This window comes from Modestobacter sp. SYSU DS0657, assembly GCF_054050925.1.
This window is the reverse complement of the sequence record NZ_JBJHAG010000012.1, coordinates 1-109,133: the sequence shown is the minus strand read 5'-3', so window position 1 is coordinate 109,133 and position 109,133 is coordinate 1. Positions and strand designations below refer to the sequence as shown.

The 109,133-nt window shown below is 74.6% G+C and carries 91 protein-coding genes and 2 pseudogenes; 31 read left to right on the top strand and 62 right to left on the bottom strand.

Annotation, left to right across the window (positions count from 1 at the left end):
* On the top strand, positions 1-365 hold a 365-nt coding region (locus ACI79A_RS09980), incomplete at its 5' end, for a sugar phosphate nucleotidyltransferase (protein WP_457082557.1).
* On the opposite strand, the gene ACI79A_RS09975 is transcribed toward ACI79A_RS09980, so the two are convergent.
* From ACI79A_RS09975 to ACI79A_RS09960, 4 genes are read right to left on the bottom strand one after another with little or no spacing between them, the layout of a single operon-like run.
* Positions 350-1,276, bottom strand: coding sequence for a DNA-3-methyladenine glycosylase family protein (locus ACI79A_RS09975; RefSeq protein ID WP_457082555.1), 927 nt, complete (start codon positions 1,274-1,276; stop codon positions 350-352). The genes ACI79A_RS09980 and ACI79A_RS09975 overlap by 16 nt on opposite strands.
* On the bottom strand, positions 1,273-2,043 hold the full coding sequence (locus ACI79A_RS09970) for an SDR family NAD(P)-dependent oxidoreductase (RefSeq protein WP_457082553.1): 771 nt from the start codon (positions 2,041-2,043) through the stop codon (positions 1,273-1,275). The genes ACI79A_RS09975 and ACI79A_RS09970 overlap by 4 nt, the downstream gene beginning before the upstream one ends.
* A 36-nt stretch (positions 2,044-2,079) precedes the next feature.
* Positions 2,080-3,180, bottom strand: a complete 1,101-nt coding sequence (locus tag ACI79A_RS09965; RefSeq protein ID WP_457082551.1) for a mannose-1-phosphate guanylyltransferase — start codon at positions 3,178-3,180, stop codon at positions 2,080-2,082.
* A gap of 1 nt (position 3,181) precedes the next feature.
* Entirely contained in the window at positions 3,182-4,099 is a 918-nt protein-coding gene (locus ACI79A_RS09960; RefSeq protein WP_457082549.1) for a glycosyltransferase family 2 protein, read from the bottom strand.
* Positions 4,100-4,291: 192 nt separating this feature from the next.
* Here ACI79A_RS09960 and glf point away from each other — a divergent pair, with 192 nt between their 5' ends.
* Positions 4,292-5,479 (top strand): UDP-galactopyranose mutase, encoded by a 1,188-nt coding sequence (gene glf / locus ACI79A_RS09955; RefSeq protein ID WP_457082547.1) that lies wholly within the window; start codon positions 4,292-4,294, stop codon positions 5,477-5,479.
* A 19-nt stretch (positions 5,480-5,498) separates the two neighbouring features.
* On the top strand, positions 5,499-7,451 hold the full coding sequence (locus tag ACI79A_RS09950; protein WP_457082545.1) for a glycosyltransferase: 1,953 nt from the start codon (positions 5,499-5,501) through the stop codon (positions 7,449-7,451).
* Positions 7,452-7,505: 54 nt separating this feature from the next.
* Here ACI79A_RS09950 and glfT1 read toward each other — a convergent pair whose 3' ends face one another.
* From glfT1 to ACI79A_RS09920, 6 genes are all read right to left on the bottom strand, one after another.
* Positions 7,506-8,405 (bottom strand): galactofuranosyltransferase GlfT1, encoded by a 900-nt coding sequence (glfT1, locus tag ACI79A_RS09945; protein WP_457082543.1) that lies wholly within the window; start codon positions 8,403-8,405, stop codon positions 7,506-7,508.
* Entirely contained in the window at positions 8,402-9,163 is a 762-nt protein-coding gene (wzt, locus tag ACI79A_RS09940; protein ID WP_457082541.1) for a galactan export ABC transporter ATP-binding subunit Wzt/RfbE, read from the bottom strand. Before wzt ends, glfT1 begins: the two co-directional genes overlap by 4 nt.
* Positions 9,164-9,165: 2 nt before the next feature.
* Positions 9,166-10,002: a galactan export ABC transporter permease subunit Wzm/RfbD gene (gene wzm, locus ACI79A_RS09935; protein WP_457082539.1), complete on the bottom strand. Its 837-nt coding sequence runs from the start codon at positions 10,000-10,002 to the stop codon at positions 9,166-9,168.
* Positions 10,003-10,088: 86 nt separating this feature from the next.
* Entirely contained in the window at positions 10,089-12,530 is a 2,442-nt protein-coding gene (locus ACI79A_RS09930; RefSeq protein WP_457082537.1) for a hypothetical protein, read from the bottom strand.
* 53 nt (positions 12,531-12,583) lie between these two features.
* Entirely contained in the window at positions 12,584-12,853 is a 270-nt protein-coding gene (locus ACI79A_RS09925; protein ID WP_457082535.1) for a hypothetical protein, read from the bottom strand.
* A 457-nt stretch (positions 12,854-13,310) separates the two neighbouring features.
* Positions 13,311-16,097: an N-acetylmuramoyl-L-alanine amidase gene (locus tag ACI79A_RS09920; RefSeq protein ID WP_457082533.1), complete on the bottom strand. Its 2,787-nt coding sequence runs from the start codon at positions 16,095-16,097 to the stop codon at positions 13,311-13,313.
* A 293-nt stretch (positions 16,098-16,390) separates the two neighbouring features.
* On the opposite strand from ACI79A_RS09920, the gene ACI79A_RS09915 reads away from it, so the two are divergent.
* The gene (locus ACI79A_RS09915) at positions 16,391-17,908 is read left to right on the top strand and encodes an LCP family protein (protein ID WP_457082531.1); all 1,518 of its coding nucleotides are present in this window, start codon (positions 16,391-16,393) and stop codon (positions 17,906-17,908) included.
* Positions 17,909-18,443: 535 nt separating this feature from the next.
* On the opposite strand, the gene ACI79A_RS09910 is transcribed toward ACI79A_RS09915, so the two are convergent.
* Both ACI79A_RS09910 and ACI79A_RS09905 read right to left on the bottom strand, forming a co-directional pair.
* Positions 18,444-19,439 carry a decaprenyl-phosphate phosphoribosyltransferase gene (locus tag ACI79A_RS09910; RefSeq protein WP_457082529.1) on the bottom strand — a complete coding sequence of 332 codons (996 nt, stop codon included), beginning with the start codon at positions 19,437-19,439 and terminating at the stop codon, positions 18,444-18,446.
* The gene (locus ACI79A_RS09905) at positions 19,436-19,978 is read right to left on the bottom strand and encodes a phosphatase PAP2 family protein (RefSeq protein ID WP_457082527.1); all 543 of its coding nucleotides are present in this window, start codon (positions 19,976-19,978) and stop codon (positions 19,436-19,438) included. Before ACI79A_RS09905 ends, ACI79A_RS09910 begins: the two co-directional genes overlap by 4 nt.
* 81 nt (positions 19,979-20,059) lie before the next feature.
* On the opposite strand from ACI79A_RS09905, the gene ACI79A_RS09900 reads away from it, so the two are divergent.
* The 4 genes from ACI79A_RS09900 to ACI79A_RS09885 are packed head-to-tail and all read left to right on the top strand — an operon-like array spanning position 20,060 to position 23,185.
* A complete protein-coding gene (locus tag ACI79A_RS09900) occupies positions 20,060-20,857 on the top strand; it encodes a TIGR03089 family protein (protein ID WP_457082525.1) in 798 nt (265 codons plus the stop codon).
* A 41-nt stretch (positions 20,858-20,898) separates the two neighbouring features.
* Positions 20,899-21,696, top strand: coding sequence for a CoA transferase subunit A (locus ACI79A_RS09895; protein ID WP_457082523.1), 798 nt, complete (start codon positions 20,899-20,901; stop codon positions 21,694-21,696).
* Between the two features lie 2 nt (positions 21,697-21,698).
* Positions 21,699-22,367: a CoA transferase subunit B gene (locus ACI79A_RS09890; protein WP_457082521.1), complete on the top strand. Its 669-nt coding sequence runs from the start codon at positions 21,699-21,701 to the stop codon at positions 22,365-22,367.
* Positions 22,364-23,185, top strand: a complete 822-nt coding sequence (locus tag ACI79A_RS09885; protein ID WP_457082519.1) for a DUF1028 domain-containing protein — start codon at positions 22,364-22,366, stop codon at positions 23,183-23,185. The genes ACI79A_RS09890 and ACI79A_RS09885 overlap by 4 nt, the downstream gene beginning before the upstream one ends.
* 55 nt (positions 23,186-23,240) lie before the next feature.
* Here ACI79A_RS09885 and ACI79A_RS09880 read toward each other — a convergent pair whose 3' ends face one another.
* The gene (locus ACI79A_RS09880) at positions 23,241-26,396 is read right to left on the bottom strand and encodes an arabinosyltransferase domain-containing protein (protein WP_457082517.1); all 3,156 of its coding nucleotides are present in this window, start codon (positions 26,394-26,396) and stop codon (positions 23,241-23,243) included.
* Between the two features lie 125 nt (positions 26,397-26,521).
* Here ACI79A_RS09880 and ACI79A_RS09875 point away from each other — a divergent pair, with 125 nt between their 5' ends.
* Both ACI79A_RS09875 and ACI79A_RS09870 read left to right on the top strand, forming a co-directional pair.
* On the top strand, positions 26,522-27,853 hold the full coding sequence (locus tag ACI79A_RS09875) for a lipopolysaccharide biosynthesis protein (protein WP_457082515.1): 1,332 nt from the start codon (positions 26,522-26,524) through the stop codon (positions 27,851-27,853).
* Positions 27,850-28,968, top strand: a complete 1,119-nt coding sequence (locus tag ACI79A_RS09870) for a glycosyltransferase family 4 protein (RefSeq protein ID WP_457082513.1) — start codon at positions 27,850-27,852, stop codon at positions 28,966-28,968. Before ACI79A_RS09875 ends, ACI79A_RS09870 begins: the two co-directional genes overlap by 4 nt.
* Before the next feature lie 25 nt (positions 28,969-28,993).
* Here ACI79A_RS09870 and ACI79A_RS09865 read toward each other — a convergent pair whose 3' ends face one another.
* The 4 genes from ACI79A_RS09865 to ACI79A_RS09850 all read right to left on the bottom strand — a co-directional run bounded on the left by ACI79A_RS09865 (position 28,994) and on the right by ACI79A_RS09850 (position 33,182).
* Positions 28,994-30,148: an acyl-CoA dehydrogenase family protein gene (locus tag ACI79A_RS09865; protein WP_457082511.1), complete on the bottom strand. Its 1,155-nt coding sequence runs from the start codon at positions 30,146-30,148 to the stop codon at positions 28,994-28,996.
* Positions 30,149-30,173: 25 nt separating this feature from the next.
* Positions 30,174-31,304, bottom strand: coding sequence for a polysaccharide pyruvyl transferase family protein (locus ACI79A_RS09860; RefSeq protein WP_457082509.1), 1,131 nt, complete (start codon positions 31,302-31,304; stop codon positions 30,174-30,176).
* A gap of 144 nt (positions 31,305-31,448) precedes the next feature.
* Positions 31,449-31,961 carry a 5-(carboxyamino)imidazole ribonucleotide mutase gene (gene purE, locus ACI79A_RS09855; RefSeq protein WP_457082507.1) on the bottom strand — a complete coding sequence of 171 codons (513 nt, stop codon included), beginning with the start codon at positions 31,959-31,961 and terminating at the stop codon, positions 31,449-31,451.
* 3 nt (positions 31,962-31,964) lie between these two features.
* Positions 31,965-33,182, bottom strand: a complete 1,218-nt coding sequence (locus ACI79A_RS09850; protein ID WP_457082505.1) for a 5-(carboxyamino)imidazole ribonucleotide synthase — start codon at positions 33,180-33,182, stop codon at positions 31,965-31,967.
* A gap of 98 nt (positions 33,183-33,280) precedes the next feature.
* On the opposite strand from ACI79A_RS09850, the gene ACI79A_RS09845 reads away from it, so the two are divergent.
* The gene (locus ACI79A_RS09845; protein WP_457082503.1) at positions 33,281-33,823 is read left to right on the top strand and encodes a GtrA family protein; all 543 of its coding nucleotides are present in this window, start codon (positions 33,281-33,283) and stop codon (positions 33,821-33,823) included.
* Positions 33,824-33,838: 15 nt separating this feature from the next.
* On the opposite strand, the gene ACI79A_RS09840 is transcribed toward ACI79A_RS09845, so the two are convergent.
* From ACI79A_RS09840 to ACI79A_RS09820, 5 genes are all read right to left on the bottom strand, one after another.
* Positions 33,839-36,799 carry an AAA family ATPase gene (locus tag ACI79A_RS09840; RefSeq protein ID WP_457082501.1) on the bottom strand — a complete coding sequence of 987 codons (2,961 nt, stop codon included), beginning with the start codon at positions 36,797-36,799 and terminating at the stop codon, positions 33,839-33,841.
* Positions 36,796-37,944: an exonuclease SbcCD subunit D gene (locus ACI79A_RS09835; RefSeq protein WP_457082499.1), complete on the bottom strand. Its 1,149-nt coding sequence runs from the start codon at positions 37,942-37,944 to the stop codon at positions 36,796-36,798. The genes ACI79A_RS09840 and ACI79A_RS09835 overlap by 4 nt, the downstream gene beginning before the upstream one ends.
* A gap of 107 nt (positions 37,945-38,051) precedes the next feature.
* Entirely contained in the window at positions 38,052-38,645 is a 594-nt protein-coding gene (locus ACI79A_RS09830; RefSeq protein WP_457082497.1) for a PH domain-containing protein, read from the bottom strand.
* Positions 38,646-38,674: 29 nt separating this feature from the next.
* Positions 38,675-39,853, bottom strand: coding sequence for an acyltransferase family protein (locus tag ACI79A_RS09825; RefSeq protein ID WP_457082495.1), 1,179 nt, complete (start codon positions 39,851-39,853; stop codon positions 38,675-38,677).
* Between the two features lie 149 nt (positions 39,854-40,002).
* Complete coding sequence (locus tag ACI79A_RS09820; protein ID WP_457082493.1) at positions 40,003-40,827, bottom strand: biotin--[acetyl-CoA-carboxylase] ligase; 825 nt, start codon at positions 40,825-40,827, stop codon at positions 40,003-40,005.
* Between the two features lie 18 nt (positions 40,828-40,845).
* Here ACI79A_RS09820 and ACI79A_RS09815 point away from each other — a divergent pair, with 18 nt between their 5' ends.
* The 6 genes and pseudogenes from ACI79A_RS09815 to ACI79A_RS09790 all read left to right on the top strand — a co-directional run bounded on the left by ACI79A_RS09815 (position 40,846) and on the right by ACI79A_RS09790 (position 45,948).
* Positions 40,846-42,474, top strand: coding sequence for an acyl-CoA carboxylase subunit beta (locus ACI79A_RS09815; RefSeq protein ID WP_457082491.1), 1,629 nt, complete (start codon positions 40,846-40,848; stop codon positions 42,472-42,474).
* On the top strand, positions 42,474-42,686 hold the full coding sequence (locus tag ACI79A_RS09810) for an acyl-CoA carboxylase subunit epsilon (RefSeq protein WP_457082489.1): 213 nt from the start codon (positions 42,474-42,476) through the stop codon (positions 42,684-42,686). The genes ACI79A_RS09815 and ACI79A_RS09810 overlap by 1 nt, the downstream gene beginning before the upstream one ends.
* A complete protein-coding gene (locus tag ACI79A_RS09805; protein ID WP_457082487.1) occupies positions 42,683-43,288 on the top strand; it encodes a Maf family protein in 606 nt (201 codons plus the stop codon). Before ACI79A_RS09810 ends, ACI79A_RS09805 begins: the two co-directional genes overlap by 4 nt.
* 55 nt (positions 43,289-43,343) lie before the next feature.
* Positions 43,344-43,667, top strand: a pseudogene (locus tag ACI79A_RS09800) (FkbM family methyltransferase); the annotation flags it as partial.
* The gene (locus ACI79A_RS09795; RefSeq protein ID WP_457082563.1) at positions 43,667-44,116 is read left to right on the top strand and encodes an FkbM family methyltransferase; all 450 of its coding nucleotides are present in this window, start codon (positions 43,667-43,669) and stop codon (positions 44,114-44,116) included. The pseudogene ACI79A_RS09800 and the gene ACI79A_RS09795, both read left to right, overlap by 1 nt.
* A gap of 77 nt (positions 44,117-44,193) precedes the next feature.
* Positions 44,194-45,948 carry an acetyl/propionyl/methylcrotonyl-CoA carboxylase subunit alpha gene (locus ACI79A_RS09790; RefSeq protein WP_457082485.1) on the top strand — a complete coding sequence of 585 codons (1,755 nt, stop codon included), beginning with the start codon at positions 44,194-44,196 and terminating at the stop codon, positions 45,946-45,948.
* Between the two features lie 35 nt (positions 45,949-45,983).
* Here ACI79A_RS09790 and ACI79A_RS09785 read toward each other — a convergent pair whose 3' ends face one another.
* Both ACI79A_RS09785 and ACI79A_RS09780 read right to left on the bottom strand, forming a co-directional pair.
* Positions 45,984-48,260, bottom strand: coding sequence for a S8 family serine peptidase (locus ACI79A_RS09785; RefSeq protein ID WP_457082483.1), 2,277 nt, complete (start codon positions 48,258-48,260; stop codon positions 45,984-45,986).
* Between the two features lie 106 nt (positions 48,261-48,366).
* The gene (locus tag ACI79A_RS09780) at positions 48,367-49,776 is read right to left on the bottom strand and encodes an NAD(P)H-quinone dehydrogenase (protein WP_457082481.1); all 1,410 of its coding nucleotides are present in this window, start codon (positions 49,774-49,776) and stop codon (positions 48,367-48,369) included.
* Between the two features lie 251 nt (positions 49,777-50,027).
* On the opposite strand from ACI79A_RS09780, the gene ACI79A_RS09775 reads away from it, so the two are divergent.
* Positions 50,028-51,281, top strand: a complete 1,254-nt coding sequence (locus ACI79A_RS09775; RefSeq protein ID WP_457082479.1) for an acyltransferase family protein — start codon at positions 50,028-50,030, stop codon at positions 51,279-51,281.
* A 41-nt stretch (positions 51,282-51,322) separates the two neighbouring features.
* On the opposite strand, the gene ACI79A_RS09770 is transcribed toward ACI79A_RS09775, so the two are convergent.
* From ACI79A_RS09770 to ACI79A_RS09745, 6 genes are all read right to left on the bottom strand, one after another.
* Positions 51,323-52,051 (bottom strand): SGNH/GDSL hydrolase family protein, encoded by a 729-nt coding sequence (locus tag ACI79A_RS09770; RefSeq protein ID WP_457082477.1) that lies wholly within the window; start codon positions 52,049-52,051, stop codon positions 51,323-51,325.
* Positions 52,052-52,166: 115 nt separating this feature from the next.
* Positions 52,167-53,138 carry a methylmalonyl Co-A mutase-associated GTPase MeaB gene (meaB, locus tag ACI79A_RS09765; protein ID WP_457082475.1) on the bottom strand — a complete coding sequence of 324 codons (972 nt, stop codon included), beginning with the start codon at positions 53,136-53,138 and terminating at the stop codon, positions 52,167-52,169.
* Positions 53,139-53,174: 36 nt separating this feature from the next.
* Positions 53,175-55,382, bottom strand: coding sequence for a methylmalonyl-CoA mutase (scpA, locus tag ACI79A_RS09760; protein ID WP_457082473.1), 2,208 nt, complete (start codon positions 55,380-55,382; stop codon positions 53,175-53,177).
* The gene (locus tag ACI79A_RS09755) at positions 55,379-57,304 is read right to left on the bottom strand and encodes a methylmalonyl-CoA mutase subunit beta (RefSeq protein ID WP_457082471.1); all 1,926 of its coding nucleotides are present in this window, start codon (positions 57,302-57,304) and stop codon (positions 55,379-55,381) included. Before ACI79A_RS09755 ends, scpA begins: the two co-directional genes overlap by 4 nt.
* Positions 57,305-57,384: 80 nt before the next feature.
* Positions 57,385-58,611 carry an amidohydrolase gene (locus ACI79A_RS09750; protein WP_457082469.1) on the bottom strand — a complete coding sequence of 409 codons (1,227 nt, stop codon included), beginning with the start codon at positions 58,609-58,611 and terminating at the stop codon, positions 57,385-57,387.
* Positions 58,608-59,759 carry a glutamate--cysteine ligase gene (locus tag ACI79A_RS09745; RefSeq protein WP_457082467.1) on the bottom strand — a complete coding sequence of 384 codons (1,152 nt, stop codon included), beginning with the start codon at positions 59,757-59,759 and terminating at the stop codon, positions 58,608-58,610. Before ACI79A_RS09745 ends, ACI79A_RS09750 begins: the two co-directional genes overlap by 4 nt.
* A gap of 152 nt (positions 59,760-59,911) precedes the next feature.
* Between ACI79A_RS09745 and ACI79A_RS09740 the strand changes: the two genes are divergently transcribed.
* The 4 genes from ACI79A_RS09740 to ACI79A_RS09725 all read left to right on the top strand — a co-directional run bounded on the left by ACI79A_RS09740 (position 59,912) and on the right by ACI79A_RS09725 (position 65,456).
* Complete coding sequence (locus ACI79A_RS09740; RefSeq protein ID WP_457082465.1) at positions 59,912-60,757, top strand: purine-nucleoside phosphorylase; 846 nt, start codon at positions 59,912-59,914, stop codon at positions 60,755-60,757.
* Between the two features lie 11 nt (positions 60,758-60,768).
* Positions 60,769-61,614, top strand: coding sequence for an NAD-dependent epimerase/dehydratase family protein (locus ACI79A_RS09735; RefSeq protein ID WP_457082463.1), 846 nt, complete (start codon positions 60,769-60,771; stop codon positions 61,612-61,614).
* The gene (locus tag ACI79A_RS09730; protein ID WP_457082461.1) at positions 61,611-63,248 is read left to right on the top strand and encodes a phospho-sugar mutase; all 1,638 of its coding nucleotides are present in this window, start codon (positions 61,611-61,613) and stop codon (positions 63,246-63,248) included. The genes ACI79A_RS09735 and ACI79A_RS09730 overlap by 4 nt, the downstream gene beginning before the upstream one ends.
* 138 nt (positions 63,249-63,386) lie before the next feature.
* Positions 63,387-65,456 (top strand): acyltransferase family protein, encoded by a 2,070-nt coding sequence (locus tag ACI79A_RS09725; RefSeq protein ID WP_457082459.1) that lies wholly within the window; start codon positions 63,387-63,389, stop codon positions 65,454-65,456.
* Positions 65,457-65,601: 145 nt separating this feature from the next.
* On the opposite strand, the gene ACI79A_RS09720 is transcribed toward ACI79A_RS09725, so the two are convergent.
* From ACI79A_RS09720 to ACI79A_RS09700, 5 genes are all read right to left on the bottom strand, one after another.
* Positions 65,602-65,895, bottom strand: coding sequence for a DUF805 domain-containing protein (locus ACI79A_RS09720; RefSeq protein WP_457082457.1), 294 nt, complete (start codon positions 65,893-65,895; stop codon positions 65,602-65,604).
* A gap of 249 nt (positions 65,896-66,144) precedes the next feature.
* Positions 66,145-66,306: a hypothetical protein gene (locus ACI79A_RS09715; protein WP_457082455.1), complete on the bottom strand. Its 162-nt coding sequence runs from the start codon at positions 66,304-66,306 to the stop codon at positions 66,145-66,147.
* Between the two features lie 61 nt (positions 66,307-66,367).
* On the bottom strand, positions 66,368-67,252 hold the full coding sequence (locus tag ACI79A_RS09710) for a Gfo/Idh/MocA family protein (protein WP_457082453.1): 885 nt from the start codon (positions 67,250-67,252) through the stop codon (positions 66,368-66,370).
* A gap of 82 nt (positions 67,253-67,334) precedes the next feature.
* A complete protein-coding gene (gene upp, locus ACI79A_RS09705; protein WP_457082451.1) occupies positions 67,335-67,958 on the bottom strand; it encodes a uracil phosphoribosyltransferase in 624 nt (207 codons plus the stop codon).
* Between the two features lie 31 nt (positions 67,959-67,989).
* Positions 67,990-68,634 carry a maleylpyruvate isomerase family mycothiol-dependent enzyme gene (locus tag ACI79A_RS09700; RefSeq protein ID WP_457082449.1) on the bottom strand — a complete coding sequence of 215 codons (645 nt, stop codon included), beginning with the start codon at positions 68,632-68,634 and terminating at the stop codon, positions 67,990-67,992.
* A gap of 194 nt (positions 68,635-68,828) precedes the next feature.
* Here ACI79A_RS09700 and ACI79A_RS09695 point away from each other — a divergent pair, with 194 nt between their 5' ends.
* Positions 68,829-69,674, top strand: coding sequence for an SDR family oxidoreductase (locus tag ACI79A_RS09695; RefSeq protein ID WP_457082447.1), 846 nt, complete (start codon positions 68,829-68,831; stop codon positions 69,672-69,674).
* A gap of 71 nt (positions 69,675-69,745) precedes the next feature.
* Here ACI79A_RS09695 and ACI79A_RS09690 read toward each other — a convergent pair whose 3' ends face one another.
* On the bottom strand, positions 69,746-70,603 hold the full coding sequence (locus ACI79A_RS09690) for an alpha/beta fold hydrolase (protein WP_457082445.1): 858 nt from the start codon (positions 70,601-70,603) through the stop codon (positions 69,746-69,748).
* Positions 70,604-70,677: 74 nt separating this feature from the next.
* Here ACI79A_RS09690 and ACI79A_RS09685 point away from each other — a divergent pair, with 74 nt between their 5' ends.
* Positions 70,678-71,133 carry a GNAT family N-acetyltransferase gene (locus ACI79A_RS09685; protein WP_457082443.1) on the top strand — a complete coding sequence of 152 codons (456 nt, stop codon included), beginning with the start codon at positions 70,678-70,680 and terminating at the stop codon, positions 71,131-71,133.
* A gap of 70 nt (positions 71,134-71,203) precedes the next feature.
* On the opposite strand, the gene ACI79A_RS09680 is transcribed toward ACI79A_RS09685, so the two are convergent.
* On the bottom strand, positions 71,204-72,412 hold the full coding sequence (locus ACI79A_RS09680; protein WP_457082561.1) for a DUF222 domain-containing protein: 1,209 nt from the start codon (positions 72,410-72,412) through the stop codon (positions 71,204-71,206).
* A gap of 313 nt (positions 72,413-72,725) precedes the next feature.
* On the opposite strand from ACI79A_RS09680, the gene deoC reads away from it, so the two are divergent.
* From deoC to ACI79A_RS09660, 4 genes are all read left to right on the top strand, one after another.
* Positions 72,726-73,721, top strand: a complete 996-nt coding sequence (gene deoC, locus ACI79A_RS09675) for a deoxyribose-phosphate aldolase (RefSeq protein WP_457082441.1) — start codon at positions 72,726-72,728, stop codon at positions 73,719-73,721.
* Complete coding sequence (locus ACI79A_RS09670) at positions 73,721-75,190, top strand: aldehyde dehydrogenase family protein (protein ID WP_457082439.1); 1,470 nt, start codon at positions 73,721-73,723, stop codon at positions 75,188-75,190. Before deoC ends, ACI79A_RS09670 begins: the two co-directional genes overlap by 1 nt.
* A complete protein-coding gene (locus ACI79A_RS09665) occupies positions 75,187-76,053 on the top strand; it encodes an aldehyde dehydrogenase family protein (protein WP_457082437.1) in 867 nt (288 codons plus the stop codon). The genes ACI79A_RS09670 and ACI79A_RS09665 overlap by 4 nt, the downstream gene beginning before the upstream one ends.
* Positions 76,054-76,164: 111 nt before the next feature.
* Positions 76,165-77,634: a hypothetical protein gene (locus ACI79A_RS09660; RefSeq protein ID WP_457082435.1), complete on the top strand. Its 1,470-nt coding sequence runs from the start codon at positions 76,165-76,167 to the stop codon at positions 77,632-77,634.
* A gap of 91 nt (positions 77,635-77,725) precedes the next feature.
* Here the strand turns inward: ACI79A_RS09660 and ACI79A_RS09655 are convergent, their stop codons facing one another.
* The 10 genes from ACI79A_RS09655 to ACI79A_RS09610 form a co-directional block, all read right to left on the bottom strand.
* The gene (locus ACI79A_RS09655; protein ID WP_457082433.1) at positions 77,726-79,387 is read right to left on the bottom strand and encodes a DEAD/DEAH box helicase; all 1,662 of its coding nucleotides are present in this window, start codon (positions 79,385-79,387) and stop codon (positions 77,726-77,728) included.
* Between the two features lie 292 nt (positions 79,388-79,679).
* On the bottom strand, positions 79,680-80,762 hold the full coding sequence (locus tag ACI79A_RS09650; RefSeq protein ID WP_457082431.1) for an adenosine deaminase: 1,083 nt from the start codon (positions 80,760-80,762) through the stop codon (positions 79,680-79,682).
* Between the two features lie 100 nt (positions 80,763-80,862).
* Positions 80,863-81,678, bottom strand: a complete 816-nt coding sequence (locus ACI79A_RS09645; RefSeq protein WP_457082429.1) for an ABC transporter permease — start codon at positions 81,676-81,678, stop codon at positions 80,863-80,865.
* A gap of 73 nt (positions 81,679-81,751) precedes the next feature.
* Positions 81,752-82,663, bottom strand: coding sequence for an ABC transporter ATP-binding protein (locus ACI79A_RS09640; RefSeq protein ID WP_457082427.1), 912 nt, complete (start codon positions 82,661-82,663; stop codon positions 81,752-81,754).
* A gap of 86 nt (positions 82,664-82,749) precedes the next feature.
* Positions 82,750-84,027 carry a thymidine phosphorylase gene (locus ACI79A_RS09635; protein WP_457082425.1) on the bottom strand — a complete coding sequence of 426 codons (1,278 nt, stop codon included), beginning with the start codon at positions 84,025-84,027 and terminating at the stop codon, positions 82,750-82,752.
* Positions 84,024-84,467, bottom strand: a complete 444-nt coding sequence (locus tag ACI79A_RS09630; protein WP_457082423.1) for a cytidine deaminase — start codon at positions 84,465-84,467, stop codon at positions 84,024-84,026. Before ACI79A_RS09630 ends, ACI79A_RS09635 begins: the two co-directional genes overlap by 4 nt.
* A 76-nt stretch (positions 84,468-84,543) precedes the next feature.
* A complete protein-coding gene (locus ACI79A_RS09625; protein ID WP_457082421.1) occupies positions 84,544-85,824 on the bottom strand; it encodes an ABC transporter permease in 1,281 nt (426 codons plus the stop codon).
* Complete coding sequence (locus ACI79A_RS09620) at positions 85,821-87,077, bottom strand: ABC transporter permease (protein ID WP_457082419.1); 1,257 nt, start codon at positions 87,075-87,077, stop codon at positions 85,821-85,823. Before ACI79A_RS09620 ends, ACI79A_RS09625 begins: the two co-directional genes overlap by 4 nt.
* Complete coding sequence (locus ACI79A_RS09615) at positions 87,074-88,621, bottom strand: ABC transporter ATP-binding protein (protein WP_457082417.1); 1,548 nt, start codon at positions 88,619-88,621, stop codon at positions 87,074-87,076. The genes ACI79A_RS09620 and ACI79A_RS09615 overlap by 4 nt, the downstream gene beginning before the upstream one ends.
* Before the next feature lie 173 nt (positions 88,622-88,794).
* On the bottom strand, positions 88,795-89,838 hold the full coding sequence (locus ACI79A_RS09610; RefSeq protein ID WP_457082559.1) for a BMP family lipoprotein: 1,044 nt from the start codon (positions 89,836-89,838) through the stop codon (positions 88,795-88,797).
* Between the two features lie 279 nt (positions 89,839-90,117).
* Between ACI79A_RS09610 and ACI79A_RS09605 the strand changes: the two genes are divergently transcribed.
* On the top strand, positions 90,118-91,614 hold the full coding sequence (locus tag ACI79A_RS09605) for a D-alanyl-D-alanine carboxypeptidase family protein (protein WP_457082415.1): 1,497 nt from the start codon (positions 90,118-90,120) through the stop codon (positions 91,612-91,614).
* A gap of 58 nt (positions 91,615-91,672) precedes the next feature.
* Here the strand turns inward: ACI79A_RS09605 and ACI79A_RS09600 are convergent.
* The 4 genes and pseudogenes from ACI79A_RS09600 to hisC all read right to left on the bottom strand — a co-directional run.
* Positions 91,673-92,425: pseudogene (locus tag ACI79A_RS09600) on the bottom strand (YihY/virulence factor BrkB family protein); the annotation flags it as partial.
* Between the two features lie 232 nt (positions 92,426-92,657).
* A complete protein-coding gene (locus ACI79A_RS09595; RefSeq protein WP_457082413.1) occupies positions 92,658-93,254 on the bottom strand; it encodes a 2'-5' RNA ligase family protein in 597 nt (198 codons plus the stop codon).
* A complete protein-coding gene (gene trpS / locus ACI79A_RS09590) occupies positions 93,251-94,279 on the bottom strand; it encodes a tryptophan--tRNA ligase (protein ID WP_457082411.1) in 1,029 nt (342 codons plus the stop codon). Before trpS ends, ACI79A_RS09595 begins: the two co-directional genes overlap by 4 nt.
* Before the next feature lie 27 nt (positions 94,280-94,306).
* Positions 94,307-95,431: a histidinol-phosphate transaminase gene (hisC, locus tag ACI79A_RS09585; protein WP_457082409.1), complete on the bottom strand. Its 1,125-nt coding sequence runs from the start codon at positions 95,429-95,431 to the stop codon at positions 94,307-94,309.
* A 73-nt stretch (positions 95,432-95,504) separates the two neighbouring features.
* Here hisC and galE point away from each other — a divergent pair, with 73 nt between their 5' ends.
* Positions 95,505-96,461, top strand: coding sequence for a UDP-glucose 4-epimerase GalE (gene galE / locus ACI79A_RS09580; RefSeq protein WP_457082407.1), 957 nt, complete (start codon positions 95,505-95,507; stop codon positions 96,459-96,461).
* Here galE and ACI79A_RS09575 read toward each other — a convergent pair.
* On the bottom strand, positions 96,458-97,783 hold the full coding sequence (locus tag ACI79A_RS09575; RefSeq protein ID WP_457082405.1) for a hemolysin family protein: 1,326 nt from the start codon (positions 97,781-97,783) through the stop codon (positions 96,458-96,460). The two genes, galE and ACI79A_RS09575, sit on opposite strands and share 4 nt — an antisense overlap.
* Before the next feature lie 243 nt (positions 97,784-98,026).
* Here ACI79A_RS09575 and ACI79A_RS09570 point away from each other — a divergent pair, with 243 nt between their 5' ends.
* The gene (locus ACI79A_RS09570) at positions 98,027-98,839 is read left to right on the top strand and encodes a CAP domain-containing protein (protein ID WP_457082403.1); all 813 of its coding nucleotides are present in this window, start codon (positions 98,027-98,029) and stop codon (positions 98,837-98,839) included.
* A 66-nt stretch (positions 98,840-98,905) separates the two neighbouring features.
* Here the strand turns inward: ACI79A_RS09570 and ACI79A_RS09565 are convergent, their stop codons facing one another.
* From ACI79A_RS09565 to ACI79A_RS09520, 10 genes are all read right to left on the bottom strand, one after another.
* Positions 98,906-99,790, bottom strand: a complete 885-nt coding sequence (locus ACI79A_RS09565) for a hypothetical protein (RefSeq protein ID WP_457082401.1) — start codon at positions 99,788-99,790, stop codon at positions 98,906-98,908.
* A gap of 184 nt (positions 99,791-99,974) precedes the next feature.
* Positions 99,975-101,189 (bottom strand): NADP-dependent isocitrate dehydrogenase, encoded by a 1,215-nt coding sequence (locus ACI79A_RS09560; RefSeq protein ID WP_457082399.1) that lies wholly within the window; start codon positions 101,187-101,189, stop codon positions 99,975-99,977.
* Positions 101,190-101,227: 38 nt separating this feature from the next.
* The gene (mdh, locus tag ACI79A_RS09555; RefSeq protein WP_457082397.1) at positions 101,228-102,181 is read right to left on the bottom strand and encodes a malate dehydrogenase; all 954 of its coding nucleotides are present in this window, start codon (positions 102,179-102,181) and stop codon (positions 101,228-101,230) included.
* Between the two features lie 57 nt (positions 102,182-102,238).
* Positions 102,239-102,547: a DUF3017 domain-containing protein gene (locus ACI79A_RS09550; protein ID WP_457082395.1), complete on the bottom strand. Its 309-nt coding sequence runs from the start codon at positions 102,545-102,547 to the stop codon at positions 102,239-102,241.
* Positions 102,544-103,413 carry a bifunctional methylenetetrahydrofolate dehydrogenase/methenyltetrahydrofolate cyclohydrolase gene (locus ACI79A_RS09545; RefSeq protein ID WP_457082393.1) on the bottom strand — a complete coding sequence of 290 codons (870 nt, stop codon included), beginning with the start codon at positions 103,411-103,413 and terminating at the stop codon, positions 102,544-102,546. Before ACI79A_RS09545 ends, ACI79A_RS09550 begins: the two co-directional genes overlap by 4 nt.
* A 291-nt stretch (positions 103,414-103,704) precedes the next feature.
* Positions 103,705-104,322, bottom strand: coding sequence for a pentapeptide repeat-containing protein (locus ACI79A_RS09540; RefSeq protein ID WP_457082391.1), 618 nt, complete (start codon positions 104,320-104,322; stop codon positions 103,705-103,707).
* A gap of 21 nt (positions 104,323-104,343) precedes the next feature.
* Positions 104,344-105,894, bottom strand: coding sequence for a bifunctional phosphoribosylaminoimidazolecarboxamide formyltransferase/IMP cyclohydrolase (gene purH / locus ACI79A_RS09535; protein WP_457082389.1), 1,551 nt, complete (start codon positions 105,892-105,894; stop codon positions 104,344-104,346).
* A complete protein-coding gene (purN, locus tag ACI79A_RS09530) occupies positions 105,891-106,553 on the bottom strand; it encodes a phosphoribosylglycinamide formyltransferase (RefSeq protein ID WP_457082387.1) in 663 nt (220 codons plus the stop codon). Before purN ends, purH begins: the two co-directional genes overlap by 4 nt.
* A 60-nt stretch (positions 106,554-106,613) precedes the next feature.
* The gene (locus ACI79A_RS09525) at positions 106,614-107,807 is read right to left on the bottom strand and encodes a cell division protein PerM (RefSeq protein ID WP_457082385.1); all 1,194 of its coding nucleotides are present in this window, start codon (positions 107,805-107,807) and stop codon (positions 106,614-106,616) included.
* Positions 107,808-107,892: 85 nt separating this feature from the next.
* Entirely contained in the window at positions 107,893-108,816 is a 924-nt protein-coding gene (locus ACI79A_RS09520; protein WP_457082383.1) for a hypothetical protein, read from the bottom strand.
* Positions 108,817-109,133: the final 317 nt, after the last annotated feature.

Genomic DNA, 109,133 nt, shown 5'->3' with positions numbered 1-109,133 from the left:
CGGGGCTGTACTTCTACGGCCCCGACATCGTCGACGTCGCCCGGGGCATCACCCCCAGCGGCCGGGGCGAGCTGGAGATCACCGCGGTCAACGAGCACTACCTGCGGCAGGGGCGGCTGACCGTCACCGCGCTGGACCGGGGCACCGCCTGGCTGGACACCGGCACCTTCACCTCGCTGCGCCAGGCCACCGAGTTCGTCTCGGTGGTCGAGGAGCGGCAGGGGCTGAAGATCGGGTGCATCGAGGAGGTCGCCTGGCGGAACGGCTGGCTGGACGACGACGGCCTGCGCCGGGCCGCCGAGCCGCTGGCCAAGAGCGGGTACGGCGCCTACCTGCTGGGCCTGCTGGGTCAGAACCGCCGGTAGTCCGTGGGGGCCATCCGCGGCCCCCGCTTCGGCGGCATGCTCCCGCCCACCTCCAGCAGCCGGACCACCCGCTGCCGGTGCCCGCGCCAGGGCTCGAGCAGCTCCAGCATGCCGGCGTCGTCGGTCTTCCGGCCGGCCAGCGACCAGCCGACCAGGTTCTTCAGGTGGTAGTCGCCGACGCTCACCGAGTCCGGGCAGCCCACCGCCCGCTGGGCCACCTCGGCGGCGGTCCAGACGCCGATCCCGGGCACCGACTGCAGCCGGCGGCGGAGGTCGGCGCACCCGGTGTGGTCGCCGGCCTCGAGCCGGGAGGCGACCGAGGCGACCGCGCGCAGGGCGCGGCGGCGGGCGCCGTCCAGGCCGCAGGCGTGCCACTGCCAGTCGGTGACCGCCAGCACCCGCTCGGGCGAGGGGACCACCCGCATCCCGGCCGGCACCGGCCCGGGCGCCGGCTCGCCGGCCAGGCGGAGCAGCTCCCGCCAGGTGCGGTGCGCCTCGATGCCGGTCACCTTCTGCTCGAGCACCGCGGGCGCCAGCGCGTCCCAGACCCGGCCGGTGGCGCCCAGCCGCAGCCACGGGGTCGCCCGGTGCAGCCGCACCAGCAGCGGGTGCGGTGCCGGGTCGAACCCGCCGTCGGCGTCCTCGGCCCCCAGCCAGCGCGGGCCGGTCGCCACCGCCCAGTCCGCCCCCGGCCCCCACCCGTCGAGGCGCAGCCCACCGGGCCCCCCGCTGACCCGCAGGGTGGCCGGGCCGTCCGGGGTGGTCGTGGTGCGCCAGACGCCGTCCTCGGCGTAGCGCAGCGTCGGGTCGCCGGTGCCCCGGCGGTCGCGGGAGAGCACCCGGCGCACGTCCAGCGGCCAGTCGGGCACCCAGGTCCGCGTGACCGCGCGGGCGGGGACCGCCGTGGTCACCGGGGTGCCATGCGGAGCGCGCCGTCCATCCGGACGACCTCGCCGTTGAGGTAGCCCTGCCGAACCAGGGCCAGCGCCAGCTCGGCGAAGTCCTCGGGCCGCCCCAGCCGACGCGGGAACGGGACGTTCTCGGCCAGCGCGGTGCGCGCGGCCTCCGGCAGGGCGGCCAGCAGCGGGGTGTCGACGATCCCGGGGGCGATGGTGACCACGCGGACGCCGACCGGGGCGAGGTCCCGGGCGGCCGGCAGCGTCATGCCGACGATGCCGCCCTTGGACGCGGCGTAAGCGACCTGCCCGACCTGCCCGTCGTAGGCGGCGATCGAGGCGGTGTTGACCACGACCCCGCGCTCTCCGTCCGGGCCCGGCTCGGTGGCGGCCATCGCCGCGGCCGCCAGCCGGAGCACGTTGAACGTGCCGACCAGGTTGACCGTCACCGTGCGGGTGAAGGCGCCCAGCTCGTGCGGGGCGCCGTCGCGGCTCAGCAACCGGCCGGCGTAGCCGATGCCGGCGCAGTTCACCGCGATCCGCAGCGGGCGGTCCTTGCCGGCGGCGTCGGCGACCGCGGCCTGCACCGACGCCTCGTCGGTCACGTCGGTGCGGACGAACGACGCCGCGCCGCCCAGCTCGGCGGCGAGCGCCGCGCCACGGTCGGCGTCGAGGTCGACCACGGTCACCGCGGCGCCGGCCGCGGCCAGCGCCCGCGCGGTGGCGGCGCCGAGCCCGGAGGCCCCGCCGGTGACGAGTGCGGCGACGTCGAGGTCGGTCATGGCAGCGAGGTTAACCACCGCCGGCGTTCACCCGGCCTAGCTGAACCGGCGGCCGAACCGCTCCTCGACGACGGCCAGCAGCTGCTTGACCCGCTCGGCGTCGGCGACCGGGCAGACCATGGTGACGTCGGCGGTGTGCACCACCACGCTGTCGCGCACCCCGACGAGGGCGACCAGGTGGTCGGGGTCGTCGCTGAGCACCACGTTGCCGGCGCTGTCGGCGAGCACCGTCAGCCCCCGGACGGCGTTGCCGGCGGCGTCGGTGGGCAGCGTGTGCGCCAGCGCCGGCCAGGAACCGACGTCCAGCCAGTCGACGTCCAGGTCGACCACGGCCACCCGGCCCGGCTCGGTGGCCGCAGGCTCCAGCACCGCGTAGTCGACGCTGATCTTCGGCAGCGTCGGGAAGACCTCGGCGAGCACCGCGTCCCGCTCCGCGCCGGCCGGGGCGGCGACGACCCGGGCCAGGCCGGCGGCGGTCTCCGGCAGGTGCTCGGCCAGCGCGTCCAGCACGGTGCGCGCCCGCCAGACGAACATGCCCGAGTTCCAGACGTAGTCCCCCGAGGCGAGGTACGCCTCGGCGGTGGCCCGGTCCGGCTTCTCCTTGAACGCCGCCGCCTCGGAAGCGCCCGGCACCCCGGTCGGCGCCCCCTTCTGCACGTAGCCGAAGCCGGTGGCCGGCGACGTCGGGGTGACGCCGAGGGTCACCAGGGCGCGCGGGCGGTCGGCGAGGACGGCGTAGGCGGTGCGCAAGGCCGCGGCGAAACGCTCCACGGGGCGGATGACGTGGTCGGCGCTGACCACGGCCAGCTCGGCGTCGGGGTCGACGTCGGCGACCAGGGCAGCGGCCAGCCCCACGGCGTTGGCGGTGTCCCGGGCCACCGGCTCGAGGACCAGCCGGCCGGCGGCGAGCTCCGGCAGGGCCGCCCGCACCGCGTCGGCGTAACCGGCCGCCGTGCACACCCAGATCCGGTCGGCGGGGAGGACCGCGCGCAGGCGGCCGAACGCCTCGGCCAGCAGGCTGTGCGCGCCTCCTCCCTCCTCGGCGACCACGTCGAGGAGCTGCTTGGGCCGGGCCGCCCGGGACAGCGGCCACAGCCGCGTGCCCGAACCGCCCGCCATGATCACCGCGTGCTGCACGTCACCGCTCCGATCGGTCGAGGTCGTCGGCGCCGCGCTGGAAGCGGGCCCCGGCGGCCACCTGGCCGCTGACGAAGGACAACAGCATCCGGGCGCCGAGCCCCGCGCGGAGCGCGGCCCGCAGCGGCGCGTTCCCCGGGCCGGGGTGGCGGGCGGAGAGGTAGCGGAGCGCGCTGGTGTGGTGCACCCGCGCCATCCGGTGCGGCTGACGCCGGGTGGCGTGGCCGCCCTCGTGCACCACCACGGCGGAGGGGACGTAGACGTTCAGCCAGCCGCGACGGCCCAGCCGCTCGGCGAGGTCGACGTCCTCGAAGTACATGAAGTAGCCCGGGTCGAAGCCGCCGATCGCGTGGAAGGCGGCCAGGTCGACCAGCAGGCAGGAGCCGGACAGCCAGCCGGCCGGACGCTCCCGCGGCGCCTCCCGCTCGCGCCGGTACCGCGCCGTCCAGGGGTTGGCCGGCCAGAACCACCCGAACGCCGCGTGGCCGATGCCGGTCGAGAGCCGGGGCAGGTCCCGGGCCGACGGGTAGAGCTCGCCCTCCGGCGTGCGGATGGCCGGTCCCAGCGTGGCCGCCCGCGGCCAGCGGGCGGCGGCGGCGAGCAGCTCGTCCACCGAGCCGGGCTCGAAGCGGACGTCGGGATTGGCCACCAGCGCCCAGCCCTCTGGAACGTCGGCCAGGCCGGCGTTGACCGCCGCCCCGTACCCGACGTTGCCGCCGGTGGGCAGCAGCCGGACGTTGCCGTGCGCCGCCGCCACCCGCTCGGGCGCGCCGTCGGTGGAGCCGTTGTCGGCGAGCACGACGTCGGTGGCCCGGGTGGTCGCCGCGGCCAGCGACTCGACGAAGCCGTCGAGCGCCTCACCGGGTGAGTACGTCACCGCGACGACGCGGAGCGGGGGGACCGGGGCGGGAGGACGCACGGGCCGACCCTAGAGGCGCGCGGTCCCCGCTTTGCGCCTGGACCGGCCGTCCCCGGCCACGGCGGCGCGGGAGCGGAGCGACCCGGGTGCGGGAGCGACGCCTGGGGTGGGTGTGCCACGACGGGTGCCGAGGGGCACCGGGACCGGCGTGCGGTCGTGACCACCCGGGCCACCCGGGTACCGTCGGTCCCCGTGACTGGTGCGCCCCCTGACCTCGTCGTCGTCGGCTCCGGCTTCTTCGGCCTCACCGTGGCCGAGCGTGTGGCCAGCCAGCTGGGGAAGAAGGTGCTGGTCCTCGACCGCCGTGACCACATCGGCGGCAACGCCTACTCCGAGCCCGAGCCCGAGACCGGCATCGAGGTCCACCGCTACGGCGCCCACCTGTTCCACACCAGCAACGAGCGGGTCTGGCAGTACGTCAACCAGTTCACCGAGTTCACGAAGTACCAGCACAAGGTCTACTCGATCTTCGACGGCCAGACCTACTCCCTGCCGATGAACCTGGCCACGCTCTGCCAGTTCTTCGGCCGCAGCTTCTCCCCCGACGAGGCCCGCGCGCTCGTCGCCGAGCAGGCCGGCGAGTTCGACACCGCGTCGGCCGCCAACCTGGAGGAGAAGGCCATCTCGCTGATCGGCCGCCCGCTCTACGAGGCGTTCATCCGCGGGTACACGAAGAAGCAGTGGCAGACCGACCCCACCGAGCTGCCGGCCGCGGTCATCGCCCGGCTCCCGGTGCGCTACACGTTCGACAACCGCTACTTCAACGACACGTACGAGGGCCTGCCGGTCGACGGCTACACCGCCTGGCTGACCCGGATGGCCGAGCACCCCAACATCGAGGTGCGGCTGTCCACCGACTGGTTCGACGTGCGGGACGACCTGCCGGGTGACGTGCCGACGGTCTTCACCGGCCCGATCGACAAGTACTTCGGCTACGCCGCCGGTGAGCTCGGGTGGCGCACGCTGGACTTCGAGACCGAGGTCCTGCCGATCGGCGACTTCCAGGGCACCTCGGTGATGAACTACGCCGACGAGGACGTGCCGTTCACCCGGATCCACGAGTTCCGGCACTTCCACCCCGAGCGCGCCTACCCGGCGGACAAGACCGTCGTCGTCCGTGAGTACTCGCGGTCGGCCGAGAGCGGCGACGAGCCGTACTACCCGATCAACACCCCCGAGGACCGCGCCAAGCTGGAGACCTACCGGGAGCTGGCCCGGAAGGAGGCGGCCGAGAAGCGCGTGCTCTTCGGCGGCCGGCTGGGCACGTACAAGTACCTGGACATGCACATGGCCATCGGTTCCGCCCTGAGCATGTTCGACAACCGGATCCGGCCCTTCTTCGACGAGGGTGGCTCGCTCGACGGCCGCCTCGACGACTGACACCGAGGACTGAACCCGCATGATCAGCACGCCCCACACGGTCTCCCCCGAGCGCGTCAGCGAGCCGACCGCGGCCGACCTCGCCTCCGGCAAGGCGGTGACCCTGCTGCAGCGGGTGATCCTCCCCCGCCCCGGCGACCCGCTGAAGGTCCGGTCGCTCTACGTCGACGAGACCGCCACCCGGCGGGTGAAGTCCGCCAGCCGGGCCGACGCCACCGTCGCGGCGGGCAACGAGGTCTCCCTCGCCACCTACTTCAATGCCTTCCCGGCCAGCTACTGGCGGCGCTGGACGGTGCTGGAGAAGGTCGTGCTGAGCATGCGGGTCTCCGGGCCCGGACGCGTCGACGTGTACCGCTCCAAGGCCGACGGCAGCATCATCCACGTCACCGGCACCACCACCACCGGTGGCGACCGCGACCTGGAGTTCGAGCTGGACCTCACGCCGTTCGAGGACGGCGGCTGGTACTGGTTTGACCTCAGCGCGGACGACGGCGACCTCACCCTGCACGAGGCCTCCTGGTCCGCCGCTCGGCGCCCGGCGCACGACACGCGGTTGTCGATCGGCATCTGCACGTTCAACCGTCCCGACGACTGCGTCGCGGCCCTGCGCGCACTGGCCGGCGACCCGGTCGTCGACGCCCTCATCTCCCGGGTGATCGTCGCCGACCAGGGCAACAAGAAGGTCCGGGACGCCGCCGGCTTCACCGCCGCGTCCGAGGCCCTCGGCGACCGCCTGCTACTGGTCGAGCAGCCCAACCTCGGAGGCAGCGGCGGGTTCTCCCGGACGATGTACGAGGCGCTGCACTCCACCGACGCCACCCACCACATCCTGCTCGACGACGACGTCCAGCTGGAGCCCGACAGCGTGGCCCGGCTCTTCGCCTTCGCCCAGTTCGCCAAGCACCCGATGCTGGTCGGCGGTCAGATGCTGGCCCTGCAGGACCGCTCAGTGCTGCACACCATGGGCGAGGTCGTCCAGCCGGACAAGTTCTTCTGGCGGGCCGCGCCGAACACCGAGTACGCGCACGACTTCGCCAAGAACAGCCTGCGCCGTTCACCGCAGCTACACCGGCGCATCGACGTGGACTACACCGGCTGGTGGATGTGCCTCATCCCGCGGGAGACCATGGAGCAGCAGGGTCTGGCGCTGCCGGTCTTCATCAAGTGGGACGACGCCGAGTACGGGATCCGGGCACGGGAGAACGGCTTCCCGGTGGCCACGCTGCCCGGGGCCGCCGTCTGGCACCTGTCCTGGAGCGACAAGGACGACACCGCCGGGTGGCAGGCGTACTTCCACACCCGCAACCGGCTGGTCGCTGCCGCCCTGCACACCCAGTACAAGCACGGCGGGACGCTGCTGCGGGACACCTTCAAGTTCGACCTCAAGTTCCTGATCATGCTGCAGTACGCGACGGCCGCCCTGCACCACCGCGCCTACGACGACTTCCTCGCCGGCCCCGAGCGGCTCTTCCCCCTGCTGCCGACCGCGCTGCCCACGGCGCTCAAGCACCAGGGCGACTACCCCGACGGGCAGGTCATCGGGTCCTCGTCGGACCTGCCGCTGCCGTCGATGGGCGCGGTCAAGGCCGAGCGGTTCATGAAGCCGCCCACGACCCCGGTGACCATCGGCCGCACGCTGCTGGGCGCCCTGCTGCACAACGTGCGGCCGCCGAAGGAGCAGGCCGCGGAGCGCCCGCAGCTGAACATCAGTGCCCAGGACGCCCGCTGGTTCCTGCTCTCCCGGCTCGACAGCGCGACGGTCGGCACCGCGGACGGTCGGGGGGTGACCTTCCGGCGGCGCGAGCCGCAGACCTTCTGGCGGATGCTCCGCCACTCGGTGAAGGTGCACGTCCGGCTCTACCGGGAGTTCCCGGCGCTGGCCGAGCGCTACCGGGCCCAGCTCGGTGAGCTGACCTCCCCGGATAGCTGGGAGCGCGCCTTCCAGGCCGACGGCCAGCACGGGCGCGGCTGAGCCGTCCCCCACACGCGAAGGGCCCCGCACCGGATCGGTGCGGGGCCCTTCGCGTCAGGTGCGGGTGAACCGCTCCTGCCGGCCGGCCCTGGTCAGCCGGCGCCACTCCCGCCAGGCCACGGGGTCGCGGCGGTGGACCAGGAAGAAGTAGGAGAACCGGACCCACTCCAGCGGGAGCAGCCAGCGCATGCCCGGCTGCGCCATCAGGTAGCCGCGGTTGCGGTAGGTGTAGTAGCGCTTGACCTCGTTGGCCGGGTACTGGGCCGACAGCCGCCCGCCCAGGATCGGCTCGAACTCCGAGGTGCCCTCCGGGTGCAGGTAGGCCGCGGCGGTGCAGGTCCCGAAGCGCAGCCCGGACCGCACCAGCCGGCGGTGCACCTCGGTCTCGTCCCCGCGGAAGAACAACCGGTAGTCGGGGACGCCCACCACGTCGAGCGCGTCGGCGCGGAACAGTGCCCCGTTGAAGAGGCTGGCGTACCCCGGCAGCACGTCCAGGCCGGCGAAGTCACTGCGCCGACGCCGCCAGCGCAGGCCCCGCCGCAGCGGGAACGCGAGCCGGTCGGGATCGGCCAGGTCGGTGACGAATGGGGAGACCTCGGCCAGGTCGTGCCGCTCGGCGCAGGCCAGCAGGGTCGCCAGCACCGTGTCGTCGGCGGGGCGTCCGTCGTCGTCGGCACACCAGACCCAGTCGGCACCGCGCGCGAGGGCGGCGAGCATGCCGAGTGCGAACCCACCGGCGCCGCCCAGGTTGCGCTGGCTGGGCAGGTAGGTGGCGTCCAGCCCGGAGGCGCGCACCACCGGCTCCGCCGACTGGTCGGGCCCGTTGTCCACGACCACCACGTGGTCGACCGGACGGGACTGCGCGGCGAGCGCGGCCAGGCTCTCGGCCAGCAGCTCGCGACGGTGCCGGGTGACGACGACGGCGACCACCCGGGCGCCCGGGCCGCCGGTCACGCGGCCTGGCCCTTGTACGCCCGGAGGACCTCCTCCAGGTCGCCCTGCTGCCTGATCCGGCCGTGCTCCATCCAGATGCCGGTGTCGCACAGCTCGCGCAGGAACTCGTCGGAGTGCGAGGCGAACACCAGCAGCCCCGACCGCTCGACCAGCTCACCGAGGCGCTGCTTCGACTTCTCCAGAAAGGCGGCGTCGACCGCGCCGATGCCCTCGTCCAGCAGGAGGATCTCCGGGTCGATGCTGGTGACCACCCCGAGGGCCAGCCGCACCCGCATGCCCGTGGAGTAGGTGCGCAGCGGCATGCTCAGGAAGTCGCCCAGCTCGGTGAAGTCGGCGATGTCGTCGACCCGGGCCTCCATCTGCTTGCGCGTCATGCCCAGGAACAGCCCGCGGATCATGATGTTTTCGAAGCCGGAGATCTCCGGGTCCATCCCGACGCCGAGGTCGAACACCGGCGCGACGCGGCCCCGGATCGCCGCGCTCCCCCGGGTCGGCTCGTAGATGCCGGACAGCAGCCGCAGCAGCGTCGACTTGCCGGCGCCGTTGTGCCCGACCAGCCCGACCCGGGACCCGTGGTCCAGCTGCAGGGTGATGTCCCGGAGGGCCTCGATGATCGGCACCTTCGAGCTGCCGGCGATGTTGCCGCCGACCACGCCCATCACCGTCTTCTTCAGCGACCGCGACTTGGCGTCGAAGATCGGGAAGTCGACGCAGGCGTTCTCGGTGGTGATGCTGACCAGGTCGTTCTTCTCTGTCACGTTCACACCCAGTAGGAGACTCGTGCGCGGTAGCGGCGCAGGACGACCAGCGTCAGCGCCCAGCCCACCACCGTGATCGCCAGGACCACGAGCCAGTGCCGCAGCTCCTGGTCCTGGCCCAGCATGGGGCGGCGGAGGATCTCGACGAAGTGCAGGAACGGGTTGAGCTCGGCGAGCCTGGCCCGCTCCGCGATCGTCGGGTTGGGGCTGTTGAGGAAGTCCTGGTAGATCCAGACGATCGGGGTCATGAAGAAGGCGAGCTGCACGATCGACTGGGTGATCGGCGTCAGGTCCCGGAAGCGGGTGGTCACGATGCCGAACAGCAGCGCCACCCACACCCCGTTGAGCACCAGCAGACCGAGCGCGACCAGCGCCGCCAGACCGGTCCAGTGCAGGTCCTGCGGGAACACGATGAGCATGACCGCGTAGACGACGAGGTTGTGCAGGAAGAACAGCAGCTGCCGCCAGACCAGGCGGTAGACGTGCACGCTCAGCGGCGCCGGCAGGTGGGTGATCAGGCCGACGTTGGAGGTGAAGACCTCGGCGCCCTCGATGATGCACCCGCTGATGAACCCCCAGATGATGAAGCCCACCAGGATGTTCGGCAGCTGCACCGCCAGGTCGTTGCCGAAGAGCCCGGCGTAGAGCAGCCCCAGCGCGATCGCGGTGACCGCCATGGTGATGGAGATCCAGATCGGGCCGAGCACCGAACGGCGGTACCGCTGCCGGATGTCCTGCCAGGCCAGGTGCCCCCACAGCTCCCGCTGCCGCCAACCCCCGGCCAGGTCGGCGAGGGCCGCCTTCCACGGGCTGCTGGTCGCGGGAGCTGCAGAGGTCATGCGGTAGACGCTACCCACGCCCTCCGGGCCGGTCGGGTCCGGACCCGACCGGCCCGTCGCGCCGCCCACGTCCACCGGGGAGCCGGTCATCGGGTGGTCACCGTGATCGCGCCGGTTGTGGTGTTGCAGGTGATGGAGCCGCGTTCGAAGTCGCTGCGCCGCCCACCGGGCACCGCGTACTCGTTGCTGGTGGGCAGCCCCAGCGCCGAGGCAGGCCCACCCAGCTGCAGGTACCGGGCCAGGATCGCCCCGTGCACCTCCCGGGCACCGGTCGCGCCCGAGGCATAGACGTTGCCCCCCTGGAAACGGCTGACCACCGCACCAGGAACCCCGGCAGGACCCTCATCAGCGATCGGGTACCCCAAGAACCCCCGCTCGGCGTTCAACGCCGAGTACGCCGACCGGACCCAGCCCCGCACCTCCCACGCCCCGCTGGCCGGGGAGTAGTAGATGGACCCATCACCGGAGAAATGACTCACCCGCCCCTTGCCATCGGGCAGCGTCAGCTCATCGGTCACCGGCGGCCCCAGCCGACCGGTCAACCCCCCCAGCGCCGTCCACTTGTCCTCGATCAGCCCGTGCACCTCCCGGGCACCACCGGACGGCGAGGAGTACACCAACCCGTTGGCGAAGGTCTGGAACACCCCCACCCGGTCCGGCGCCGACTGCTCATCCGAGGTCGGCCACCCCAACGTCGCCCCCGTCGCCCCACCCTTGGCCTGCCACAACCGCCCGATCCACCCGTGCACCTCGTAGGCCACACCCGCACCCGGCGCCCGGTACACCGACCCACCCTGGAACGTCGCCACCTGGCCACCACCCAGCGCCCGGGTGTCCGCAGTCGGATAACCCAGGAACGAGGACACACCCCCCAACCGCGACCACGCCGTCGCCAACGGACCGGTCACGTCGTGCGCCCCCGTGGCCGCACTGGAGTAGATGACCCCGTTGGAGAACTCGCTGTAGGCACCCACCCCGTCAGCAGCCCGCTGCTCATCCGACAACGGATGACCCACCGCCGCCGCACCAGCACCCAACGCCAACCACCGCGCACCGATCCACCCCCGCACCGCACGCGGCCCCCCCGCCGGCGTGGAGTAGATCGCCCCACCGGTGAAGGTGTTGTACGCACCCACCGACGTCGCGATCTCATCCGAGGTCGGATACCCCAGCACACCCCGCTCCCGGCCCAGCGCCGTCCACTTGTCCAACACCCACCCGTGCACCTCGTGCGCACCGGTCGACGCCGACGAGTACACGACCCCCCGCTGGAACTCCTGGAACACCCCACCGACCGCCGGCTTCTCCTCCGACGTCGGAAAACCCAACACCCCAGCCTCACGACCCAACGCAGCCCACCGATCCCCCACCCAGCCCCTGACCGGGTAGGCCCCGGCCGCGGAGGAGTAGATGGCCCCGCGCTGGAAGGTCTGGTAGGCGCCGCCGGCCACGGCGACCTCGTCACCCGTCGGGTACCCCAGCGTGCCGCGCTCGCGGCCGCCGGCGGCCCAGGAGTCGGCGATCCAGCCCCGCGTCATGAAAGCACCGGTCGCCGGCGACCAGTGGATCGCCCCCCGGGCGTAGTACTGGTAGCAGCCGCCACCGGCCAGGCCGCAGCCGATCGCGGAGGTGGCCGCCCCGAGCACGCCGGCGGAGCCACCCAGCTGGGCGTACCGGGTCGCGATCTCCCCGGCCCCGCCCGACTGGGTGGAGCCGAACCAGTCGGTGAAGTAGATCCAGAAGTTCCGGTTGCCGTAGGCCGAGCAGGTGTCCCCGACGCCGCTCCCGGCCCGCAGCGCCGCGGCGTTCGGCACGTAGGGGGTGTAGTTGTACAGCCCGGCGGTCGCCTGGTTCTGGAAGTACACCGACTGGGTGCCGCACCGGACGTTGTTCCGGTTGTCGCCGTACTTGTCCGAGATCGCGGGGTAGTAGCTCACGTCCCGGGTGATGCCGGCCCGGAAGTTGAAGGACGTCGGCCTGGCCCGGTACACCTGGAACCGGCTGGCGGCGTTGTAGACCTGGTTGAAGAAGCCGTAGTACTGGGTGTCGCAGGCGGCGGTGTCCGGGCAGCCGTAGCCCATCGCCTTCTGGTACCGGCTGGCGTAAAGAGTCCCCTTGCTGGCGCTAGCGGTGACCAGCGACTGCTCCTTCTGCATCAGCACCAGCAGCACCCGCTGGCTGATCCCGCAGGCGGCGCCGACCTTGGCCACGATGTCGGCAGCGCTCTCCTGCCGCCGCCCGGGGTAGGCCTGGCAGTACGCGTCCGCCGGCTTGCTCGGGGTGTCCTGCCGGTACCTGCGCAGGCACACCGCGTCCGCGGCGTCGACGCACGAGGGGTTCTTGACGTCGAGGAACGCCTGCACCTCGGGGGCGGTCATCGCCTGCCCGTCGAAGAAGACCGGGTCGGCGATGATGTTGCCCGGCACGAATCGGGACGTGTCGGCGGCCGGCACCACCTCGACCGTCGGCACGGCAGGTCCGCCACCGGGCAGGACGGCAGCGAGGACCGCCACCACCGCGAGGAGCACCGCCGGAGCTCCCCGTCGGCGCGTGCGCGTTCCGGCACACCGGGCCACCCCGGTCACTGGACCACCACCGCGATCGCGGCCGCCGCGCCGCGGGAGGTGGGCGACGAGTAGTCGAGCACCGCCTCCCACTCCCCCGGCGCCAGCTCCGACCGGGGCACCTCGAGCCCGCCGCAGACCGTCGTGCTGGCGTCGGCCAGGCCCGGCGCGGTCGCGGTCCGGGACACCGCTCCCCTGGTCAGGGTGAGCGTGCAGGTCCCGTCGACCTCGACGACGCCGACGACATAGCCGTTCGCCTGGACCCCCGCGGTCCCCTCCTGGCCCACGTACGTGGTGGTGACCGCAACCTGTGCGCGCCCCTCGCCGGGACCCGCTGCGGGCGCCGCGGACCCGGTGGGCGGCGCCGCGTCGGTCGCCACCTCCCCCAGGGACGTCGGGGCCGGCGACCCGGACGGGGCCGACGCGGACTGGGCCGGGGACGAGGACTGGGCCGACGACGCCGTGGGCGCCACCCCGCTGCCGCTCGCCTCCGGACCGCCATCGCCAACCTCACCGGCCGCCCCCGACGAGCACGCGGCGAGGACGACCAGTCCGAGCAGGCTGCCTGCCGCCGCCCGAGGGCGGGACAGGCCGGGACGACGGACCACAGGGACCTCCACGAGCGGATGTGCGACACCGGGCCACCGCGACGCCGGCACACCGGCGAACGGCCACGGCTGGGCAGTGCGGCGCCGGTCGATCAGCGCCGCACCCGAGTGTGCCTCGGCCAGCCGTGACCATCGGTCACCTCATGGTGACGGTGATGCTCCCGGTCGTGGTGTTGCAGGTGATGGAGCCGCGTTCGAAGTCGCTGCGCCGCCCACCGGGCACCGCGTACTCGTTGCTGGTGGGCAGCCCCAGCGCCGAGGCAGGCCCACCCAGCTGCAGGTACCGGGCCAGGATCGCCCCGTGCACCTCCCGGGCACCGGTCGCGCCCGAGGCATAGACGTTGCCCCCCTGGAAACGGCTGACCACCGCACCAGGAACCCCGGCAGGACCCTCATCAGCGATCGGGTACCCCAAGAACCCCCGCTCGGCGTTCAACGCCGAGTACGCCGACCGGACCCAGCCCCGCACCTCCCACGCCCCGCTGGCCGGGGAGTAGTAGATGGACCCATCACCGGAGAAATGACTCACCCGCCCCTTGCCATCGGGCAGCGTCAGCTCATCGGTCACCGGCGGCCCCAGCCGACCGGTCAACCCCCCCAGCGCCGTCCACTTGTCCTCGATCAGCCCGTGCACCTCCCGGGCACCACCGGACGGCGAGGAGTACACCAACCCGTTGGCGAAGGTCTGGAACACCCCCACCCGGTCCGGCGCCGACTGCTCATCCGAGGTCGGCCACCCCAACGTCGCCCCCGTCGCCCCACCCTTGGCCTGCCACAACCGCCCGATCCACCCGTGCACCTCGTAGGCCACACCCGCACCCGGCGCCCGGTACACCGACCCACCCTGGAACGTCGCCACCTGGCCACCACCCAGCGCCCGGGTGTCCGCAGTCGGATAACCCAGGAACGAGGACACACCCCCCAACCGCGACCACGCCGTCGCCAACGGACCGGTCACGTCGTGCGCCCCCGTGGCCGCACTGGAGTAGATGACCCCGTTGGAGAACTCGCTGTAGGCACCCACCCCGTCAGCAGCCCGCTGCTCATCCGACAACGGATGACCCACCGCCGCCGCACCAGCACCCAACGCCAACCACCGCGCACCGATCCACCCCCGCACCGCACGCGGCCCCCCCGCCGGCGTGGAGTAGATCGCCCCACCGGTGAAGGTGTTGTACGCACCCACCGACGTCGCGATCTCATCCGAGGTCGGATACCCCAGCACACCCCGCTCCCGGCCCAGCGCCGTCCACTTGTCCAACACCCACCCGTGCACCTCGTGCGCACCGGTCGACGCCGACGAGTACACGACCCCCCGCTGGAACTCCTGGAACACCCCACCGACCGCCGGCTTCTCCTCCGACGTCGGAAAACCCAACACCCCAGCCTCACGACCCAACGCAGCCCACCGATCCCCCACCCAGCCCCTGACCCACTTCGACCCGGTGGATGGCGTCCAGTAGATGGCCCCGGACTGGAACCACGCGTAGTACCCGTCCCGTGCCGGGGTCGGCAGGTGGTCGGTGACCGGGGCGCCCAGCACCGCCGGGCCCCCCAGCGCGAGATACCGGTTGAGGATGTCGCCCCACAGCGCGCGCGCACCGGTGCGCGGGGACCAGTACACCCGGCCGTTCTGGTAGGCCTGCCAGGAGACCCCGGCGGTCGACTGCTCGACACCGACCGGGCTGCCGAGCACCGACCGCAGCGTGGCGTCCGAGGAGTACCGGACGGCGATCTCCGAGGTGGCCCCCATCCTCTGGGTGACCGACGCCCGGATCTCACCCAGCCGCGCGTAGCCGTACCGCCCAGGGCACGCGGTGCTGCCCACATCGCGGTGGCCGAAGATCGTCGGCAGCGTCACCCGGGTGCCCGACGAGTAGCGCGACGTGCCACCACCGGAGGAGGTCAGCACCGTGGTGGCGTTCGGGTCGATGCGGTGGAGCCCGAACTTCCAGGCGATCACCGCCGCGACGGCGTCGACGGTGGCCTGCGGGACCGGGACGACGTCGTAGTTGCCGAGCATCGAGACACCCCAGGTCGAGGTGTTGAACCCGCCGGCGTGCGCGGCGACCACAGTGCTCGCCAGGCCGCCGTACCGGCCCTCCCACAGCCGGCCGAACTTGTCGACGATGACGTTGTAGCCGATGTCGCCCCAGCCGAGGCTCACCGTGTGGTAGCGGTAGATCGACCGCATGATCGCCGGGACGTCGGCCGCGGAGTAGCTGTTGGAGTCCGCCGTGTGGTGCAGCGTCGCCGCCTTGATCGTCGACGCGTACTGCGGGTTCCAGGTGCGGATCCGCTCGTCGGCGCCCCACTGCGCGCGCGAGTAGATCGCGGGCATGGTGGCGGCGGCGTGCGCGGTGTCGGTGATCTCCGGGTCGTCGAGCGCACCGTCCGCGGGGCTGCTCCCCGGGTCGATCAGGTCCAGCGCGACGTCGGTGGGCTGCGCACCGGAGCGGGTGACGAGCTCGACCTGGACGCCGGTGCCGGGGCCGGTCCACAACGGGCTCGTGCCACCGCGCAGCCGTGCCCCGGTGTCCACCGCCTGCTGGTCGGCCGTCTCCGGGGTGACCTCGGTCCAGCTGCCCCAGACGCCCTCGGCGTCCCGCACGCGGACCTGCACCACGGTGTCGGCCACCTGCGGGTCGAACGCCCACGTGACGCCGACCAGCGAGAACGGCGCGGTGTCGGTGCGGGTGAGCGAGAGCGTCGGCGCGGCGGCCGGCACGCCCTCGACCGGGTCGGTGGTGCCCTCCTGGACCTCGACCTCCGGCGCCGGCTCCTCGACCGACCCCAACGGCACCTCGTCGCTGGAGGTGACCACCGGCTGTGCCTGCGGCCCCTCCTCGGCGTAGACCGGGAGCACCAGGAAGGTGCCGGTGAGGAGGAGGAAGGCGATGAGTCCGGTCAGGATGCGGCGCACGGGCGGGTCCTCCGGTGAACGGTTGCTCGGTCGGCCTGGTGCTGCCGACCGCTTGCTCCAGAGACCATCGGCCCCTGCGCCGGGGACTTGAGCCGGACACGCCCACGGCGGTGCCGGCACGGAGCCCGCTGGGACCGGTGGGGCGTCTGGGGTGGACACGTCGTGGGGTGCTCGTCCAGAGCGGCCGGCGCACCCAGCCGCGCGACGTACAGTCCGACGTGATCGCGCCGCTGGACGACTGGCCCCACCGGGGGCAGTGCGCCGACGTCGGCACCTCGACGTGAGGACACCGCATGAGCACAGACGACGAGCGCCGCCGGGCCACCGCGCCCCGCCCACTGCCGCCGCGCCTGGACCCCCGCGCGGGCCGGGCACCGGGCGGCAGCGCCACCGCCGGCGGTCCCGGTGACCGCCGGCTGGCCTGGACCGGCCGGGTCGTGGCACTGGTCGTCTCCGTCGTCGTGCTGGCCACCAGCGGGTGGGGCTGGTACCTCGGCCGGGTCGCCGACGCGACCGTGAACCGCACCGACGCCATCCCCAGCGACGGCAACGACGAGACGGTGCGCACCGGCGAGGCGATGAACCTGCTACTCGTCGGCAGCGACAGCCGGGCCAACCTCACCGAGCAGCAGATGGTCGAGCTGCAGGCCGGCGAGGACTCCGGCCTCAACACCGACACGATGATCCTGGTGCACGTCCCGGCCGACGGGTCGAAGGCGTCGTTCGTCTCCTTCCCCCGCGACTCGTACGTGCAGATCCCCGGGTACGGCAAGGAACGGCTCAACGCCGCCTACGCCTACGGCCGGCTGAACGCCCCGGACGGCGCCTCCGAGGAGGCCAAGAACGCCCAGGGCGCGCAGCTGCTGGTGCAGACCATCAGCGGGCTCACCGGGCTGCAGATCGACCACTACGCCGAGGTCGACCTGCTCGGCTTCTTCGAGCTGACCTCCGTGGTCGGCGGCGTCGAGGTGAACCTGTGCGAGCCGGTGGACGACTCACGGTGGTCCGGCGCGGTGTTCCCGGCGGGCGTGCAGACCATCAGCGGCGCCGATGCCCTCAAGTTCGTCCGGCAGCGGCACAACCTGCCGCGCGGCGACTTCGACCGGATCGTCCGCCAGCAGGTGTTCATCGGCGGGGTGCTGCGCAAGATGCTGTCCGAGGACGTCCTCCTCGACCTGGGCAAGCAGCGGGAACTGGTGCGGGCCGCCGCGGACTCGCTGACGGTCGACCAGAACCTGAACCTGCTGCAGCTGGCCCAGCAGATGCAATCGGTCACCGCCGGCGGCATCGAGTTCCAGACCGTGCCCAACGTCGGCACCGCCACCGAGGACGGGAAGTCGATCGTCCAGCTCGAGGACACCGACACCCTGCACGCCTTCTTCGCCGAGCTGAACGCCGAACCCGAGCCGCCTGCCGACGCCACCGCCGAGGCACCGGCCCCGGTCGCCCCGGCCCAGGTTCCCGTCGAGGTCTACAACGGCTCCGGCATCGGCGGTCTGGCCGCCAGCGCGGCCGCCGAGCTCGAGGGTGCCGGCTTCCCGGTGGCCGGGACCGCCAACGCCGACTCCTCCGACTACTCGGTGACCGAGATCCGGCACGCCGCCGGCGACGAGGCGCTCGCGGCCGCGCTGGCCGCCACCATCCCCGGTGCGGTCACCAAGCAGGTCGGCGACGCCACCAGCGGCACCGTGCAGTTGGTCCTCGGCTCGGACTTCAACGGGGTCGGCCAGCCGGTCACCGAGCAGCCGGCCGCCCCGAGCGCCACCGCCGAGGCACCGCGCACCGCCGCGGACACCTCCTGCATCAACTGATCCACCGCGGGCCCGGCCGGGGGAGGTCGCTCCCCCGGCCGCTGCCGTGCCCCGGTGCGCCCGGGCCCGGGCCGGGCACCCGTGCCCCCACCGGCGCCACGCCGTCGGGCACGGCCGTGTCACCGGCCATGCCACCTGCCATGCCACCTGCCGTGTCCGGGTCACCGCACCGCGGGGCACCGGCCACGCACCTGGTCGGCCGCACCCCGTGCCCCGCGAGCTCCCGGCCGCGGCCGGGTCGTCCGAGCCCCGTCTCGGAGGGGCTCCTCCACCACCGGCAGCACCCGGCTCGCCGCCCGGGGCGCGGCACGGCCCGCCGGGACGGGTGCGTGCCCCCTCGCCTCGGCCAGGTGGGGCGGGCGCAGTGGGGGCACCGGTGGACCGGGGGCGCAGCTCAGGACGCAGGACGCAGGACGCCGGACGCCGGGCGCCGGACGCCGGGCGCCGGACGCCGGACGCCGGACGCCGGGCGCCGGACGCCGGACGCCGGACGCCGGGACGACGTGGGTGGGACCGCAGCAACCCCAGGGGGGCGTCAGCGGGTGAGGACGCCCACGCCGACGAGCGCGGCCCACAGGACACCGAGCAGCAGCAGGACCCGGTCGCCCAGCACGATCTCCTCAGGGGCGCCCGCGGTCCCCTTGTCCACGTCCACCGCGTAGCGCAGCACGCCGAGGACGAACGGCGCGATCGAGATGGTCGCCCACGGCGGGCCGTCCTGGGCCTCGGCCATCTCGAAGGCCCAGAGGCTGTAGGCGGTGCAGGCGACGGCGGCGGACAGGCTCCACACGAAGCGCAGGTAGCTGGCCGAGTACTCGCGCAGGGTCTTGCGCGTGGCAGCGGCGTCGCCGACCACGACCAGCTCGGAGTACCGCTTGCCCGCCACCATGAACAGCGAGCCGAACGCCGCGACGAGCAGGAACCACTGGGACAGGGCCAACCCGGCGGCCAGGCCCCCGGCCATGCCGCGCAGCAGGAAGCCCGAGGCCACCACCGCGAGGTCGATCACCGGTTCGTTCTTGAGGAACGTGCAGTAGCCGAGCTGGATGACCAGGTAGCTGCCCAGCACCCAGGCGAGCGCCGGACGGGTGAGCAGGGCCGCGGCGACGAGCGTGCCCGAGGCGAGGACGACGGCCATCGAGACGGCCAGCGACCGCGGCACCAGGCCGGCCGCGATGGGCCGGAACCGCTTGCGCGGGTGCCGCCGGTCCTCCTCCACGTCGATGCTGTCGTTGACCAGGTAGACGGCGGACGACGCCAGGCAGAAGAGCACGAAGGCGACCGCCGTCGGGCGGAGCACGTCCGGGTCGAAGACCGCGCCGGCCGCGAGCGGCGCGGCCAGCACCAGCACGTTCTTGACCCACTGCCGGGGCCGCAGCGCGCGGACGACACCCCATCCCCGAGACCCCCGCCACCCCGGCGTCCGGGGCGGCGGGGGGACGCGCTCGGCCCGGTGCCCGCCGTCGACGGCGGTGGGCTGCGACCCGGCGGACGGGGAGCTCTCGCGGATCGGCTGGGGGTGCGCCGTCACGGCCGTGCCTCTCTGCTGGTGGAGCGGACCAGGCGGCGCCGGGCCACGGAGGCGACGCCGGCCCCCAGCACCGCTCCGGACACCACGTCGGTCGGGTAGTGGACGCCGAGCAGGACCCGGGAGACGAGCATGCCTCCGGTCACGGTCAGCATCACCGGACGGCCGACCATCGGCCCGAACCCCACCGCCGCGGCTGCGGTCGAGCAGCTGTGGGCGCTGGGGAAGGACAGCCGGCTCGGGGTCGCGACGAGCGCCGGGACGTCCTCCAGCGCGGGCCGCACCCGGCGGACGACGCGCTTCACGACCACCCCCGCCGCGTGGGCGGCGAGGACACCGACGGTCCCGGCGGCCCACTCGTCGCGACGGCGCCCGGAGAGCCACCCGGCCGCGCCGAGGGCGAGCCAGCCGAGTGCGTGCTCGCCGAAGTGCGACATGCCCCGGGCGACGCGGACCGCCGGGGTGTCGCCCAGGGCCCGCCTGGTGGCGCGGAGCAGCGAGTGGTCGAGCCGGGCGAGCGCGGCACCAGAGGTCACGGTCATCGGTGCCCGACTGTAGCCGCGCTGCGCCCGGTCGGCGGGCCGTCGGCCGGGCGCCGGCCACCCACCTGCCACTGTGGTCCCATGCCTCACACCGGACCGGTCACCCAGCTGCTCGACGCCCGCCTGCGCCGCGACCCCGCGGCGCCGCTGATCACCTGGTACGACGACGCCACCGGCGACCGGGTCGAGCTGTCGGCGACCACGCTGGCCAACTGGGTGGCGAAGACGGCGAACCTGCTGCAGGAGGAGTTCGACACCGGCCCGGGCAGCACCGTCGCGGTGGCGCTGCCGGTGCACTGGCAGACGGCCGCGGTCCTGCTGGGCGTCTGGAGCTGCGGTGCCGCGGTGCTCGACACCGCCGTCGAGGACGACGACCGGCTCGCCGCGGCCGACGTCGTGCTCGCCGCCCAGGACCGGCTGCCGCCGCTGGAGGAGCAGTACCTGCCCGAGCTGCTGGGCCTGTCGCTGCACCCGCTGGGCCTGGGGATGACCGGGTACGCCGGACCGGCCCGCGACTTCGCGCTGGAGGTCCGGGGCCAGGGCGACGTCTTCACCCCCTGGCAGCCGGTGGACGCGGCGCGCCCGGGCCTGATCGCCGGCGGGGTGCAGCTCAGCCTCGAGCAGCTCGCCAGAACCGCCGAGGAGCTGGCCGCGCGGCTGGGCATGGCCGAGGGCGACCGGGTCCTGGTCGACGAGCGGACGGCGACCGAGGCCGGCCCGGTGGCCTGGCTGCTGGCGCCGCTGGCCGCGGGCGCCTCCCTGGTGCTGGTCCGCGAGGCGGCTTCCGCCCAGTTGCAGCACCGGGCCGAGACCGAGCGGGTCACCGCTACGCTCGGCACGAAGCTCGACGGGATCCGCGAGCTGGGCCACCCCGTCTGACACCTCACCGGCCCAGCCGACGAGAGACGGTGGTCAGCCGCATGGACAAGGTCGTCCCCAGCGCACGTGAGGCCGTTGCCGACATCCCCTCCGGCGCCACCCTGGCGGTGGGCGGGTTCGGCCTGTGCGGCGTGCCGATCGCGCTGATCGATGCCCTGCTGGAGCAGGGCGCGGACCGGCTGACCACGATCAGCAACAACTGTGGCGTCGACGACCAGGCGCTCGGCGTGCTGCTGTACGCCGGGCGGATCGCCAAGACGATCAGCTCCTTCGTCGGCGGCAACAAGGAACTGGCCCGGCTGTACCTGTCCGGGCAGCTGGAGGTCGAGCTGACCCCGCAGGGGTCGCTGGCCGAGCGGCTGCGCGCCGGGGGCACCGGCATCCCGGCCTTCTACACCCCCACCGGGGTGGGCACGCTGGTCGCCGACGGCGGCATCCCGGTGCGCTACGACGCCGACGGGAACGTCGTCGAGACCAGCCCCCCGAAGGAGACCCGCCGGTTCGGCGACACCGACTACGTGCTCGAGACCGCGCTGACCGCCGACTTCGCCCTGGTCCGCGCCGCGGTGGGTGACCGGCACGGCAACCTGGTGTTCCGGGAGTCTGCGCGCAACTTCAACCCGCTGGCCGCGATGGCCGGCGAGGTCACCGTCGCCGAGGTCGAGCGGCTGGTCGAGCCGGGGCAGATCCCACCCGAGGCGGTGCACCTGCCCGGGGTGTTCGTGCAGCGCGTCGTGGCCGTCGGCGCGGCCGGCAAGAAGATCGAGAAGCGCACCACCCGCCCCCGCCCGAGCGCGGCCACCCCCGCGGCCGCCGGCACCGAGACGACGGAGGCCTGACCATGGCGCTCTCCCGTGACCAGCTGGCCGCCCGCGTCGCCGCCGACCTGCGCGACGGGCAGTACGTCAACCTCGGCATCGGCATGCCCACCCTGGTGCCCAACCACGTCCCCGCCGGCGTGCACGTCGTGCTGCAGAGCGAGAACGGCATCCTCGGCGTCGGCCCCTACCCCTTCGAGGGCGAGGAGGACGCCGACCTGATCAACGCCGGCAAGGAGACGGTCACCGTGCTGCCCGGCGCCAGCTACTTCGACTCCGCGCTGTCCTTCGGCATGATCCGCGGCCACCACATCGACCTCGCCGTCCTGGGCGCGATGCAGGTCAGCGCCGCCGGTGACCTGGCCAACTGGCTCATCCCCGGGAGGATGGTCAACGGCATGGGCGGCGCGATGGACCTGGTCCACGGCGCCCGCGAGGTCATCGTGATGATGGAGCACACCGCTCGCGACGGGTCGGCCAAGATCGTCGCGGAGTGCTCGCTGCCGCTCACCGGCAAGGCGTGCGTCGACCGGATCGTCACCGACCTCGCCGTCATCGACGTCACCCCCACCGGGCTGGTGCTGCGCGAGACCGCCCCGGGGGTCACCGCCGCCGAGGTCGTCGCCGCTACCGGCGCGCCGCTGGAGGTCCCCGCCGACGTGCGCACCATGGCGTTGCCGGCGGGCGTGTGACCTTCTCCGTCATCGCCCGGGACCCGGACACCGGGGACCTGGGCATCGCGGTCTCCTCCTGCATCCTCGCCGTCGGCCGCGCCGTCCCGACCGTGCGGCCCGGGGTCGGCGTGGTGGCGGTCCAGGCCCGCAGCCGGCGCGGGCTGGGCACCTCCCTGATGGCTGGCCTGGCGGCGGGCACTTCGCCGCAGGACCTGGTGCGGCGCGCCTCGCACGCGGCGGAGGACGTCGACCGGCAGATCGCGGTACTCGACGCCACCGGTCAGGTCGCCGCCGACACCGGGCGCGGATCGCTGCCGGCCAGCGGGCACCTGCTCGGGGACGGCGTCAGCGTGCAGGGCAACATGCTCACCTCCCCCGACGTGCTGCCGGCGATGTCGGCCGCCTTCGCCTCCGCCGGCGGCCCGCTGGCCGACCGGCTGCTGGCCGCGCTGACCGCCGGTCAGGACGCCGGGGGCGACCTGCGCGGCCGGCAGTCCGCCGCCCTGCTGGTGGTCGGCGGCGAACCGGCCACCGAGGACGACGACGGGGCCCGGATCGACCTGCGGGTGGACGACTCCGGCGACCCGGTGGCCCAGCTGCGGATGCTGCGCAACCTCCAGCGGGCCTACGACGAGCGGGACTACGAGACCCTCGCCGTCTTCGCGCCGGAGGGGGCGCGTGACCTGTACGCGGCGCTGGCCGCCTCCCGCCGGGGCGACCGGGCCGCCGCACGCAGCGCCCTGGAGGCGGTGCGCACCCGCCCCGGCTGGGCGACCTGGCTGGCGTCCATGGCCGGCGACGCCCGGCTGTCGGCGGTCTCCCGGCTGCTGGACTGAGCACGGCAGCCGGGGAGGCGCCGCACCCTGGCGGGAGCGGCGCCTCCCCGGTCGGTCAGGGCGCCGCGTACCGCCAGCGCGCCTCCTCCGGCCCCTCCCAGCCCCAGCGGTCGACCGTGGTCTCCCGCACGTCGTAGGCGTCCTCCGGGTACGGCGCGACGACCCGGAACACCTGCACGTCGGTGATCCCCGGCCAGTCGCGGAAGGTGCCGCCGACCATGGTCAGCGACGAGTGGCGGGGCGTCGGGGCGAAGAGCCCACCGCGGTCCAGCCGCCAGGTGTTGTCCCACAGGCTGTTGACCCCACCGTCGCCCCACATCACCGCGTACTCCATCGGCTCGGTGATGCCGTTGCTGATGTCGAGCTGGCGCTGGCAGGGGAACAGGAAGGCGAACTGCCAGGCTGTGGCGACGGCGGCGTCCTCGGGCAGGTACTCGCTCAGCGAGACGACCGGCACCACCGACGGCCCGCTGAAGGCCAGCCAGCCCGAGGGCTCCGTGGTGCCGTCGACGGCGACCAGCCGGATCGCGTCCGCGCCGGCCGCACGAGCCGCCGGCACGTCGACCGCGTGCGTCCGCCAGACCGCGGCCTGGGCCCCGTCCCGGATCTCCGCCGAGCCCACGACGTCGACGCCCGCGCTCCCGGACCGCCCGTACTCGACGACCAGGCGGTTGCCCCCCTCGTCCAGCTTGCCGCTGACCAGCACGGCGACCTGCTCGTCGGCGGCCAGCTCCGCGGGCAGCTCGTACCAGGGCGAGGTGGCCTCGCCGACGTCGCCGCCGTCGGTCTCACCCTCCAGGCTGCCCCAGACGTCGGCGACCGGGCCGCTGCCCGGCTCGGCCGGCGGCGGGCTCGGCGGGTACCAGCCCGCACCGGCGTCGAACACCTCGGTGGCGGCGGTGCTGCCGGGCACGGCGGGCAGCGGGCGGGCCGCCTCCACGTCGAGGACGTCGATCGCCTGCGCCGGCCCGCACCGGGTCCCCAGCGGGTCGGCCACCGCGTCCGCCCACGGCGAGTAGCTGTCCATCGTGGTCGCGGCCGCGTAGGCGAACCCACCGAAGAGGTGGACGACCACCACGGCGAGGAAGGTCGAGGCGGCCACCGGGAGGGCGGCCAGCCAGGGCCGGCGCCTCGGCAGGCCCAGCCGCCGGCCGGCGAGCCGCACCAGCACCACGAGCGCGACGATCCCCGCCAGCCAGAGGACGAGGCTGTCGAGCCCGATCCCGGCTAGGTGCGGCGGGACGAACGGGTGCGGAACGCCCTGCAGCCAGGAGTACGCCCACTGGTTGGGGCCGTGGAGGGACAGCGCGAACACGACCGCGGCCGTCCCGATCGCGGCCGCCGGCACCAGCCAGCGTGAACGCAGGCCACCGGGGAGCGCGCGCACCAGGACCGGCAGCGAGGTCAGGAACAGGGCGAGGAACGCCGGGCCCAGGCCGTCGAGCGCACCGAAGTGGTGGGTCCACTTGCTCGGGGTGATCCACAGCAGCAGGAAGCCCAGCCCCAGGCTCTTCCCGGCCAGCAGCAGCTGCGGCGGGACCGCGCCGCGGCGCCGGGAGGCGACGGCCAGGACGGCGAACCACAGCAGCGACGCGACCGCCAGGAGCACCGCGGCCCGCTTGGCGTAGGAGCCCATCGCGATCGGGGAGAAGAGGAACTGCCAGCGCTGGTACTCGTCCAACCAGCTGTTCTGCGCCTGGATGGACAGGAAGATCTCCTGCCCGCGGCGGAAGTCGTTGTACGTGCCGTCGCCGAAGGCCGCGATCGCGGCCACCGCGCCGGGGGCGATGACCGCCAGCCCGCGCAGCCAGGCGCGGCCCCGCGACACGCCCTCGCCGACGAGCCTGCCCAGGGCCGGCAGGCCGGCCAGCAGGGGGGCGAGGGCGACGAAACCGGTGGGGTGGCTCACCACGCTCATCGCGGCGGCGACCACCGCGAGCGCCGCCAGCGGCAGGCTGCGGCGGCGCACCGCCGAGGAGACCGCCAGCAGCGTGGCCGCCGCGAGGAACCCGACGACCGCCTCGGGGCGCACCCCCATCCCGTAGGGCAGCCACCAGGCCAGCGTGGCCAACGCCAGCAGGACGTCCAGGGACAGGCGCCCGCGCCGGGAGCGCTGCAGCACGGCCGGCAGCGCCCCGGGCTGGGTGGTGAACCGGCGCAGCACCACCCAGGTGAGCAACCCGGTCACGAGGGCCGGGATGCGCAGCACGACGGGGCTGTCACCGACGTGCTGCCAGATCCCGAGGAACCGGTAGAACCAGGTGAACGGGGTGAAGTTCTGGTTGAGCAGCTGGTAGTAGTTGCCGACCGCGCCCTCGTCGGCCGCGTTGCGGGCCATCGCCGCGTAGTAGCCGTCGTCGTCGGACATGGGGGCCAGGAACACCCAGGCGACCATCACCAGCGGGACGACCACGTCGACCGGCCGGAAGCGGCGCGACCGGCGCGGGGCCGGGGTCACCGGCGGGGCACCGGCCCGGTCCGCCCGCCGCTCGGCGAGCAGGAACAGGGAGCAGACCACCGCGCCGAGCGCCACCAGGGCGATGAGCACCCACTTCAGCGGGCTGGGCGAGGTGGCGAACTGGTCGTCGACGGTCAGCTCGACCGCCAGCTGCTCGCCGTCGGCCGGCGACAGCGAGGTCACCGACGTGGCCAACACGTCGACGGCGGGCAGGCTGCCCGGCACGCCGCGACCGACGACCTCCCCGTCCCGGGTGACGGTGAGGCCCTGCGCCGCGTCGCCGGTGACGGCGATCTCGCAGTCGCCGGCCACCGGCAGGCCGGCGACCAGCGACTCCCCCCCGGCCCGCACGTCCAGGCCGCCGTCGGCGACGGTCATGAGCAGGCCCTCGCCACCGGTGCTCGGCTGCCCCGGCACGACTGTGGCGAACAGCACGCCGTCGTCCGTCCCACCCGCCACACGCGCCGCAGCGCAGCTGGTCCGGAGGTCGAGGGAGAGCGGGGTCTGCGCGGTCAGCTGCAGCATCGTGGAGGTCGGCGCCGCGGCCGCCTGCGGCCAGGAGACCACCGGCTGCGACATCGACACCGGGGCCAGCGGCAGCAGGACCGCGCTGACCACCGCCACCGCGCCCGCGACGAGGGCGATCGCGCCCGGCCACCGGCGACCCCGGCCCGCTGGACCGCTCCGGGTCGCCCCGCCGGGAGCGGCGCCCGCCCCGGGCGTCGAGCTCTCCGGCACAACGGCTCGCGACACGTCCACTCCTCGTTCCGACTGCAGTTCCGACGTAGGAGTCAACACCTGTTCCAGCGCACGCGTGGCCGGGTCCCCCACCCACGGGGCTGACGTGCTGGCTGTGACGAGCGGGTTACCGTCTCCGGGTGCACAAGGACGCGCCGGCCGCCGCGGTCCCGGCACCGGAGCCCGCGCCGCGCGTGCGCGGCCGCGCGCTGGGCTGGGTCGCGGTCTGCATCGTGGCCTCCGGGTTCCTCACCTACGGCTACCTCGCGCTGGTCGCCCGCGCGCTGCCGGTGGCCGACTACGGCTGGTTCGGCTCCTACTGGTCACTGGCCCTGGTCGTGGGGTTCGGGGCCTTCCTCCCGGTGGAGCTCGAGCTGGCGCGGCTGGTCCAGCAGCGTCCGCCGGGGGCCGCCCTCCCGCGCGGGACGGTGCCCACGCTGCTCGCGCTGACCGCGGCCACCGCCGTGGCGCTGCTGCTGGCCGGGCCCCGCCTGGCCGCGGCCCTCGGGGAGCGGACCGGCTTCCTGTTCGCCCTGCTGTGCATCTGCGGCATCTCCGTCGGCCAGTTCCTCCTGCGAGGGCTGCTGCTGGGCACCGGACGGCTGGGCCTGCACGGTGGCGTGCTGCTGGTCGACTCCGGACTGCGGGTCGCGCTGGCCGCGGCTCTGGCCTGGTCGGCGCCGGGCGCCCGCGGCGACGACTACGCCTGGACGCTGGTCGCGGCGATGGGCCTGGCCCACCTGCCGCTGCTCGCCTGGCTGCTGGTCCGCCGGGGTGGCCGCCGTCCCGCTCCTCCTGACGATCCGCCGGCGGGCGTCTTCGTGCGCGCCGTGGGTCACCTGCTCGTGGGCTCGCTGTGCGCCCAGGTCCTGCTCAACGCCGCGCCGGTGGTGATCACCGCCCTGGCCGGACCGGGCGAGGAGGTGCGCGCCGCGCAGTTCGTCGCCTCCTACACGCTGGTGCGCCTGCCGCTGTTCGTCGCCGTCCCGCTGCAGAGCGCCATGATCCCGCTGCTGGTCCAGCTGCGGGCGGACCCCGACGCCGGCCGGCTCGCGGGCCTGGTCCGCCGGGGGCTGGTCGCCATCGTGCTGCTCGGCGCCGCCGCCGCCGCGGTGGGCTGGTGGCTGGGCCCGGCGGTGGTCCGGCTGGTGTTCGGTGCGGCCTACGCCCTGCCCGGCGACGACATCGCCGTGCTCGCCGTCGGCAGCGTGCTCCACCTCGGTCTGCTGGTCGCGGGGCAGGCCCTGGTGGCCGCCGGCCGGCACCGGGCCGTCGCCGTCGTCTGGCTGACCGGCCTGGCAGCGGCCTGCATCTGCTTCGCCGTCGTGCCGGACCTGGTGCTCCGGTCGGCGCTGGCCTTCACGCTGGGCTCGGCGGTCGCCCTGACCGCCGCGGCCGTCGCCCTGCTGCGCGACCGCACGACCCCCGCCACCGGGGCGCCCGTCCCCGCACCGGAAGGACCCTCCGCATGAGCACCGACCACGACCTGCTGATAGCGCTGAACTACTACGCGCCCTACGTCAGCGGGCTGACCAACGTGGCCCGGGACGTCGCCGTCGGCCTGGCGGCACGCGGCCACCGGGTGAAGGTGGTGACGACCCGGCACGACCCGTCGCTACCGGAGTTCGAGACGGTCGACGGCGTCGAGGTGGAGCGGGCGCCGGTGGTCGCCCGGCTCGGCAAGGGCGTCATCGCCCCGACGCTGGTCACCCGTGCGATCCGGGCGAGCCGGCGGGCCCGCCTGACCAACCTGCACCTGCCCATGCTCGAGGCCGGCCCCATCGCCGCCCGCGCGGCCTCCCCAGTCGCGCTCACCTACCACTGCGACGTCAGCCTCCCGCCCGGGGCGGTCAACGCCGTCCAGCGGGCCGCGGTCGACGGCTCCAGCCGGCTGGCCATGCGGCACGCGCAGACCGTCGTCGTCACCACCGACGACTACGCCCGGCACAGCCGGCTGTGGCCGGCGATGGCCGGCCGGACGGTGGCGATCCCGCCGCCGTGCCACGAGCGCCCCGCCGGCACGCCGCGCTTCCGCGACGGCGCCGGCCTGCACGTCGGCTTCCTCGGCCGGATCGTGGAGGAGAAGGGGCTGCAGTACCTGGTGCGCGGCTTCCAGCAGATGGGGGACCCGGACGCCCGGCTGCTCATCGGCGGGGACTTCGCCCAGGTGGCCGGGGGGTCGGTGGTCGAGGAGATCCGCGGCCTGGTCGACGGGGACCCGCGGATCCGGCTGCTGGGCTTCCTGCCCGACGAGGCACTGGCCGACTTCTACGCCTCGCTCGACGTCTTCGCGCTGCCCTCGGTCAACGCCTTCGAGGCGTTCGGCATCGTGCAGGTGGAGGCGATGATGGCCGGGGTGCCGGCGCTGGCCAGCGACCTGCCGGGCGTCCGGACGCCGGTGCGGGACACCGGGTTCGGCCGGATCGTCACCCCGCGCGACGTGACCGGCATCGCCACCGGCCTCCAGGAGCTCGCCGCCGCGGACCTCGACCGCCGGGCAGGCGCCGACGAGGCGCGCCGGCGCTTCGCGGCCAGCACCGTGATCGACGCCTACGAGCAGCTCGTCCGGTCCGCGCCCGGCCGGTGACCGCACGGCCGCCGCCCGCGGCGCCCTACCGCAGCAGGCTGCGGGCGATCACCATCCGCTGTACCTGGTTGGTGCCCTCGTAGATCTGGGTGATCTTGGCGTCCCGCATCATCCGCTCGACCGGGAAGTCGGCGGTGTAGCCGGCGCCGCCGAACAGCTGGACGGCGTCGGTGGTCACCTGCATCGCGACGTCGGAGGCGAAGGCCTTGGCCGCGGCGGACACCCGCGTCACGTCGGGGCGGCCGGCGTCCCCGGCGGCCGCGGCGACGTACACCAGGTGCCGGGCGGCCTGCACCTTCATGTCCATGTCGGCGAGCATGAACTGCACGCCCTGGAAGTCCGCCACCGCCGACCCGAACTGGCGGCGCTCCTTGGTGTAGGCGACCGCGGCGTCCAGCGCCCCCTGCGCGACGCCGACGGCCTGGGCCCCGATGGTCGGCCGGGTGACGTCCAGCGTGCGCAGCGCGGTCTTGAAGCCGGTGCCGGGCTCACCGACGATCCGGTCGGCCGGGATGGTGCAGCCGGTGAAGTGCAGCTCGCAGGTGGGCGAGCCCTTGATGCCCATCTTCTTCTCCGGGCGCCCCACCTCGAACCCCGGGTCGTCGCGGTGCACGACGAAGGCGGAGATGCCGTGCGCGCCCTTGCCGGGGTCGGTCACGGCCATGACGGTGAACCACTCGGAGACGCTGGCGTTGGTGATCCACGCCTTGGTGCCGTCGAGCACCCAGGTGTCTCCCTCCCGCCGCGCCCGGGTGCGCATGGCGGCGGCGTCGGAGCCGGCCTCCCGCTCGGAGAGCCCGTAGCTGATCATCGCGTCGCCGGCGGCGATCGACGGGAGGACCCGCTGCTTGAGCTCCTCGGACGCGGACAGGATCACCGGCACCGAGCCCAGCTTGTTGACCGCGGGGATTAGCGAGGCGCTGACGTCGACCCGGGCCACCTCCTCGATGACGATGCAGGTGGCGACGGCGTCCGCGCCCTCGCCCCCGTAGGCCTCCGGCAGGTGCGTGGCGTGGAAGCCGGCCGCGGTCAGCGCCCGCTGCGCCTCGACCGGGAACCGCGAGTCGGCGTCCACCTCGGCGGCGAACGGTGCGATCTCCCGCTCCGCGATCTCCCGGACGGCTTCCCGGATGGCCTCGTGCTCGTCGGTGAGCGCGTACAGCCCGGCTTTGTCACCCACGGCTGGATGCTAGCCGGGGCGCTGCTCAGGAGGCTGCGACCACCGGGCCGTACAGCTGCGTGGCGATCCGATGCTTGACCGCGGCCACCCGTTCCGCGGTCCGGGTGAACCCGTCGGGCCGGGCGCCGGCGACCGGGGCCGGTCCGCGGCCGTCCTCGGCCAGCAGCTGCCAGCTCGACCCGGCGTCGAACAGCGAACCATGCTTGACGTCGTAGTAGCCCGGCCGGACCGGGACCGCCACGCCGGAGGCACCCGCCCACCCGGCGATCAGATGCGGGTGGAAGCGGGTGCTAAACCAGCGCTGGTGCGCCCCGGCGGGCAGCCCGCGGTCCAGGACCTCGATCCAGGGGACGAACTGCAGGCCGGGGAGGAACTGCTCGAGCCGGTCGAAGACGACCCGGTCCACACGGGGGATGCACTCGAGGACTGCGGTCCGCGCCGGGTCGACCCCCCAGGAGCGCAGCTGGGTGAGGCAGGCGGTCATCAGCCAGTCCTCGTCGACCGAGAGCAGGTCCCCCTGCACGCACACGACGGCGTCCAGGTCCCGGGCCCGCTCGCGGTCCACCAGTTGGTCCAGGCCCGCCAGCCAGAGGTCGTCACCGCTCAGCGCCCCAGGGCGGGCCACCAGGGCGCTGCTCGCCTCGTCCCGGACGTCGACGACCTGCACCCGGTCCAGGAGGAGTCGCAGCACCTCCCCGGTCACCTGCCCCATCGGTGCGAAGCCCTGACCGGTGACCGCGGTGGTCGCGCCGCGGGACGCTGCGGCCGCCACCGCGGCGAGCAGACCCAGGTGCCGCGGCCACATGTCGTTGACGTAGCCCCCGCCCAGCAGGTGCACCGTCGACGCGGCGCCGAACACCCGGAGCCCGGGGATCCACCGCGGCGCGTGCCCGTGCTGCGCGAGGGCGGCGGACACGAACGAGATGAGCTCCCAGGGCGACTCCCCAGGGGCCTCCCAGCACAGCCGGAACACCGTGTCGACGCACCGCAGCCGCGGGTGGTCGGCGGCGAAGAGCGCCTGCGCCCCCGAGGGGTTGGGGCAGTCCAGCCAAACGTCCTCGTCCGGGGACCTGCGCGCGATCTCGCGGAGCCAGGTCCGGGTGATCAGCTCGTCCCCGACGTTCGGGTGCCCGGCGGTACTGATCAGGTAGTGCAACGGGACCTCCCGGTCGTCGGCCGTGGTGCCCGCACGCGGGCGGCAGGACGCTGCGATCGGATCATCCGGCGGTCGGCGCGGTCGGCAGGACACGCGGGCGGCGGCACCGGCACCCCTGCGGCCACCTGCTGCTCACCCGGCTGCTCACCCGGCGTCGAGACGGTCCCGCAGCTGCGCGTCCCGAGCGAGGACCGACTCGGCCAGCTCGGCCTGGAACCGTTCCACCCGACCACGCAGCCCGGCGTCGCCGGCGGCGAGGATACGGACGGCGAGCAGGCCGGCGTTGCGCCCACCGCCGATGGAGACCGTCGCCACCGGCACCCCGGCCGGCATCTGGACGATGGACAGCAGGCTGTCCAGCCCGTCGAGCCGGTCCAGCGGACGGGGGACGCCGATCACCGGCAGCGGGGTGGCCGCGGCGACCATGCCCGGCAGGTGCGCCGCTCCCCCGGCCCCGGCGATGACCACCCGCAGCCCCCGGCCGGCGGCGGCCTCGGCGTAGTCCAGCATCCGGCGCGGGGTGCGGTGGGCGGAGACGACGTGCGCTTCCCACGGGACGCCGAACTCGGTGAGCGCCTGGGCCGCCGACTCCATCATGGGCCAGTCGGAGTCGCTGCCCATGACGATGCCCACGACCGGGTCCCGGCTCTCCACCACGGCTCAGTGCTCCTCGTCGTCGGCGGGGTCGAACGCGAAGGCCGGGTCGACGACGCCGTCGGCCAGGTACCGGGCGGCGGCGACCGCGCGGGCGCGAACCTCGGTCAGGTCCTCCCCCAGCGCGGTCACGTGGCCGAGCTTGCGCCCACGGCGCTGGCCCTTGCCGTACCAGTGCAGCTTCACGTCCGGCCAGTGCGCCATCAGGTGGTGCACCCGCTCGTCCAGGCGCGGGCCGGACCAGTCGTCGGCCGAGGCGTCCCCGCCGAGCACGTTGGCCATGACGACCACCGGGGCGGTCATCGCCGTCGAGCCCAGCGGGTAGTCCAGCACCGCGCGCAGGTGCTGCTCGAACTGGCTGGTGCGGGCACCCTCGATGGTCCAGTGCCCGGAGTTGTGCGGCCGCATCGCCAGCTCGTTGACCAGCACGCCGTCCGCCGTCTCGAACAGCTCGACCGCGAGCATGCCCACGACGCCGAGGGAGTCGGCGATCCGGACGGCGAGCTCCTGGGCCGCGGTGGCCTTCTCCTCGCTCAGCCCGGGCGCCGGGGCGTAGACCTCGTTGCACACGCCGTCGCGCTGCACCGTCTCGACCACCGGCCAGACCGCCACCTGACCGAACGGTGAGCGGGCGACCTGGGCGGAGAGCTCCCGGGTCATCGCGACCCGCTCCTCGGCCAGCAGCGTGCCGTGCCGCTCGACCAGCCCGGCCACCTGGTCCGGCCCGGAGACGACGAACACGCCCTTGCCGTCGTAGCCCCCGCGCGGGGTCTTCAGCACGAGCGGCCAGCCGACCCGGTCGGCGAATGCGGTCGCCTCGGGCACGGTGCGCACCTCGGCCCACGCCGGCTGCGGCTCACCGGCCACGGCCAGCGCCCGCCGCAGCACCAGCTTGTCCTGGGCGTGCACCAGCGCCGCCGGGCCGGGGGCGACCCGGTGGCCGGCCTCCTCGAGCGCGCGCAGGTGCTCGGTGGGCACGTGCTCGTGGTCGAAGGTGACCACGGTCGCGCCGTCGGCCAGGCGTCGCAGGTCGGCCAGCTCCCGGTGGTCGCCGAGCTGAACGTCGGCGGCCACCAGGGCGGCGGACTCGGCCGGGTCGGCGGCCAGCACGCGCAACGACTGGCCGAGCGCGACCGCGGCCTGGTGCGTCATCCGCGACAGCTGCCCTCCACCCACCATCCCCACCACGGGCAGGCTGGTGCGGGGGTCCAGGGAGGAGGCCATGATGAACCGATCGTAGTCACCGGTGTCGCCTTGCTGGCAGAGCGTGGGCCAACCCCGGCCAGGCGGTGGGGACGGCGCCCGGTCCGTACAGTCGGACCGTGAATCCCTCGAGGGGCGCCTGGCCACGGCCGAGCGCTGCGCTCCGCCGCCTGGTCAAGGAGCTCAGCGCCTTCGGGGTAGTCGGTCTCGTCTGCTTCGTGATCGACATCGGCGGCTTCCAGCTGCTGTACGCGCACGCGGGCTTGGGGGCCGTGACGGCGAAGCTGCTGTCGACGGTGCTCTCCATGTCGGTGGCCTACGTCGCTCACCGCTACTGGTCCTTCGCCCACCGCGCCCGGACCGGCGTTCGGCGGGAGTACCTGATCTTCGCGCTGGTGAACGGCGTCACCCTGCTCCTGTCGCTCGGGGTCGTGGCTTTCGTGCGTTATCCGCTGGGCCAGGACGGTCCGCTGGAGCTGCAGGTGGCCAATGTGGGGGCGATCGCCGTGGGAACGGTGATCCGCTTCCTCTCCTACCGGCGCTGGGTGTTCGTCGCCCCGGACCACCCCGCGGCGCACGACCCCCGCTTCGCCCCCCTCGACGAGGCCGGGGCCATGGGGCGGAAGCCCGCCGGCTCGTCCGCCCCCGACCAGGTCGCCTGAGGAGCCCCGGCACCGTCAACCGGCCAGCCGGGAGCCCTCGCGGCCGGCGATGACCTCCAGCCGGCTGGGGATCCGGGTGCGCAGCTCCTCGACGTGGCTGATCACCCCGACGGTCCGCCCGCCGCGACGCAGCTCGTCGAGGACGGTCATCACCGCGTCGAGCGCACGGGGGTCGAGGGTGCCGAAGCCCTCGTCGACGAAGAGGGTGTCGATCTGCACCCCGCCGCTCTCCGCGGTGACCACGTCGGCCAGGCCCAGCGCGAGGGCCAGCGAGGCCATGAAGCTCTCCCCGCCGGAGAGGGTCTTGGTGGGCCGGCGCGCCCCGGTGTACTCGTCGAGCACGTCGAGCCCCAGCCCGCCCCGGGCACCGTGCCGGCCCAGGGCGTCACTGTGCAGGAAGCGGTAGCGGCCGGCGGACATGTCGGCCAGGCGCCGGCTGGCGACCTCCGCCACCTGCTCCAGCCGCGCGGCGAGCACGAAGGACTGCAGCCGCATCCGCAGCGTGTTGGCCCCCCGCCCGTTCACCAGGTCGGCCAGCCCGGCGACCTGGTCGGCCAGTGCGCGGCGTTCCTCGAGCTCCACCTCGACCGCGGTCAGCTCCGCAGCCAGCTCGGTGAGGGAGGACAGGCAGCCGCGGGCCGCGGCGAGGGCGGCGACGGCAGTCTCCCGGGCGGCGGTGGCGCCCTGGCAGGCCCCGGTCAGCCCGTCGAGGTCGGCCCGCGGGGGCAGATCGGCCAGCTCCGGCTCGGCCAGCACGGCGGTCGCGACGGACCACCGCTGGTCGTGCTCGGTGATGCGCCGTTCGAGAGCCGCGGCTCGGCCCCGGTCGAGGAGGGCGCCGGCTGCCGCCAGCAGGTCGGGGAACCCGGCCTCGGCCACCCGCTCGGCGGCCAGCCGCTGCGTGCCCGCCGCGGCGGTGCGGGCCCGCAGCTCGGCCGCCTCGGCGTCGACCACCGCCTCGCAGCGTTCGGCCTCGGCGGTGAGCCGGCGGATGCGGTCGGCCAGGGTCCGGTCGTCGCCGCGAGCGGCGACCAGCCGGTCGCGCACCTCCGCCAGCGCGTGCTCGGCGGAGGCGCGCTGCGCCTGCCGGGTGACCAGCTGCTCCCGCTGGCCGGCCAGGGCGGCCGCTGCGGCATCGCGTTCCGCCGACCGCTCGGCCAGCTCCCGCCGGGCGGCGGCGAGCCCCTGCGCCCGCTGGCGCAGCTCCTCCTCGGCCGCGGTGGCGGCGGCGACCGTCTGCTCGTGCACGGCCAGCGGCTGCTCACCGGCCCGGGCCAGCAGGACGGCGAGCCGTCGCTCCCCCTCCTGCAGCGACCGCTGCAGCTCGAGGTGCTGCGCCTCGCGCTCGTCGGTGCGGGCCCGCGCCGCCTCCTCGTCGGCTCGCGTGACCGGCGGCCCGTCGGCGACCGCGGGCGCCGGGTGCTCGGTTCCGCCGCACACCGGGCAGGGCGCACCGTCGGCGAGCTGCGCGGCGAGCTCGGCGGCCATGCCGTCCAGCCGCCGCGTCCGCAGGTCGTTCCACCGCTCCCGGGCGTCGAGCCACTCCTCGCGGGCGCGCTGGGCGTCCGATCGCTGGACGGCCAGGTGCCCGGTCAGCACCGCGGCCTCCCGGGCGGCGACGAGGCCGGCGCGCGCCTGCTCGGCCGCCGCGGTCGCCCCGGGGAGTGCGGCGGCGGCCTCGGCCGCCGCCGTCACCGCTGCCTCCAGGTCGGCCAGCCGCGCCGGCCACTCGGCGGCCTCGCGCGCACCGCGTTCGCACCGCACGGTGAGCGCGTCGACGTCGCGGGCGGCGGCCGAGACCTCACGCTCGAGCCCGGCGGCGCGGTCGACCTCGGGGAGGAGCGTGCGCAGCTCGGCGGCCTCGTCCCGGAGCTCCCGGGAGAGCAGCCCGTCGGCCGGACGACCGGCGGCCACCTCCGCCCAGGACCGCCGCGCGGCGATCAGGGCGGCCTCGGCCGCCTCCGCCTCCTGCGCGGCCCGCCCCGCCGCCTCGAGCACGTCACGGACCGGCTCGGCCCGGGTACCTGCGTCCAGGGCGGCCCGCAACGGCAGCAGCTCGGTCGCCTCGGCCTGCAGCCGGGCCAGGTCGGCCCGCGCGCGGTCGCGCCGGGCGTGCCGCTCCTCCGCCGCCCGCGCCCGGGCCAGTTCGGCGTCGGCCCGCGCCACCGCGTCGGCCGCCTCGGCGGCGGACGCCTCGTGCCCGGCCAGCCGCTCGGCGGCCAGGGCGTGCACCTGGCGGACCCAGGAAGCGGCGTGCGCCGGCGGCGCGGCCCCGATCAGCTCCGGCGCCAGCTCCTCGGGCACCTCGACGTCGGCGACCTGCGCGACCCGGGCGAGCACCGTGCTGGCCCGGACCCGCATCTCGTCGAGCTCGGCCCGCACCGCGCGGCGCTGCTCGTCGAGCCAGGTCTCCACCCGGGCGAAGCGACCGACGTCGAACAGCGTGCGCAGCAGCCGCCCCCGGTCCTCCGGCTCGGCCCGCAGGAACCGGGCGAAGTCGCCCTGGGGCAGCAGCACGACCTGGCAGAACTGCTCGGCCGAGAGCCCCAGCCGGGTGCGCAGGTGCTCCGAGCCCTCGTCGATGCGGGTGCTCACCGGCTCCCAGCCGCCGTCGGTCAGCCGCTGGACGGTCAGCCGGGCCTGCTCGGTGGTCCAGCCGGTGCCGCGGCGCTTGGGGCGCTGCTGCTCCGGCCGGCGGGTGACCAGCAGCCGCTCACCGCCCAGGGTGACCTCGCACTCGACCTCGGTGCGCACGGCGTCGCCCGCGTGGTCGCTGCGCAGCCGCTTCTCCTCGCCGCGCGCGCCCGGCACGGTGCCGTACAGGGCGAAGACCACGGCGTCGAGCAGCGTCGTCTTGCCCGCCCCGGTGGGGCCCCAGAGCAGGAAGAGCCCGTCGCGGCCGACGTCGTCGAGGTCGACCTCCACCCGGTCGGCGAACGGCCCGAAGGCGCTCACGGTCAGCCGGTGGACCCTCACTGCGCGGCCTCCTCGCGCGCCACGGCGGCCAGCGCCCGGGCCAGCAGGTCACGCTCGGCCGGCACCGGGGGCACCTGCCGGACGTGGCTGACGAACTCCTCGGCGACCTCCAGGTCGCTGCGCCCGGACAGCCGCTCGGTGTAGCTGCGCCCGTCGGGGACCACCCCGGAACCGATCCACTCCAGGTGCACGCAGTGCGGGAACCTGCCCTGCAGCTGCCGCATCGGATCGGCCGGGCGAACCGCGTCGGTCAACTGGGCCGAGACGAAGTGCCCCTCGACGGCGGCCAGCTGCGGGTCGGCCAGCAACTCGGCGAGCCCGCCGCGCAGCAGGGTCAGCTGCCGGGGCGCCGGCAGCGGGACGGGCCGGACCTCGGCGAGCCCGCCGGCGTCCAGGTCGACCAGCCAGGCCTGCTTCTCCTGCCCGGCCTCACCGAAGGAGTACGCCAGTGGGGAGCCGCTGTAGCGGATCCGCGGGCTCAGCGTCTGCGGCCGGTGCAGGTGCCCGAGGGCGACGTAGTCGACGCCATCGAAGACCGACGCCGGCACGAGGTCGACCCCGCCGACGCAGATGTCGCGCTCGCTGTCGCTGGCCACCCCACCGCCGACGAAGGCGTGCGCCAGCACGACGGACCGGGCGCCGGGGCGCAGGAACAGGTCGGCGCGGACCCGGTCCATCGCCGCGGCGAGCACGGCCTCGTGGCTGCGCGCCTCGGGCAGGCCGAGCTCGTGCCGGGCCACCTCCGGCTCCAGGTAGGGCAGCCCGTACACGGCGACCTCGCCGTGCGCGTCGGCCAGCAGGACCGGCTCGTCGAGCTGAGGGGTGGCCGCCCGCACGTGCACGCCGGAGGCGGCCAGCAGCCCCGCGGCGAAGCCCAGCCGCCGGGCCGAGTCGTGGTTGCCCGGGGTGAGCACCACCTGGGCACCGGCGGCGCGCAGCCGGGTCAGCGCCCGGTCCAGCACCGCGGTCGCGTCGGCCGAGGGCACCGCCCGGTCGTAGACGTCGCCGGCGACGACGACGGCGTCGACGCCCTCCTCCGAGACGACCTCGGCCAGCCTGCGCAGCACCGCCTCCTGCTCGGCGAGCAGGTCGGTGCCGTGCAGGGACCGGCCGATGTGCCAGTCGGAGGTGTGCAGCAACCGCATGGGCCGGAAGGTAGGTCGAGGCACCGACAGAACCGCCCAGGCGCGCCGTGACGGACCGGTCACGCCGACGGGGTTAGCGGTCACCCTGGCCCAGCGGTGCTGCGGGGTCAGCGGTACTGCTGGGTCGTCCCGTCGTCGGGACCGCTCCAGCGCTCGTCCCAGGGCCCACCCCAGGGCTCCTCCGCGGAGCCCGCCTGGACCCGGGCCCGGCGCTCGGCGTCCTCGTCCACCAGCTGGTTGAGCAGCTGCTGCACGCCCTCGCTGTCGGGGACCGCGCTGAAGACGGTGGGGCCGCCCTCCCCCGCGGTCTCGATCGAGACCGTGCCCGAGCGGAGCACCCGGTCCAGCAGGCTCTGCCGGTAGGACACGTCGGTGATCCGGGACAGGCCGATGTCCCTGCCCGACCGGGCGAGCACCCCGGTGCGGTACAGCAGCCGGCGGGTGGTGATCACGTAGTGCGTCGTCCGCCAGCGGAGCAGCGGGACGGCCACCAGGACCAGCGCGAGCACGGCCGCGGCACCGACCACCACCAGCCGCCAGAGGGTCTGCTGCTCCCCGGCCGGGACGAGCGCCGCCCCGAACGAGGCCAGCCCGACCAGGACCAGGAACAGCACGATCGGACGGAGCACGGTCAGCCAGTGGGGGTGCAGGTGGGCGACGACCTCCTCGCCCTCGCCGAGCACCTTGTCCGGGTACGCCACGGGGACAGGATGACCGACCCGGGGCGGGATCAGCCGGTCACGGCCACCGGCGAGTCCACCCGCCCCCGCCCGGCGGCCGGGGGCGCGGCGACCGGATGCGCCCGCGGCCGGCGCAGCCGGCGGCGGGCCGGCTCCTCGACGGAGCGCCAGAGCCCCCACGCCACCGGAAGCGGCAGGAGCGGCACCAGCGCCTGCAGCGCCCCCAGCGCCGGCACCAGGTGCACGACGGTCCAGGCGGTCTCGAACACCGCCATGTGCACCAGGTAAAGCGCGAAGGAGATCCGGCCGCCCAGGACGACCGGGCCGGTCGCGAGCACGCGGGCGAGCGAGCCGTCGGCGAGGGCGAGGGCACCCACGAGGACGGGGAAGCAGAGCACGGCCAGGCCCGCCCGCCCGGCGCCCGCGCCACCGGCGGACCCGACCACCAGCAGCAGGACGGCCAGCGATCCGCCGCCGACCCACCCCGCGGCCCGGGCCACGGCAGCGGTCCCCCGGACCTGCGCCACGCAGAGGGCGACGAGCGCGCCGGCCACGAAGCAGCCGGTCAGGCGCACCAGCCAGCTCCATGCCCAGTCGTGCCCGCCGAGGGCCAGGCAGCGGGAGACGAACGGCGCGACCACCGCCAGCGCGAGCGCGCCGAGGACGGTGACCGGCCACCGCCGGAGCCGGTGCAGGACCAGCGCGAGCAGCGGGAAGGCGAGGTACGCCAGCCACTCGGCGCTCAACGACCACCCGGGGCCGACCGGGCCGGTGGCCGAGTTGTCCGGCTGGTCCCAGACCTGCACCAGCAGGACCTGGCGGACCATGCTCGCCGGGTCCAGGGAGGCACCGCCGGCGGTGGCCGCCGCCCCGAGCAGCGCCCGCTGGACGAGCAACCCGGCGCTGACCGCGGACAGCACCACGAGCCAGGTGGGCCAGATGCGGGCGAGCCGGGCCCAGTAGAACCCCGCGACCGCCCGCACCCCCGGCCGCCGCCCGAGGACGGCCACGTACGTGTGCGCCAGGACGAAGCCGCTGAGCACGAAGAAGAGGTCCACGCCGAGCCAGCCGGCCTCCAGCACCGGGGCCAGCGGGGCCAGGTGCGCCCGCCAGGACGGGTCGGGTGAGAAGAGCCAGACGTGGTGCGCGACGACCCACAGCGCGGCGACCAGGCGGAGCCCGGTGAGCGCGCGGATCTCCCCGCGCGGTGCACGCTGCAGCTCCGCCACGCTGCCACCCCCTGCCGCCGGCCACGCCCCCGATCGGGAGCCCGGACGCTAACCAGGCGCGCGCGGGGGCGGCGGGAGCACCGCCGGGTGCCGCGCGGGTCGCCGTCCCGCCCGTCCCATCGGCCCCGGCAGTGCCGGCGGGCCCGCCGTCAGGCGCGGGGGCGCACGTGCCGGACGTCGCCGCTGGCGAGCTCGACCGGGCCGGCCGGGGTGCGCACGACCAGCCGGCCGTCCCAGTCGACGGCCTCGGCGACGCCGTCCAGCGCGGAGCCGTCGGGCATGGTCACGGTGACCTCGCTGCCCACGGTGCTGCACCAGGCCAGGTAGTCGGCGGCCAGCCCCGAGGAGACCGGGTCACCGAGCACCTCCACCCAGCGGCGGTACCGCCGCTCGAGGGCCCGCAGGAAGCCGAGCAGGACGGCGGACCGGTCGACCGGCGCCCCGCGGACCAGCGCCAGCGACGTGCCGGTGCCCGGCAGTTCCCCGGCCGAGGTGGAGACGTTGAGCCCGACCCCCACGACGACGGCGGTGCCCGCGCTCTCGGCGAGGATGCCGGCGAGCTTCGCCCCACCGGGGGCGAGCAGGTCGTTGGGCCACTTCAGCGAGGCCCGGACGCCGGCCGCCTCGCCCACCGCCTCGGCGAGCGCGACCCCGGTGAGCAGCGACAGCCAGGCCCGGCGGGCGGCGGGCACGTCGGGGCGCAGCAGCACCGACACGGTGAGCCCGGCGCGCGGCGGCGACGTCCAGGTGCGGTCCAGCCGTCCGCGTCCGGCCGCCTGGTGCTCGGCCACCAGCACCAGCCCCTCGGGCTCCTCCTCCGCGGCCCGGGCGACGAGGTCGGCGTTGGTCGAGCCGACCTCCTCGACCACCTCCACCGCCCGCCACAGCCCACCGGCCAGGGCGGCGGACAGGGCCGCGGCGTCGAGGGCAGGACGGTCGGGGTGGGGTGCTGCCGGAGGCTCGCCGTCGGTCACGTCACTACGCTACGGCCCGTGAGTGCCGCCGAACCCGGGAGCGCGGGGGAACACGTCCCCGCCGACGTCGACCTGCACACCACCGCCGGCAAGCTCGCGGACTTCGAGCGACGGGTGCAGGAGGCCACGCACGCCGGGTCCGAGCGCGCGGTGGCCAAGCAGCACGAGGCCGGGAAGATGACCGCCCGCGAGCGGATCGACGCGCTGCTGGACCCTGGCTCGTTCACCGAGCTCGACGAGTTCGCCCGGCACCGCTCGACCAACTTCGGCCTGGACGCCCGCCGTCCCATGGGCGACGGCGTGGTCACCGGCCACGGCACCGTCGACGGACGGCCCGTCTGCGTCTTCTCCCAGGACGTCACGGTCTTCGGCGGCAGTCTCGGCGAGGTCTACGGCGAGAAGATCACCAAGGTGCTGGACCTGGCGGTGCGCACCGGCTGCCCGGTGATCGGGATCAACGAGGGCGGCGGCGCGCGCATCCAGGAGGGCGTGGTCTCCCTCGGCCTCTACGCGGAGATCTTCCGGCGCAACGTGCACGCCTCCGGGGTCGTCCCGCAGATCTCGCTGGTGATGGGCCCGGCGGCCGGCGGCCACGTCTACTCCCCCGCGCTCACCGACTTCATCGTGATGGTCGACGGGACCAGCCAGATGTTCATCACCGGCCCCGACGTGGTGAAGACCGTCACCGGTGAGGACGTGACGCTGGAGGAGCTGGGCGGGGCGCGCACGCACAACACCCGGTCCGGCGTGGCCCACCACCTGGCCGCGGACGACGCCGACGCGATCGACTACGTCAAGGCCCTGCTGTCCTACCTGCCCAGCAACAACCTCGACCCGCTGCCCGCCGTCGAGGTGCCGCCGGTCGACGTCGCCCTGCCCGGCGCGCTGACCGACGCCGACCGGGAGCTCGACGAGCTCATCCCGGACTCGGCGAACACCCCCTACGACATGCACACCGTGGTCGAGCACGTGCTCGACGACGGGGAGTTCCTCGAGGTGCAGGCGCTGTTCGCCCCGAACATCCTGGTCGGCTTCGGCCGGGTCGAGGGCCGCCCGGTGGGGGTCGTCGCCAACCAGCCCACCCAGCTCGCCGGCACGCTGGACATCGACGCCAGCGAGAAGGCGGCGCGGTTCGTCCGCACCTGCGACGCCTTCAACGTCCCGGTGCTCACCTTCGTCGACGTCCCCGGCTTCCTGCCCGGGACCTCGCAGGAGTGGAACGGGATCATCCGCCGCGGCGCGAAGCTGCTGTACGCCTACGCCGAGGCGACGGTGCCGCTGATCACCGTGATCACCCGCAAGGCCTACGGCGGCGCCTACGACGTGATGAGCTCCAAGCACCTCGGCGCCGACGTCAACCTGGCCTGGCCCACGGCCCAGATCGCGGTGATGGGTGCCCAGGGCGCCGTCGGCATCCTCTACCGCAAGGAGCTCGCCGCGGCCGAGGACCCCGAGGCGCGCCGCGCGGAGCTCATCACCGAGTACGAGGACGCCCTGCTCAACCCCTACCTCGCCGCCGACCGCGGGTACGTCGACGCGGTGATCCCGCCGTCGCACACCCGCGTCCACGTCGTCCGGGCGCTGCGGCTGCTGGCCAACAAGCGACAGACCCTCCCTCCGAAGAAGCACGGGAACATCCCACTCTGATGACCACCGAGACCCCCTTGCTGCGCGTCGTCCGCGGCGAGCCGAGCGCCGAGGAGCTCGCGGCGCTGACCGCCGTCGTCGCCGCACTGTCGGCCCCCCGCCCCCGCCGACGGCCCACCCCGGTCGGCGCCTGGGGCTCCCCGGCCGCGCTGCACCGCCGGCCGCTGCAGGCCGGCCCCGGCGGCTGGCTCGCGGCAGGACGGTCGGCATGAGCCCCCGGCGCCTGGTGCTGGCCTCCCAGTCCCCTGCCCGGCTGCAGCTCATGCGGCAGGCCGGGCTGAACCCGGAGGTGGTGGTCAGCGGGTTCGACGAGGACTCGGTGACCGCGCCCCGGGTCGGCGAGCTGGTCGCGCTGCTGGCCGCGGCGAAGGCCACCGCGGTGGCCCGGCAGGAGACCGACGCCCTGGTCGTCGCCGCCGACTCGCTGCTGGAGTTCCGCGGCGAGCCGCTGGGCAAGCCGGCCGACGCCGCCGACGCCCGGCTGCGGTGGCAGCGGATGCGCGGCCGCAGCGGCGTGCTGCACACCGGCCAGGCGGTCTTCGACGTCCGCGAGGGCCGGGTGGCCCAGCGCGACGTCGGCGTCTCCTCGACCGTCGTCCACTTCGCCGAGCCCACCGAGGCCGAGATCGACGCCTACCTGGCCACCGGGGAGCCGCTGGCCGTCGCCGGCGCCTTCACCCTGGATGGGCTGGGCGCGGCGTTCGTCCGCCGTGTGGAGGGCGACCCGTCAGCGGTGATCGGCTTGTCCCTGGCGCTGCTGCGCACCCAGCTGGCGACGCTCGGCGTGCCGATCACCGAGCTCTGGCAGCGCTGATCGAGGGCGTCGCAGACCGGTCCAGTGCGGGCTGCTCGCCGCTAGCATCCCAGCGGTGCTGGCAGCTCACCGCTTCCTCCTCGTACGGACCCCGGACCTCTACTTCCACCTGCGCAACGTCGGCCGCCGCGTTGTCGGTACGCGGCGACACCAGCGCGCGCTGTTCGCGGAGCTGGTGGGCCCCGGCGACCTGGTCTTCGACGTGGGCGCGAACATCGGCGAGTTCACCGGCGCCTTCCGTGACCTCGGTGCCAGGGTGGTGTCGGTGGAGCCCCAGCCACGGCTCACCGCGCACCTGCGGCGACGGTTCCGCCGGGACGGCGCCGTGACGGTGGTGCAGACCGCGCTGTCCGACCGCGCCGGTGAGGCGACCCTGTACTGCACCACCGCGGACGCCCTGGCCACCCTCGAGCAGGACCGCACCCGAGCGCGACCGGCCCCGGTGCCGAGCTCGAGTGGGCTGGCCGGATCACCGTGCCGCTGCGGACGCTCGACGAGCTGGTCGCCGTGCACGGCCGGCCGGCGCTGGTCAAGATCGACGTCGAGGGCCACGAGCCCGGCGTCGTCCGGGGGCTGACCACGGCGCTCCCGACGCTGTTCTTCGAGGTCAACCGCCCGGGAGTGCACGACGTCCTGGACACTCTGACGGCTCGCCGCTACACCGACTTCCTGCTCCGCCGCGGGGAGCGGTCCGAGTGGCTGATCTCTCGGCCGATGACCGCGGCCGAGGTGCACGACCAGGTCCGGGCGTCCTCCGAGGACTACGACTGCCTCGCGCTGTCCCCCGAACCCGGGCAGCGGCGGCCCGCCGCTGCCCGGCGCGGCTGAGCGCGGCGGCCCACCGTGAGCGCGCCCGAGGGCGCTGGTTACAGTCCGGGCGGCCCATCCGGAGGAGGAGACCGCCCGTGCAGAAGGTCCTGATCGCCAACCGCGGCGAGATCGCGGTGCGCGTGGCGCGTGCGTGCCGGGACGCCGGGCTGACCAGCGTCGCCGTCTACGCCGAGCCCGACCGGGACGCCCTGCACGTGCGCGCCGCGGACGAGGCCTTCGCGCTGGGCGGCACCACGCCCGGTGACTCCTACCTGGTGATCGAGAAGGTCATCGACGCGGCCCGCCGCTCCGGCGCGGACGCGGTGCACCCGGGTTACGGCTTCCTCTCCGAGAACGCCGACTTCGCCCGGGCGGTCATCGACGCGGGGCTGACCTGGATCGGCCCGTCGCCGCAGGCGATCGTCGACCTCGGCGACAAGGTCGCCGCCCGGCACATCGCCAGCCGGGCCGGGGCGCCCCTGGTGCCCGGCACCAAGGACCCGGTGGCCGACGCCGACGAGGTGGTCGCCTTCGCCCGCGAGCACGGCCTGCCGGTGGCGATCAAGGCCGCCTTCGGTGGTGGTGGCCGCGGGCTGAAGGTGGCGCGCACGTTCGAGGAGATCCCGGAGCTGTTCGACTCCGCCGTCCGCGAGGCGGTCGCCGCCTTCGGCCGGGGTGAGTGCTTCGTGGAGCGCTTCCTGGACCAGCCGCGGCACGTCGAGGCCCAGGTGCTGGCCGACACCCACGGCAACGTCGTGGTCGTGGGCACCCGCGACTGCTCGCTGCAGCGGCGCAACCAGAAGCTGGTCGAGGAGGCCCCGGCGCCCTTCCTCACCGAGGAGCAGCGCGAACGCATCCACACCTCGGCCAAGGCGATCTGCCGGGAGGCCGGCTACTCCGGCGCCGGCACGGTCGAGTACCTGGTGGGCGCCGACGGCTCGATCTCCTTCCTGGAGGTCAACACCCGGCTGCAGGTCGAGCACCCGGTCACCGAGGAGACGTCGGGGATCGACCTGGTGCGCCAGCAGTTCCGCATCGCCGAGGGCCTGCCGCTGGAGATCACCGAGGACCCGGTCCCCCGCGGGCACAGCATCGAGTTCCGGATCAACGCCGAGGACGCCGGGCGCAACTTCATGCCGGCCCCCGGACCGGTCACCCGGCTGGTCGTGCCGCAGGGCCCGGGTGCGCGCTGGGACTCCGGCGTGGAGGCCGGCGGGGAGGTCGCCGGCGCGTTCGACTCGATGCTGGCCAAGCTGATCGTCACCGGCGCGACCCGCACCGAGGCGCTGCAGCGGGCCCGGCGGGCGCTGGACGAGCTGGTCGTCGAGGGCATGCCCACCGTGATCCCGTTCCACCGCGCCGTCGTCCGGGACGAGGCGTTCACCAGCGAGCCGTTCCGCGTGCACACCCGCTGGATCGAGACCGGGTGGGACAACCAGGTGCCGCCGTACACCGCCGCCCCGGCCGCGGGCACCGAGGAGGAGCCGCGGCAGACCGTCGTCGTCGAGGTGGGCGGACGCCGGCTGGAGGTGTCGCTGCCGGCCGGGCTGGCTGCGGGTGCCGGCGCGTCCGCAGGGGGCGGTGGCGCCACGCCGCGTCGGCGAGGCGGGTTGAAGGGCGGTCAGGCGGCCTCCGGCGACTCCCTCACCGCGCCCATGCAGGGCACCATCGTGAAGGTGGCGGTCGCCGACGGCGCGACCGTGGCCGCCGGCGACCTGGTGGTGGTGCTGGAGGCGATGAAGATGGAGCAGCCGATCACCGCGCACAAGGCGGGCACGGTCAGCGGGCTGTCCGCCGAGGTGGGCGCGACCGTGACCAGTGGCGCGGTGCTCTGCACGATCACCGAGTGACCCTCGGGCGCGGGGCCGGCGGCCCCGCGCCCCGGTCAGCCCCGGTCGGGCGGGGTGGCCCACACCACGGCGCCCGACGGCCTGACCAGCACCAGCTGGCCGTTGCCCCGCAGCTCCGCACGCACCCCCGGGGAGTTCCACGTCCGGCTGTGCCACACCGCTCGCCCGTCCCGCGCGTAGGTGACCAGGTTGCCGTCCCACTGCAGGTCGGTGCGGGCGAGCGGGCTGTAGACCGAACTCGCGTAGACGACCCGCCCGTCGGCGCGGTAGACGACGAGGTTGCCGTCGGTCTGCCCGACCAGCCGATAGCGCCCGTTCGTCGAGGTCAGCTGCGCGTTGCCCGCCAGCGACCGGCCGGCGCGGAGCGTGTCGGGCCTGTCCCAGCCGGTCGACCAGGCCGCGGAGCCGTTGGTCCGGTAGAGGACCAGGTTGCCGTCGTCCTGCACGACGAGCCGGGCCCCCGGGTCGCGCCAGGTACCGCTGTCCCACAGCGCCTGCCCACCCGCCGTGTAGCTCACCAGGTTCCCGTCCGGCTGCAGGACCAGCCGCGCACCGCGCGAGTACCGGTTGCTGGCAAACAGCACCCGCCCGTCCGCGGCGTAGAGCACCACGTTGCCGTCGGTCTGCGCGACCAGCCGGTACCGGCCGTTCGACGAGTTCAGCTGCGCGTTCCCGGTGAGCGAGCCGTACATCCGCAGCGTGTCGGCGGCGTCCCGGCCGGTCGACCACAGCACGCGGCCGGCCGGATCGGTGAGCGCCAGGCTCCCGTCGTCCCGGAGGACGAGCCGGGCCCCGGGTGACCGCCAGGTGCCGGTGTCCCAGATCGGGCGCCCGTCGCGGGCGTAGCTGACGAGGTTCCCGTCGGCCTGCATGACCAACCGCGCACCGCGCGCGTACCGGTTGCTGGCGAACAGCACCCGGCCGTCCACGGCGTAGAGCACCACGTTGCCGTCGGTCTGCGCGACCAGCCGGTACCGGCGGTTGGGGGAGGTCAGCTGCTGGTCGTCGCGCAGCACGCCGCCCGCGGCGAGGTGGTCGGCGCTCTCGGGAGCCGGCGGGGCGGAGGCCTGCCCGGTCAGCAGCATGCCGGGGTCGATCAGGCCGTGGCCGGTGTCGTCGTCGCGGCCGGGCGTCTGCAGGTCGATGGCGCTGGCGACCAGCGCCTCGCGGACCTGTGCCGGGGTCGCGGCGGGGTGCCCCTGCCGGTAGCGCGCCACCACGGCGGCCACGTAGGGAGCCGCCATCGACGTCCCGCTGCGGTAGACGCAGCCGGAGCCGGCGTCCGTGGACAGCACGGACACCCCCGGAGCGGTCACCAGGTTGGTCGGGCCGCTGTAGGAGAAGGGAGCCGAGACCCGGTCGGGGCCGGACGCGGCGACCGCGATCGCCCCCGGGGAGGCGGCGGGGTAGTTAACCTGGTTGCCTTCGGCGCGGTTGTTCCCCGCGGCGGCCACGACGACCACCCCGCGGTCGACCGCGTACTGCACCGCCGTGTCGTACGCGGAGTTGTACGGACCGGACAGGCTGAGGTTGATCACGTCGGCACCGTGGTCGACGGCGTGGACGATGCCCTGTGCCACGGTCGCCGAGGTCCCCGAGCCGGCCGAGTCCAGCACCCGGACCGGCATGACCTCGGCGCGGCTGGCCCCGGCGATGCCCACGCCGTTCCCGGCGATCGCGCTGACCTCCCCGGCGACGTGGGTGCCGTGGCCGTGCGGGTCGGTGCACCCGTCCCGGGTCGTGCTCCCGGGGGCCACGTCGGTCGCGAAGTCCGCCCCGAGGTCGCAGCGGACCCGTCCGGCGAGGTCCTCGTGCGCGGCGGCGACGCCGGTGTCGAGCACCGCGACCAGCTGGCCGGAGCCGTCCGGGGCGGTCGCGGGGAGGGCGTCCAGGCCCAGGTCGTCCAGCGCCCACTGCGCCGCGCGATGGGCATCGGTCCCCGCCAGGTGTACCGGGGTGTCGACCGAGACGTCCAGCACCCCCGGCAGCCGGCCGAGCTCGTCGACCGTCTCGTCGACCTCGGCGGCGTCCACCTGCCGCGTGACCACCTCGGCGCCGCCGTCGGTGACGACGATCGCCGACACCGTGGGGTCGGCGCCCGTGCCCGCGGTGTCGGGCTCCGGGGCCGGCGCCACCTCCGGGATCCCGCCGTCCGCGGAGACGACCGCCGTGATCGGAGCGTCGCCGGGCGGTGCGGGCTCACCCTCGTCGGCGCGTCCGGTGGGGACGCCGACGACGGAGACCAGCAGCACACCGGCCAGGAGCACCGTGCTGCGCCGGCGCAGCCGGGGGTCGGGGACGGATCGGGACACGGGAGCTCCTCGGAGAAGGTGGACCCTCCCCTGATCGGCTCATCCCCGCGGGAACTGGACGCCCGTCACCCGGACGGGCCTTGGGCGTCGGCTCAGGCAGCCGGGGTCAGCTGTGCTCGTCCTCGATCCCCATGAGCCGGCGGCCGGCCTCGGTGATCGATCCCGACAGCGACGGGTAGATCGCGAAGGTCTGCGCCAGGTCGGCGGCGGTGAGGCCCTTCGTGACGGCGAGCGCGATCGGCAGGATCAGCTCCGACGCCCCCGGGGCGACCACGACACCGCCCACGACGACGTCGGTGGAGCGGCGGGTGAAGAGCTTCACGAACCCGTCGTGCAGGTCGCCCATCTTGGCCCGCGCGTTGGTAGCCAGCGGCAGCCGCACGACCTCGACGTCGGCGTCCTCGGTCAGCGTCCTCTCCTGCACGCCGACGGTGGCGATCTCCGGGTGGGTGAACACGTTGGCCGAGACCGTCTTCAGCCGGATCGGCGCGACCGCCTCCCCGAGCGCGTGCCACATGGCGATCCGGCCCTGCATGGCGGCGACCGAGGCGAGCTGGAAGACGCCGGTCACGTCACCGGCCGCGTAGATCCCGGGGACGGTGGTGCGCGAGACGCGGTCGACGACCACGTGCCCGGACCCGGTCACCTCGACACCGCACTGCTCCAGCTGCAGCCCGCTGGTGTTCGGCACGGTGCCCACGGTCATCAGCGCGTGCGAGCCCTCGACCACGCGGCCGTCGGTGAGCTCGACCCGCACGCCCTTCTCGGTGCGGACCACGCTCTGCGCCCGGCCGCGCTCGGCGATCCGCCCGCCGCGGGACTGGAAGACCCGCTCGACCACGGCGGCGGCGTCGGCGTCCTCGCCGGGCAGCACCTGGTCGCGTGAGGAGACCAGGGTGACCGGGACACCGGCCTCCAGGTAACCGGAGGCGAACTCCGCGCCGGTGACGCCGGAGCCGACCACGACCAGGTGCTCGGGCATCTCGGTGAGCTCGTAGACGTCGCGCCAGGACAGGATCCGCTCGCCGTCGGGCTCCGCGCCGGGCAGCACCCGGGGGTCGGCACCGGTGGCGATCAGCACGACGTCGCCCTCGAGCACCTCGGTGACTGCCCCGTCGGCGTCGAGCACCTCGACCCGGTGCACGGTCAGCCCGCGGACCTCGTCGGCGAGCCGGGCGGCGGCGCCGATGATCCGCACGCCCTCGGAGGCCAGGCGGTGGTGGATGTCGGCGGACTGGGCGACCGCCAGCCCCTTGATCCGGGTGTTCACCGCCGCGAGGTCGATGGCGGCGCGGCCGAGCTCGGTGCCGGTGACGCCGAGGGTGGCGGAGTCGCGGACCGCGGTCATCGCACCGGCGGAGGCGATGAAGGTCTTGGACGGGACGCAGTCGGACAGGACGCTCGCCCCGCCGATGCCGTCGCGCTCGACGACGGTGACGTTGGCGCCGAGCTGGGCGGCGACCAGGGCCGCCTCGTACCCGGCCGGGCCGCCGCCGATGATCACGATGCGGGTCATGGTGCTCGTCTCCAGGGGTGAACGTCCGTGTCGCCCATCATCGTCCCAGGTGGCGACACCTGCGTCCGACACCGACGCGGGCAGGCCGGCCGCCGCCCCGCAGCGAGCCATCACGTCCGCCACCCGGGGGCCGGCAGGGCCATTCAAGCCGTCATCGGCACTCCTCCGGCTCATCCGTACCGCCTGTCACAGGCCAACCGCGTCGTTGCACGCCCCGCCCGTCGACCTCGGGTTCACTCCTGACCAGCAGCATGCGATCGGCGCGTGCAGGGGAGAGAAAGCGAGGGCCCGTGCTCAACAGCCACACTGCGACGGGGCAGCCGCCGACGGCTGGCCTCCCGCTGCCGCGACGCACGCCCCCGCTCCCTCGCGACCCCCGGGCGTCCGGCCGCACACGCGAGCCGAAGCGGCCGCCGCGGAATCACTACATCGATCTGCTCAAGGGCCTCGCCGCTCTGAACATCGTGTTCATCCACACTGTCTTCAACTCCGGTGTCGACTACGTGCCGGGCTGGGTGCGAGCAGCGAGCCTGGCGATCGACGTCCCCTTCTTCTTCTTCCTCTCCGGCTGGGCAGTGGCGAGCATGCCGGCGATCACCGCGCGGAAGACTGCGACCTCCCTGTGGCGCATCTACTCCCAGTGGACGCTCTTCGTGCTCGTCACCTTCGCCGCGATGGCCGCCGTCGCCCTGCTCACGTCCGTCTCGCTCGGATCACGCCGCGACTTCGCCGCGAGCTTCGTGGGCAACCTGGTGCTGCAGAACCCCACCACCCCGCTCCCGTTCCACGGGGTGATGGGAGGTGGCTGGTTCCTCGTCGTCTACTTCGCGGTGATCCCGGTCATGAGCGCCGCCATCGCACTCGTGCGACGGAACACCAACTCCCTCGGACCGATCGCGCTCCTGCTCCTGGTCTGTGCCATCGGCTTCGTGCGAGTCCAGTCCGGTGGGTCGTTCTTCTTCTTCGACCAGTACTTCCTGTGCTACAGCGGCTTCTTCCTGCTCGGCTACCTGCAGCGCGACCTACGTCTGCGCCCGCTCCAGTCCCTCACCCTGATCGGCCTGTCACTCGCTGGCCTGTGGTTCACGCTGGCACTGCGGGGCGTCCACTTCATCGACATGCAGGCGCTGAAGTTCGCGCCCACTCTGCCCTGGGTGTTCTTCTCGATGCTCGCGATCATCGTCGCGATGTCGGGTAAGCGCTGGCAGTACCGGGTCAGCAACCGCGGGCCGCTCGCCTGGGTCGGAAAGCACGCGCTCGCGTTCTTCTTCACCAACGCGGTCGCCGCCTCCCTCGTGATGTTCATCGCCCCGCTGATCCAGTTGCCGTGGGGTCTGAAGCTCGCGATCTGCTACGGCATCACACTGGGCTTCACTGCCGCACTGGTCGTCACCTTCAACCACCTGCACGCGCTCACGAGTCGAGGCGCGGGCCGACTCCACACCGCTGTGCGCTCGTCGCTGGCCGCCGGCCAGCGCCCCGTCGCCCAGGACGCGACTGCCTGAGCGGGCCGGCCACCGCGCTGTTCCCCGCCCGACCGCGGCGATCAGTCAGTCGGCAAGAGCGCTTCCAGGTCGGCAACGAGCCGGTCGGCGAGCTCGGAGTACCCGCGGTCGTTCGGGTGCGTGTCGCCCACCCCGAAGTGGACGTCGGCCGGTTCCAGCCACCCCTCACCCAGGGCGTCGATGTAGACCGCATCACTCGCCTCGGCCGCAGCGGCCAAGGCCGCGTCCACCTCGCGGACCGCCTCGCGGGGCAGGTCCGGCGGGTTGACCGGGCCCAGCACCACCAGCACGGCGTCGGGCAGGCCGGCACGCAGTCCTGCGAAGACGGCAGACGCCGCATCGGCGATCCGTTCCGCGGGGGCAGCATGGTCGTTGGTGCCGCCCTGCACCACGACGACGTCCGGCTTGGCGGCGACCACGGCCGCGACACGTTCGCCGTACGTCGATTCCCCTGGGTCGTCCCCCGGGTTGACGTAGCCGGTCCCGCCCTCGGCGAAGACGATGGGGACGATGCCGAGCGCATGCGCTGTCGACGACACGTACCCCGCGCCGTCCGACGAGCCCACTCCCTCGGTGTACGAGTCCCCCAGGAAGGCGACCGTCGTGGCTTCCGAGACGGTGGTCGGACCGACGATCGTCCCGGTGACCCCCGGTCCCAGCGTCGCCTCGTCAGCGGGGCGGGCACATCCGGCCAGCAGCCCACAGACCGCACCGAGGAGGACGGCCGCGCTGCGGCGTACGGTTTCCCGCGCCCTCTCCCGTCGCAGCACTGACATGCGCGGGACGGTACCTGCACGATCGGATCCACCCGGGAGGAAGGCGCGGACTCACACCGCTGCAACAGCTCTGCCCGGTGCGGGAGAACCGCCCGCGTCGGGGAACCACTCACCCGAGGAAGGTGCCCAGCAGCCGGCGGGCGGCCAGCGCGGGGGTGAGCTCACCGGAGAGCACCTCGCGTTCCAGCTCGGGCGCGAGCGACCGCACGCCGGGGTGCTCGCGCAGCCGGTGCTCGAGGCCGTCGCGGACCAGCTGCCACAGCCAGCGGACCTGCTGCTCGCGCCGCCGCCGGTCCAGCTCGCCGGAGGCTCGTCGCCGGTCCTGGTGCTCGACCACCGCGGCCCAGACCTCCGCCAGCCCGGCGCCGGTGAGCCCGGCGCAGGTCAGCACGGGCACGGTCACGCCCCGCAGCATCCGCATCGCCCCGGCCAGCTCGCGGGCGGCCCGTCGGGCGTCGGCCTCGCCGGGTCCGTCGGCCTTGTTCACCGCGACGACGTCGGCGATCTCCAGGATGCCGCGCTTGATCCCCTGCAGCTGGTCGCCGGTGCGGGCCAAGGTGAGGAAGAGGAACGAGTCGACCATCTCCGCGACCGCGGTCTCCGACTGCCCGACGCCCACGGTCTCCACCAGGACCACGTCGTGCCCGGCGGCCTCGACCACGACGATCGACTCCCGGGTCGCCTGCGCGACCCCGCCGAGGGTGCCGGCGGTCGGCGCGGGCCGGATGAAGGCGTCCGGGTCGACGGCCAGCCGGCTCATCCGGGTCTTGTCCCCCAGCACCGACCCGCCCGAGCGCGCCGACGACGGGTCGACCGCGAGCACCGCGACCCGCGACCCGGTGGCGGTGAGCTGCACGCCGAGGGCGTCGATGAAGGTCGACTTGCCGACCCCCGGCACCCCGCTGATGCCGACCCGGCGGGCGCTCCCGGCGTGCGGCAGCAGCTGCACCAGCAGCTCCTGCGCGCGGTCCCGGTGGTCGGCCCGGCGCGACTCGACCAGCGTGATCGCCCGGGCCACCGCCCGCCGTTCACCGGCCAGGACGCCGTCGACCAGGGCCGGGACGTCGACCTCCCGGCTCACCCGGCTCCCTCCAGGGCAGAAATGGCCATTCTGCCCTCAGTGTCCGAGCCGGGACGAGAGCGTGCGGAGCAGCTCCTGCGCGGCCTGGGCGATGACCGTGCCGGGCGGGAACACCGCGGCGGCGCCCATCTCCCGGAGCGTCGGGACGTCGTCGGGCGGGATCACCCCGCCGACGACGACCAGCACGTCGTCGGCGCCCAGCTCGGCGAGCGCGTCGCGCAGCGCGGGGACCAGGGTGAGATGACCGGCGGCTAGCGAGGAGACGCCGACGACGTGCACGTCGGCCTCCACCGCCTGCCGGGCGACCTCGTCCGGGGTCTGGAACAGCGGGCCGACGTCGACGTCGAACCCGAGGTCGGCGAAGGCGGTGGCGATGACCTTCTGGCCGCGGTCGTGCCCGTCCTGGCCCATCTTGGCCACCAGGATCCGCGGCCGGCGCCCCTCGGCCTCGGCGAACCGGTCGGTCATCGCTCGGGTCTCGGTCACGGCGCCGGAGTCGCCGGCCTCGTCGCGGTACACACCGGAGATGGTGCGCACCTGACCGGCGTGCCGCCCGTACACCGCCTCCAGCGCGTCGGAGATCTCCCCCACCGTCGCCCGCGCCCGCGCGGCGGCGATGGACAGCGCCAGCAGGTTCTGCTCGAGCCCGGGCCCCCGACGGCCCTCGGCGGCGGCGCGCGCGCCGTCGGTGAGGCGGGCCAGCGCCTCCCGGGTCGCGACCTCGTCCCGGGTCGCCCGCAGCTCGGCGAGCTTCGCCTTCTGCTGGGCGAGGACGTCGGCGTTGTCGACCCGCAGCACCTCGACCGCCTCGTCGGCCTCGACCCGGTACTTGTTGACGCCGATGACCGGCTGGCGGCCGGAGTCGATGCGCGCCTGGGTGCGGGCCGCGGCCTCCTCGATGCGCAGCTTCGGGATGCCGTCGTCGATCGCCTGCGCCATGCCGCCGGCCGCCGCGACCTCCTCGATGTGCGCCCAGGCCCGGCGGGCCAGGTCGTGCGTCAGCTTCTCCACGTACGCCGACCCGCCCCACGGGTCGATGACCCGCGTCGTCCCGGACTCCTGCTGCAGCAGCAGCTGGGTGTTGCGGGCGATCCGCGCGGAGGCGTCGGTGGGCAGCGCCAGCGCCTCGTCCAGGGCGTTGGTGTGCAGCGACTGGGTGTGCCCCTGGGTGGCGGCCATCGCCTCCAGGCAGGTGCGGACGACGTTGTTGTAGACGTCCTGCGCGGTCAGCGACCAGCCCGAGGTCTGCGAGTGGGTGCGCAGCGACATCGACTTCGGGTTCGTCGCGCCGGCCTCGCGGACCAGCCGGGCCCACAGCAGCCGCCCGGCCCGCAGCTTCGCGACCTCCATGAAGAAGTTCATGCCGATCGCCCAGAAGAAGCTCAGCCGCGGGGCGAAGGCGTCGACGTCCAGGCCCGCGGCCTTGCCCGCCTGCAGGTACTCGACGCCGTCGGCGAGGGTGTAGGCCAGCTCCAGGTCGGCCGTCGCCCCGGCCTCCTGGATGTGGTAGCCGGAGATGGAGATCGAGTTGTAGCGCGGCATCCGCTGCGAGGTGAACGCGAAGATGTCGCTGATGATCTGCATGGAGGGCTGCGGCGGGTAGATGTAGGTGTTGCGGACCATGAACTCCTTGAGGATGTCGTTCTGGATCGTCCCCGTGAGCTGGTCCGGGCTCACCCCCTGTTCCTCCGCGGCGACGACGTAGAGCGCCAGCACCGGCAGCACGGCGCCGTTCATCGTCATCGACACGCTCATCCGGTCCAGCGGGATGCCGTCGAAGAGCTGCCGCATGTCCAGGATCGAGTCGATCGCCACCCCGGCCATCCCGACGTCGCCGACGACCCGGGGGTGGTCGGAGTCGTAGCCGCGGTGGGTGGGCAGGTCGAAGGCGACCGACAGGCCCTTCTGCCCGGCGGCCAGGTTGCGCCGGTAGAAGGCGTTGGACGCCGCGGCGGTGGAGAACCCGGCGTACTGCCGGATGGTCCACGGCTGGGTGGTGTACATCGTCGGGTAGGGCCCGCGCAGGTAGGGCGCGATGCCCGGGTACGTGGCCAGGGAGTCCAGCCCGGCGAGGTCGGCCGGGGTGTACAGCGGCGGGACGGCGATCCCCTCCGGGGTCTGCCAGGCCGCCTCGGCCGGGGTGCGCCCGGTGGCCTGCTGGAACCGCTCCGCCCAGTCCGCGCCGGTGGCCCCGGCCGCCGGCGCACCCAGCTCCAGGTCCCCGAAGTCCGGGATCCGGCTCATCGCCCCACCTCCGCCGCAGGAACGGCCGTCGTGGCGGCGAGATGGTCCACGACGGTGGTCAGCACCGCGAGGGCGTCGCAGCCGGTGAACAGGTGCCCGTCGACGCCCTCGACGTCGGCGGTGCCGGCCAGCCACACCTGCGTCGCCCCGGCCGCCCGGAGTTCCGCGGCCAGCGCGGCGGCGTCGGAGGCGTGGTCGCGGTCGGTGCCGCAGATGCAGGCCACCGTCGTCCCCGCCTCGGCGAAGCCGGAGGCGCGGTCGCCGGACGGCGTGCGCAGCCCGCCGGCGGCGAACAGGTTGGCGGCGAAGCCGGCGCGTGCGGTGTGCCGGGCGACCGGGCCAAGCGTGGCCAGGTAGACGCCCGGACGGGGGTCGGTGGCCTCGACCCGGTCGCGCAGCGCCTCGAACCGCTCGGCGGTGCGCACCCGCGGCAGCCCGCCCGGCCCGGACGGCGGACGCCACGGGTCCGGCCGGCGGGTGGGCAGCACCTCCACGGCGTCCGGGAACTCCGTGACGCCGGTGACCGCGTCGGTGCGGTGCGCCACGCGCTCCTCCCGGGCGGCCCGGGCGGCGCCGACCCGCTCGGCGACCAGCCCGGAGGCCAGCGCGGCGGGCAGCCCGCCGGCCCGCTCGACCTCGGTGAACCAGGCCCAGGCGGCCTGGGCGACGGACTCGGTGAGCGCCTCGACGTACCAGGAGCCGCCGGCCGGGTCGAGCACCCGGCCCACGGACCCCTCCTCCAGCAGCAGGGTCTGGGTGTTGCGGGCGATCCGCCGGGCGAACGCGTCGGGCAGGCCCAGGGCGGCGTCGAAGGGCTGCACCGTGACGACGTCGGCGCCGCCGACGCCCGCGGCGAAGCAGGCGACCGTCGTGCGCAGCATGTTCACCGCCGCGCCGTGCCGGGTGACCATCGCCGAGGAGGTGACCGCGTGCTGGCGCATCGCCCGGTGCCCGGCGGCCACCCCGCTGGCCTCGCCCACCCGGTCCCACAGCCGGCGCGCGGCGCGCAGCGCGGCGATGGTGGTGAACTGGTCGACGCCCGCGGAGAAGCGGAACTCCAGCTGGCCGAACGCCTCGTCGGCGGAGAAGCCGCCCGCGGTCAGTGCACGCAGGTAGCCCACCCCCGCGGCGACCGCGCAGCCGAGCTCCTCGACCACCGAGCCGCCGGCGTCGGCGAACACCGTGCCGTCGACGACGACGGTGCGCCAGCCGGCGGGCGCGCGCCGGGCGAGGGCGGCCAGCCCGGAGAGGTCCTGCTCCTCCCCCGTCGCCGCCTGCACGCCCAGCGGGTCCAGCCCCAGGCAGCCGCCCGCCGCCAGCACCGGGCCACTGTCGGTGCGCGCCTCGACCAGGGCGAGGAACGCCTCCGCGGCCTCGGGGCCGCCCTGCAGCGTCAGCGGCGCGAGGTCCAGGTACACGTCGGCGAGCACCTCGCCGAGCGCCTCGACCGGGACCGCGCCCGCGCCGAGCACCAGCCACAGCGAGGTGACGCCGTTCTCCAGGTCGGCGGCGATCGCCTCCCGGGTGCGGGCGACGTCGGGGTCGGCGTGGCGGGCCCGGACGTCCCAGCCGCCGGGCACGGTCAGCTCGCCGTCACCGCCGGGCACCGACGCGACGCGCGACCCGCGGACGAACGGCGGCAGCCCGGGCACCCCGACGGCGGCGGGCAGGTGGGCGACGTCCTCGGCGGTGTACAGCGGCGCGACCGTCACCCCGGTGGCCACGGTCGCCCGCAGCGCGTCCTCGACCGGGTCGGGCAGCTCGCCCCGCCCGACCTTGCGCAGCACCCCGGCGACCAGCTCCCGCCACTGCTCCCGGGTGGCGGCCGGGAAGCCCGCGACGAGGGCGAGCTCCTCGGGCGTCCCCGGCTCGGCGGGGGGTGGCCCGCCCGGGCGGGTCGCCTGCTGGTCGGTGGAGCTCATCCTCAGGGTCCCCCGCCTCTCCGGTCGAGCGGTCAGCGCGTCGGTGCGGTCCGCGCGCGTGGGGCCAACCTCTACACGATCTACCGCGCGGGGTCACCCACGGGGACGGCGGAGTCGGCCGTCAGCGCCTGGAGCGCGGTACGGGCCAGCAGCCGGACGCCGACCCCGATGGCGGCCTCGTCGACGTCGAAGGTGCCGCGGTGCAGGTCCAGCACCGGGCCGTCGCCCGCGGTGCCCAGCCGGGCCAGCGCGATCGGCAGCACCTCGGCGAACCAGCCGAAGTCCTCCCCGCCCATGCTCTGCGGGGACTGCACCACGGCGTCGCCGCCGACGGTCTCGATCGCCGCCCCGCGGAGCAGGGCCACGCTGCGCGGGTCGTTGACCACCGGCGGGACCCCGCGCACGTACTCGATCGACACCCCGGCGCCGGAGCCGGTGGCCACCTCGGTGACCAGCCGCCGGACCAGGTCCTCCGCCTGGTTCCACACCGAGCGGTCCAGCACCCGCAGCGTGCCGCGCAGCGCGCCGGTCTGCGGGATGGCGTTGGCGGCGACGCCGGCGCTGACCGACCCCCACACCAGCGACAGGCTGGCGCGCGGGTCGACGACCCGGGAGAGCAGGCCGGGCACCTCGGTGACCACCCGGCCCAGCGCGTGCACCAGGTCGACGGTGAGCTGCGGGCGGGCGGTGTGCCCACCGGGCCCGGTGAGGGTGACCTCGACCCGGTCGCAGGCGGCGGTGATCGAGCCGGTGCGCAGCCCCACCTGCCCGGCCGGCAACGACGGGTCGCAGTGCAGCGCGAAGGCCCGGGTGGCGCCGGCGAGCAGGCCCTCGTCGACGACCTCCAGGCCGCCGCCGGGCACCTGCTCCTCGGCCGGCTGGAAGACGCAGCGGACCGTGCCCGGCAGCCCCTCCTGCGCGGCGAGGGCCAGCGCGACGCCGAGCAGCACGGTGGTGTGCACGTCGTGCCCGCAGGCGTGGCAGAGCCCCTCGCGGGTGGAGCGGTAGGGCACGTCCTTGAGGTCGGCCAGCGGCAGCGCGTCGATGTCGGCCCGCAGCACGACGACCGGGCCGTCGGGGTCGCCGGTCACGTCGCAGACCAGACCGGTGCCCGAGCGCAGCCGCCGGGGGCGCAGCCCGGCCGCGGTCAGCCGCTGCTCCAGGTACGCCGTCGTCTCGTGCTCGGCGAACCCCAGCTCGGGGTGGGCGTGCAGGTGCCGGCGGACGGCGACCAGCTCCGGGTGGTGGTCCCGGGTCCAGGCGTCCAGCTGCGCGCCGGCGTCGTCCCGGAGGCGCTCCCCGCTCACCGCGGCTCCCCGGCGGCCGGCAGGCCGTCGCGCAGCTCGGCGACCAGGCTGTCGACGACCGGGTGCAGGTCACCGTCGTGCGCCGCGGCGACCGCGCGCTGCCGCTGGTAGGAGGCGCCGACCTCCAGCACCCGCCGGACGTCGAGCAGCTCGGCCTCGCAGCCGAGCTTGCGGGCGGTGGGCAGCAGCTCCTCGACCAGCTCGGCCAGCGCCTCCCGGACGGGGGCGACGGTGCCCTGCTCGTCGACGACGATGCGTGCGTCCAGCCCGTAGCGCACCGCCCGCCACTTGTTCTCCCGGACGATCCAGCCGGCCGGGGTGGGCAGCGTGTAGCCGCGGTCGAGCTGGGTGTCGAACTGCTCGACCAGGCACTGGGCCAGGGCGGCGACCGCACCGATCTCGTCGAGGGTGGGCAGCCCGTCGCAGATGCGCAGCTCGACGGTGCCGAAGTCCGGGTGCGGCCGCACGTCCCACCACACCTCGCGGACGCTCTCGATCGCGCCGGCGGCGATGAGCGTGCCCATGTACTCCTCGAACCCCGCCCAGTCCGACAGCTGGTAGGGCAGCCCGGCGGTCGGCATCCCCTCGAAGACCTTGGTGCGCACCGAGGCCAGCCCGGTGTCGCAGCCGGACCAGAACGGGGAGGACGCCGACAGCGCCAGGAAGTGCGGCACGTACTGCAGCAGCGCGTTGACGATCGGCATCGCCTTGTCGGCCCCGCGCACGCCCACGTGCACGTGGACGCCGAAGATCTGCAGCCGCCGGGCCGGCCACTGCATCCGCTCGACCAGCTCGGCGTACCGCTCCTTCGGCGAGATCTCCTGGCTGTCCCAGCGGGTGTAGGGGTGGCTGCCGGCGCACATCAGGTCCAGCCCGCGGCGGTCGGCCGCCGCGACGACCTCGGCGACGGTGCCCGCGAGGTCGGCCCTGGCCTCGGCGACGGTGGTGCAGATGCCGGTGATCACCTCGACGGTCGACTGCAGCAGCTCGTGCTTGGCCTTCGGGTGCTCGTCGAGCCCGTCGGGGGTGATCTCGGCGAGGATCTCGGTGGCTCCGGAGGTCAGCTCACCGGTCCGGCGGTCGACCAGCTGGAGCTCCCACTCCACTCCCAGGGAGGCGCGCTCGGACGAGTGGAAGGGGATCTGCACCCGGTGAGTCTAGGAGCGGACCCGCCGTCTCGCCGGTCGTGACCGACGGCCGGGACGGGCCCCCACCGCGGGCACCGCCGGGTCGGAGGACGGCGCCCGGTCGCGCCACGAGCGGTCGCCCACCCCGGCAGGGGCTGGGCTACCGTCGGCGCGTGAGCGACCCGAATGCCGCCTTCCCCGCCGCCCAGCGTCCCACCGCCGCCCGGCTGGTCGACCCCGCCGCGCTGGCCGCCCGCGCGGCGGACGACCTCACCGCGGCCCTGGGGTCCGGCCACGACGTCGCCGTCGTGATGGGCTCGGGGTGGGCCCCGGCCGCCGACGCCTTCGGCCGCACGCTCGCCAGCGTCGGCATCGGTGAGCTGCCCGGGTTCTCGGCGCCCACCGTCAGCGGCCATGGCGGGGAGATCCGCTCGGTCCGCGTCGGTGACCGCAAGGTGCTGCTGTTCCTGGGCCGCACGCACCTCTACGAGGGCCGCGGGGTCGAGCCGGTGGTGCACGGCGTCCGCACCGCCGCCGCCGCCGGGGTGCGCACCGTCGTGCTGACCAACGCCGCCGGCGGGCTGCGCCCCGACCACCGGGTCGGGCAGGCGGTGCTGATCAGCGACCACCTGAACCTGACCGCCCGCTCGCCGCTGGTCGGGGCCACCTTCGTCGACCTGACCGACCTGTACTCGTCCCGGCTGCGGGCGCTGGCGAAGGAGATCGACCCGTCGCTGGCCGAGGGCGTCTACGCGGCGCTGCCCGGCCCGCACTTCGAGACCCCGGCCGAGATCCGGATGCTCACCACCCTCGGCGCTGACCTGGTCGGCATGTCGACGGCGCTGGAGGCGATCGCCGCCCGGGCCGCGGGCATGGAGGTGTTCGGGCTGTCGATGGTCACCAACGCCGCGGCCGGGATCACCGGGGAGGCGCTGGACCACCTCGAGGTGCTGGCGGCGGGCAAGGCCGCCGCCGGCCGCCTCGGGGAGTTCCTAATGCAGCTGATCGGGCGGGTCTGATGACCGGGCCGGTGCTGGTGACTGGCGCCGCCGGCGGCATCGGCACCGTGCTGCGCGGTGGCCTGCCCGAGCACGGCTGGGCGCTGCGCTGCCTGGACGTCGTCCCGGTGCCCGAGCCACGCCCCGGGGAGGAGCACCTTGTGGCCGACGCCGCCGACCTGGCCGCCGTCGCGGCGGCGGCCGACGGCGCCGGCGCGGTCGTCCACCTGGCCGGGGTGTTGGGCGAGTCGACCTGGGAGGCGATCGAGCGGTCGCACATCGAGACCACCCACGCCGTGCTGGAGGCCGCGCGCCGGGCCGGGGTCGGCCGGGTCGTGCTGGCCAGCAGCAACCACGCGAGCGGCTTCACGCCCCGGCCGGCCGACGGGCTGCTCACCGAGGCCGCCGCGCCCCCGCGGCCGGACACCTTCTACGGCGTCGCGAAGGTGACCATGGAGGCGTTGGGCTCGCTCTACGCCGACCGGTACGGCATCGACGTGGTCTGCCTGCGCATCGGCAGCGCCTTCCCGCGGCCGACGACGGTCCGCCAGCTGTCCACCTGGCTGTCGCCGGGTGACACCGTGCGGTTGTTCGACGCAGCGCTGCGCGCGCCATCCCCCGGCTTCCGCGTCGTGTGGGGGGTGTCGGCCAACACCCGGAACTGGTGGGACCTCACCGCCGCCCGCGCGCTGGGGTACGACCCGCGCGACGACGCGGAGGTGTACGCGCCGGCGCTGCTGGAGGTGCACGGCGAGCCCGACCCCCGCGACCCGGTGCACGGCCGGGTGGGTGGGGAGTACACCCTGCCGGACCTCGACGCCGACGTGGTCGCGGCGCAGACGGCACCGGTGCAGCCGAGCAGTGGAGGACCCCGGTGACCCGCTCCCCCGACGTGCTGACCACCGCCCGCGCCTGGGCCGGCGACGACCCGCACGACGGCGACCGCGCCGAGATCGAGGCGCTGGTCGAGGCGCAGGACACCGAGGAGCTGGAGCGTCGTTTCGCCGGCCCGCTCACCTTCGGCACCGCCGGTCTGCGCGGTCCGCTCCGGGCCGGACCGGCCGGCATGAACGCCGCCGTGGTGACCCGCGCGGCCGCCGGCCTCGGCGCCTGGCTGCGCGACGCCGGCCACGCCGGGGGCGGCGTGGTCATCGGCTACGACGCCCGGCACCGCTCCGACGAGTTCGCCCGGGTGTCCGCCGAGGTGCTCGCCGGGGCCGGGTTCGCCGTCTCGGTGCTGCCCCGTCCGCTGCCCACCCCGGTGCTCTCCTTCGCCGTCCGGCACCTGGGCGCGGTCGCCGGAATCATGGTGACCGCCAGCCACAACCCACCGCAGGACAACGGCTACAAGGTCTACCTCGGCGACGGCGCCCAGCTGGTGCCGCCGGCCGACCGGGAGATCGAGGCGGCGATCGCCGCCATGCGGTCGCTTCGCTCGCTGCCGCGCGGCGACGACTGGGTCACCTGCGGCGACGACGTCGAGGCCGACTACGTGACCGCCGTCGTCGGCGCGCTGGCGCCCGGCCGGGTGGCGCCGGCCCACCGCCAGCAGCTCACCGTCGCCTACACCGCGATGCACGGCGTCGGCTCGGCCACCACCCGCCGGGTCTTCGAGGCGGCCGGCTTCGGGCCTCTGCACACCGTGCCGCAGCAGGACCGGCCCGACCCCGCCTTCCCGACCGTCGCCTTCCCCAACCCAGAGGAGCCCGGCGCGGTCGACCTGCTGACCGCCCGCGCCGAGCAGGTCGGTGCCGACGTCGCCATCGCCGAGGACCCCGACGCCGACCGCTGCTCGGTGGTCGTGGCCGGGCGCCAGCTGACCGGCGACGAGGTCGGCGTGCTGCTGGCCGACTGGCTGCTGCGCCGCGGCGTGCGCGGCACCTACGCCTGCTCCCTGGTCAGCGGTTCCCTGCTGGGCGCGCTGGCCCGGGCGCACGACGTGCCGTTCGAGCAGACGCCCACCGGCTTCAAGTGGATCATCCGGGCCGGCTCGGCCGGGGCACCGCTGGTCTTCGGCTACGAGGAGGCGCTCGGCTACGCGGTGACACCCGGCGTCGCGCACGACAAGGACGGCATCTCGGCGGCGCTGGCGGTCGCGCTGCTCGCCGCGGAGCTGCGGGCCGACGGGCGGACGCTCGGCGACCGGCTCGACGAGCTGGCGGTGGATCACGGGCTGTTCGCCACCGGGCAGCTGTCGGTGCGGGTGGAGGACCTCTCGGTCATCGCCGGGGCGATGGCGCGCCTGCGCGACCGGCCCCCGGCGCAGCTGCTCGGCCGGGACGTCGACGCGCGCGACCTGGCGCAGGCCGAGCCGCCGGTGGACGCGGTGCGGCTGACCGGGGACGGCGTCCGGGTGGTCGTCCGGCCCAGCGGCACCGAGCCCAAGCTCAAGGCCTACCTGGAGGCCGTCGTCCCGGTGGCCGACGCCGCCGGGCTGCCGGCCGCCCGCGAGCGGGCGGCCGCGGCGCTGGCCCGCCTGCGCACGGAGATGTCCGCGGCCCTGGGCCTCTGATCGACCCACTGGGCACCGGCTGTCCCACCCGCCCCTCGCGCTCGCCGTCTGCGGCCCGGCGACGGCACGCCGTGTCAGGCTGGCGTTCACCCCCGTACCCGCTCGGCCGACAGCACGAGCACCACCGGAAGGCCCACCTTGTCCGTTCTCGACCAGAGCGTCGCCGTCGTCAGCCAGCCCTCGGGCCGGAGCAGGCGGCGCACCGAGATCGACGGGCTGCGCGGCCTGGCGGTGGCGCTGGTCGTCGGCTACCACGTCTTCAGCGGCCGGGTCTCCGGCGGCGTCGACGTCTTCCTGGTGCTCACGGGCTTCTTCCTCGTCCTCACCGTCCGCGGGCAGGTGGGGCGCGACGGCCGCGTGCACCCCCTGCGCGCGGTCAGCCGCACGCTTTCCCGGCTGCTGCCCACCGCCCTGGTGGTCCTCGCCGTCACCGCCGTCGTCTCGATGGCCATCCTGCCGACGACCCGGTGGCGGGAGATGGCCAACCACCTGATCGCCGCGGTCAGCTTCACCGAGAACCGGCGCCTGGTCCAGGACGCGGTCGACTACAACGCCAGCAACGCCGTCGCGAGCCCGGTGCAGCACTTCTGGTCGTTGTCCATCCAGGTCCAGGTTCTCCTCGTCGTCCCGCCGCTGGTCGCCGCCGGAGCCGTGCTGCTGCGCTCGGTGGGGCGGGCCCACCTGGGCCACGCCGTCACGGTCACCGCCGTGACGGCGGTGACCGCCGCCTCGTTCGCCTGGTCCGTGGTGAGCACCGGTGCCGACCAGCAGGTGGCGTACTTCTCGACCCTGCCGCGCCTGTGGGAGCTGGGCGCCGGCGCCCTGGTGGCCCTGCTCGTGGGCGCGGCACGCCTCGGACCGTGGACCAGCGCGGCGTTCGGCTGGGCCGGGGTCCTCGCGCTAATCGCCTGCGGCCTCGTCATCGACGGCGCGCACTCCTTCCCCGGGTACGCGGCTGCGTGGCCGGTGGCGTGCGCCGCGCTGGTCCTGCTCGCGGGGGACGGCGGAGGACGTCTGGGAGTGCACCGGGCGCTGTCCCACCCGGCCGCCGACTGGCTCGGCCAGCGGTCCTACGCGATCTACCTGTGGCACTGGCCGGTGCTGGTCCTCTACCTGCAGTACGCCAGGCGCGAGGACCCGTCCTCCCACGGCGCCGCGGCGGTGATCGGGCTCTCGGTCATGCTGGCCGCGGTGACCCACCGGCTGGTCGAGCTGCCGGCCGCCACCTGGCTGCGGACCCGGCGGCCCGCGCTGGCCATTTCGATCGTGGTCGCCGCTGCCCTCCCCGTCCTCGGCGCCGGCGTCGGCGCCACCGCCTGGCTGGACCGGCAGGCCGCCCAGCTCACCCAGCTCGCCGCGGACCCGTCCTACCCCGGTGCCCCCGCGCTGAGCGGGCCCGAGCCGGCGACCGGCGGTCTGGCGGGGGTCGTCGCCCGGCCCGAGGCCACGGTGCTGCGCGAGGACTGGCCGCGACTGGACGGGGCCGACTGCCGCAACGACCAAATCACCGAGAGCTCGGTCACGGTGGAGGCCGAGGTCTGCGTGCTGGGCCCGGACACCGCCGAGCGACGCATCGTCGTCGTCGGCGACTCGCACGCCGCGCAGTGGCAGGCGCCGCTGGCCGCGCTGGCGGCCGACCGGTCCTGGCAGGTGCACTCGCTCGTCCGCGGCGGCTGCAACCTGTCGACCGAGTCCGAGTTCATCCAGGAGGACTGGCCGGGGTACGAGGAATGCGCCGCCTGGCGCGCGAACCTGGTCGACCGGATCATCGCGCTGGACCCCGACCTGGTGGTCACCCTGGGCACCCGCACCGGCCTCTCCCCCGGGGAGGAGTCCGTGCCGCCAGGGTTCGTGGCCGCGTGGCAGCAGCTGTCCGATGCCGGTGTGCGGGTGGTGGGCATGCGCGACACCCCCCGGCACCCGACCGACACCCCGGACTGCCAGACCCGACTGGGCGACACCGCCGTCGAGTGCGAGGTAGCCCGGTCGACCGTCTACACCGAGGGGCTGCTGCAGTCGGTCGGCCCCATACTGCCCCCCGGCGTCTCCCTGGTCGACACCAGCGACTGGTTCTGCACCGACACGACCTGCCCGGCGCTGATCGGCAACGTGCGGGTCTACCTGGACGGCGGGCACGCCACGGCCACCTACATGCGCACCATCGCCCCGCTGCTGGGGCCCCGTCTCGCGGAGGAGCTCGGCTGGTGACCCGTCCCGTCCGGGGTGCAGTCGCTCCCACGGACGGGTCCGGGAGGCAGCTCGCACTGTCGCCCGGCCGGGGTGGTGACGCCGGCGGCCGTACCGGTCGGCGCGGCGCTCCAGCCGTGCGGCGTCCTGGGCTACTGGTCCGCGGTCAGCTGGGTGGTGGCCGGCCGTAGCGGTTGGGGTGCGGCTGGGTGCCGAGGAAGCCCGCGGTCACCAGCAGCACCAGCCAGCCGACCCCCGGCACCAGCACCCACAGCAGCCACCAGGCAGAGTGGTCGCGGTCGTGCAGCCGGGTGACGGTCGAGGCGATGTTCGGGACGATCAGCAGCAGCGCGCTGATCGCGGTGACCGGCCCGCCCTCCTGCGGGCAGAACCACAGCAGTCGGCGACGTCCGACTCGCCCGGGCGGTCGGTGAACCGCGGCCAGCTGTCCGGGAACCATGAGGCGTCCACCGCTGACGCGGCAACGCCGACCAGCGCGAACAGCAGCACGTAGCGCAGCCACCAGTCACTGCGCCGGATCCGCCCGGTCGGCAGGTACAAGCGCACCAGTCCACTCACCGCTCCCTCCCGGACCCGTCGTCGGCGTCCTCCCGGTCCAGCGTGCGCCGGTGCCGGCGCACGACCGCCCGCAGGAGGAGGTGGATGAGCACGAGCCCGGCGGCGGAACTGCTCGGACCAGAGGAACGGTTCACCACGGTGGGGCCAGCACCGCCCCGACCACCATGCGCAGGTCGCGCCTCCACAGGGCGTAGGCGACGTGCAGGATGTCGCCGCCCACCGTGGGGTAGCCGGTGGCCGCCAGGTAGACCCGGGTGGCGACGATCGACCCGGCGAAGCCGATCAGCAGCAAGAAGGCGTGCCGGTCGGCGTCGACCCGGCGCGAGAGGTGGGGCCCGGGGCTGTCCCGCTCGTCAGGACACGGCCTCCCGGCAGCCGCTGGCCAGGGCGCGCTGCGCGGCCTCGAGCACCCGGACGACGTCCCGGCCGAAGGCGGCGTCGCAGGGGTGGGCGCCGCCGGTGAGCGCGGCGGCCTGCAGCTCGTCGACCGCGACCCGGTGCGCGGCGACCGCGGTGTCGGACTCCGGCAGCAGCACCAGCCGGCCGGCGTCGCCGTGCACCCACACGTCGATGCCCGCCGACAGCCCGGCGGCGGTGTGCGACAGCGTGACGGTGCTCGCCCGCCCGTCCTCGTGGCCGAGGACCAGGTGCACGGTGTCGCCCTGCCCGGCGCCGGCCTGCACGGTGCGCACGGGTCCGAGGGTGGGGACGAGCAGCGCCAGGGCGTGCGGGCCGACGTCCCACAGCGCGCCGTGCTGCCGCCGCCACGCGGAGTCGAAGGGGCTGCCGGCCAGCGAGCCCAGCCAGGTGACCGCGCCGCCGGCCAGGGTGGTGCGGCTCGCCTCCTGCAGCCAGGTGGAGGTCGCCGTCCGGAAGCGGCTGGTGAAGAAGACGACCGAGGCGACGCCGGCGGTCTCGACCGCGGTGACCACCCGGTCGGCGGCCGCGAGGGTCAGCCCCACCGGCTTCTCCAGCAGGAGGTGCTTGCCCGCTGCGGCGGCGCGCTCGGCCAGCGGCACCTGCACGTCCGGCGGGACGGCGACGCTTACGGCGTCGACGTCGGCGAGCAGCGCGTCGAGGTCGTCGGTGCCGGCGACGTCGAACTCCGCGCCCACCGCCTTCGCCTTGGCCAGGTCACGGCCCCAGACCCCGGCCAGCTCGGCGTCGGGGTGCTCCGCCAGGGCGGCGGCGTGCACCGTGCGTGCCCAGTGGCCGGTGCCCAGCACCCCGAACCGCATCAGGCCACGTCCCTGGGTCTGCCCACGGTCACTCCGCTCCGCTCCTCGCTCGTTCCTCGCTGCGATGCTCACTCCGTCGTGGTCAGACGGCGCCGAACTGGCGGTCGCCGGCGTCGCCGAGGCCCGGGACGATGTAGGCGTTCTCGTCCAGGCCCTGGTCGACGCTGGCGGTGAAGACGCGCAGCGGCAGGCCGCTGGCCTCCAGGCGCTCGATGCCCTCGGGAGCGGCGAGCGCGCACAGCACGGTGATGTCGGTGCAGCCGCGGTCGGTGAGCAGGGTGCAGCAGTGCACCAGCGAGCCGCCGGTGGCCAGCATCGGGTCGAGGACGAAGACCGCCCGGCCGACCAGCGACTCCGGCAGCGAGGCCATGTAGGCCTCGGGCTGGAAGGTGACCTCGTTGCGGGCCAGGCCGACGAAGCCCATCTGCGACTCCGGCAGCATGCCGTGCGCGGTGTCGGCCATGCCGAGGCCGGCACGGAGCACCGGCACGATCAGCGGCGGACCGGCCAGCCGGTAGCCGATGGTGTCGGTGACCGGGGTGGTGATCGACTCCTCGGCGATCTCGAGGTCGCGGGTGGCCTCGTAGACCAGCATCTGGGTGAGCTCGCGCAGGGCGGCGCGGAACGCGGCGTTGTCCGTGCGCTCGTCGCGCATCCGGGACAGGCGGGCGCGGGCGATCGGGTGGTCGACGACGGTCAGCTGCACGGCGCACACCGTATCGGCCTGCAGGCATCGGTCAGGAGCGGAGCCGGGCGGCGGCCTCCCCGACCCCCGGTCCGGTGACCCCGGTTGCGGCGACCGGCCGGCCGGTGGCGAGCAGCAGCAGGTCCCCGGCGCAACCGCGGACCTCGGCGCCCTGCCCCGCGGCCCAGTCGGTGTCGGTGCCGACCAGCCGGAGCCCGTGCAGCCGCCGGGCCGGGCGGCCGTAGAAGACGTTGGTCCAGACGTGCTCCAACGCCGGGACGGCGAGCGCGGGTGGGGTGGGGAGCCGGCGCCGGAGCGGTCGGGCGATGTCCTGGCTGTGCACCAGGACGTCGACCAGCGGGTCCCACCGGCTGGACATGCCGACGCGGCGGTCGAGTGCGGCGGTCTCGCGCAGCTGGGCGGTGAGCACGGCCGGCGGGTGCGCGGTGGCGCGGTGCCGGGCGGCCCGCGCCTCGGCCCGGTCGAAGTCGCCGCGGGCCCGCAGGATGCGCAGCACCATGCCGGCGGTGGACTGCCGGGTGGAGAGGGTGAGGTGGGCGAGCACGTCGTGCACCGTCCAGCCACGGCAGAGCGAGGGCGCGGCCCACTCGTGACGGTGCAGGGTGTCGAGGAGGTCGGCGAGGGCGTGCCGCTGCGCGGCGACCTCGGAGAGCATGGCGACGCGGGGCTCGGGCACGGTTCCTCGCACGGGACGGCGGACGTCGGTCACCGACGAGGACTGCGGGGCGGCGCCGGACTCATCGGTCCGGTGGCCGCGACCAGGGCTCGGTCCACCGGATGACCGGTCGGGGCTGCGGTGGCAGGCTGGGCGGCGCATCGGCGTCCCGATCCGCCGGACGGCATCCGTTCCGAGCACCCAGGGAGTCCCTCGTGTCTGCTGCGCCGATCGCCGTCACCGGATCGACCGGCCACCTCGGCGGCCGTGTTGCACGACTGCTCGCAGAGGCCGGGGTGCCACAGCAGCTGCTGGTCCGTGACCCCGCCCGGGCACCGCAGCTGCCGGGAACGACCGTCGTCCGGGCGCCCTACGGCGACCGGGAGGCGGTGCGCGAGGCACTGGCGGGCGTGCCGGTCGTGCTGATGGTGTCGGCGTCGGAGACCGCTGACCGGGTCGACCAGCACCGCAGCTTCCTCGACGCCGCGGCCGACGCCGGGGTCGAGCACCTGGTCTACACGTCCTTCGAGGGCGCCGCGGCGGAGGCGACCTTCACGCTGGCCCGCGACCACTGGGCGACCGAGCAGCACATCCGTGCGCTGGGGCTGCCGGCCACGTTCCTCCGCGACCAGTTCTACCTGGACTCGCTCGTGGAGTTCGTCGGGCAGGACGGCGTGATCCGCGGCCCGGCTGGCGACGGTCGGGTGGCGGCGGTGGCACGGGACGACGTCGCGGACGCTGCGGTCGCCGTCCTCCGCGACCCGGCTGCCCACGGCGGGCGCACCTGGTCGCTGACCGGGCCGGAGGCGCTGACGCTCCACGAGGTGGCCGACACGATCAGCGCGGTCACCGGGAGGGCTACCCGCTACGTCCCGGAGACCCTCGACGAGGCGTACGCGTCCCGCGCGTCCTACGGCGCGCCTGACTGGGAGGTCGAGGCGTGGGTGTCGACCTACACGGCGATCGCGGACGGTTCACTGGCCGGCGTCACCGATCACGTCGCAGAGCTCACCGGTCACCCGGCGCGGTCGCTGGAGCAGGTGCTGCGCGCCTCGCGCTGACGACCGACCGGGCTCCGGCGGCGGTGCACCACCCCGTCACCGAGCCGCCCTGAGCAGCGGGCGGCGGCAGCTCACCGCCCCGCGTCCACGCGTCCAGTGTGTGCCAGCACGGCGGCGGCCAGCGGCGGGAGCACCGGCGACGGCAGCGCGTGCCCCATCCCCGGCACGGTCACGAGGTGGGCGCCGGGGACGGCCTCGGCGATGCGACGGGCCGCCGGCGGCGGGTTGATCGGGTCGTTCGGCGCCTCTACGACCAGAGTCGGGACGGTGACCCGGCCGAGTTCCGCGCCGCGGGCCAGGCCGCCCTGGTCGGCGCGCGCGTGCGCCGCCGGGTTGTCGTGCCGGCCGGCGTGCGCGATCACCCGTTCCTCCATCCGGCGGAACTCCTCGCCGTCGAAGGGGACGTCCGCACCGTTGAGCAGCCGCCAGTGCGCCACCCGCCAGGCGATCTCGGCGTCCCGGTCGCGCGGGTCCGCCAGGTGCTCCCACAGCTCCAGCAGCCGCGGGTCGGTCTCGGTGAAGGGCGCGGGCGCCGCGCCGCCCTCCAGCACCGCGGTCGCGAAGACCGTGGCCGAGCGGAGCCGATCCGGGTGGTCGAGCAGCATGAGCTGCACGAGCGTGCCGCCCATCGACATGCCCACCACGTGGGCGCGGGTGATGCCGAGCGCGTCCAGCACCCGCACCGCGTCCTCGGCGAGGTCGCGCACGGCGTAGGGCCGCTCGTCGAAGGCCCAGGTCGACCGCCCGGTGTCGCGGTGGTCGTAGCTGATGACCCGGTGTCGCTCGGCCAGCGTGCGGACGAGGGCGTCGGGCCACGTGAGTCCCGAAGCGTTGGCGCCCATCACGAGCAGCAGCGGCGAGCCGTCCGCCGGTCCGGTCACCTCAGTCCAGAGCCGGGCGCCCGGGGCGACCTCGACGAACGTCTCCACACCAGCAGGAGAGCACGCACCCGCCCGTGGACGCGACGCGTTTCCGGCCGGGATCTCGCTGCGACACTTCGGGCGTGCTGATCAGTGACCTGGCGCCGGCGACGGAGGATGCACTGGCTGTCGAGCTGCTGACCTTGCAGCGGGCCGCCTACGCCGTTGAAGCCGAGCTGATCGGCGACGATCGGATCCCGGGGCTGCACGAGGATCTCCGGCAGCTGAGGGACGCCGATCTCTCGTGGTTGGGCAGCTGGATCGACGGGCGCCTCGTCGGTGCACTGGCCTGGACGGCCGACCCGGTGACCGTTGACGTCGACCGGCTTGTGGTCGCTCCCGCCATGCACCGCAGCGGTCTCGGCAGGGCACTCGTACGCGAGGTGCTCCGGCGGGCGGACGGGCGGGTGACCGTGGTGTCCACGGGACGCGACAACCTGCCCGCGCGTGCCCTGTACGAGTCGGTGGGCTTCACCGCGACAGAAGACATCGAGGTGCTCCCGGACTTGTGGGTCACTCGTTTCACCCATCGCCCGTGAACGAACGGCACTCACCTGATGCGAGCCGTTCGGAGTTCACTCGATCAGGGTCGAGACGCGCGCAACCGGTTCAGGTGAGCAGTGGTCCGATGAGGATCTCGGTGCCGTCGGGTCGCCAGGTGCGCCATCGGCCATCGGGTTGTCGCTGGACCCGGAATCCGTGGTGGACCTTGGTGTGGTGCCGTTCGCACAGCAACGCGGAGTTGGTCAGGTTGGTCTCGCCGCCGTGCAGCCAGTGGATGAGGTGGTGGACGTCGCACCACCAAGTCGGGGCGCCGCAGCCGGCGAACACGCACCCCTTGTCCCGGCGCTCCACGGCCCGCCGTAGACCGGGGGTGACGACCCGGTGGTCGCGGCCCAGGTCCAGCGGCACACCGTCAGGCCCCATCACGATCCGGGAGACGCTGCCGTCACAGGCGAGGTAGCGGGCCCGGGCGGCGGAGATGGTCGCCCCGAACCCCGTCTGCGCAGCCCCCGGGCCGGTCGCGTCGTCGACGAGGTCGTCCAGATCGATCCCGACGACCACGTGCGGCTTCACCGTCCGCAGCGTCGGCAGGTCACCACCGGCCAGCTGGTTGTCGCACAACTGCACCAGCGCATCGGCCTGCTGCTGGGACCGCGTCCGGGTGTCACCCTTCGGCCGGTTCGCCTGCACCAGCGACTCCACCGCCGCCTGCAGATTCTCCCCACCCACAGCATCCAGATCGAACCGACCGGTGATGCTGCCGTCGGCGTGCTTGGCGATGCTGAGCCGCCGGCCCTCAGTGGGGTCCGGCTCCGGACCGTCGGGGTCGAGGGCGTCGGCGAACCGCCGCACCGCCAGCACCAGCCCCTCGTGCCGGCACTCGGCCGCGACGGTGGCCCAGTCCCGGTCGAAGGCCGCCAAGTCGACCCCCTGCTCCTCGGCACGGGCACGCTCGTGGTCGCCCACCTTGTCCGCGACCACGTCGAACTGCGCCGCGCTCACCTGCCCCGCGGCGAACCCCTCGGCCAGCGCCGGAAAGTGCGCCAACGCCCGCCCCGACCGCACCACCCGCGTCGCCTCCGGCAGGGACATCCGCACGTGCCCGACCAACCACGACCGCATCGACGTCAGCCCGTCGTGCTCCGCGGCCTGCCTGAGCTCGGCATGCCGCACCGTGCGGGCCAACTCCGCCGCGACCCGGTTCGCCACCGACACCAGCAACGCCGTCCGAGCCAGCGCCCGACCGTTCGTCAGACCGTGCAGATCCTCGGCCGCCAACGCGTCCAGCGCCGCCGGCAACGGCGACCCGAACAGCCCCTCCAGGTCATCGGCGGGCAGCTCCGCCACCACGTTCGGCGCAGGAGCGTCCAGCGTCAACGAGTCGCTCACGAACACCCCTCCCGTCGCTCGAACGGCTGTTCGAATGATATCGCGATCGAGACCCTGACAGCAGCCGAACCCCCAGGTCAGACGACTGTCCACAGATCGGACAACCTCCTTGACGGCAGCCGCCCGACCCCCGGGGGAACCGAGCCGGCTCATCCGATCCCCTCGCGGGCCCTCCGTCGGGAGGAGCCGGAGGGGTGAGCGCCGAGGAGTTGTCGGCGGGCAGTGGAGAATGCCCGGCATGACCCACGTGCTCGACCCGAACGCGCTGGCCGGGTCCGGCGGCGCCCCGGGCACCCCACCCGACCCGTTCGCCGACGTGACCCGCTCGGACGACGCCTTCCGCGCCTTCCTGCACGGGCTGCCCGGCGTCGACCAGGTGGGCGCCCAGCAGCGGGTCGCCGTGCTCGGCTCCCGTTCGATCAAGAGCACCGCGAAGGCCTGGGCGATCGACACCGCGATCTCGATGGTCGACCTGACCACCCTCGAGGGCGCCGACACCCCCGGCAAGGTGCGCAGCCTCGCCGCCAAGGCCCGCCGCCCCGATCCGGAGGACCTCACCTGCCCGGCCGTCGCCGCGGTCTGCGTCTACGGCGACCTCGCCGGCGTGGCCAAGGAGGCGCTGGCCGGCACCGGCATCAACGTCGCCGCCGTCGCCACCGCCTTCCCCAGCGGCCGCGCCAGCCGGGCGGTCAAGCTCGCCGACGTCCGGGACGCGGTCGCGAACGGCGCCGACGAGATCGACATGGTCATCGACCGCGGGGCGTTCCTGTCCGGCCGCTACCTCGACGTGTTCGAGGAGATCGTCGCGGTGAAGGAGGCCTGCGGGCCCGCGCACCTCAAGGTGATCCTGGAGACCGGCGAGCTGGTCACGCTGGACAACGTCCGCCGCGCCTCCTGGCTGGCGATGCTCGCCGGCGGCGACTTCATCAAGACCTCCACCGGGAAGATCTCCCCCGCCGCCACGCTGCCGGTCTGCCTGGTGATGATGGAGGCGGTCCGCGACTTCCGCGCCGCCACCGGCCGCCAGGTCGGCGTCAAGCCCGCCGGCGGCATCCGGACGACGAAGGACGCCGTCAAGCACCTGGTGCTGGTCAACGAGACCGCCGGTGCCGACTGGCTCTCCCCCGACTGGTTCCGCCTCGGCGCTTCCAGCCTGCTCAACGACCTGCTCCTGCAGCGCCAGAAGCTCCGCACCGGCCACTACTCCGGCCCCGACCACGTGAGCGTGGACTGATGACCTCTCCCACCCAGCCCACCTCGAGCCTGTTCGAGTACGCGCCGGCCCCGGAGTCCCGCTCCATCGTCGACCTGAAGCCCAGCTACGGCCTGTTCGTCGACGGTGAGTTCACCCCCGGCGCCGACACCCCGCTGAAGACCGTCAACCCGGCCACCGAGGAGGTGCTCAGCGAGGTCGCCGTGGGGTCCGAGGAGGACGTCGACCGCGCCGTCCGCGCCGCCCGCCGCGCGTTCGCCCGGGTCTGGGGGCCGATGCGTCCGGCCGACCGCGGCAAGTACCTGTTCCGCATCGCCCGGCTGCTGCAGGAGCGGGCCCGGGAGTTCGCCGTGCTGGAGAGCCTCGACAACGGCAAGCCGATCCGGGAGAGCCGGGACGTCGACGTCCCGCTGGCGGCGGCCCACTTCTTCTACCACGCGGGCTGGGCCGACAAGCTGGAGCACGCGGGGCTCGGGCCGGCCCCGCGCCCGCTCGGCGTGGCCGGCCAGGTCATCCCGTGGAACTTCCCGCTGCTCATGCTGGCGTGGAAGGTCGCCCCCGCGCTGGCCGCCGGCAACACCGTCGTCCTCAAGCCCGCGGAGACCACCCCGCTGACCGCGCTGCTGTTCGCCGAGGTGTGCCAGCAGGCCGACCTGCCGCCCGGCGTGGTCAACATCGTGACCGGCGCCGGCCGGACCGGCCGCGCGGTGGTGGCCCACCCCGACGTCGACAAGGTGGCCTTCACCGGCTCCACCGAGGTCGGCCGGGAGATCGCCCGCTCGGTCGCCGGCACCGGCAAGCGGCTCACCCTGGAGCTGGGCGGCAAGGCCGCCAACATCGTCTTCGACGACGCCCCGGTCGACCAGGCCGTCGAGGGGATCGTCCGCGGCATCTTCTTCAACCAGGGCCACGTCTGCTGCGCGGGCTCGCGCCTGCTGGTGCAGGAGTCGGTGCACGACGAGGTCATCGCGGCGCTGCAGCGGCGGATCGGCACCCTGCGCGTCGGCGACCCGCTGGACAAGAACACCGACCTCGGCGCGATCAACTCCGCCGAGCAGCTGGCCCGGATCCACGAGCTGTCCGACATCGGCGAGGCCGAGGGCGCCCAGCGCTGGCAGCCGGCCTGCGACCTCCCCGACCGCGGCTTCTGGTTCCCCCCGACGATCTTCACCAACGTCTCGGCGGCGCACCGCATCGCCCGCGACGAGGTCTTCGGCCCGGTGCTGTCCGTGCTCACCTTCCGCACCCCCGACGAGGCGGTCGCGAAGGCGAACAACTCGACCTACGGGCTGTCGGCCGGGATCTGGTCGGAGAAGGGCTCCCGCATCCTGAAGATCGCCGACCAGCTGCGGGCCGGTGTGGTGTGGGCCAACACCTTCAACGAGCTCGACCCCACCTCGCCGTTCGGCGGCTACAAGCAGTCCGGCTACGGCCGCGAGGGCGGCCGGCAGGGGCTGGCCGCCTACCTCTCGACGGGAGACGCCAAGTGACCGACCGCCTCGCCGTCCGCAAGACCTACAAGCTCTACCTGGGCGGGGCGTTCCCCCGCTCGGAGTCCGGCCGCACCTACGAGGTGCACGACGCCAAGGGCCACTTCCTCGCCAACGCCGCCTGGGCCTCCCGCAAGGACGCCCGGGACGCCGTCGTCGCCGCCCGCGGCGCCTTCCCGAAGTGGTCCGGCGCCACCGCCTACAACCGGGGCCAGGTGCTCTACCGGGTCGCCGAGGTGATGGAGGGCCGCGCCGCCCAGTTCGCCGAGGAGGTGGCCGCCGGCGAGGGGCTGTCCGGCGCCAAGGCCCGGGCCGCCGTGGACGCCGCGATCGACCGGTGGGTCTGGTACGCCGGGTGGACCGACAAGCTCGCCGCCGTCCTGGGCAGCAGCAACCCGGTCGCCGGCCCGTACTTCGGCTTCTCCACTCCCGAGCCGACCGGCGTGGTCGCCGTCCTGGCTCCGCAGCGGTCGAGCCTGCTCGGGCTGGTCAGCGTGCTCGCGCCGGTGCTCGCCGGGGGCAACACCGCCGTCGTCGTCTCCGCCAAGGAGCGCCCGCTGCCGGCCATCACCCTGGGCGAGGTGCTCGCCACCTCCGACGTCCCCGGCGGTGTGGTCAACCTGCTCACCGGCGACGCCGCGGAGATCGGGCCCTGGCTGGCCGAGCACGCCGACGTCGACGCGATCGACCTGGCCGGTGCGCACGGCCCGCTGGCGATGGAGCTGGAGCGCTCGGCCGCCGGCACGATCAAGCGCGTGCTGCGGGCTCCGGCGGAGGAGCCGGACTGGACCGCGGACCCCGGTCTCAGCCGGATGACGCCGTTCCTGGAGACCAAGTCGGTCTGGCACCCGATGGGCGTGTAGCAGGGCCCCGCCGCTCCCCGGCGCTCGCGAACCGGCGGCGGGATCCGGCACCGGGGCCACGGGTCGGGGACCGCAGTGCGCGCGCGCGGGTCCACCGGGCAGGATGGGCGGGTGGCCAGGCCCAGCATCGTCCCCATCGCCCTCACCCTCGACGACCGCACCGGCTACACGCTCTGGGCTCCTCCCTGGGAGGAGGACGGCGAGGAGTGGCAGGCGTTCCTCGGCAGCACGGTCGACGTGCCCGCCGACCTGAACGACGACGACCCCGAGGACGGCGTCACCAAGGCCGTCGTCCACCTGTTCCCCTCCCCGGCCGCGCTGGCCGCCTTCTGCCGCGCCAGCACCGACCACGACCTCGCCGACCACCCGGTCTGGCCGGTCGTGGCCGGGCTCGACGCCGGCGACCTGACCCCCGACGAGGACCACCGGTTCGACCTGGACGGCGTCTACGACGTGGTCGCGGAGAACCCGGACCGCTGGGCCGTCGACGAGCTGGCCGCCGTCGTCGACGTCGTCGGGCGCATCGCCGAGTGCTGCGACACGACCGATGACGAGGACGACCTGCTCGACGACGACGAGACCGAGTTCGAGTCGGTCGCCGAGCTGGTCTCCCGCCCCGAGGTGGCCGCGCTGCCCCTCGGCGTGCAGGCGTTCCTCGGCCGCACCGGTGAGGAGTCCTGGCAGCGGCTGGGCACCGCGATCGACGAGCTCTGGGAGGACGTGCTCGAGGAGCTCGACGACCACCTGGACTGGACCGGGGCCGGCAGCGTCTCCCCCGACGACTACCCATCGGCCGCCGAGGAGGCCGAGGCCCGCGCGGCGGAGCCGGACGACGAGGACGACGACGAGGACGACGACGTCGACCTGCTCGACGATGACGACGCCGCTGCTCGCCCGGCCGTGGCGGGGGCCAGCGCGCAGCGCCAGCCGGCCGGCTCCACCGCTGCGGCCCCGGGCGTGCCGACCACCGGCACCCGGGACATCCGCGGCGGCAGCCGGCTGACCGCCAGCCCGGCCGCGGTCGCCGCCGCCCAGGAGTTCTGGGAGGCGGTCGGCATCCTCCCCGTCGAGCTGGTCGTCCCCGAGGGCGCCGGCCTGACCCTGCGCTGCTACGTCGAGGACCGCGCCCGGTTCCTCGGCCGCGACGGGCAGGTCTTCCTGTTCCCCTCCCCGGTCGAGCTGGCCCGCTTCTGCGCCTCGGACGAGCGCCACGACCTCAGCGGCATCGCCTCCTGGCCGGAGGTGGCCGACACCGACGTCCTGCCGCTGCCGGCCGACCAGGACCGCTACGACCTCACCGCGCTCGCCGAGGTGCTGCGCGAGGTCGCCGGCGGCGCCGGCGGGCTGGTGCAGCACGAGGCGCTGGAGCAGCCGGTCGAGGGCGTGCGGGACGTCGCCGAGTACGCCGGGCTGACGAGGGTCGAGGAGCTGCTCACCGGCGACACCCCGCTGGGTCGCGCCGTCGCCCGCAGCGAGACCGACCCGGCGGCGCCGCTGCCGGCCCAGGACGCCGCCGGGCTGGCGAGTTCCTGGGACGAGGTCGTCACCGAGGTCAGCGGGGCCCTGCGCTTCCGCGACTAGGACCCGCAACGGCAACGGCCGGCCCCCGCGGATGCGGGAGCCGGCCGTTGCCGTTCAGGCCCCGCTGCCCGGAGGCAGCGGGGTCCTTCCGTCAGTAGGAGCGCGCCGGACGGGGCGGGCGGCCGCCGGAGCGGTTGCCCTCCCCGGCGCCGCGGTACCCACCGGGACGCCGGTCGCGGGAGTCCCCGCCGAATGAGCGATCCCGGTCGCCGTAGGAGCGCTCGCCCTGGGGGCGGCTCCCGTACGAACGATCGCGGTCGCCCGCGGGCCGGTCACCGGCCGGACGATCCCGGTCGCCGTAGGAGCGCTCGCCCTGGGGGCGCTCGCCGTACGAACGATCGCGGTCGCCGTAGGACCGGCGGGGGCCGCTGCGGCCGCCGGGGCGGTCGCCGTCCCGGCGCGGCCGGCGCCCACCGGGGCCGCCGGCCCCGGCCGGACGGCGCGACTCGCGCACCGGGCGCTGCACCGGCTCGACGAAGGTGCCACCGGCGACCAGGTCGGAGATCGCGGTGTCCCCCGGACGGATCCGGGTGACCTGCGGCTCGACCTTGGCCTGGCGGAACCGACGCTTGGACTGCCCCACCTGGTCGGGCAGCAGCAGCGAGACCACGACACCCGCGGCACCGGCGCGCGCGGTGCGGCCGGAGCGGTGCAGGTAGGTCTTGTGGTCGGCCGGCGGGTCGTAGTGCAGCACCAGCGACACGTCGTCGACGTGGATGCCACGCGCGGCGACGTCGGTGGCCACCAGCACCGGGCTGCGGGCGTCGGTGAACGCTTCCAGTGCCCGGCGACGCGCCGACTGCGGCAGGCCGCCGTGGATCGGCTCGGCGGAGATGCCGACGGCCTGCAGGTTGCCGGCCAGCCGGTCGGCACCGTGCTGGGTGCGCACGAAGATGATGATCCGGCCCGGGCGGGCGGCCATCGCCTCGGTGACCTTCAGCTTGTCCGGGAAGGACACGCTGTAGGCCAGGTGCTCGGCCTGCGGACCGGAGTCCGCGGCCTTGACGACCTCGTGCCGCGCCGGGTCCTTGAGGTAACGGCGGACCAGGGTGTCGACCTCACCGTCCAGGGTGGCCGAGAACAGCAGCCGCTGGGCGTCGGGGCGGGTCTGGTCGAGCAGCTCCTTGACCACCGGCAGGAAGCCGAGGTCGGACATGAAGTCGGCCTCGTCGATGATCGAGACGACGACCTCGGAGAGGGTCGTCTCGCCCTGGTTGATCAGGTCCTGCAGCCGGCCGGGGGTGGCGATGAGCACGTCGACGCCGCGACGCAGCTGCTGGATCTGGCGGTACATCGAGGCACCGCCGTACACGGCGGCCAGCTGGACGCCGATCGACTGGCCGAGCGGGGCCAGGTTGTCGTGCACCTGCTGGGCCAGCTCACGGGTCGGCACCAGGATCAGGCCACGCGGCGCCCGCCGGCCGTGCTGCGCGTCGCCGCCCAGGCGGGCCAGCAGCGGCAGCCCGAAGGCCAGCGTCTTGCCGGAACCGGTGGCGGCCTTGCCCAGCACGTCGCGCCCGGCGAGGGCGTCGGGCAGCGCGGAGGTCTGGATGGCGAACGGGTGCCGGATGCCCTTGCGCTCCAGCGCGGTGACCAGCGGCTGGGGCAGGCCCAGCTGGGCGAAGGTCGGGCCGGTGGGCTCGGGGGCCTCCTCGGTCGCGGCGGGCGCCGTGACCTCGGGAGTGGAGGCGGCGGCCTCGAGGAGGGTGTTCTCAGGGGTGGTGCGGGTGTCGACAGAGTCGAACGAGGACAAGCGGGAACTCCGATACAGATCGGTGCGCGTCCCGTGGTGCTGCTGATCGCCGGGGTGTCCGGCGTCCACACTGGTGATCGCGGCCGTCTGCGGTGACGCGTTGATCTGCACGGATGCGCTGTGCCCGGACAGGACCGCCCGGGAGGATGACCGGCACATTCACCGGCACGGTCAGGTTAGCAGCGCGGCGGCCGGATTGATTCCCGCGCCTTCGGCCCCCTTGCAGGGAACCCGCCGCGAGCCGGCGAGTGGTGGGGGGCAAGGGGGCCCTTCGACCACTCCCCCGGGTGCCTCAGCTGCCCGCGCGGAGGGCGTCGTAGGCGGGGCGGACCACCTCGGTGGTGATCCGGGCACGCACGGCGTCGTCGTGGAAGCCGGCGCGCAGCGCCCGCTCGGTCACCGTCTGCACGTCGTCCCAGCCCCAGCCGAAGGCGGCGGCGACGGCGGCCAGCTCGCTGCTCGCCGAGACCCCGCTCATCAGGCGGTTGTCGGTGTTGAGGGTCACGGCGAAGCCGGCCCGGTGCAGCCGGTCGACCGGGTGGTCGGCCAGCGACGGGTAGGCGCCGGTCTGCACGTTGGACGACGGGGCGACCTCCAGCGGCACCTGTTCGTCGCGGACCCGCTGCGCCACCGGACCGAGCGCGCCGTCGACGGGCACCTCGTCGGCGATGCGCACCCCGTGGCCCAGCCGCTCGGCGCCCGCGCCGTCCAGCGCGGCGACGATCGAGGGGATCCCGGCGGCCTCCCCGGCGTGCACGGTGCGGTGCGCCCCGGCCCGGTCCAGCACGGCGATCGCCTCCGGGATGCGGTCCGGTGGGAAGCCGTCCTCGGGGCCGGCCAGGTCGAAGCCGACCACCCCGGCGTCGGCGAACCGGACCACCTGCTCGGCGACCTCCACCCACCGGTCGGCCTGGCGCATCGCGCACAGCAGGGTGCCGACGACGATCGGCGTCCCGGCTGCCGCGGCCTCCCGGCTGCCCTGGGCGTAGCCGTCGAGCATCGCCTCGACCACCGCGGGCAGGGCCATGCCGCCCTCGGTGAGCAGCTCCGGCGCCATCCGCACCTCGGCGTAGACGACGCCGTCGGCGGCCAGGTCGAGCGCGGCCTCGCGGGCGACCCGGTGCACAGCCGCGGGCCGCTGCAGCACCGCGACGGTGTGCGCGAACGTCTCCAGGTAGCGCGGCAGCGACCCGGAGTCGGCCGCCTCGCGGAACCAGCGGCCCAGCGCCGCGGGCTCGTCGGCCGGCAGGTCGCGGTACCCGACCTCGTCGGCCAGTTCCAGCACCGTCTGCGGCCGCAGCCCGCCGTCCAGGTGGTCGTGCAGCAGCACCTTGGGAGCACGGACGAGGTTCTCGGCGTTCAGCGGGACGGGCACCCCGCCATTCTCCGACATGACCGCCCGGCACTCGCAGGCATAGGAAGTTCTGCGCTGCGAACCGGGTGCGGAGCTTCCTACGCCCGGTGGACCAGTGCCCTCACCGGCTCTCCCGGTCCTGCCAGCGGAAGGTGCGCACGCACAGCACCAGGCCGACGACGCACCAGATCCCGAGCACCAGCGCGACCCGGCCCAGCTCCCAGGTGCCGGCCGGCTCGGCGGCGGCGAGCTCGTCGGGGAGGAACACCGACCGCAGCCCCTGCGCCATCCACTTCAGCGGGAAGACCGCGGCGATCGTCTGCAGCCAGGTGGGCACCTCGCTGAACTGGAAGAACACCCCGGAGATGAACTGCAGCACCAACGCGATCGGGGTGACCGTGGCCGACGCCGAGCGCCCGTTGCGGGCCAGGCTGGAGACCGCGATGCCCAGCAGCGTGCACGCTGCCGAGCCGAGCCCGGCGACCCAGAGGAAGGTCAGCCAGTCCGCACCCGAGGGGAGCGCGACGTCGTAGAAGACGACCCCGATGACCAGCAGGATCGCCACGATGGCCACGGTGACGACGAGGACCTGCACGACCTTGCCGACGAAGTAGGCGCTCTTGGGCATCGGGGTGCCGGCCAGGCCCTTGAGCGTGCCGTCGGAGCGCTCGGTGGCGATGCTGATCGCCATGTTCTGCAGGCTGGCGCCGAGGATGCCCGCGGCGATCACCCCGGCCATGAAGTACTGGGTGAAGCTGACCCCGGCCCCGAGGTCGTAGTCGAGCACCGCGCCGAAGACCAGCAGCAGGATCACCGGGAACATCAGCGTGAAGACGACGGACTCGCGCTGCCGGAAGAACTCCTTGAGCTCCACCCCGGCCCGGGTCCGGCAGACCGCGCCCACCGAGGGCAGCGCCTGCTCGCGGGTGGCGGTCACGATGACGCACCCCCTCGCTGCGCTCGGCCGTTCGCTCCGCTCCTCGCTCGCTGGCGCTCGCTGCGATGCTCACTCACTGCCGGCCCTCTCCGATCATCCTCAGGTAGACGTCCTCGAGCGTGGGCCGGGCGACGGCCAGGTCGGGCACCTCGCCGGAGAACCGACCGGCCAGCTCGGCGACGAACGCCGTCGGCGTCGCGGTCTCGACCACCCGGCGCCTGCCGTCCTCGGTCCAGCTGACGACGGCGGGCGCGGCGCCCCGGCCGCCGAGCTCGGCCGGGACGGCGACCTCGACCAGCCGGCCGTGGGCGATCACCCCCACCCGGTCGGCCAGCTCCTCGGCCTCGTCCAGGTAGTGGGTGGTGAGCAGCATCGTGGTGCCGAGGTCGCGCAGCGAGCGGATCAGCGACCAGAACTGGCGGCGGGCCTCCGGGTCGAAGCCGGTGGTCGGCTCGTCGAGGAACAGCAGCCGGGGGCGGCCGACGATGCCGAGCGCCACGTCGAGCCGCCGGCGCTGACCGCCGGAGAGGGTGCGCCCGCGGGAGCCGGCCTTCTCGGTGAGCCCGACCAGCTCGAGCACCTCGTCGGGGTCACGCGGGTCGGCGTAGTAGGACGCCTGCGCGCGCAGCAGCTCACGGCAGGTCAGCTGGCTGTCGCCGGCGCCGGACTGCAGCACGATGCCCAGCTCGCCCTTCCACGCCCGCCCGCCGGCGGCCGGGTCGACGCCGAGCACCCGGACCTCGCCGCCGTCGCGGCTGCGGTAGCCCTCCAGCACCTCGACCGTGGTGGTCTTGCCGGCGCCGTTGGGGCCCAGCAGCGCGAAGATCTCCCCGCGCCGGATGTCCAGGTCCAGGCCGTCGACGGCCGCCCGCTCGCCGTAGCGCTTGACCAGGCCGCGCACCGAGATGGCGGCGTCGGGATCGAGCGGCACTCCCGCGGGGGGCGCCCCGAGCGTGCGGGTCGTGGGGAGGTCCTTCTGCTGCACGAGGCGTCAGTGTCCTCCACGCGCCTGTGACCCCCTCGCAGGGCCCCGCCGCGAGCTCGCGAGTGGTGGGGGACGGGAGGGTCCTTCTAGATGCGGTCGATGAGCAGCGGGAGCGGCCGGTCGTCGGTGTCGACGCCGACCGCGCCCTCCAGCGCCTCCAGCGCGCGCGGGATGCGGGCGGCGTCGTCGGTCTGCAGCTCCAGCAGCGGCTGACCGGCGGTCACCTGCTCCCCCACTCCCGCGTGCCAGACGACGCCGGCCGCGGCCGAGACCGGGTCCTCCTTGCGCGCGCGCCCGGCGCCCAGCCGCCAGGCGGCGACCCCGAGTGCGTAGGCGTCGAGCCGGGTGAGGGTGCCGGTCGCCGGCGCGGTGACCACGTGCCGCTCGGCGGGCTGCGGCAGCGAGGCGTCCGGGTCGCCGCCCTGGGCGGCGATCATCCGGCGCCAGGCGTCCATCGCCCGGCCGTCGGCGAGCGCGTCGGCGGGGTCGACGTCGTCCCGGCCGACCCCGGCGAGCATCTCCCGCGCCAGCGCCAGGGTGAGCTCGACGACGTCGGCCGGCCCGCCCCCGGCGAGCACCTCCACCGACTCGGCGACCTCGACGGCGTTGCCGGCGCTGCGGCCCAGCGGACGGTCCATCGCGGTGACCAGGGCGACGGTGCGCACCCCGGCGGCCTCCCCGAGGCCGACCATCGTGCGGGCCAGCGTGCGGGCGTCGTCGGGGTCGCGCATGAAAGCGCCCGACCCGGTCTTCACGTCGAGCACGAGCGCGTCGGCGCCCTCGGCGATCTTCTTGCTCATGATCGAGCTGGCGATCAGCGGGATCGACTCCACCGTGCCGGTGACGTCGCGCAGCGCGTAGAGCACCTTGTCGGCCGGGGCGAGGTCGGCGCCGGCGGCGCAGATCACCGCACCGACGTCGCGCAGCTGCTGCTCGTACTCGGCGTCGGTGAGCGAGGCCCGCCAGCCGGGCACCGACTCCAGCTTGTCCAGCGTGCCGCCGGTGTGGCCAAGCCCGCGGCCGGACAGCTGCGGCACCGCCACCCCGCAGGCGGCGACCAGCGGCGCCAGCGGCAGGGTGATCTTGTCGCCGACCCCGCCGGTGGAGTGCTTGTCGGCGGTGGGCCGGCCCAGGCCGGAGAGGTCCTTGCGGACGCCGGAGTCGATCATCGCCTGCGTCCAGACGGAGAGCTCCTCGGCCGCCATGCCCTGGAAGAACACGGCCATCAGCAGCGCGCTCATCTGCTCGTGGGCCACGTCGCCGGCGGTGTAGGCGCCGATCACCCAGCGGATCTGCTCCGGCGTCAGGGGCTGCCCGTCGCGCTTGGCCCGGATGACGTCGACGGCGTCGAACGGCTGGGTCATCGCGAGGCCTCCGCTGTGCCATCGGCAGACCGCGCGGCGGCAGCCGTGAGGTCGTCGGGGCCGAACGCGTCGGGCAGCACGTCGCTCATCGGCACGATGCCCAGCGACACGGTCTCGATGAGCATGTCGCGCCCGCCGTGCTCCCACAGCAGCTGCCGGCAGCGCCCGCAGGGCATCAGCGGCTGCCCGTCACCACCGACGCAGGCCACCGCGACCAGCCGCCCACCACCGGTGCGCGCCAGGTCACTGACCATGCCGCACTCGGCGCACAGCCCCAGGCCGTAGGAGGCGTTCTCCACGTTGCAGCCGGTGACCACCCGGCCGTCGTCCACCAGCCCGGCCACCCCCACCGGGAACCGCGAGTACGGCGCGTACGCGTGGGTCATAGCCTCCCGGGCGAAGGCCCGCAGGGCGTCCCAGTCGATCTCCGGCGACGTCACGGGGTCGCTCCCTCGGCTCGTTCCGCTCCTCGCTCGCTGGCGCTCGCTGCGATGCTCGCGAGCCGGTCCGCTCCCATCAGTGCTCTCCTCGTCGGTAGACCAGCCCGTCGGCCTTCGGCGGCCGCAGCCGTTGCGAGGCCAGCGACAGGACCAACAGCGTGGTCAGGTGCGGGGTGAAGGAGACAATGCCCGGGGGCAGCTCGTCGATGGTGAGGAAGCCGGCCAGCGCCGCGGCGCCGAACGCCACGGCGATCACCGCCTGCACGTAGCGGCGCCGGGTGGCCTGCCAGATCGCCACTCCCACCAGGATCACAGCGATGAGCAGCAGCAGCGCGACGACGGCGGTCCGGCTGCGCAGCTGCAGGGCGTCGGCGAAGCCGAAGAGGCCGGCGCCGGCGGCCAGGCCACCCGGCCGCCAGTTGCCGAAGATGAGCGCGGCCAGGCCGATGAAGCCGCGGCCGTTGGTCTGCCCCTCGCGGTAGATGTTGGCGATGAAGACCAGGAAGACCCCGCCCAGGCCGGCCAGCCCGCCGGAGATGATCACGGCGATGTACTTGAGCCGGTACACCGGGACACCGAGGGAGTCCGCGGCCGCCGGGTTCTCCCCGCAGGAGCGCAGCCGCAGGCCGAACGCCGTCCGCCAGAGCACCAGGTATGCCGCCGGGACCATCAGCACGGCCAGCACGGTGAGCACGCCGACCCCGCTGCTGATCCCGCGGAGCAGGCCGGCGAGGTCGCTGACCAGGAACCAGTGCCGGGACTCCAGGTCACCGAGCAGGTCGGGACCGGAGGAGAGCACCGGCAGCGAGAAGCTCGGTGGCCGGCTGGACAGCGGTGGCGACTGGGTGACCCCACCGCCCGCGGCGTTGTCGGTGTAGAGCAGCTCGGAGAGGAACCGGACGACGCCGGCGGCCAGGATGTTGATCGCCACGCCGGACACCACGTGGTCGACACCGAAGGTGACCGTGGCGATGGCGTGCAGCAGGCCGCCGAGCGCACCGCAGAGCGCACCGCCGGCCAGCGCACCGACCCAGCCCCACTGGTAGCCGGCCCAGCCGGCCCCCCAGGTGCCGAGGATCATCATGCCGTCCAGGCCGATGTTGACCACGCCCGCGCGCTCGGCGAACAGGCCACCGAGGGCGACGAGGAGCAGCGGGACGGCGAGCAGCAGGGCCGCGCCGAAGGTCGAGGACGACGTCAGCGCCTGCTCGCCCGAGATCACCCGCACGGCGGAGAACAGCACCAGCAGCCCGACCAGCAGCCAGGTGATCCGCCGAGCCCGGCCGCCACCGAGGAACAGCTCGGTCACCGGGCCACGGTCGGCACCGGAGGTGCGTGCGGCGGTTGCGGTGCTCATGCCCCTGCTCCCTGACGGCTGTCGCTGCGGCCGGCGTCACCCGTCGCGTTGCGGACCCCGACGCCGGTGCCGGTGCCGGTCGTGGGACCGACGTCCGGTGGCGGCCCGTCGCCGGGCCCCTGCCCGCCTCCGGTGCTGCCGTCACCGGTGGTGGGTGGCGCGACGGCGTTGCCGCGCTCGGCTCGCTGTCGGGTCACTCGGCGGGCGACCTCGTTGGCGACGACGACGGCGAGCACGATCGTGCCCTGGATGATCGTGACCACCGAGGCCGGGATGTCGGCGAACTGCAGCGGGATCGCGGCCCGGTCCAGGAAGGCGAACAGCAGCGCCCCGAACGCGATCCCCAGCGGGGTGTTGCGGCCGAGCAGCGCCACGGCGATGCCCAGGAAGCCCAGGCCGGAGGTGAACTCGGTGTTGTAGCTGCGCGCGTCACCGAGCAGGTCGGGCATGCCGATCAGCCCGGCGATGGCGCCGGAGATGAGCATCGCCTTGAGCACCATCCGGCGGGCGTCCACGCCGCTGGCGGTGGCCGCGGACGCCGACATCCCGGTGGCCCGCAGGTCGAAGCCGAAGCGGGTGCGCTTGATCAGCACGGCCACGGCGACGCCGACCACCACGGCGACGACCAGGAAGCCGTAGAGCTCCGACCGGGGTTCGGCCAGGCCCAGCCCGATGAGCACGCCGTTGAGACCGGGGAACCACCCGGACTCGGGGATCGGGGTGGTGGTGATGATCGAGGCGCCCTCCGGCGACCCCCGCAGCGGCCCGGTGAGCAGGTAGGACGCCAACCCCAGGGCGATGAAGTTGAGCATGATCGAGCTGATCACCTCGCTCACGCCCCGGGTCACCTTCAGCACGGCGACGATGCCGGCCCAGAGGGCACCGACCGCCATCGCGACGACGACAATGAGCAGCAGGTGCAGCGGGCCGGGCAGGGCCACCGCCGCACCGGCGCCGGCGGCCAGCACCGTGGCGATCCGGTACTGGCCCTCCACGCCGATGTTGAACAGCCCCATCCGGAAGGCGACGGAGACCGCCAGCCCGGCCAGGAAGAGCGGCACCGCCCGGTTCAGCACGACCACGATCGCCTGGGTCTGCTGGGCCGGTGAGTCGCCGAAGTCGAACATGACGCGGACCGCGGTGGCCGGGTTCTGGCCGATCAGTGCGATGACGGCCGCGGACAGGGCGAGTGCCACGACCAGGGCGATGGCCGGGGCCATCAGCGACAGGCCAAGCCGGCGGAGGGCGGTCACGCCGCACCCACCGCGTCGTCGCCGCGAGAGGCGCCGGTCATGTGCCCACCGAGTTCCTCCGGCGTCACCCGTCGCGGGTCTAGCGTCGCGACGAGCGCGCCGCGGAGCATCACGTGCAGCGTGTCGGACAAGCCGATCAGCTCGTCCAGGTCGGCCGAGACCAGCAGGATCCCCATCCCTTCCGCGCGGGCGTCCTTGAGCAGCTCCCAGATGCCGGCCTGGGCACCGACGTCGACACCGCGGGTCGGGTGGGCGGCGACGAGCAGGCGGGGGTGTGCGCTCATCTCCCGTCCGACGATCAGCTTCTGCTGGTTGCCCCCGGAGAGAGCCACAGCCGCGGTGTCCGGTCCGGGTGCCCGGACGTCGTACTCGCGCATGATCCGGGCGGTGTCGGCCCGGGCCGCCTTGCGGTCGATGAACACGCCCTTCACCGCGGGTGGCCTGGTCTGGTGCCCGAGGATCCGGTTCTCCCACAGCGGCGCGTCCAGCAGCATCCCCTGCCGGTGCCGGTCCTCCGGGACGAAGCCGATGCCGCCCTCGCGGCGCTGGCGGGTGCTCCAGTGCGCAATGTCCTCGTCGCCGAGCCGGAGCTCACCGGCAGCCAGCGGCCGCAGGCCCATGATCGCGTCGACGAGCTCGGCCTGGCCGTTGCCCTCGACGCCGGCGATGCCGACGACCTCCCCCTCGCGCACGGTGAGGGTCACGTCGTCGACGACCGACCGTCCGCCGGCGACGGCGGTGACGGTGACCCCGCGCATCCGGAGGACCGGGGCCTCCCGCACCGTGGACTCGCGCGTCGCGGCGACGGGCAGCTCGGCGCCGACCATCAGCTCGGCCAGCTCCCTGGCCGACGTCGTCCGGGGGTCGGCGGTGCCGACGGTGGTGCCCCGGCGGATGACGGTGATCGAGTCGGCGACCTTGCGCACCTCGTCGAGCTTGTGCGAGATGAAGATGACGGTGAGGCCCTCGCGCTTGAGCTCGGCGAGGTTGCCGAACAGCTCGTCGACCTCCTGCGGCACCAGCACCGCGGTCGGCTCGTCGAGGATCAGCGTGGTCGCGCCCCGGTAGAGGACCTTCGCGATCTCCACCCGCTGCCGGTCGCCGACGCCGAGGTCCTCGACCAGGGTGTCGGGGTCCAGGCCCAGCGCGTAGCTGTCGGAGATCTCCTGGATCCGGCTGCGGGCCGCACCGCGGTCGAGCCGGCCGCCCTTGGTCGGCTCGCTGCCGAGGACGACGTTCTCCAGCACGGTGAAGTTGTCGGCCAGCATGAAGTGCTGGTGGACCATCCCGATGCCCGCGGCGATAGCGTCCGCCGGGCTCCGGAAGGTCGCTGGCTCCCCGTCGAGCAGGATCTGCCCCTCGTCCGGGCGATGCATGCCGTACAGCGTCTTCATCAGCGTGGACTTGCCCGCGCCGTTCTCACCCACGATGGCGTGCACCTCACCGCGCCGGACGCGCAGCTCGATGTCCTTGTTGGCCACGACTCCGGGGAAGCGCTTGGTGATGCCGCGCAGCTCGACCGCCAGTGGTGCCGACTCGTTCAACGGGATCTCCATGGTGGGCGCGGGACCGGGGCTGGTGACCGGAGGACTTCCGGTCGTGAGCGCGTCGGACGACGTCCGGTCCGACGCGGAGACGGTACACACGGAAAACGGCGGGCCCGGGAGCGTGTACCGCCCCCGGGCCCGCCGCGTCCGTGCTGCTCAGGACGAGCGCGTCACGGGATCGTCGGGACCTCGATCTCGCCGTCGATGATCTGCTGCCGGTACTCGTCGATCTGGGTCTGGATGTCGTCGATCTGCCCGCCGGAGGTGGACAGGCCCACGCCGTCGGTCGACAGGTCGTTGACGATGTCCTGGCCGCCCTCGACGGAGCCCTCGGCGTAGTCGCCGATGAACGACTCCACCGCGTTGTCGACCCGCTTCAGCATCGACGTCATGATCACTGCCTGCAGCGCCGGGTCGTCGACCGTCTCGTACTGGTCGGAGTCGACGCCGATCGCGCGGCCACCGGCGGCGGCAGCGGCCTCGAAGACGCCCTGACCGGAGCCGCCGGCCGCGTGGTAGACGATGTCGGCGCCGGCGTCGAACATGCCCTGGGCGACGATCTTGCCGCGGGCCGGGTCGCCGAAGCCGGAGAAGTCACCGGCCGGGGAGATGTACTGGGTGTCGATGATGATGTCCGGGGCGACCGCCCGGGCACCGGCCACGTAGCCCGCCTCGAACTTCTGGATCAGCGGGTTCTCGACGCCACCGACGAAGCCGATGTGGCCGGTCTCGGACTTCAGCGCCGCAGCCGCGCCGGCGAGGAAGGACCCCTGCTCCTCGGCGAAGAGCAGGCCGGTCAGGTTGTCGGCGCCCAGATCGGCCACCGAGGAGTCGACGACGGCGAAGGTGGTGTCGGGGTACTCGGCGGCGATGTCGCCGATGATCTCGCCGTAGGCGAAGCCCACCCCGATCACCGGGTCGAACCCCTGCTCGGCCAGCTGGGCCATGCCCTCGGCGCGGTCGGAGCCGTCGTCGTTCGGGCTGAACTCCTCGACCTCGCCACCGAGCTCCTCGATGGCTGCCTCGACACCGGCGTAGGCCGAGTCGTTGAAGGAGCGGTCGCCGCGGCCGCCGGTGTCGTAGGCCAGACCGATCATCAGGTCCTCGCCACCACCGCCGGTGCCGCCCGAGCCGCTGTCGGTCTCGTCGCTGGCGCAGGCCGCCAGGGCCATGCTGCCGGCCAGCAGCAGTGCCGCGGCCTTCATCCCACGCACTCGGCGCAAGACGGTCTCCTCTCTCATGGGCCCGGCCGATCGGATCGGCGGGCCCCGGTGCCAGGGGTGTTCAATGCTCCGCCGCCCGCCCGGCCGGGGTGACCGGACCGCTCGACGACGCCCCCGGCACGCTAACTGCGGGTGAAGCGGGTGCGGCCACCCGGAGACGGATAGAGATGGGATCGTTGCCTACGGGCAACACCGGGCACACACCCCGCCGCCGTGGTGAGACGGCGCCCACAGCCCGGCCCGCGCCCCGGCCGGGTTAGCGTGCCCGTCATGCGCCACCCGACGTCCCCGGCCCGGCCGTCCGCCGGCCCCGTCGTCCGGCCCGCCGTCGTCCGTGTCCTGGTCACCGTCGCACTGGTCGCGGTCGCGGTGCTCGCCCCTCCCGCGGTGACCGCCCACGCCGAGACCGCCCACGCCGAGATCGCCCGGCCCACCGTCGACCCCGGCGCCCCCACGCCGACCGCGCCGTACGAGGCCGGTCCCCCGCAGGGCAGCGCCCTCGACGGCAGCACGGTCGGCGGGGAGGGGCTGGACACCCGCGGGGTGGTCACCGCCGAGGGCGCCCCACCGCTGCCCGAGGGGATCGACGCGCACGGCTGGCTGGTGGCCGACGCCGGCACCGGTCAGGTGCTCGGCGCCCGCGACCCGCACGGCCGCTACTACCCGGCGAGCACGATCAAGACGCTGACCCTGCTCACCCTGGCGCCGCAGCTGGACCCCGGCCAGGTCGTGGTCGCCACCGTCGAGGACGAGGCGATCGAGGGCAGCCGGGTCGGGCTGGTGCACGACGGGCAGTACCCCGTCGACCTGCTCTTCCGGGCGCTGGTCATGCAGTCGGGCAACGACGTGGCCAACGCGCTGGCCCGCACCGCCGGCGGGGTCGAGGCCACGGTCGCGGCGATGAACGCCACCGCGGCCCGGCTCGGGGCCTCGGACACCGTCGTCGGCACGCCGTCCGGCCTGGACGTGGCCGGCCAGTCCTCCTCCCCCTACGACCTGGCCCTGTTCATGCGCGAGCTGGTGGCCGACCCCTACACGCTCGACGTGCTGCAGACCCGGATCGCGCACATGCCCCCGGCGCCGGGGTACGAGGGCTTCCAGATCCAGTCGCAGAACGCGCTCCTGTCGGGCTATCCGGGAGCGCTGGGCGGCAAGACCGGCTTCACCGACGCCGCGCGGCACACCTTCGTCGCCGCGGCCGAGCGCGACGGCCGCCGGCTGGTGGTCAGCCTGATGCAGGCCGAGCGCCGCCCGGTGCACGAGCAGGAGCAGGCGACCCGGCTCCTCGACTGGGGGTTCGCCACCCCGGCCTCGGTCGACGCCCCGGGCCGGCTGGTCGACCCCGACGAGCCCGAGCCGACGGCGTCGGCCACCCCGGCCCGGCCCACCCCGACCGCCTCCTCGCCCCCGGCCGTCGCGGCTCCGCCGGTCACCGCCGCCGCCCCCACGGCGGCGCAGGAGCCGAGCAGCCCGCTCGTGCCCGTCGCCCTGGCCGTCGCCGCGGTGCTGGTGGTCATCGCCACCGTCCTCGGCCGCCGGCGGGCCCGCCGTCCGGTCAGCCGGCCCGCCGCCCCCGCCGACGGCGGGCCAGCCACCCGGTCCCCAGCGCCACCCCCAGAGCACCGGTCAGGGCACCGGCCCCCAGCAGCCCCACCGCCGTCCGCACCGGGGACACCCGCGGGTCCGCCACCGGGACCACGGCCGGGGACGCCGCCGGCGGACGCCCCGGACGGGCCTCGGCCGGAGCCACCGGGTCCGGGGCGCTGACCACCGACCGCACGTGCCCGGCGGCGATCCGCTCCTGCTCGATCGACGGGATGGTCGCCGTCCACGCCGCGGTGTAGAAGGCGAACCGGAAGACCACGTTCAGCCAGACGATGAGGCCGACGATCCCGCCGAACGTCTGCGCCGTGACGTTCCCGCTGATCACGGTCAGGTAGAGGTTGCCGGCGACCTTCAGCAGCTCGAACCCGACCGCCCCGAACACCGCGCCGGGCAGCAGCTGGCGCGAGCCGAACGGGTTGTCCGGCACGCCGCGCAGCAGCCAGAGGAAGACCAGGGTGTCGCCGACCAGGGCCAGCGCGATCGCCACCGCTGCGGTGAGCACCCCGAAACCGGGGACGTCGTCCAGGCCCAGCAGGCCCAGCAGCCGGGTCGATGCCGTCGTCGCGCTGGTGGTCAGCGCGATGCTCAGCGCCGCCGCCACCCCGAAGCCGAGCAGGCCGGCGACGTCCCTGACCCGGTCGGTGAGGAAGTTCGGCGGATCGGGCTGGCCGCGCCAGACCACGTCCATGCCGACCCGCAGCTTGTCCATCGCGCGCAGCCCGATGACGAGGAAGACGAGCAGGCCGACCAGGCCGAAGGTGGCGGCGCTGTCGATGGCCGCCTCGGCCTGCTCGGCCAGGTCCGCGCCCGTCGACCCGGGCACCGCGTCGCGGATCCCGGAGACGATGCGCTCCGCCAGGAGCGGGTTGCCCCGCAGCACCAGCCCGGCGACGGCGGCGACGAGCAGCAGCACCGGGAACAACGCGAGGAAGACGTAGTAGGTGACGCCGGAGGCGAGCAGGTCACCCTGCACCCGGTTGTAGTGGCCCCCGGCGTGCACGAGGTGGTCCAGCCACGGCCACCGGTTCCGGCCCCGGCGCAGCAGGCGGCGGGCGGCGGCGGCCAGCCGGGTGACGGGGTTGCCCGGAGCCGGACCGTCGGCACGGTCGGGCGTCGTCCTGGCCTCGGTCACCGGACCGAGTGTGCGGTCTGGCGATCTCCGGCGCCCGTCGACCGGAGGCGTTCCGACCCGGTCGCGCCGCAGGTCAGCGCGGCGTGCCGGTGAGCGGGTACTCGCGGGCGACAGCCCAGGCGCCGCTCGGGAGCTGCTCGAACTCGGTGAACGAGTCCACCCGGAAGTCCGCGCGCACGTCGGCCAGACCGGCGTGCGCCAGGTCCAGCATCTCCCCCGGCACGTCGTGCGCGACCGTCACGTGCGGGTGGTACGGGAACGCCAGCGGCCGGGCCAGCGGGCCGGTGCGGACGTCGGTGGCGATCAGCTCGCAGTCGGCGACGCCCCGCTCCACGGCGACGAAGACGACCTCCGAGACGGGGCGGAACGTGCCGGTTCCCGACAGCCGCATGTCGAACGGCGGGTGGGCCGCCGCGACCTGCGCCAGGTGGGCGCTGATCGCCGGGCGGTCACCGACCGCGACCTCGGTGGGCGGGAGCAGCGTGACGTGCGGCGGCACCAGGCTCGCCTGCGGGTCCCCGCACTTGCCCCGCCACTCGACCAGCAGCTGCGCCCACGGCTCCGGGATCGACACCACCACGCCCAGCACGGCGGTGTCGGCCGGCACCTCGCGCTCCGCCGAGGGGCGGTGCACGAAGGTGTCGTCGGCGCGCAGCGGTCGGTCGGTCACGCCGACGTGCCCCCGACCGGGGCCAGGAAGCCCACCCGCTCGTAGACGGCGGCCAGCGTGGGGGCCGCGACCTCGCGGGCACGGGCGGCCCCGGCGGCCAGCACCCGCTCCAGCTCGGCGGTGTCGGCCAGCAGCTCGGCGGTGCGCTGCTGCACCGGGGCGAACGCCTCGGTGACCACGTCGGCGAGCTCCTTCTTCAGGTCGCCGTAGCCGCGACCGGCGAAGTGCTCCTCGAGCTGGGCCACGGTCTGCCCGGACAGCGCCGAGTGGATGGCCAGCAGGTTGGTCACGCCCGGCTTCTCCACCGGGTCGGCGACGATCTCGCGGCCGGTGTCGGTGACCGCCGAGCGGATCTTCTTCGCCGTCGCCTTCGGGTCGTCGAGCAGGTTCACGCAGCCGGCCGGCGGCAGGCTCTTGCTCATCTTCTTGTCCGGCGACTGCAGGTCCAGCACCTTGGCCGCCCCCGGTGGCACGTAGGCCTCGGGGAGCACGAACGTGTCGCCGTACCGGCCGTTGAACCGGGTGGCCAGGTCGCGGGTCAGCTCCAGGTGCTGCCGCTGGTCCTCACCGACCGGAACCCGGGCGGCCCGGTAGAGCAGGATGTCGGCGGCCTGCAGCACCGGGTAGGTGAACAGCCCGACCGACGTCGTCCCGGCGCCCTCGCGGGTGCTCTTGTCCTTGAACTGGGTCATCCGGCTGGCCTCGCCGAACCCGGTCAGGCACTGGAGCACCCAGGCGAGCTGGGCGTGCTCGGGCACGTGGCTCTGCACGAACAGCGTGCTGCGCGCCGGGTCGACGCCCAGCGCGATCAGCTGCGCGGCGGAGACCAGCGTGCGCCGGCGCAGCACCGCCGGGTCGGGCTGCTCCGCGGTGATCGCGTGCAGGTCGACGACGCAGTAGAAGGCGTCGTGGTCGTCCTGCAGGGCCACCCACTGCCGCAGCGCACCCAGGTAGTTGCCGAGGTGGAACGAGTCAGCCGTCGGCTGGATGCCGGACAGCACGCGGGGAGCAGGCACGTCCCTCATCGAACCACGCGCCCCACCGGTGTGCGGTCAGGTGTCCGCGTCCGCAGCCCCGGTGCTGGTCAGGACGGCGTCCAGCGCGCCGAGGAGGACGTCGTCCTCCTCCGCCGTCCCGACCGTCACGCGCAGCCCCTGGCCGGGGAACGGCCGGGTGATCACCGCCCGCGCCTCCAGGGCGGCGGCGACCTCCGCGGTGCGCTCGCCCAGCGGCAGCCAGACGAAGTTGGCCTGGCTGTCGGCGACCGGCAGGCCCCGCTCGCGCAACGCTGCGGTCAGCCGGTCGCGCTCGGCGACGACGGCGGCGCACCGCTGCCGCACCTCGTCCTCGCTCGCCAGGGCGGCGACCGCCGCGGCCTGCGCGAGGCTGGAGACGCTGAAGGGCACGTGGGTGCGGCGCACCGCGTCGGCGACGGCCGGGTCCTCGGCCAGCAGGTAACCCACCCGCAGCCCGGCCAGGCCCCATGCCTTGGAGAAGGTGCGCAGCACCGCGACGTTGGGCCGCCCGCGCATCAGCTCGACGCCGTCGGGCACTCCGGGGTCGGTGACGAACTCCCGGTAGGCCTCGTCGACCACCACCAGCGCCGTCTCGGGGACCGCGTCGAGGAACCGCTCCAGCTGCGCCCGGCGCACCGCCGTCCCGGTGGGGTTGTTCGGGTTGCAGACGAACACCAGCCGGGTGCGCTCGTCGACCACGGCGGCCAGCGCCTCGAGGTCGTGGGTGTCGGCGGCGCCGCCCGGCGCGCCGGGCACCAGCGGCACCTGCTGGGCGCGGGCGCCGGCCACCTGGGCCAGCAGCGGGTACATCTCGAACGACCGCCAGGCGAACGCGATGCCGGTGCCCGGGTCGTTGTAGGCCTGGGCCAGCTGCTGCAGCAGGGTGACCGCGCCGCAGCCGGTGGCCACCTGACCGGGGGTGACGCCGTACCGCTCCGCCAGCGCCGCGGTGAGCACGGTCGCGCCGTTGTCGGGGTAGCGGTTGGTCTCCCCGGCCGTCGCCGCGATCGCCTCGACGACGGCCGGCAGCGGCGGGAAGGCCACCTCGTTGCTGGCCAGCTTCACCGCGCGCGGCACGCCGATCTCCCGGGCCAGGTCGGCGGGGTTGCGGCCGGGCCGGTAGGCCGGCATCGCGGCGACCGCGGGACGTGCGCTGACCACGGGGCTCCTCCTACCGGTGCGGGGGGCGCACCTGTCCAGGCTTCCCGGCGTGCGCGTGTCTAGGCTCCCGGGCATGCGCGTTCTCGTCACCGGCGGAGCCGGGTACATCGGCAGCGTAGTCACCGCGGCTCTGCTGGCCGAGGGCCACGAGGTCACGGTGCTCGACGACCTCTCGACCGGGCACGAGGACGCCGTCCCCGACGGCGCGCGCCTGGTGCGGGCCTCGCTGCACGACTCCGCGCCCGTGCTCGCCGAGGTGCGCCCCGACGCGGTGCTGCACTTCGCGGCGAAGAGCCTGGTCGGCGAGAGCCAGCAGGCTCCGGAGCTGTACTGGGAGAACAACGTCGGCGGATCGTTGGCGCTGCTGGAGGCGATGCGCGCCGCCGACTGCCGCCGGATCGTCTTCTCCTCCACGGCGGCCACCTACGGGGAGCCCGAGGAGGTGCCCATCCCGGAGACCGCGCCCACCCGGCCGACCAACACCTACGGCGCCAGCAAGCTCGCCGTCGACGCGATGCTCACCAGCTACGCGGTGGCGTACGACTTCGCCGCGGTGAGCCTGCGGTACTTCAACGTGGGCGGCGCCGCGTACGGCCGGGGCGAGCGGCACGCCACCGAGACGCACCTGATCCCGATCGCCCTGCAGGTCGCCTCGGGCACCCGCGAGTCGCTCACCGTCTACGGCGACGACTACCCGACCCCCGACGGCACCTGCATCCGCGACTACGTGCACGTCCAGGACCTCGCCGCCGCGCACCTGCTGGCCCTGCCGGCGCCCGCGCCCGGTGAGCACCGGGTCTACAACCTGGGCAGCGGCAGCGGGTTCTCCGTGCAGGAGATGGTCGACGCCGTCCGCGAGGTGACCGGGCACGACCTGCCCGTCGTCGTCGGTCCGCGCCGGGCCGGCGACCCGGCCCGCCTGGTGGCCAGCTCCGCCCGGATCCACGACGACCTGGGCTGGCGGCCGGTGCACACCGACCTGCGCAAGATCGTCCGCGACGCCTGGGAGTTCGTGCAGCAGCGCCGCTAGGCCCCGGACTCCGCGGCGGCGCCCTCGGCTTCCTCGGGTTCCGGCGCGGGGCTGACCTCGATGCGGGCGATCCGCCGTCCGTCCAGCTCCAGCACGGTGAGCGTGCGGCCCTCGACCTCGACGACGTCGCCCACCACCGGCAGCCGGCCCAGCGCCGCCAGCAGGTAGCCGGCGACCGTCTCGTAGGGCCCCTCGGGCAGCTCGAGGCCGGTGGCCTCGGCGAAGTCGTCGAGGTTCAGCAGCCCGTCGAGCTCCTGCGGGCCACCGCCGGGCTCGGCGTCCTCCGCGGCGACGTCGGCGTCGTACTCGTCGTAGATGTCCCCGATGACCTCCTCGATGAGGTCCTCCAGGGTGACGATGCCGTCGGTGCCGCCGTACTCGTCGACGACGATCGCGAAGTGCCGGTTCTCCCGGCGCATCTCCGACATCGCGTTGAGCACCTTCGCCGTCCCGGGGAGCCGCTTGACCTCCCGGGCCAGGTCGGCAACGGTCGCCGCCCGCCCGGCGGGGTGGGTGGGCAGGAACAGGTCGCGGACGTGCACGAAGCCGATGACGTCGTCCTCCCCCCGGCCGATCACCGGGTAGCGGGACCAGCTGGAGTCGGCGACCTGCTTGGCCGCCCGGCTCGCGGTCGTCGACCCGTCCAGGAAGTGCACCTCGGTGCGCGGGGTCATGACCTCGCGCACCTCCCGGTCGCCGGCGCGGAACACCTCGTCGATGAGCCGCCGCTCGTCGCTGGAGAGCGACTCGTGCGCCGCGACCAGGTCGCGCAGCTCCTCCTGGCTGATCGACTCCCCGCTCACCTTCGGGTCGCCACCGAGCAGCCGGACGAGCAGGTCGGTGCTCTTGGACAGCAGCCAGATGATCGGCCGGAAGAGCTTGGCGATGGCGTTGAGCGGCGCGGCGACGACGAGGGAGAACCCCTCGGCCCGCTGGAGGGCCAACCGCTTGGGGGTCAGCTCACCGACGACCAGCGACAGGTAGCTGATCGCGATGGTGACCAGCACCAGGGCCAGCGGGTCGGCCACCCTGGCCTGGAGGCCCCGGTCGACCAGGAGGTCGGCGAGCGGCCCGGACAGCGTGCTGGCCCCGAAGGCAGCCGAGAAGAAGCCGGCCAGGGTGACCCCGACCTGCACCGCGGCGAGGAAGCGGTTCGGGTCGCCGAGCAGCTTCTGCAGCGCCTGCCCGCGGCGGCCCGTGTCGGCCAGCGCACGCACCTGGGAGTCACGCAGCGAGACCAGGGCGATCTCCGCCCCTGCGAAGGCCCCGCCGACCAGGATGAAGGCCAGGACCATGACGATGTTGAGCCAGACGTCGCTCACGAGCGGCGTGTTCCTCCAGATGCGGTGCTCGGCAGCGCTCTGCCGGCGTCAGCGGACCACGGTAGCGGCCGGACCCGCCACGGGGTCCTTGCCGTCGAACCCGCCCCCCTCCCCCGGGTGTTCCCTCCGCCGGCAGCTGGTGACTGTCCGCTTCCAGCTACCCTCGGTCGGGTGACGACCGCGATCCGCTGCTGAGGGCGAGCCGTGCCTCCCCACCCGCGACGCCCGTCCGCGCTGCGCCGCATGGACGCCGCCCTGTCCCGGCCGCTCCGCTGGCGTGGCCGGTCGCTCTGGGCGCCGCTGATGCTGGCCGCCGTCCTGGTGCTGCTCGCCTCCACCGTGACCGTCGTGCACGGCGTGGTGCACACCCAGCTCGCCGAGACCGCCGCCGGGGATCCGCAGCCCCGCCCGCCGGCGGCCGGCGCCGCACCGGCCGAGGCGGTCACCGAGACCGCCGCCCCGGGCAGCACCGCCCCGGGCAGCAGCGCACCGCTGCGCCCGGCTCCGGAGAGCACCGCGCCCGAGACCTCCGCGGCCGGGACCTCCGCAGTCGAGGCCGCCGCGCCGCCGGCCGCCGAGTCGACGCCGGCCCCCGAGCCCGAGGCGCCGACCTCCCCGGCGTCGGCTCCCGCCCCGGCGCCGGCACCCGGCCCGGCCCCGGTGGCCGCGGCGGCCGCCGGGTCGAGCACCGACCAGCAGGTGCTGGACCTGGTCAACGCCGAGCGCGCAGCGGCCGGCTGCCCGGCGGTCGCGGCCGATCCAGGCCTCGCCGGTGTCGCCCGCGCCCACAGCGAGGACATGCGCGACCGCGGGTTCTTCTCGCACGTCGACCCCGACGGCCGTGACCCGTTCGCCCGGGCCCGGGCCGCCGGGATCCAGCACGCGCGAGCGGAGAACATCGCCTACGGCCAGCCGGACGCCGCCGCGGTCATGACCGCCTGGATGGGCAGCCCCGGCCACCGGGCGAACATCCTCAACTGCCAGCTGGGCACCCTCGGCGTCGGCGTGGCCCAGGGCACCGGCGGCCCCTGGTGGACCCAGCTCTTCGGCGGCTGAGCTCTGTGATCACCTCGGCGCTCCCGGGCCCTCGCTGTCCCCGAGGGCCTGCTGGTGCCGAGGTGATCATCCGCGCAGCGCCTCCGCCACCCGCGCCACCAGCAGGTCGGGTCGGCGCAGATCGGCGGCGGTGACGAACACGACCCGCCAGCCGGCCGCCGTCAGACGGTTCAGCCGCTGCCTGTCGCGCGCGAACTGGCCCGGCTCTGCGTGCCACTGACCGTCGTACTCCAGCGCCAGCCGGTGCTCGGGCCAGCCGAAGTCCACCCGGGCGACGAAGCCGCCGCGGTGGCGTACCTCGAACTGCGCCACCGGCAACGGGAGGCCCGCACGCATCAGCACCAGCCGCACTCGGGTCTCCTGCGGCGACCCGGCCAGCCCGTCGGCGAGCGCCGCGGCGCGCCGGGCCTGGGCGCTGCCCCGCGACCGGGGCAGCCCCGCGACCGCGGCGCGCACCTCCTCGAGTCGCACCACGCGCTGGTGTCCGAGCTGGTCCAGCACGACGACGGCGTCTTCCAGCGGACCGCGGCGGATCAGGTCGATCGCCGTCCGCGTGCGTCCGGTCACCCGGAAGCGGCCCCGCACCTCGACGTCGTCGTCGTCCAGCGCCGCGGTGCGCACCCGGATCGCCGGTGACCGCGGGCTCCAGCGCCGGCCGGCCGGCAGCACGACCTCGACGGGATCCGCGGCGCCGACCACGCCCTCGGCGCCCCAGAGCAGCGCCGCCGTGCGGCCACCGAAGACGGCGGCCGGTGGGGCGACGAGCGACACCGCGGTGACCGAGAGCCGGTGGTCGGGGGCCAGCCGGGCGTCGGCGTACACGCCGGGCAGCACCCGGCGCCACGCCGTGCTGCGGAGCTGGTCGGGGGTGAGCAGACCACGGGCCAGCGCCGTCTCGCCGCGGAAGACCCGCCCGTCGAGGGCGGGCGGACGCGCAGGTGGGCGGGGCACCCGCGGAGCGTGCCGGAGCCCGCGACTCCCGCGCTGGCGCCGTCCACAGGCTCGCTCACCCCGGCGCCAGCGGGGTCACCACACGCTCGAGACCCCGACGACGCCGAGGTGATCACCGTTGGGCCCCCGACGCGGAGAGGCCCCCGCGACCAGTGGTCGCGGGGGCCTCTCGGTGGTGCGAACGTCAGCCCATCGCCTTCTGCAGGTTGGCGTCGATGGCCGCCAGGAAGTCCTGGGTGTTCAGCCACGGGCTGTCCTTGCTGATCAGCAGCGCCAGGTCCTTGGTCATCTGACCGCTCTCGACGGTGTCGATGCAGACCTTCTCCAGGGTCTCGGCGAACCGGGTCACCTCGGGGGTGTTGTCCAGCTTGCCGCGGTGGGCCAGGCCCCGGGTCCAGGCGAAGATCGACGCGATCGGGTTGGTCGAGGTCGCCTCGCCGCGCTGGTGGGCGCGGAAGTGGCGGGTGACCGTGCCGTGCGCGGCCTCGGCCTCGACCGTGCGGCCGTCCGGGGTGGCCAGCACCGAGGTCATCAGGCCCAGCGAGCCGAAGCCCTGCGCCACGGTGTCGGACTGCACGTCGCCGTCGTAGTTCTTGGCGGCCCAGACGTACCCGCCCTCCCACTTGAGGGAGGCGGCGACCATGTCGTCGATGAGACGGTGCTCGTAGGTGATGCCCGCCGCGGCGAACTGGTCCTTGAACTCGGCCTCGAAGACCTCCTGGAACAGGTCCTTGAAGCGGCCGTCGTAGGCCTTGAGGATCGTGTTCTTGGTGGAGAGGTAGACCGGGTAGTTGCGGGCCAGGCCGTAGTTGAGCGAGGCGCGCGCGAAGTCACGGATCGACTCGTCCAGGTTGTACATGGCCATCGCGACACCGGAGCCCGGGGCCTGGAAGACCTCGTGCTCGATCGGCGCGGAGCCGTCGGACGGGGTGAAGGTCACCGTGAGGGTGCCCGCGCCCGGGAAGCGGAAGTCGGTGGCGCGGTACTGGTCACCGAAGGCGTGGCGGCCGACGATGATCGGCTTGGTCCAGCCGGGCACCAGCCGCGGCACGTTGGCCATGATGATCGGCTCGCGGAAGATGACGCCACCGAGGATGTTGCGGATCGTTCCGTTGGGCGAGCGGTACATCCGCTTGAGACCGAACTCCTCGACCCGGGCCTCGTCGGGGGTGATGGTCGCGCACTTGACGCCGACGCCGTGCTTCTTGATGGCGTTGGCGGCGTCGACGGTGATCTGGTCGTCGGTCGCGTCGCGCGACTCCATGCCGAGGTCGTAGTACTCGAGGTCGACGTCCAGGTACGGGAGGATCAGCTGGTCCTTGATGAACTGCCAGATGATCCGGGTCATCTCGTCGCCGTCGAGCTCGACGACCTTGCCCTCGACCTTGATCTTGGTCACGTGTTCGGTTTCCCTCTCTGCAGCTCTGACCGTCGTGGTCAGAGGTCGGCTACATCGGCCTGCTTGGCGCGCACGGCCTCGGCGGCCTCGCGCAGGCCCGCCAGCTCACTGTCGGTCAGGTCGCTCTGCACGACCCGCCGCACTCCTGTCCGGCCGATCTCGGCCTCGACCCCCAGGTAGACCCCGGAGATGCCGTACTCGCCGTCGACCCAGGCGCACACCGGCATGACCGCCCCGGCGTCCTCCCGCACCGCGCGCGCCATCCGGGCGGCCGCCGCGGACGGGGCGTAGTACGCCGAACCGGTCTTCAGCAGCGCGACGACCTCGGCCCCGCCGTTGCGGGTGCGGTCGACCAGGTGCGCGATCCGGTCGGCGGGCAGCACCTCGGCGAGCGGGCGGCCGTCGACGGTGCAGCGCGAGGGGACGGGGACCATCGTGTCGCCGTGCGACCCGAGCGTCAGGGTGCGCACCGAGCCGACCGGCACGCCGCACTCCTGGGCGACGTTGTCCGTGAACCGGGCCGTGTCGAGCATCCCGGCCTGCCCCATGACCCGGGCCCTCGGGAAACCGGTGGCCAGCTGGGCCAGCGCGGTCATCTCGTCGAGCGGGTTGGAGACGACGATGACGACGGCGTCGGGCGAGGTGCGGGCGACGTTCTCCGCGACCGAGCGGACGATGCCGGCGTTGGTCTCGATGAGGTCCATCCGGCTCATCCCCGGCTTGCGCGGCAGGCCGGCGGTGATGACGACGATGTCGGAGCCCTCGGTGCCCTCGTAGGAGCCGCCGCCGACCCCCACGACCCGGGTCTCGAAGCCCTCGATCGGCCGCGACTGGTTGATGTCCAGCGCGAGCCCCTCGGGCTTGCCCTCGACGATGTCGGTGAGCACCACGGTCTCGAACAGGTCGTACTCCGCCAACCGCAGCGCGGTGGTCGAGCCGTAGAAACCGGCGCCGACGACGGTCACCTTGCCCTGCCGGTCCCGCTCCGCCATGCCCGCCAACCTAGCCCCGGTCCGGCCCCTGGGGCCATGCGGGGCGCCCCGCACGGGTCAGTCGGCCGGGATGGCCAGCGCGATGCCGGCGACCGCCAGGCCCACCACGAGGCTCAACCCGACGTCGACCGGGCGGCTGCGCACCGCCAGGAACCCGATCCGGCGGGCCGGCAGGAACAGCCGCATCAGCCCGGCACCGACCAGCGCCAGCCCCATGAGCACCAGGCCGCGGCGCCACTGCTCGAGCGCCACCAGCCCCAAGCCGGCACCGACCACCACGATGACCAGCAGCAGCGGCCACTGCCGGAGGAAGCCGGCCAGCAGCGGCCGCCGTCGGTACAGCGGCTCACGGGCCGGCCGGGTCACGCCGTGAGCACCTCGGCGCCGGCCGCCTGCTCGGCGGCGAGGACGACGTTGGCCAGCAGCATCGCCCGGGTCATCGGGCCCACCCCGCCGGGGTTGGGGGCGACGAAGCCGGCGACCTCGCGGACGTCCGCGGCGACGTCACCGGCGATCTTCCCGTCGACCCGGCTCACGCCGACGTCGAGCACGGCGGCCCCGGGCTTGACCATCTCCCCGGTGATCAGCCCGGGCACCCCGGCGGCGGCGACCACGACGTCGGCGTCCCGGGTGTGCGCGGCCAGGTCCCGGGTGCCGGTGTGGCAGAGGGTCACCGTGGCGTTCTCGGTGCGCCGGGTGAGCAGCAGGCCGAGTGGCCGGCCCACGGTGATCCCGCGGCCGACGACGACGACCTCGGCCCCGGCGAGCGGGACGTCGTACCGGCGCAGCAGCTCGACGATGCCCACCGGGGTGCAGGGCAGCGGGCCCGGCACCCCGAGCACCAGCCGGCCCAGGTTGGTCGGGTGCAGGCCGTCGGCGTCCTTGGCCGGGTCCATCCGCTCCAGCACCTCGCTCTCGTCGATCCCCCGCGGCAGCGGGAGCTGGACGATGTAGCCGGTGCACGCCGGGTCGGCGTTGAGCTCGTCGACGACGGCCAGCACGTCGGTCAGCGTGGCGGTGGCCGGCAGCTCGCGCTGGATGCTGGCGATGCCCACCTCGGCGCAGTCGGAGTGCTTCGCCGAGACGTACCACCGGCTGCCCGGGTCGTCGCCGACCAGCAGGGTGCCCAGTCCGGGGCGCCGCCCGGCGGCCGCGAGCGCGGCCACCCGCCCGGTGAGCTCCGCCCGGATCGCCGCTGCCGTCGCCTTGCCGTCCAGAGTCGTCGCCGCCACGCCGCCAGTCTGCCGCACGCTCGTTCCCCCTGGGCTCCCGCACACCGCCGGCCCCGGGGGCGGCTCGTCGCCCGAGGAGGACCTATGAGCGAGCCCGACAGCCGTTCCCGGCAGGGTGTCGTGGGACGGGGAGCCCATCACGAACGGCAGCTCCGCGTGGCGGGGCGGGCCCCGACCCGGCAGCGGTGGGCGGTCGGTGCCCGGTCCGCCGTCGCCACCGCGGGGGTCGGGGTGCTCGGCGGCCTGGAGGCGCTGCTCACCGGGCCGGGCACGCGCCGTCCGCGCGGCAGGTCAGTCGGCGACCAGCGCGCCGTGGGCGCGGGCGAAGGTCACCGCCTGGACGACGTCCAGCCGCACCCCGGTGACGTCGAAGCCGTGCCAGTTGACCCCGTCGGTGTCCGCGCCGCGCAGGTCCGCACCACGCAGCCGGGTGGTCTGCAGACGGGCGTGCCGCAGGTCGGCGCGGGTGAGGTCGGACTCGCGCAGGTCGGTGTCGGTCAGGTCGGACTCGACCAGTTTCTGGCCCGACAGGTCGACCCCGGACAGGTCGACCCCGCGCAGCGACGTGTAGCTCCAGTCGGAGTCCGCGCTGGTCATCGGGCGCAGCGTCGCGCCCGGGAACTGCGAGCCGGTGAGCTTGCAGCCGGACCAGGTGCTGCCGGACAGGCGCGCCCGGTCGAACCGGCAGGAGAGGAACGCCGTCCCCTCGTGCCGGGCGCCGGACATCGCCACGCCGGTGAGCACGCACTGCTCGAACACGCAGCGCACCGTGACCAGCTCGGCGAACGAGGCGTCGTCGAAGCGGCAGTCGACGAAGGTGACCCGCTCCAGACGGGCCCAGTCCCACTCGACCCGGGCGAGGTCCTCGCCCTCCCAGACGGTGTCCGGCTCAGGGGGTGACGGGTTCACGCGAACGGCCTTCCACCTTGCTCAGTGCGCGAAGTGGCGGGTGCCGGTGAGGTACAGCGTCGCCCCGGCCGCCGCCGCGGCGGCGACCACCTCGTCGTCCCGCACCGACCCGCCCGGCTGCACCACCGCGCGCACCCCGGCGTCCAGCAGCACCTGCAGCCCGTCGGCGAAGGGGAAGAACGCGTCGGAGGCGGCCACCGACCCGGCGGCCCGCTCCCCCGCCCGCGCCACGGCCAGCCGGGCGGAGTCGACCCGGTTGACCTGGCCCATGCCGACGCCCACGGTGGCCCGGTCGGTGGCCAGCAGGATGGCGTTGCTCTTCACCGCGCGCACGGCTCGCCAGGCGAAGACCAGGTCGTCGAGGCCGGCGGCGTCCAGCGGCTGACCGGTGGCCAGGGTCCAGCTGGTCGGGTCGTCGCCGGCGGCGTCGATCCGGTCGGCGGTCTGCAGCAGCAGTCCGCCGCTCACCGGGCGCAGCTCGACGGTCAGCCGCGGGGCCTCGGGCATCTGCAGCAGCCGGATGTTCTTCTTCTGGGTGAGCAGGCCCAGGGCGTCCTCGGTGAACGACGGGGCGACGACGACCTCGGTGAACACCTCGGAGATCTGCTCGGCGAGGGTCAGGTCGACCTCGCGGTTGGCGGCGATCACCCCGCCGAAGGCCGAGACCGGGTCGCAGGCGTGCGCCTTGCGGTGCGCGGCGGCGATGTCCGCCCCGACCGCGATCCCGCACGGGTTGGCGTGCTTGATGATCGCCACGCACGGCTCGCTGTGGTCGTGCGCGGCCCGCCAGGCGGCGTCGGTGTCGACGTAGTTGTTGTAGGACATCTGCTTGCCGTGCAGCTGCTCGGCGTCGGCGAGCCCGGGCTGCCCGCTGCGGTACAGCGCGGCCCCCTGGTGCGGGTTCTCCCCGTAGCGGAGGACGTCGGTGCGCTCCCAGCTGCCCCCGACCCACTCGGGGAAACCGCTCTCGTCGTCCGGGGAGAGCACGTTGCCCATCCAGGAGGCGACCGCGACGTCGTAGGCAGCGGTGTGCCGGAACGCCTCGGCGGCCAGCTGCTGGCGCTGGGCCAGGGTGAAGCCGCCGGCGCCGACCGCCTCCACGACCTCCTCGTAGCGGCCCGGGTCGACGACGACGGCCACCGACGGGTGGTTCTTCGCCGCGGCTCGCACCATCGCCGGGCCGCCGATGTCGATCTGCTCGATGCACTCGTCCGGGGAGGCACCGGAGGCGACGGTGTCGCTGAACGGGTAGAGGTTGACCACGACGAGGTCGAAGGCGGCGATGCCCAGCTCTTCCAGCTGGGCCAGGTGCGCGGGCTTGCGGCGGTCGGCCAGGATGCCCGCGTGCACCGCCGGGTGCAGCGTCTTGACCCGGCCGTCGAGGCACTCGGGGAAGCCGGTGACCTGCTCGACGGGGGTGACCGGCAGCCCGGCGGCGGCGATCCGCGCCGCGGTGGCGCCGGTGCTGACCAGTTCGACACCGGCGTCGACCAGGCCGCGGGCGAGCTCGTCGACGCCGCTCTTGTCGTAGACGCCCAGCAGCGCGCGGCGGACGGGGGTGCGCTCGGTCATCGGGTGCTCTCCTCGGTCGGGATGGCGGAAGTCGGGAGGGAGGGGATCGGCGCGCCGGTGGCCAGAGCGGCCACGGTGCGCACCAGGAGCTCGCGCTCGACGGTCTTGATCCGTTCGTGCAGGCTCGCCTCGTCGTCGTCGGCGTGCACGGGGACGGGGCGCTGGGTCAGCACCGGGCCGGTGTCGAGGCCGGCGTCGACCAGGTGCACGGTCGCGCCGGTCGTGGTGACCCCGGCGGCCAGGGCGTCGCGGACGGCGTGCGCGCCGGGGAACGCCGGCAGCAGCGCCGGGTGGGTGTTGACCACCCGGCCGCCGAAGGCGGCCAGCACGGCGGGGCCCAGCAGCTTCATGAACCCGGCCGAGACCACCCAGTCGGGACGGTGCTCGACCAGCGCGGCGGCCAGCGCTCGGTCCCAGGACGCCCGGTCGGGGTGGTCGCGCAGGGCGACGACGAAGGTGCCGATCCCGCGGTCGGCAGCGAGGGCCAGGCCGGCGGCGTCCGGGCGGTCCGCACCGACGGCGACGACCTCGGCGGGGTAGCCGGGCTCCTCGGTGGCGGCGAGCAGTGCGGCGCACAGCGAGCCGGCCCCGGAGAGCAGGACGACCACGCGCGCCCGGGCACCCGGCGTCCCCGGGACGGCGGATGCGTCGGCGGGCACGTCCGCAGACCCTAGTGGCCGGGTCCGGAGCCCGATGCCGACGGGTCGGGCACGGGCAGGTCAGGACCGGGCGCGCCAGCGGGCGACGGCGGCGCTGGGGACGGCGGCGATCCCGGCCTGAGCGGCGACCGCCAGCCCCGTGGCCAGCGCCGGCGCGCCGACCTCGGCCAGGGCTCCGTCGCCGAGCGCACCCCCGGCGACGAGCACCCACAGCCCCGTGACGACGCCGACGCCGACCGCCGCGACGATGCCCCACAGAGCAGCGGTGACCGCCCCGCCGTCGCCGTCCTCGAGCCGGCGCCCCAGCGCGATGCCGGCGACCACCCCGGCGAGCGCGGGCAGCGCCTGGGACAGGAACGCGACCAGCGGCACGGCCTGGGTGTCGGGCAGGGCGGCCAGCAGCGGCAACGCGGGCACCGGCCCGAGCGTGACGCCGCCGACCGAGACGACGGTGCCCGTCCCGACGACGAACCCCGGTCCGGCGGCCAGCCCGGCGACCGCGGCGAGGGCGTTGGGCAGCAGCAGGAGGCTCAGGCCGACCAGCCCGGCGGCCCCGGCGCTGGCGCTCCCGAGGCCGGTGACCATCGCGGCGGCACCGTCGACGTCGGACCCCAGCGCGACGGCGAGGACGGCGGCGCACCCGGCGGCCAGCGCCAGCGTGCCGGCCGCCACGGCCCGCAGCACGGCCCGGCCCGGGCCGGGGAACCGGTCCAGCAGCTCCCCGCCGAGCGGGGAGTCGCGCAGCACGCCCGCGCCACCGGCGAGCAGCGCGAGCACGGCGGCCCCCACGAGCGGACGCACCGGACCGACCGTGGCGTCGGGCGTGGTGACCAGCGCGGTGACCAGCCCCGTCGTGGCCGTGTGCACCGCGACCACGACGGCGAGCACCCCGCTTGCCGACCGGGGCGACTCCAGCTCGCGGACCGCGGCCACCGAACCCGCCGCCCGGGCCAGCCCCCAGGCGATGCCCGCGGTGACCAGCAGCGGGGCGATCCGGAGGGGCCCGGTGGGCAGCTCGACCGCCGCGCCGTGCGCCAGCAGCCACAGCTGCCCGGCCACCCGCGCGGACGACCCCGCCGGCAGCCCGCCGTCGGGGTCGAGGGTCTGCACGACGAGCAGCGCGAGCCACAGCCCGAGCAGCCCGGTCACCGGCACCGCGAGGGCGGTGGCCACCGCGAGCCAGCCGGTGGCGGGGCCGCGCCGTCCACCGGTGCCGCGTGACCCGAGGGGCAGGCGGGACAGCAGGGACGTCACCTCCCCACTCTCGCAAGCGACGTCGCCGGATCGGCGGCGCACGCGCCGGGTCCGGCCATCTCACACGGCCGCCCGGGCGGACGGATCAGCCGGCCCCGGCCGCGGTGCTCCCGCCGGGCTCCCCGGGGCGACGACCGGGCTCCGGCGCGGGCTCCCCGTCCGCCGGCCCGGGCTGCGTCGTCGGCCCGGGCTGCGCCGTCGGCCCCGGCTGCGGCGCCGTCGGCCAGGCCGGAGCCGGCGTCCATGCGGGCGGGCCCTGGTACCAGCCGGACTGCGGAGGCTGCCCCCATCCCGGGGCCGGTGCAGGGTCGGGAGCCCGCCCGTACCCCGGGGACGCGCCCGGGCTCCACCCGGCAGGGGGCGGGGTGGCTCCGTAGGTCGGCGGCGCCCCGTACCCCGGTGACCCGTACCCCGGTGACCCGTACCCCGGCGGCCCGTACGGCGGCGAGCTCCAACCCGGGGCGCCCGGGGGCGGTGGTGGTGCACCGATCCACCCGGCGGGAGCGGCGCCTGCGGCCCGCAGCTCGGCGAGCAGCCGGGACATCGTGACCACCAGCAGCGCCGTCGCGGTGAGGAAGGCGAGCAGCCCCATCAGCGTGAAGCCGGCGTCGAAGGTGGTCAGCCACTCCATCAGCGTGAGCAGGAAGGCCAGGGACGCCAGGCCGGCCGGGACGACGGCCCGCGGGAACGGCACCCGGACCTCACGGAAGGCCGGCAGCACGGTCCACACCGCGGCCGCTCCCAGCAGCACGAGCGCGAGGCTCAGCCAGGGTGACCGGAACCCGTTGACCGACGTGCCGGGCGCGCTGTAGCCGAACCCGAGGTCGTACCCCGGCACGGTGAACCACGGCACGCTGAGGAACACCAGGTAGAGCAGCGCCCCGGCCGGGACGGCGAGGTCGGCCCAGCCCAGCACCCGCAGCCCGGGCCGACGGCGGGGCGCAGGCCCGGGGACCACCGGCTCCGGTCCCGGCCCGCCCGGCTGCTGCTCGGGACCACTGGACGTCATCGCTGCGGCTCTCCTCCTGGTGCGCGGCTGGCTCCCCCGCATCGTCCCCCACCGGGAACGCCGCTGCCCGGCACCTCTGCGGGAGGTGCCGGGCAGCGGCGGTCGAACAGCGGTGGCGTCAGCCTCCGGGACACGGGTCGGCATCCGCCGCCGCTCCGCTCCTCGGTCGCTGGCGCTCCCTGCGATGCTCGCGGTGGCGTCAGCCTCCGGGACACGGGTCGGCATCCGCCGCCGCTCCGCTCCTCGGTCGCTGGCGCTCCCTGCGATGCTCGCGGTGGCGTCAGCCTCCGGGACACGGGTCGGCATCCGCCGCCGCT

Bases quoted from the DNA above. Each gene is read 5' to 3' on its own strand.
- ACI79A_RS09970 (WP_457082553.1), bottom strand. From the start codon at position 2,043: ATGACCGACCTCGACGTCGCCGCACTCGTCACCGGCGGGGCCTCCGGG.
- ACI79A_RS09950 (WP_457082545.1), top strand. From the start codon at position 5,499: ATGATCAGCACGCCCCACACGGTCTCCCCCGAGCGCGTCAGCGAGCCG.
- wzm (WP_457082539.1), bottom strand. From the start codon at position 10,002: ATGACCTCTGCAGCTCCCGCGACCAGCAGCCCGTGGAAGGCGGCCCTC.
- ACI79A_RS09915 (WP_457082531.1), top strand. From the start codon at position 16,391: ATGAGCACAGACGACGAGCGCCGCCGGGCCACCGCGCCCCGCCCACTG.
- ACI79A_RS09905 (WP_457082527.1), bottom strand. From the start codon at position 19,978: ATGACCGTGACCTCTGGTGCCGCGCTCGCCCGGCTCGACCACTCGCTG.
- ACI79A_RS09900 (WP_457082525.1), top strand. From the start codon at position 20,060: ATGCCTCACACCGGACCGGTCACCCAGCTGCTCGACGCCCGCCTGCGC.
- ACI79A_RS09895 (WP_457082523.1), top strand. From the start codon at position 20,899: ATGGACAAGGTCGTCCCCAGCGCACGTGAGGCCGTTGCCGACATCCCC.
- ACI79A_RS09890 (WP_457082521.1), top strand. From the start codon at position 21,699: ATGGCGCTCTCCCGTGACCAGCTGGCCGCCCGCGTCGCCGCCGACCTG.
- ACI79A_RS09870 (WP_457082513.1), top strand. From the start codon at position 27,850: ATGAGCACCGACCACGACCTGCTGATAGCGCTGAACTACTACGCGCCC.
- ACI79A_RS09850 (WP_457082505.1), bottom strand. From the start codon at position 33,182: ATGGCCTCCTCCCTGGACCCCCGCACCAGCCTGCCCGTGGTGGGGATG.
- ACI79A_RS09835 (WP_457082499.1), bottom strand. From the start codon at position 37,944: ATGCGGTTGCTGCACACCTCCGACTGGCACATCGGCCGGTCCCTGCAC.
- ACI79A_RS09810 (WP_457082489.1), top strand. From the start codon at position 42,474: ATGACCACCGAGACCCCCTTGCTGCGCGTCGTCCGCGGCGAGCCGAGC.
- ACI79A_RS09805 (WP_457082487.1), top strand. From the start codon at position 42,683: ATGAGCCCCCGGCGCCTGGTGCTGGCCTCCCAGTCCCCTGCCCGGCTG.
- ACI79A_RS09780 (WP_457082481.1), bottom strand. From the start codon at position 49,776: ATGACCCGCATCGTGATCATCGGCGGCGGCCCGGCCGGGTACGAGGCG.
- ACI79A_RS09775 (WP_457082479.1), top strand. From the start codon at position 50,028: ATGCGATCGGCGCGTGCAGGGGAGAGAAAGCGAGGGCCCGTGCTCAAC.
- scpA (WP_457082473.1), bottom strand. From the start codon at position 55,382: ATGAGCCGGATCCCGGACTTCGGGGACCTGGAGCTGGGTGCGCCGGCG.
- ACI79A_RS09755 (WP_457082471.1), bottom strand. From the start codon at position 57,304: ATGAGCTCCACCGACCAGCAGGCGACCCGCCCGGGCGGGCCACCCCCC.
- ACI79A_RS09720 (WP_457082457.1), bottom strand. From the start codon at position 65,895: ATGGTTCCCGGACAGCTGGCCGCGGTTCACCGACCGCCCGGGCGAGTC.
- ACI79A_RS09710 (WP_457082453.1), bottom strand. From the start codon at position 67,252: ATGCGGTTCGGGGTGCTGGGCACCGGCCACTGGGCACGCACGGTGCAC.
- deoC (WP_457082441.1), top strand. From the start codon at position 72,726: ATGACCCACGTGCTCGACCCGAACGCGCTGGCCGGGTCCGGCGGCGCC.
- ACI79A_RS09670 (WP_457082439.1), top strand. From the start codon at position 73,721: ATGACCTCTCCCACCCAGCCCACCTCGAGCCTGTTCGAGTACGCGCCG.
- ACI79A_RS09635 (WP_457082425.1), bottom strand. From the start codon at position 84,027: ATGACCCAGCCGTTCGACGCCGTCGACGTCATCCGGGCCAAGCGCGAC.
- ACI79A_RS09625 (WP_457082421.1), bottom strand. From the start codon at position 85,824: ATGAGCACCGCAACCGCCGCACGCACCTCCGGTGCCGACCGTGGCCCG.
- ACI79A_RS09605 (WP_457082415.1), top strand. From the start codon at position 90,118: ATGCGCCACCCGACGTCCCCGGCCCGGCCGTCCGCCGGCCCCGTCGTC.
- trpS (WP_457082411.1), bottom strand. From the start codon at position 94,279: ATGAGGGACGTGCCTGCTCCCCGCGTGCTGTCCGGCATCCAGCCGACG.
- galE (WP_457082407.1), top strand. From the start codon at position 95,505: ATGCGCGTTCTCGTCACCGGCGGAGCCGGGTACATCGGCAGCGTAGTC.
- ACI79A_RS09570 (WP_457082403.1), top strand. From the start codon at position 98,027: ATGGACGCCGCCCTGTCCCGGCCGCTCCGCTGGCGTGGCCGGTCGCTC.
- mdh (WP_457082397.1), bottom strand. From the start codon at position 102,181: ATGGCGGAGCGGGACCGGCAGGGCAAGGTGACCGTCGTCGGCGCCGGT.
- purH (WP_457082389.1), bottom strand. From the start codon at position 105,894: ATGACCGAGCGCACCCCCGTCCGCCGCGCGCTGCTGGGCGTCTACGAC.
- ACI79A_RS09520 (WP_457082383.1), bottom strand. From the start codon at position 108,816: ATGACGTCCAGTGGTCCCGAGCAGCAGCCGGGCGGGCCGGGACCGGAG.